The organism is Flavobacterium pectinovorum, from assembly GCF_900142715.1.
In the GTDB taxonomy this organism is placed as follows: domain Bacteria; phylum Bacteroidota; class Bacteroidia; order Flavobacteriales; family Flavobacteriaceae; genus Flavobacterium; species Flavobacterium pectinovorum.
In genome coordinates this window covers 173,015-288,357 of record NZ_FRBX01000005.1, presented here as the reverse complement: position 1 = coordinate 288,357, position 115,343 = coordinate 173,015, and the positions used below count along the sequence as shown (strand labels likewise).

General features: G+C 33.0%; 87 protein-coding genes, 2 tRNA genes and 1 pseudogene (2 of these 90 running past the window's edge). 46 read left to right on the top strand and 44 right to left on the bottom strand.

The genetic code is table 11. The features are described from left to right. The 14 genes from BUE22_RS18080 to BUE22_RS18015 all read left to right on the top strand — a co-directional run. Positions 1–1,430 carry the 3' portion of a baseplate J/gp47 family protein gene (locus BUE22_RS18080; RefSeq protein ID WP_073397192.1) on the top strand. 1,753 nt of this gene lie to the left of the window's left edge, so the window shows 1,430 of its 3,183 coding nt (coding positions 1,754–3,183); its start codon lies off the left edge, out of view; it ends in the stop codon at positions 1,428–1,430. Next, entirely contained in the window at positions 1,418–4,120 is a 2,703-nt protein-coding gene (locus BUE22_RS18075; protein WP_073397190.1) for a hypothetical protein, read from the top strand. The genes BUE22_RS18080 and BUE22_RS18075 overlap by 13 nt, the downstream gene beginning before the upstream one ends. A gap of 12 nt (positions 4,121–4,132) precedes the next feature. Next, positions 4,133–7,561, top strand: a complete 3,429-nt coding sequence (locus BUE22_RS18070; RefSeq protein ID WP_073397189.1) for a PKD domain-containing protein — start codon at positions 4,133–4,135, stop codon at positions 7,559–7,561. Next, a complete protein-coding gene (locus tag BUE22_RS18065; protein WP_073397187.1) occupies positions 7,562–9,166 on the top strand; it encodes a contractile injection system tape measure protein in 1,605 nt (534 codons plus the stop codon). Positions 9,167–9,179: 13 nt separating this feature from the next. After that, positions 9,180–10,079, top strand: coding sequence for a DUF6734 family protein (locus BUE22_RS18060; RefSeq protein WP_244152490.1), 900 nt, complete (start codon positions 9,180–9,182; stop codon positions 10,077–10,079). Between the two features lie 59 nt (positions 10,080–10,138). After that, entirely contained in the window at positions 10,139–11,392 is a 1,254-nt protein-coding gene (locus BUE22_RS18055) for an eCIS core domain-containing protein (protein ID WP_084540283.1), read from the top strand. A gap of 21 nt (positions 11,393–11,413) precedes the next feature. Next, the gene (locus BUE22_RS18050) at positions 11,414–15,409 is read left to right on the top strand and encodes an eCIS core domain-containing protein (protein ID WP_243396795.1); all 3,996 of its coding nucleotides are present in this window, start codon (positions 11,414–11,416) and stop codon (positions 15,407–15,409) included. Positions 15,410–15,422: 13 nt separating this feature from the next. Beyond that, a complete protein-coding gene (locus tag BUE22_RS18045) occupies positions 15,423–16,076 on the top strand; it encodes a hypothetical protein (protein WP_124020496.1) in 654 nt (217 codons plus the stop codon). 93 nt (positions 16,077–16,169) lie between these two features. Further along, positions 16,170–16,991: a peptidoglycan-binding protein gene (locus BUE22_RS18040; RefSeq protein ID WP_073397183.1), complete on the top strand. Its 822-nt coding sequence runs from the start codon at positions 16,170–16,172 to the stop codon at positions 16,989–16,991. A gap of 3 nt (positions 16,992–16,994) precedes the next feature. Beyond that, on the top strand, positions 16,995–18,299 hold the full coding sequence (locus BUE22_RS18035; RefSeq protein ID WP_073397181.1) for an ATP-binding protein: 1,305 nt from the start codon (positions 16,995–16,997) through the stop codon (positions 18,297–18,299). A 145-nt stretch (positions 18,300–18,444) separates the two neighbouring features. Then, on the top strand, positions 18,445–19,971 hold the full coding sequence (locus tag BUE22_RS18030; RefSeq protein ID WP_073397179.1) for an ArnT family glycosyltransferase: 1,527 nt from the start codon (positions 18,445–18,447) through the stop codon (positions 19,969–19,971). Continuing rightward, positions 19,971–20,507, top strand: a complete 537-nt coding sequence (locus tag BUE22_RS18025) for a DUF4269 domain-containing protein (RefSeq protein ID WP_073397177.1) — start codon at positions 19,971–19,973, stop codon at positions 20,505–20,507. Before BUE22_RS18030 ends, BUE22_RS18025 begins: the two co-directional genes overlap by 1 nt. A 125-nt stretch (positions 20,508–20,632) precedes the next feature. Next, positions 20,633–20,705: transfer RNA gene (locus BUE22_RS18020), tRNA-Met, on the top strand. A gap of 60 nt (positions 20,706–20,765) precedes the next feature. Continuing rightward, on the top strand, positions 20,766–20,996 hold the full coding sequence (locus tag BUE22_RS18015) for a GIY-YIG nuclease family protein (RefSeq protein ID WP_073397176.1): 231 nt from the start codon (positions 20,766–20,768) through the stop codon (positions 20,994–20,996). A 43-nt stretch (positions 20,997–21,039) separates the two neighbouring features. Here the strand turns inward: BUE22_RS18015 and BUE22_RS18010 are convergent, their stop codons facing one another. From BUE22_RS18010 to BUE22_RS17930, 16 genes are all read right to left on the bottom strand, one after another. Then, positions 21,040–22,428, bottom strand: a complete 1,389-nt coding sequence (locus BUE22_RS18010) for a serine hydrolase (protein WP_073397173.1) — start codon at positions 22,426–22,428, stop codon at positions 21,040–21,042. Between the two features lie 764 nt (positions 22,429–23,192). Further along, complete coding sequence (locus BUE22_RS18005; protein WP_073397171.1) at positions 23,193–27,890, bottom strand: hypothetical protein; 4,698 nt, start codon at positions 27,888–27,890, stop codon at positions 23,193–23,195. 114 nt (positions 27,891–28,004) lie between these two features. Beyond that, positions 28,005–30,467, bottom strand: a complete 2,463-nt coding sequence (locus BUE22_RS18000) for a TonB-dependent receptor (protein ID WP_207761265.1) — start codon at positions 30,465–30,467, stop codon at positions 28,005–28,007. 7 nt (positions 30,468–30,474) lie between these two features. After that, on the bottom strand, positions 30,475–31,818 hold the full coding sequence (locus BUE22_RS17995) for a PKD domain-containing protein (protein ID WP_073397168.1): 1,344 nt from the start codon (positions 31,816–31,818) through the stop codon (positions 30,475–30,477). 78 nt (positions 31,819–31,896) lie between these two features. After that, positions 31,897–33,195 carry an IPT/TIG domain-containing protein gene (locus tag BUE22_RS17990; protein ID WP_073397166.1) on the bottom strand — a complete coding sequence of 433 codons (1,299 nt, stop codon included), beginning with the start codon at positions 33,193–33,195 and terminating at the stop codon, positions 31,897–31,899. A 23-nt stretch (positions 33,196–33,218) separates the two neighbouring features. Continuing rightward, entirely contained in the window at positions 33,219–34,064 is an 846-nt protein-coding gene (locus BUE22_RS17985; protein WP_073397164.1) for a hypothetical protein, read from the bottom strand. 941 nt (positions 34,065–35,005) lie between these two features. Then, entirely contained in the window at positions 35,006–35,425 is a 420-nt protein-coding gene (locus BUE22_RS17975) for an SMI1/KNR4 family protein (RefSeq protein WP_073397160.1), read from the bottom strand. Positions 35,426–35,443: 18 nt separating this feature from the next. Further along, positions 35,444–36,196 carry a hypothetical protein gene (locus BUE22_RS17970; RefSeq protein WP_073397158.1) on the bottom strand — a complete coding sequence of 251 codons (753 nt, stop codon included), beginning with the start codon at positions 36,194–36,196 and terminating at the stop codon, positions 35,444–35,446. 195 nt (positions 36,197–36,391) lie between these two features. Further along, the gene (locus BUE22_RS17965; protein ID WP_073397156.1) at positions 36,392–36,787 is read right to left on the bottom strand and encodes a hypothetical protein; all 396 of its coding nucleotides are present in this window, start codon (positions 36,785–36,787) and stop codon (positions 36,392–36,394) included. A 9-nt stretch (positions 36,788–36,796) separates the two neighbouring features. Beyond that, positions 36,797–40,018: a fibronectin type III domain-containing protein gene (locus BUE22_RS17960; RefSeq protein WP_073397154.1), complete on the bottom strand. Its 3,222-nt coding sequence runs from the start codon at positions 40,016–40,018 to the stop codon at positions 36,797–36,799. A gap of 4 nt (positions 40,019–40,022) precedes the next feature. Further along, positions 40,023–45,158, bottom strand: coding sequence for a T9SS type A sorting domain-containing protein (locus BUE22_RS17955; protein ID WP_073397152.1), 5,136 nt, complete (start codon positions 45,156–45,158; stop codon positions 40,023–40,025). Positions 45,159–45,162: 4 nt separating this feature from the next. Then, a complete protein-coding gene (locus tag BUE22_RS17950; protein WP_124020495.1) occupies positions 45,163–47,151 on the bottom strand; it encodes a fibronectin type III domain-containing protein in 1,989 nt (662 codons plus the stop codon). Between the two features lie 345 nt (positions 47,152–47,496). After that, the gene (locus tag BUE22_RS17945) at positions 47,497–47,802 is read right to left on the bottom strand and encodes a hypothetical protein (protein ID WP_073397148.1); all 306 of its coding nucleotides are present in this window, start codon (positions 47,800–47,802) and stop codon (positions 47,497–47,499) included. A gap of 175 nt (positions 47,803–47,977) precedes the next feature. Further along, the gene (locus BUE22_RS17940) at positions 47,978–48,508 is read right to left on the bottom strand and encodes a hypothetical protein (protein WP_073397146.1); all 531 of its coding nucleotides are present in this window, start codon (positions 48,506–48,508) and stop codon (positions 47,978–47,980) included. 2 nt (positions 48,509–48,510) lie between these two features. After that, entirely contained in the window at positions 48,511–49,128 is a 618-nt protein-coding gene (locus BUE22_RS17935; RefSeq protein ID WP_073397144.1) for a cysteine hydrolase family protein, read from the bottom strand. A 239-nt stretch (positions 49,129–49,367) separates the two neighbouring features. Further along, complete coding sequence (locus BUE22_RS17930) at positions 49,368–50,225, bottom strand: leucine-rich repeat domain-containing protein (protein WP_073397142.1); 858 nt, start codon at positions 50,223–50,225, stop codon at positions 49,368–49,370. A gap of 180 nt (positions 50,226–50,405) precedes the next feature. Here BUE22_RS17930 and BUE22_RS17925 point away from each other — a divergent pair, with 180 nt between their 5' ends. Continuing rightward, positions 50,406–50,894, top strand: a complete 489-nt coding sequence (locus tag BUE22_RS17925) for a DUF1761 domain-containing protein (RefSeq protein WP_042563884.1) — start codon at positions 50,406–50,408, stop codon at positions 50,892–50,894. A 118-nt stretch (positions 50,895–51,012) separates the two neighbouring features. After that, positions 51,013–52,167 carry a peptidogalycan biosysnthesis protein gene (locus BUE22_RS17920; protein WP_073397140.1) on the top strand — a complete coding sequence of 385 codons (1,155 nt, stop codon included), beginning with the start codon at positions 51,013–51,015 and terminating at the stop codon, positions 52,165–52,167. On the opposite strand, the gene BUE22_RS17915 is transcribed toward BUE22_RS17920, so the two are convergent. Further along, the gene (locus BUE22_RS17915) at positions 52,164–53,033 is read right to left on the bottom strand and encodes a diacylglycerol/lipid kinase family protein (protein WP_073397357.1); all 870 of its coding nucleotides are present in this window, start codon (positions 53,031–53,033) and stop codon (positions 52,164–52,166) included. The two genes, BUE22_RS17920 and BUE22_RS17915, sit on opposite strands and share 4 nt — an antisense overlap. Before the next feature lie 62 nt (positions 53,034–53,095). Here BUE22_RS17915 and BUE22_RS17910 point away from each other — a divergent pair, with 62 nt between their 5' ends. Further along, positions 53,096–54,058: an App1 family protein gene (locus tag BUE22_RS17910; protein WP_073397138.1), complete on the top strand. Its 963-nt coding sequence runs from the start codon at positions 53,096–53,098 to the stop codon at positions 54,056–54,058. 607 nt (positions 54,059–54,665) lie between these two features. Here BUE22_RS17910 and BUE22_RS17905 read toward each other — a convergent pair. Beyond that, complete coding sequence (locus tag BUE22_RS17905; RefSeq protein ID WP_042563881.1) at positions 54,666–56,579, bottom strand: ABC-F family ATP-binding cassette domain-containing protein; 1,914 nt, start codon at positions 56,577–56,579, stop codon at positions 54,666–54,668. Positions 56,580–56,654: 75 nt separating this feature from the next. Here BUE22_RS17905 and BUE22_RS17900 point away from each other — a divergent pair, with 75 nt between their 5' ends. Further along, positions 56,655–57,038: a DUF983 domain-containing protein gene (locus BUE22_RS17900; RefSeq protein WP_073397355.1), complete on the top strand. Its 384-nt coding sequence runs from the start codon at positions 56,655–56,657 to the stop codon at positions 57,036–57,038. Here BUE22_RS17900 and BUE22_RS17895 read toward each other — a convergent pair. The 8 genes from BUE22_RS17895 to topA all read right to left on the bottom strand — a co-directional run bounded on the left by BUE22_RS17895 (position 57,019) and on the right by topA (position 68,056). Then, a complete protein-coding gene (locus BUE22_RS17895; protein WP_073397136.1) occupies positions 57,019–58,092 on the bottom strand; it encodes an NAD(P)/FAD-dependent oxidoreductase in 1,074 nt (357 codons plus the stop codon). The two genes, BUE22_RS17900 and BUE22_RS17895, sit on opposite strands and share 20 nt — an antisense overlap. Positions 58,093–58,166: 74 nt before the next feature. After that, a complete protein-coding gene (gene porN, locus BUE22_RS17890) occupies positions 58,167–59,156 on the bottom strand; it encodes a type IX secretion system ring subunit PorN/GldN (protein ID WP_073397134.1) in 990 nt (329 codons plus the stop codon). A gap of 222 nt (positions 59,157–59,378) precedes the next feature. Beyond that, the gene (gene porN, locus BUE22_RS17885) at positions 59,379–60,368 is read right to left on the bottom strand and encodes a type IX secretion system ring subunit PorN/GldN (protein WP_042563878.1); all 990 of its coding nucleotides are present in this window, start codon (positions 60,366–60,368) and stop codon (positions 59,379–59,381) included. A gap of 44 nt (positions 60,369–60,412) precedes the next feature. Next, positions 60,413–61,954 carry a type IX secretion system motor protein PorM/GldM gene (gene porM, locus BUE22_RS17880; protein ID WP_073397133.1) on the bottom strand — a complete coding sequence of 514 codons (1,542 nt, stop codon included), beginning with the start codon at positions 61,952–61,954 and terminating at the stop codon, positions 60,413–60,415. A 52-nt stretch (positions 61,955–62,006) separates the two neighbouring features. After that, the gene (porL, locus tag BUE22_RS17875; RefSeq protein WP_042563876.1) at positions 62,007–62,654 is read right to left on the bottom strand and encodes a type IX secretion system motor protein PorL/GldL; all 648 of its coding nucleotides are present in this window, start codon (positions 62,652–62,654) and stop codon (positions 62,007–62,009) included. Positions 62,655–62,720: 66 nt separating this feature from the next. Further along, the gene (porK, locus tag BUE22_RS17870) at positions 62,721–64,121 is read right to left on the bottom strand and encodes a T9SS ring complex lipoprotein PorK/GldK (RefSeq protein ID WP_042563875.1); all 1,401 of its coding nucleotides are present in this window, start codon (positions 64,119–64,121) and stop codon (positions 62,721–62,723) included. 263 nt (positions 64,122–64,384) lie between these two features. Further along, the gene (locus tag BUE22_RS17865; protein WP_073397132.1) at positions 64,385–65,536 is read right to left on the bottom strand and encodes a formimidoylglutamase; all 1,152 of its coding nucleotides are present in this window, start codon (positions 65,534–65,536) and stop codon (positions 64,385–64,387) included. Positions 65,537–65,539: 3 nt separating this feature from the next. Beyond that, complete coding sequence (topA, locus tag BUE22_RS17860; RefSeq protein WP_073397131.1) at positions 65,540–68,056, bottom strand: type I DNA topoisomerase; 2,517 nt, start codon at positions 68,054–68,056, stop codon at positions 65,540–65,542. Positions 68,057–68,593: 537 nt separating this feature from the next. On the opposite strand from topA, the gene miaB reads away from it, so the two are divergent. The 10 genes from miaB (at position 68,594) to BUE22_RS17805 (ending at position 78,531) form a co-directional block, all read left to right on the top strand. Continuing rightward, on the top strand, positions 68,594–70,039 hold the full coding sequence (gene miaB / locus BUE22_RS17855) for a tRNA (N6-isopentenyl adenosine(37)-C2)-methylthiotransferase MiaB (protein ID WP_073397130.1): 1,446 nt from the start codon (positions 68,594–68,596) through the stop codon (positions 70,037–70,039). A gap of 86 nt (positions 70,040–70,125) precedes the next feature. Next, positions 70,126–70,497, top strand: a complete 372-nt coding sequence (locus tag BUE22_RS17850; RefSeq protein WP_073397129.1) for a GxxExxY protein — start codon at positions 70,126–70,128, stop codon at positions 70,495–70,497. A gap of 60 nt (positions 70,498–70,557) precedes the next feature. Then, positions 70,558–71,814 carry a sigma-54 interaction domain-containing protein gene (locus BUE22_RS17845; RefSeq protein WP_073397354.1) on the top strand — a complete coding sequence of 419 codons (1,257 nt, stop codon included), beginning with the start codon at positions 70,558–70,560 and terminating at the stop codon, positions 71,812–71,814. Between the two features lie 100 nt (positions 71,815–71,914). Next, the gene (locus tag BUE22_RS17840) at positions 71,915–72,418 is read left to right on the top strand and encodes an LptE family protein (RefSeq protein ID WP_042563869.1); all 504 of its coding nucleotides are present in this window, start codon (positions 71,915–71,917) and stop codon (positions 72,416–72,418) included. 699 nt (positions 72,419–73,117) lie between these two features. Further along, positions 73,118–74,203: a tetratricopeptide repeat protein gene (locus BUE22_RS24090; protein ID WP_449404150.1), complete on the top strand. Its 1,086-nt coding sequence runs from the start codon at positions 73,118–73,120 to the stop codon at positions 74,201–74,203. Positions 74,204–74,206: 3 nt separating this feature from the next. Continuing rightward, positions 74,207–74,548: a preprotein translocase subunit SecG gene (secG, locus tag BUE22_RS17830; RefSeq protein WP_042563867.1), complete on the top strand. Its 342-nt coding sequence runs from the start codon at positions 74,207–74,209 to the stop codon at positions 74,546–74,548. A 140-nt stretch (positions 74,549–74,688) separates the two neighbouring features. Further along, positions 74,689–74,964 carry a co-chaperone GroES gene (locus tag BUE22_RS17825; RefSeq protein ID WP_012023920.1) on the top strand — a complete coding sequence of 92 codons (276 nt, stop codon included), beginning with the start codon at positions 74,689–74,691 and terminating at the stop codon, positions 74,962–74,964. Between the two features lie 83 nt (positions 74,965–75,047). Next, on the top strand, positions 75,048–75,404 hold the full coding sequence (locus BUE22_RS17820; RefSeq protein ID WP_073397126.1) for a four helix bundle protein: 357 nt from the start codon (positions 75,048–75,050) through the stop codon (positions 75,402–75,404). 43 nt (positions 75,405–75,447) lie between these two features. After that, positions 75,448–77,076 carry a chaperonin GroEL gene (gene groL, locus BUE22_RS17815; protein ID WP_073397125.1) on the top strand — a complete coding sequence of 543 codons (1,629 nt, stop codon included), beginning with the start codon at positions 75,448–75,450 and terminating at the stop codon, positions 77,074–77,076. A gap of 252 nt (positions 77,077–77,328) precedes the next feature. Beyond that, entirely contained in the window at positions 77,329–78,531 is a 1,203-nt protein-coding gene (locus BUE22_RS17805) for an alkaline phosphatase family protein (protein ID WP_073397123.1), read from the top strand. 86 nt (positions 78,532–78,617) lie between these two features. Here BUE22_RS17805 and BUE22_RS17800 read toward each other — a convergent pair whose 3' ends face one another. The 5 genes from BUE22_RS17800 to BUE22_RS17780 all read right to left on the bottom strand — a co-directional run bounded on the left by BUE22_RS17800 (position 78,618) and on the right by BUE22_RS17780 (position 83,710). Continuing rightward, positions 78,618–79,457 (bottom strand): SDR family NAD(P)-dependent oxidoreductase, encoded by an 840-nt coding sequence (locus tag BUE22_RS17800; RefSeq protein WP_073397122.1) that lies wholly within the window; start codon positions 79,455–79,457, stop codon positions 78,618–78,620. Positions 79,458–79,546: 89 nt separating this feature from the next. Continuing rightward, positions 79,547–80,455: a helix-turn-helix domain-containing protein gene (locus BUE22_RS17795; protein WP_073397121.1), complete on the bottom strand. Its 909-nt coding sequence runs from the start codon at positions 80,453–80,455 to the stop codon at positions 79,547–79,549. Positions 80,456–80,688: 233 nt separating this feature from the next. Beyond that, on the bottom strand, positions 80,689–82,221 hold the full coding sequence (locus BUE22_RS17790) for a SulP family inorganic anion transporter (protein WP_073397120.1): 1,533 nt from the start codon (positions 82,219–82,221) through the stop codon (positions 80,689–80,691). A gap of 256 nt (positions 82,222–82,477) precedes the next feature. After that, a complete protein-coding gene (locus BUE22_RS17785) occupies positions 82,478–82,690 on the bottom strand; it encodes a hypothetical protein (protein ID WP_042563861.1) in 213 nt (70 codons plus the stop codon). 39 nt (positions 82,691–82,729) lie between these two features. Continuing rightward, a complete protein-coding gene (locus BUE22_RS17780; protein WP_073397119.1) occupies positions 82,730–83,710 on the bottom strand; it encodes a DUF6268 family outer membrane beta-barrel protein in 981 nt (326 codons plus the stop codon). A 179-nt stretch (positions 83,711–83,889) separates the two neighbouring features. Between BUE22_RS17780 and BUE22_RS17775 the strand changes: the two genes are divergently transcribed. The 6 genes from BUE22_RS17775 to BUE22_RS17750 all read left to right on the top strand — a co-directional run bounded on the left by BUE22_RS17775 (position 83,890) and on the right by BUE22_RS17750 (position 88,583). Beyond that, positions 83,890–84,891, top strand: a complete 1,002-nt coding sequence (locus BUE22_RS17775) for a sensor histidine kinase (protein ID WP_073397118.1) — start codon at positions 83,890–83,892, stop codon at positions 84,889–84,891. Beyond that, a complete protein-coding gene (locus tag BUE22_RS17770; protein ID WP_073397116.1) occupies positions 84,861–85,571 on the top strand; it encodes a LytR/AlgR family response regulator transcription factor in 711 nt (236 codons plus the stop codon). Before BUE22_RS17775 ends, BUE22_RS17770 begins: the two co-directional genes overlap by 31 nt. 188 nt (positions 85,572–85,759) lie before the next feature. Then, positions 85,760–86,158 carry a hypothetical protein gene (locus BUE22_RS17765; RefSeq protein WP_042563857.1) on the top strand — a complete coding sequence of 133 codons (399 nt, stop codon included), beginning with the start codon at positions 85,760–85,762 and terminating at the stop codon, positions 86,156–86,158. Continuing rightward, complete coding sequence (locus BUE22_RS17760) at positions 86,155–87,300, top strand: hypothetical protein (protein ID WP_042563856.1); 1,146 nt, start codon at positions 86,155–86,157, stop codon at positions 87,298–87,300. Before BUE22_RS17765 ends, BUE22_RS17760 begins: the two co-directional genes overlap by 4 nt. A gap of 81 nt (positions 87,301–87,381) precedes the next feature. Next, positions 87,382–88,155 carry a hypothetical protein gene (locus tag BUE22_RS17755; RefSeq protein WP_042563855.1) on the top strand — a complete coding sequence of 258 codons (774 nt, stop codon included), beginning with the start codon at positions 87,382–87,384 and terminating at the stop codon, positions 88,153–88,155. Then, positions 88,152–88,583 carry a hypothetical protein gene (locus BUE22_RS17750; RefSeq protein WP_042563854.1) on the top strand — a complete coding sequence of 144 codons (432 nt, stop codon included), beginning with the start codon at positions 88,152–88,154 and terminating at the stop codon, positions 88,581–88,583. The genes BUE22_RS17755 and BUE22_RS17750 overlap by 4 nt, the downstream gene beginning before the upstream one ends. Before the next feature lie 213 nt (positions 88,584–88,796). On the opposite strand, the gene BUE22_RS17745 is transcribed toward BUE22_RS17750, so the two are convergent. Both BUE22_RS17745 and BUE22_RS17740 read right to left on the bottom strand, forming a co-directional pair. Then, positions 88,797–89,405, bottom strand: a complete 609-nt coding sequence (locus tag BUE22_RS17745) for a YkgJ family cysteine cluster protein (protein WP_042563853.1) — start codon at positions 89,403–89,405, stop codon at positions 88,797–88,799. 135 nt (positions 89,406–89,540) lie between these two features. Continuing rightward, a complete protein-coding gene (locus BUE22_RS17740) occupies positions 89,541–89,972 on the bottom strand; it encodes a DoxX family protein (RefSeq protein WP_073397114.1) in 432 nt (143 codons plus the stop codon). A 293-nt stretch (positions 89,973–90,265) separates the two neighbouring features. On the opposite strand from BUE22_RS17740, the gene BUE22_RS17735 reads away from it, so the two are divergent. The 3 genes from BUE22_RS17735 to BUE22_RS17725 all read left to right on the top strand — a co-directional run bounded on the left by BUE22_RS17735 (position 90,266) and on the right by BUE22_RS17725 (position 93,200). Continuing rightward, on the top strand, positions 90,266–90,733 hold the full coding sequence (locus BUE22_RS17735) for a hypothetical protein (protein ID WP_073397112.1): 468 nt from the start codon (positions 90,266–90,268) through the stop codon (positions 90,731–90,733). A gap of 465 nt (positions 90,734–91,198) precedes the next feature. Next, complete coding sequence (locus BUE22_RS17730; RefSeq protein ID WP_042563850.1) at positions 91,199–91,834, top strand: hypothetical protein; 636 nt, start codon at positions 91,199–91,201, stop codon at positions 91,832–91,834. 136 nt (positions 91,835–91,970) lie between these two features. Next, positions 91,971–93,200, top strand: a complete 1,230-nt coding sequence (locus BUE22_RS17725) for a TMEM143 family protein (RefSeq protein WP_073397109.1) — start codon at positions 91,971–91,973, stop codon at positions 93,198–93,200. 266 nt (positions 93,201–93,466) lie between these two features. Here the strand turns inward: BUE22_RS17725 and BUE22_RS17720 are convergent, their stop codons facing one another. Beyond that, positions 93,467–94,021 carry a DUF4494 domain-containing protein gene (locus tag BUE22_RS17720; protein WP_073397107.1) on the bottom strand — a complete coding sequence of 185 codons (555 nt, stop codon included), beginning with the start codon at positions 94,019–94,021 and terminating at the stop codon, positions 93,467–93,469. A gap of 400 nt (positions 94,022–94,421) precedes the next feature. On the opposite strand from BUE22_RS17720, the gene BUE22_RS17715 reads away from it, so the two are divergent. The 9 genes and pseudogenes from BUE22_RS17715 (at position 94,422) to BUE22_RS17675 (ending at position 100,610) form a co-directional block, all read left to right on the top strand. Next, positions 94,422–95,123, top strand: coding sequence for a gasdermin (locus tag BUE22_RS17715; RefSeq protein ID WP_073397105.1), 702 nt, complete (start codon positions 94,422–94,424; stop codon positions 95,121–95,123). Between the two features lie 280 nt (positions 95,124–95,403). Then, positions 95,404–95,868: an Mpo1 family 2-hydroxy fatty acid dioxygenase gene (locus BUE22_RS17710; RefSeq protein ID WP_073397103.1), complete on the top strand. Its 465-nt coding sequence runs from the start codon at positions 95,404–95,406 to the stop codon at positions 95,866–95,868. Between the two features lie 9 nt (positions 95,869–95,877). Next, positions 95,878–96,294: a hypothetical protein gene (locus tag BUE22_RS17705; protein WP_073397101.1), complete on the top strand. Its 417-nt coding sequence runs from the start codon at positions 95,878–95,880 to the stop codon at positions 96,292–96,294. A gap of 33 nt (positions 96,295–96,327) precedes the next feature. Then, a pseudogene (locus BUE22_RS17700) lies at positions 96,328–96,815 on the top strand (YfbM family protein). Positions 96,816–96,836: 21 nt separating this feature from the next. After that, positions 96,837–97,319, top strand: a complete 483-nt coding sequence (locus BUE22_RS17695; RefSeq protein WP_073397099.1) for a DinB family protein — start codon at positions 96,837–96,839, stop codon at positions 97,317–97,319. A gap of 134 nt (positions 97,320–97,453) precedes the next feature. Continuing rightward, a complete protein-coding gene (locus BUE22_RS17690; protein ID WP_073397098.1) occupies positions 97,454–97,981 on the top strand; it encodes a hypothetical protein in 528 nt (175 codons plus the stop codon). Between the two features lie 40 nt (positions 97,982–98,021). After that, positions 98,022–98,768 carry a hypothetical protein gene (locus BUE22_RS17685; RefSeq protein ID WP_073397096.1) on the top strand — a complete coding sequence of 249 codons (747 nt, stop codon included), beginning with the start codon at positions 98,022–98,024 and terminating at the stop codon, positions 98,766–98,768. Between the two features lie 94 nt (positions 98,769–98,862). Further along, a complete protein-coding gene (locus BUE22_RS17680; RefSeq protein WP_073397094.1) occupies positions 98,863–99,543 on the top strand; it encodes a metal-dependent hydrolase in 681 nt (226 codons plus the stop codon). Between the two features lie 161 nt (positions 99,544–99,704). Next, positions 99,705–100,610: an alpha/beta fold hydrolase gene (locus BUE22_RS17675; protein WP_243396791.1), complete on the top strand. Its 906-nt coding sequence runs from the start codon at positions 99,705–99,707 to the stop codon at positions 100,608–100,610. Between the two features lie 135 nt (positions 100,611–100,745). Here BUE22_RS17675 and BUE22_RS17670 read toward each other — a convergent pair whose 3' ends face one another. The 10 genes from BUE22_RS17670 to BUE22_RS17625 form a co-directional block, all read right to left on the bottom strand. After that, positions 100,746–101,630, bottom strand: coding sequence for a PorP/SprF family type IX secretion system membrane protein (locus BUE22_RS17670; protein WP_159438486.1), 885 nt, complete (start codon positions 101,628–101,630; stop codon positions 100,746–100,748). A gap of 41 nt (positions 101,631–101,671) precedes the next feature. After that, positions 101,672–105,697 (bottom strand): cadherin-like beta sandwich domain-containing protein, encoded by a 4,026-nt coding sequence (locus BUE22_RS17665; protein ID WP_159438485.1) that lies wholly within the window; start codon positions 105,695–105,697, stop codon positions 101,672–101,674. A gap of 655 nt (positions 105,698–106,352) precedes the next feature. Next, positions 106,353–106,426 (bottom strand) — tRNA-Arg (locus BUE22_RS17660). Positions 106,427–106,529: 103 nt separating this feature from the next. Then, complete coding sequence (locus BUE22_RS17655) at positions 106,530–106,979, bottom strand: GatB/YqeY domain-containing protein (protein WP_042563802.1); 450 nt, start codon at positions 106,977–106,979, stop codon at positions 106,530–106,532. A 203-nt stretch (positions 106,980–107,182) separates the two neighbouring features. After that, positions 107,183–109,159, bottom strand: coding sequence for a cell division protein FtsZ (ftsZ, locus tag BUE22_RS17650; RefSeq protein WP_073397087.1), 1,977 nt, complete (start codon positions 109,157–109,159; stop codon positions 107,183–107,185). An 85-nt stretch (positions 109,160–109,244) separates the two neighbouring features. After that, the gene (ftsA, locus tag BUE22_RS17645; RefSeq protein ID WP_073397085.1) at positions 109,245–110,669 is read right to left on the bottom strand and encodes a cell division protein FtsA; all 1,425 of its coding nucleotides are present in this window, start codon (positions 110,667–110,669) and stop codon (positions 109,245–109,247) included. Between the two features lie 6 nt (positions 110,670–110,675). Beyond that, positions 110,676–111,398 carry a cell division protein FtsQ/DivIB gene (locus BUE22_RS17640; protein WP_042563799.1) on the bottom strand — a complete coding sequence of 241 codons (723 nt, stop codon included), beginning with the start codon at positions 111,396–111,398 and terminating at the stop codon, positions 110,676–110,678. Beyond that, positions 111,385–112,734, bottom strand: a complete 1,350-nt coding sequence (gene murC, locus BUE22_RS17635; RefSeq protein WP_073397083.1) for a UDP-N-acetylmuramate--L-alanine ligase — start codon at positions 112,732–112,734, stop codon at positions 111,385–111,387. Before murC ends, BUE22_RS17640 begins: the two co-directional genes overlap by 14 nt. Before the next feature lie 155 nt (positions 112,735–112,889). Continuing rightward, entirely contained in the window at positions 112,890–113,975 is a 1,086-nt protein-coding gene (gene murG, locus BUE22_RS17630; RefSeq protein WP_073397081.1) for an undecaprenyldiphospho-muramoylpentapeptide beta-N-acetylglucosaminyltransferase, read from the bottom strand. Between the two features lie 44 nt (positions 113,976–114,019). After that, positions 114,020–115,343, bottom strand: partial view of an FtsW/RodA/SpoVE family cell cycle protein gene (locus tag BUE22_RS17625; RefSeq protein ID WP_073397079.1) — the 3' portion only. Its footprint extends 8 nt past the window's final position; 1,324 of the gene's 1,332 nt are visible here — the last part of the coding sequence; its start codon lies beyond the right edge, outside the window; the stop codon is at positions 114,020–114,022.

Below are 115,343 nucleotides of genomic sequence, written 5' to 3'. Positions count from 1 at the left end.
TAAATTATACCGCAGAGGAAACTACAAGTTTTACCAATCAAACCGAAGAAGAATACCAGACAGATCGTATAAGATTATTTCACGAAGCTCCTTTTGGACAAAGTGAAGAGCATTTGTATCTAAAAAAACTAGCGCAGCAAAAAGCGGTTCTTGATGTAAATAGTACCATTGCAAGCCACCTGGTTCCTGATTATTGCAACGGAGGCGAATTCTATATTGGTCTTGACGAAGCAGAAGTTACACAGCAAATTTCCTTATTGTTTCAGATATTAGAAGGAAGCGAAAATCCGCAGACTAAATCTTTTACAGGAAAAGAAAAAGTACACTGGTTTGTGCTTTGCGATAATCAGTGGAAAAATATTGAAAACGAACTTTTGGCCAATTCCATAGATAATTTCTTAAAATCGGGTATTGTAAAATTTACTATCCCGAAACAGGCAACAAAAACCAATACTTTATTGCCGGATAACCTCATCTGGATCAAAGCCAAAATGCATAAAGCTTATGATGCAGTCTGCAAAGTTATCGATGTAAAAACACAAGTCGTTACCGCTGAATTTTTTAACAATGAAAATGATTTATCGCACTTAAATAAAGGATTACCGGCAGAAACGATTTCTAAATTGATTAACAGAATTACACAAGTCAAAAGTGTTTCGCAGCCTTTTAATTCTTTTGGAGGAACACCTATAGAATCTGATGATACATATTACAAACGTGTAAGCGAACGCCTTCGCCATAAAAACAGAGCGATAACTCTTTGGGATTATGAACATCTTATTCTTCAGGAATTTCCGGAAGTATTTAGAGTAAAATGTCTTAACCATACCAATAATACAACCAATTCGTTTCTTTCGCCCGGCGATGTAACCCTTATTGTGGTTCCCGATATTATCAACAAAAATGTATTTGATATTTATGAGCCAAGAGTTAGCACAGCAACCTTAAATAAAATTCAAAATTACATCAGCAATTTAAACAGCATGCATGTCGATGTGGCGGTTATTAATCCGGAATACGAACAAGTGGTGGTTAAATTAAGTGTCAAGTTTTATGCTGAATATGATGAGAATTTTTATATAAAACAATTGAATGAAGATATAGCAAAATTCTTGTCTCCGTGGGCATTTGATACCTCTCAGGATATTCTTTTTGGAATTGAATTACACCGAAGCACCGTAATTGACTACATCGAAAAATTATACTATGTAGACTATTTAGCCGAATTGGAAATGGCAAAACTTGAAAACAATCCAGAACCCGAAAATCCAAATGATGCTGCTTATCAGGCCAAATTGGAATTTCTGCCAATGGTCTCTCCGTCAGACCCAAAACGCATTCTTGTATCAGTAAAAAATCACATTATTTCTACAAAAATAAAAACTTGTAAAGATCCAATTATTCAACTACCAGAAACATGTCAGTATTGAACCCACATAACACTATTCCTAAAAAAGTTGCCACCGAAGACGACCTGGATTTCTTTTACCTAAGAAAAAAAGGTATTGAATATATCGAGCAACTTGGAGGCAAATTATGGACCGATTTTAACTCGCATGATCCGGGTATCACGATGTTAGAAATGTTATGCTATGCCATAACAGATCTTGGCATGCGAATGAATCTTCCTATCGAAAACATATTGGCTTCTGATCAAAAGAGCAAGGGAATTGCTTCACAGTTTTTTAAAGCGTCAGAAGTATTGCCTACAAGTCCTGTAACAGCACTCGATTACAGAAAATTGTTTATCGATATCGACGGCGTTAAAAATTGCTGGCCGGCAAAACATAAAAAAACGGTTTATGTAAATTGTAAAGAAGATAAATTATCCTATGATTCTAAAGATTTTAACGAAGTTCCGAGAGGTTTTAAAAAGGAGTTTAATCTTAAAGGTTTATACGATCTTTATGTAGATTTTGAAAGCACAAATCCTTTGGAAATTAACAAAGTTAAAAACAAAATCAGAGAAAAATACCATGCCAACAGAAACCTGTGCGAAGATCTGATCAACATTATAAAAGTAGATGAATTTCCGATAAAAATATGCGCCAGTATTGAGGTAGATACTCAGGCCGATGAAGAAATGGTTCACGCGCTTGTATTGCATGCACTTGATGGCTATTTATCGACAACAGTCAATTTTTATTCTGTTAAACAAATGATGGATAAGGGATATACTTCCTTAGAAATTTTTGACGGTCCAATTCTTGAAAATGGTTTTATAGACACCAAAGAGTTAATCGAAGCCGAACTAACCAGTGAAGTACGATTGTCTGATATTATAAAATTAATCATGAATGTGCCGGGTGTTATCTCCATCAAAGATATCGCTATGGGAGATTGCGGAGATGGCGATGCAAATTTAAATCAATGGTTAATTTGTCTTAAAGAATATCAGAAACCGATAATTTGTTATAAAAGTGTATTCAATTATAATAAAGGTTTACTGCCGTTAAATATCGATAAGGCACAAGTAGCAATTTATCTTGACGAAATTGATGCTGCAAAAGATGCGGCCACTGCTTTTTCGAGTCAAAATAAAGAACTGAAATTACCCGACGGAAGCTATCTGGACATAGAAAGTTATACAACGATACAAAATGATTTTCCGGATACTTATGGTATTGGAGAAGATGGTTTGCCAACAAGAGCTACAGCAGCCCGAAAATCTCAGGCAAAACAACTTAAAGGTTATCTTTTATTTTTTGATCAGATTTTAGGAAGCTATTTTAAACATTTAGGACAGGTGAATGAAATGCTTTCGGTAAGCGGTAATCTTACCAAAACATTTTTTACTCAGGCTATAAAAGATATCGACGGGCTTAGTGAACTGGTTACCAATTACCCAGAAAACAATGATGAACATCTTACAGAAATTCTTTTTGAAAAACTGGACAATAATATAGAGAGAAGAAATGATATTCTGGATCATCTTTTAGGTCGTTTTGCAGAAAGTTTTTCTGAATATGTTTTCATCAACAAAAGTATTTATGGCAATGCTACAGACGAAGTGGTACTAAAAAACAAAGAAGATTTTTTGAAAGATTATAAAATCGTAAGCAAAAATCGAGGCAACTCTTTTAACTACTACAAACAGCCCAATAGTAATTTATGGGATACCGATAATGTTTCGGGAGTAAAAAAGAGAATATCCAGACTTTTAGGAATAAAAGATTATAATAGAAGAAACCTGTCTGATTCTTTTGTTGACTTATATCATTTTATTGATTCAGACAATCAGCTTGTTTACCGATGGAGAATCAGAGATACAGAAGACAATATTGTACTCTCCGGAACTACTGAATATTATGATACTTCGGCGGCCAACAGAGAACTATATTTTGCGGTTTTGCAAATTATTCAAACCAGAGAACATGATGTTGAAGAAGCTTTTAAAAAAGGAATTTCAGATCCTGAGGTTATTGGCAACATTCAGATTCATCAGGCAGATTCGGGCAAATATTCTTATGACATCATTAATCCGTTAATTACAGACGAAGACAACCCTGACCGAATTATTGCAAAACGATATACGTATTATGATACTTTACAGGAACTAAAACAATCTATTCTGGATTTGATTTATTTCATGAAAGAAGTTTTTACAGAAGAAGGAATGTTTATTGTCGAACACATGATGCTTCGTCCCGATGTAAATCTGATTACCGTAAATCCGGAAACATTTTTACCGATTTGTACTGATGAATGCAAAAGCTGCGAACCGCTGGATCCCTACTCCTATCGCATTAGCATTGTCCTGCCCGGATATACGCTGCGTTTTGCCAATACCGATTTTAGAAATTATATGGAAAAGGTCATTAAAGAAGAATTGCCATCGCACGTATTAGCAAAAATTTGCTGGATCGGGCACAGGAAAAATGAAATCGATGACCCGCTCGAAAATGAACTTGTGCAGTTTGAAAACTCTTATAAAGCATATTTGTTTGCCAAAACAGCACTGAACCAGGAACAACCGGAAACAGAATTAATATCATTTATTAAAGCTCTCTCCCACCTTAGCAATATATATCCTACGGGAAGATTATTTGATTGCAGCGACGAAAACGAAAATCAATTCCAAAAAATAATACTGGGAAAAACAAATTTAGGATCACTATAAATACCATTCAAAATGTTAGCAAAACTTTCAACCATAACAACTTTGTACCGAAAATTTACAAAAAACCAGGTACTTACAGAAGGACATCTTAACGAGATTGTAGATTATTTTGATGATCAGGACCGTATTTCCAGAATTGGTCTTAGTGGTGTGGGCATCATTTGCGGATTTCAGGTCTCTTATAATGAATCTTCAAAAAACATCTCCATAACACAAGGCAGCGGAATAACTACTGATGGTGATCTTATTCATTTATACAATACTATTCCTAACGGCGAAAAAGTCATTGATTTTGAAAGCAAACAATACACGCATTACAAAGTGCACGACAACAAAAAAGCAGCTTACAAACCTTATTTCTACAATGGCAGCGATCAGCTTGAAATTTTCGAACTCTTAACTTACGAACAACAGGTGCTTGACAGTGCCAATACTTTCCCTATAGAATTTCTTAAAGAAAATACAGGATTAGATCTTACTGATGCTGTAACTTTATTATATATAGAAACTTATGAGAAAGAGGCAGATCTGTGCGTAAGTCTTTCCTGCGATAATCAGGGATTAGAAATTATTGGCAATCACAAAGCATTATTGGTTAGTAAAGCTATTGCGGAGCAAATTAAAAGCCATGATATAATTTTCAACGCAGTCAATTTTGCTAACCTGTATTATAACCTGCCATCGGTAATTTCAAACCGTATCGTTTTACATCCCGAAAATTTTATCAATTATACCGAAATCAAAAAAACATTCACCAACGGTATATTCAAAAACAATGTGATAAAAAAACTGCACGAAGGTTTTGAAATCCTGCTGAAGAGTTTACAAATGCCGGAAATTTTAAATTCAATTCAAAAAAATCTGGCAGAATTATTTGATTTTGATGAGAATAATATCCCTCCCGATTTTCAATACAGATACGATCTTCTCAACGATTTAATTGATACTTATAACGAGATAAAAAACTTATTAGCTCATATGGACGGTGAATTTTGCTGTCCGGATTTAAAATCTTTTCCCAAACATTTAATGTTGGGAGAAATCGTAAAAACCAAACCGTATTTTGAATACCGACACGGTTTTTACAAATCGCCTTTGCTTACCGGTCAAAACCTTAGTACAGCCAATGATTGTTTGCCATTTGACTTGTTTAATGAGCCCGTAAAAGAAGAGGAAGTTTATGAATTTATTATCGATCCGGAAGGTAAGGAAATCAAAATTTGCTACGGAAAAAATACCCATTTACAACAATTATACAGCCTTATAAAACGCGCTGTACAACTATTGGCCAATTACAATGTCAATTTTAATGACATCAAAATTACGCCTAGTTTTGAGTTGGGTAGTTTAAGTAAAAAAGCGATTCCGTTTTATAATAATGTTGGAAATCATCTTATTGAACTTTGGGATTACGAAAAAACAGCAATAGCAAAACAATACAGCAACAGAAGTTACCACGACCAATATTTGAATACAAAACAACCGCTGGAATTTATCTCAGACCATGATTTTTACAGAATTGAAGGGCATCACGGAAAAAATTACAAGGAAGCCTTAAAAATGATTCAGGAAATAAAACGTCAGCATGGTTTAGGGTTTAATGTTGTCGTACTTGGCGTAACTGAGTATGAAGCAAAAGAAGTTATGGAGAATTTTACTTCGTATTATCTCAACAAAAATCATGGCTACGAACACAAAGCAGGTGTAGCACCGGGAGGCACGTTTATCATGATTTATATTGAAGACGAATACAGATCGTATCCGTATTATTATTCAGAAGGAAATTCCTTAGCAGGCGATTTTGAAAGCGAAGGCAGTAAGGAAGAAGCGATTGTATATAATCCCATCATTGCCGATTTTACTTTGCCTTATTTGTGCTGCGACGATAATGTAATATCGCTCTCTTTACCTGTAGATAAACTTTGTTTTGATGAAAAAACTTCCTATTATCCATTTCATGTAACGCCAACCGGAGGTTATGTCAAAGCAGATATTAGCGAATATTTGAATGGAGGAGTTACAAAAAATGAATACGGCGAATTTGTTTTTGATCCAAAACTCGTGAGCGAAGAACTTATAGGCCAGCCCATAACTTTTACGGTCAATAACATCGAAACAAAATGTCAAGTAACCATTTTTAGAAAACCAAAATTTGATTTTACAACCGTAATCACGCCATCAGAAGAAAGCAATGAAGTTACTGTTGATTTTATCATTACGAGCGATAATCAGGACAAAATACAATACGTTTGGGATTTTGGTGATCAAAGCGGTATCATTATCACTACTGAAACAAAAATCCAGCATACCTATACCTATGAATCGCCAGTCGAAGACAGTTATAGTTTTCCTGTAAAAGTGGTTGGAGATAATGGCAACTGCAGCTACACAGTAAACCATTCGGTAACTTTTGAAATTGCAGATATCAAAGTTAGTATTGACGTTAATAATGTCTGCAGAAATGACGATACTCCGTATGTTTTCACCATCGAATCTAAAGGTAAAAAAGTAATATTAAGCGGCGACGGCGTTTCTTTCGATGAAGATACAAAACAATATGTTTTTATTGGTTATGATGTTCCTCCAGAAGTAAACAAGGTCGTGGTTTACGTAAATGGCAAACCTTCGGATATTGTCATTAAGATGCTAAACCTGCCAATAGCAAAATTTGATTATACTATTGAAAATGATAACCTGACCTTAATCAACAATTCTGAAGACGCAGTAAAATATGTATGGGAAATAGCAGGAGTAGTATTTGAAACCGAATCAACTGAACCCTTAATAAGCTCTATTTCAAAATATGAAAGTGCATCCATTCAGGTAACACTTTATGCCTACAGTAAATATTGCGGTGAAGATACCGATGGTCCAAGAGATATACCTCTTATAGAAAGAATTCCTATAGATAACTGTACAAAAAGTGTCAACACCTTTATCAAAAAAACAAAACTGATGTTTAAAGAAATAGACAGTCTGCCTGAATTAGAAAAATTTGGTAAAGACACTATTTTTATCAAAACCGAAGTTGAAAAGCAAATTCAAAATGTAGCCGAAAAAACAACTGCTTACATAAATGGTGAATTCAACCATTTATTAGTCGAAATGTTTACAGACAGTCTTTATAGCAAAGTATTAGTTGCTACAGATACTACAATAAATAGTGAAAAAATAGCTCTGAGTTCCCTTACCGAAAGTCATATCGAGCTGTTTTATTTTATCCTAAAATGCCAGCAAACAAAAAACATCAAAGAATTTACTGATCAGATTAAATCTGTTTTGGATCGTATTAACGCGTTGCTGGTAAGTCTTAAAAAAGTCAAATACAATACAGACCCTAAGGGAACATTAAAAATATTCCTGTCAGATATGAAAGTTGTATTTAATGATGTCACTTTTATAGTAGACGAAATCAACAAACAAATAAACTATCTAAGCTAAATGCCGACTGCGAATCAACATATTATCAATAAGCTGTTTCTTGAAGTCAATACCCCTTCTAAACAAAAGGCGTATTATCTTAAAGACAATCTAAACACGTTTTTAAAAGAGGAAGTTTTTCCTCTTTTAGAAGCTTATTTTGATACGCTTCATGATAAAATGCCATTGCAGAGTATTCAGATAGAAAAATTAAACATCGATTTTTCAATGCCTGTTGATTTTGATTTTAATACCCTAAAAATCGAAATCATAAATCAGTTTCAAAAACAAATAGAACAACAAATTGACAAGGGCTTTCCTGATACAAAAAATTATACCCTGGTTCCTGCCAAAGAAAAAAACATCAATGAATTTTTTAGTTTTTTACAAACCGGAACTACTTCGTGGAGCGCTCTTTCAAAAGATATTCTCAACCTCAGCACAGAGAATCAATTTGAAAAAATGATCAGCGAAAAAGCTTTTGGTTTAAAATTAAAAAAGGCATTAGAAAATCGACAAAGCAGAATCAGATTCATCAAACAATTATCCGATAATCAGATTTATGGTATTCTTGCGAAAAAATTTCTTTTCGAATTAAATGCTGCTGAACAAACAACTTCGGGAAATAGTAACAAAATAAAAGACACTATAAATGCCGTTATTTCAAAATCAAAACAAGGATTACATCAGAGAAATCTAGTTTGGGATCTACTTATTTCGCAATTATTAAAGGAAAACGAAAGTCTAATACAGAAAAAATTAGTTGATCTGTTTACTTCTTTTGATGTTATTAAAAAGTACCCTTCAACATTTGTTTTAGAAATCATAAAGAATCAAATAGTAAATCAATCCGTTTTAGAAATACTAATTAATCTGGAAAATGAAGTTTTGCTTATAGCGAATTTTCTCGAACAAAAAATTTCAGAAACACCTCAAAATAAAGACAATAAATTATTAGAATCCAATTTTACAAAATCACAGGAATCTTCTGTTTCGGATGATAAAAAAGTTGAAGAAATAAATTTGATTTTCGATACTAATAAAGAAATTTTCAATAATAATAAAGATGTTAAAACAGAAGAAATTTTGAATTCTGATTTGTTATTAAATGAAGAAATCCTTGCTGAAACCGCTACTGATTATTACGTAAACAATGCCGGATTAATTCTCATTCACCCTTTTCTAAAACAGCTTTTTGAGAATTGCAAATTACTCCATAAAGACAATACCATAAATGATCCCGAAGTTGCGGCGCACCTTTTACATTATATCGCTACGGCCAAAGAACAGGATTATGAACACGAAATGCTGTTCGAAAAATTCTTGTGCAACATTCCGGCAAACCAAACCATAAACAGAAATATTACACTATCAGAAGAATTAAAAAATCATAGTAACGAAATGTTACAGGCCATTCTGGAAAACTGGTCAATCATGAAAGATTCTTCTGTTGCCTTGTTACAAAACGAATATTTACAAAGACCGGGAAAAATAATGTTGTCTGAAGATCATCCGAAAGTTATTGTCGAAAGAAAAACACAGGATATTTTGCTGGATAAAATTGCCTGGAATTTAGGAATTGTAAAACTGGCCTGGAAAAACAAAATAATTTTTGTTGACTGGTAATAAATAAATGAAGATGAGCACCGAAAATAAAACATTTATGAAAGAAGAACCAAGAATTATCTACAGTCTGGATACTTTTCCTTTACTAAATAACCGCTGGCAAGTGGGTAATAAATTGAAGGAAACCATCTATATGACGGCTTTAAGCATTTTGTACAGTCATCTCTGGTACAAAGACATTGAACTTTATGCTGACGAAACTGTGTATAAATTCTTGTATATGCTGCCATGTAAAGTGACAAAAGTAAGCAATGAAAAAAATAAAGAACTCTGGATGAAATCGAAAATTCATGCTATCGAAAAACAGACAAAATCCTTTGTTCATCTCGACACAGATGTGTTTATAAAAAACAAAATCAACTTTAATTTCGAGACTGTAATGCTGGAAAGAAAAGAATGCGGCTACGAAATGCATTATAAAAGACAAATTGATTTTTTTTCTCAATATACCAAACAACTACCCTATTGGCATTCTAATTTAGGACACGCTTATGGTTGTGGCATATTGGGTTTTAATGATCTCAAACTTCGCGACAATTTTGTAAACGCCTATTACGATCTGGAACAAATTTATGTGACACATCGCGAAGAATTTGCTCCCTTAAAACAACAAGGATTTGAACCCTGCATTGTTATCGAACAATACAATCTGGCAGCGATTTTAAATTATTACAACATCACGCCAACCTTATTGCTTAAAGGACAAAATATCACCGAACATGGCAGATGTGCCAATGAATTGGGCTATAGCCATCTCTTTGGTCTTAAAAAGTACAAAAAAAACATTACAGACGAAATTGAATACCGACTGTTTAAAATTTTTCCGTATTGGTATGACCAAATAAAAATTGAATTAGAAAAACATCAAATACTGCAAAAAGAAGATGTAAATCCTAAAATTATGGTTGCTTAAAATAAGCCAATTAGGAGTAAAGAAATAATTATCTGTTTTAAATTATAAAAAATGAAGCTATGAGATCTTTAGAAAACAGAAAACAGGACAAGCACTCGCCTTCTCCTTTTTTTGAACCAAAAATTCAGAAAAAATTAAAAACAGGAACGGCAGGTGATCAATTTGAAGTAGAAGCCGATAGAGTTGCAGATCAGGTAACAAACAATCGTTCTTCTGGCGACGGACTTTTGCAATCGAAAGAAGAAATTCAGCAAAAACCCATTTCAGAAACTATTTCTTCTGTTCAGGCAAAAGATATGAAGGAAGAAAAAGAACCCGTTCAAAAAAAATCGGATAAAAAAGAAGACGAAAAACCTGTTCAGAAAAAAGGGAAGGACGAAGAAAAACCCGTTCAGAAAAAATCAGATAAAAAAGAGGACGAAAAACCTGTTCAGAAGAAAGGAAAGGACGAAGAAAAACCTGTTCAGAAAAAATCGGAAAAAAAAGAAGACGAAAAACCGGTTCAGAAGAAAGGAAAGGAAGAAGAAAAACCCGTTCAGGCGAAATGCGACAATTGCGAAAAAGAAGATAAAGTTCAGAAAAAAGATAAAAAAGAAGAGGAAAAACCAGTTCAGAAAAAAACAGAAAATGCAGAAAGTGACATTCAGAACAATGAATTGGAAGGAAAATTGGAAAGTTCAAAAGGAAGCGGAAATCTTTTAGACCAAAAAACAAAAAGAGAAATGGAATCAGGTTTTGGCAGCGATTTCAGTAACGTAAAAATCCATACCGATTCAAATGCCGTTCAAATGAGTCAGGAACTAGGCGCACAGGCTTTTACCAACGGAAATGATGTTTATTTTAACGAAGGAAAATACAATCCTGATTCTAAAGAAGGAAAACATTTACTGGCGCATGAATTAACACATACTGTTCAGCAAGGAAATCGAAGTAAAAATGTTCAAAAACAAAGCAATGTTGTGCAATTAACCACAATACCATGGAATATAAACCAATGGACAACACACAAACGTGTATCAAACAACTTTAGTGTTGGCAGTGGTGGTTCTATACAAGTGAGTTCTAATTTGGGTTGGGTTGGTCCGCCCAGATGTAGTGATATAGCCAATGCAATAGAAGTTAAAATATACCGAAGTGCAGATTATTGGTTTGATAGTAATGTGCATTCCGAAACGATTTCATTATCAGGAGGAAGTACCTCGGTTTCAGATTTAAGCAGCGGCACTTATTATGTCGAAATTTATTTGGGAGGCTATAACGGAGATCCAACGCATTGCAGTTTAACCGGAAACATTTCTATAACAACATCATAACGAGACTATAAAAGCTTTTCTATGTCAGCATTTAGCCAAAAATCAAAATCAAATCCTTCCAGCCCATCTGCTTTTAACTCAAGACAGGGCGACGATTTTTTTGGTGTTCAGGCAAAGCTCAACATTGGAAAATCAAATGATAAATATGAAGTTGAAGCCGATAATGTTGCTGACCAGGTAGTATCAAAAAAACAAAATAGTACTTCCGAATCTTTCTTTAGTCCATCGCCTGCAGTTCAAAAAAAATCAAATGAACCGAAAAAGGACGAAAATGCTGTTCAGAAAAAATCATTAGCAGAAAATATCACTCCTGTTGTTCAGTTAAAAACAGAGAAAGAAGAAACCGTCCAAAACAAAACTGAAGTCACTAAAGCTGCCGAAAAAACTCCAAAACCAAAACCCCTTGTTCAACAAAAGAAAGCCGACGAGGAAATTCAAACCAAAGGAGAAGAAGAAATTCAGGCAAAAGAAGAAGATAATGAACTTCAGATGAGTCCGGCCGCAGCATCGGGTTCGTCTGACAGTCCTAATATTGAAAGCACTTTAAACAGTAGTAAAGGCGGAGGTTCTCCCCTTTCGGGAAAAATTAAAACCGAAATGGAATCCGGTATTGGAGCCGATTTCAGTAATGTACGCATTCACAATGACTCCACCGCTGTACAAATGAATCAGCAATTGGGCGCACAAGCATTTGCAACCGGAAACAATATTTATTTTAACGAAGGAAAGTACAATCCAAATTCTCAGGAAGGCAAGCATTTACTGGCACACGAATTAACACATACTGTTCAGCAAGGCGCTACTATTCGCAAAAAACCACAAGAAATATCCTCTGCTCCCGAAATGATTCAAGGTTCGTTATTGTCCTTTGCGATTCCCGGTTTTATAAAAGACAACGTCAGACATATTCCGGGTTATACACTGCTTACAGTTGTAGCAGGTTATGATCCCTTGAATGATGTAAATGTCGATAGAAATGCCATCAATCTTATTGAAGGATTTATGGGATTGATTCCCTTTGGGACAGCAATATTTGATAAATTGCAGGAATATGGCATTATTGATCGTGTTTTTGATTGGGTCAACAATCGTTTGAGTGAATTGGGCCTCAGTATGGACGCGTTACTCAAACTCGTTAAAGATGCTTGGGACGAATCTTCAGTTACAACTTTCATAGATGTTGCCAGAACTAAATTTAATGAATTAGTACATCGGGTAACTACTTTCGCAACTTCGCTTGTCGATCAGGTAATTACCTGGATCAAAGAAGCCTTGATTGGTGTTGCTGAACCTCTACTGGCTGAAAACAAAGCCTGGTCATTAATCAAAAAAATAATCAAATACGATCCATTACGCGATGAAGCAGTCAATGCAACAACAGTAGAAATATTAGAAGATTTCTTAATACTGATAGACAAGCAAACAGAGCTTGAGCAAATGCGCGAGAAAGGCACGCTGCAAAAAACTGCCGACTGGCTTGACACTCAGGTTGGAACTTTTAATTCTTTATTAGGCGAACTTCGCGGACTTATAACTTCGGCATGGGATGCTATTCAGCCTTCTAACCTAATGAATATTGCTGATAATCTTACAGCACTTGCAGCTCAGGCGGGCGGATTCCTGCAACGTGTTTGGGATTTTGCCTCTGGCGTGGCTCTCAAAGTATTAGAACTTGTTAAAGACTCATTGTTAGGATGGCTGTCTTCACAAGCCGCAACCGTAAGAGGTTATTCTTTGATAAAAGTAATTATAGGGCGTGATCCATTTACAAATGAAACTGTCGAAAGATCGGTTCCAAATCTCATTAGAGGTTTTATGAGTTTGATGGAAGGCGGCGAAGAACAATACGCCCAAATGGTTGAATCTGGTGCAATAGCCAGAATTGCCGGCGAAATTGAAGCGGCTGTTGCTACTCTAAACATGACGCCTGCTTCAATTATTCAACTCTTTACAGATCTTTGGAATTCGTTTACCATCAACGATCTTATTAATCCCCTTGATGCTTTCATTAGAATTATCGACAAATTCGGAGAACCAATCGGCAGACTGATTGCTTTTGTGGCAGAAATCATCAGGATTGTGATTATGGCGATTCTTCAAATCATGAATTTCCCATTTGATCTTATAGGAAACATCATTACCAGAGCTTTAGAAGCAATTGACGATATTAAAAAAGACCCAATTGGTTTCTTAAAAAATATCTTTAAAGCCCTGAAACAAGGATTTATTCAGTTCTTCGACAATATTGTTACCCATTTAATCAATGGTGTAACGGGATGGCTGATGAGCGAATTAAAAGATGCCAACATTCCTGTACTTACTGATTTTACTTTAAAAGGTGTTATTACCTGGGTAATGGAAGTATTGAATATCTCAATGGAAAAAATCTGGGAAAAACTTGCGGCACATCCACGCATAGGACCTGCAAGAGTTGCCAGAATTAGAAGCATGATTAATACGCTCGAAGGCATTTGGACATTTATTAAAGATGTTCACGAAAGAGGAATGGCTGCTATTTGGGATAAAATTCAGGAACAGCTCAGTAATTTATGGAATACCGTTCTCGACGCTGTAAAAAACTTCGTGATGGAACGCATCGTAAACCGCATAACAGCCAAGCTTTTAAGCATGTTAGACCCAACCGGAATCATGGCAATTATAAACGGGGCAATAGCTTTCTTCAACGCCATACAAAGTTTTATAAAATACCTGCGTGAAATGCTGGAAGTCGTTAACTCTTTTGTCAACGGTGTCGCAGATTTAACCAAAGGCAATGTAACAACAGCAGCCAATTATCTGGAAAGAACTATGGGACAAGCCATGCCGGTCGTAATCGGTTTCCTTGCCAATCAGGTTGGCTTAACAGGAATTGGAGCAAGAATTGGCGAAATGATTATTTCTGTACAGCAAATGGTGGATGAGGCGCTTACTTGGCTGGTGAATAAAGCTGTTGATACGGGAATGGCGATGTTGGATAGAGTTATGGGAAGAGGTGAACCTGAAGCTGCTGCAAGTGGTCCAATTGCGGGAGCTTTAGCTGAAATTGATAGTGAAACAGAAAAAGAAAATGATGAGGGAGAAGTTACGGTAGATGAAGCTCAGGCAATAAAAAACAAAGTAAACAATGACCATTCGTCTGTAATTGAGATTTCATCAGTTGCTGATGGAGGAGAAACCTGGGATTATACTTACATACAGAAAGCTGGCGGAGTTAAGAAGACTCCTAGAAAAAAGACAGATCCTACAGTTATAGCCGCAACTGCTGATGGCGACGGAAGACCTTCGAGAGTAATTGCAAATCCATTAACGAGTAAAAAACCAGTCGCTGGCCCAGGTGTTGCTACCGGAAGCAGATCGGTAATTGTCGGTCAGAATCTGATTGATCAATGGGTGGCACAAACAGGTGTAAAACATCCTCAATCAACTGCTTTGGGTGTACATATTGTAGCTCATCATTTATTTGGAAAATGGAATGCTTCTAATATTGTTTTTGGCTTAAAAACTTTGAATGAACAAATGAAAGTACCAGAAAAAATTGCGAGCGATAATAAAACAAGTAAACTTGAATATGACATGACAGTCCAATACCATGAAAACGATAAAAGTGCTGCAGATGCCCTGCCTGGTATTACTGATCCTACAATTGATCAAGTAAAAAAAGCAATAGGATTTTATGTTGCCAAATCAATAACAGGACCAATTAACAAAATAAATGATGATGGCTCAAAAACCTCTATCGGAAATGCAAATGCACAAGCCCCTACTTTTCCGGATATTGGAAGAATTACCGATATTGGTGAATTAATTATCGAGCGTCTTAAAGGTAATACAAGCGCAATAACAACCGTTGAAGACGGTGTAACATACAAAAAAACAGGTTACACAAATTATACAACCCTCGCTGCTGATATTGGCAAAAGTGTAAATAAAACAAGGGAAAAACTTCAAATTTTAACAACTAGTAAAAAAATAACACGGGTTGGAAATAATTATTATGTTAATCCTAATGCAACCTAAAAATTCAGTAATTATGAAAAAATCAGATATATTATTAAATAAACTAAGTGAATTTGGCATAACGTCCTTTGATAAAATCTGGCCTGATTATATCAAAGAGCTGGATCTAAAAAAAACCGATGCCAAAACACTTATACAAATCATTGCCTCATCAGATCTAAGTGTCATTACAACTGGAGCTTCAATGGAGCAATTTGCTCCTATGCATGCATGGAGGGCTTTGGGACAATTACATTCAAAAGAATCAATTGAAACTCTTTTAAATTCATTAATAGAAAAAAAAAATCAGGAAGCATTTTGGTATCGTATTGAATTACCAAATGTGATTAAACAAATTGGTGGTGAAGCAATAAAACAATTGGAAGTTTTTCTTAAGAATGAACAAACTTGGGAAGACAAGGTTATCATTATAAATGGATTGGTAGAAATAGCATTGAAAGATCAGGAATATAAAAATCAGGTCGAAGAAATCATTTCTGAAATTTTGAAAAAATACAAAAAAAATGATTTGGCTTTCAACGCTTCAATACTCAATGCTATATTCAAACTAAAACCATATAATAATAAAATAGTTAGAGAAATTATCAATAAAGATAAATTTGACTACAGCTTTATCGACCGTCCAGAATTGGATAAATTCATTAAAAATTCTAAGATGTACGAGTAATAAAATCGCTTAAAACTATTTCATAAATATTGAAAAGGAATCACTCATCTTAAAAAACCATAAATAATATTTATTAACTAAAAACCTTAAGTCATGCAAAAAACATCCTACCAAAAAGAGCTGCTTATAAAAGCAACACAACAAAAAAAAGGAGTGAATAACAACAAAAAAGACGTTGAAAAAATTCAGTCCTGGCTAAATTTATTTGCTATACAAAATCCAGAATCAGGAACCGCAACCGGAATTGATGGTGATTTTGGTCCGGCGACAGAAAAAGCAGTCCTTAATTTTCAAAGAGTTAACAACCTATCGCAAAACGGAATTGTAGATCAAAAAGTTTTTGACAAACTTGTATCTCCTCTTAAAAATGCTTTTGAAAATTCAGTATCAGGCAATAATTTGAGAGAATTAGTACTGAATACAGCCAAAAACCATCTTAAAAATCACCCTTTCGAACTTGTCATCAACAACCAAAGCAATACGGGTCCGTGGGTGCGAAGTTATATGGATGGTCATGAAGGATCTGAATGGTTTTGGTGCATGGGGTTTGTTCAGGCGATAATTGATCAGGCGGCTTCTGTTCAGGGAAAAAATTTCAAAACCCTGATGCCTTTAACTTATAGCTGTGATACTGTTGGCGTAACCGGAATTCAGAAAAAAATAGTAACTCGTTTTCAAACGGCAAGAACCAATCCGGCTTTGATAAAACCTGCAGATATATTTCTGATTCAAAAAACAACAAATGACTGGTTTCATACAGGAATTGTAACTGCTGTTAACGGCGATTTAATTGAAACAATTGAAGGTAATACTAATAGTGACGGTTCGCATAACGGAAATGCTGTAATGAACAGAATCAGAAATTACAAACAATCAAAAATTGATTTTTTCTCAATCGAATCTTTAGTCGCATAAAAGATGGAAAACGTAATCACCCACTTAAAAAACCAATTCGTATTTCAGCTTGACCAACTTTTTCAAGCAGAAAGTCCTATGGAAAAACCCGTTTTAATACAACAGGATTCTGATGGATTTATCAGCGAATTTATTATCGAAAATAACCTGAATGAAATGGATATTCTTTTACTGGTTTTGGCACTTATTCCGCATATTAAACCTGATTTTTTAAGTTCGATTATTGCCGATTATTTACCTAACGGTGGCGAATTACCCGAGTTTGGTGGAATTAAAACGAAAAACCATCGTGGAATTTTACCAACAGGTGAAACGGCACAATTTTTAATTGCAGGAAATGATTTAGATGACCGGATTTCGTTCTACAATTACTTACACAATGAGTCCTTTTTGTATCAAAAAAGAATTATCAAAATAGAAACTGTTCCATATGGTGAACCCAAATTAAGTGGCTTGCTAATTTTAGAAGACGAATACATCGAAAAATTCATAACCGGAAAAATTTTAAAACCTCAGCTTAGCAGCATTTTTCCTGCCCAATTAATCGAAACCCAATTAGAATGGGAAGATCTGGTACTTAATTCCTCCACTTTAAACCAAATTAAGGAAATAGAAACCTGGCTCAAATTCAACGAGATTTTACTTCACGAATGGGATATGAAAGCCAAGATAAAACCAGGTTTCAGGGTTATGTTTCACGGTGCGCCGGGAACCGGGAAAACACTTACGGCTTCCCTACTTGGAAAATACACCAAAAGAGATGTATACCGAATTGATTTATCTACGGTGATTTCAAAATACATTGGTGAAACCGAAAAAAATCTTTCTTCTCTTTTTGACAAAGCAGCTGATAAAGAATGGATTCTCTTTTTTGATGAAGCTGACGCCGTTTTCGGAAAAAGAACAAATGTTAGGGATGCGCACGATAAATACGCTAACCAGGAAGTTTCGTATTTGCTGCAGCGTATTGAAAATCATCCCGGATTGGTAATTTTGGCTTCTAATTTTAAAACAAATATTGATACCGCTTTCACCCGAAGATTTCAATCTATTATTGAGTTTGAAGTACCTTCTTATAGCGAACGCTTAAAACTTTGGCAAAATAATTTACCAAAAGGAATTAGAATTGCTGAAGATGTAAATCTTAGTGAGATTTCAAAAAAATATGACATTACCGGTGCTAATATTGTCAATATCATTCAATATGCCTGTTTGAGAACATTAGAAGATGAGAACGAAAGTATCAACCTTGATCACTTGCTTCAGGGAATTAAAAAAGAATATGCGAAAGAAGGAAAAATGATGTAGAACTTACATTTAGTACAATTACAAAGCATCTAATTTGTTTGATTTATTCGTGTAAAATTCTGGTTTTAGTTTCGGTTTAAAATAAATTATATATTAGCTAAAGAAATTAAAAACAAAAACTTTAGTCATAAAAACCAAACGCTCAATGACCAAAAAAACCATAATTTTAATCGGATTTATAATTTTAAAATTTGCTTTACAATATATATTACTAAGCCCTGAATATGATTTACAGCGTGACGAATACCTACATCTCGATCAGGCACATCATTTAGCATGGGGTTATTTGTCGGTTCCACCAGTAACTTCCTGGTTTTCGTATCTTATTTTTTTGCTTGGAAATTCTGTTTTTTGGGTCAAATTCTTCCCTGCCCTTTTTGGAGTTTTAACACTCATAGTAGTATGGAAAACTATTGAAGTTCTTAAAGGAAATTTATACGCTTTACTTTTAGGCGCAACTTGTATTGTGTTTTCATCATTGTTGCGAATTAATATGCTTTATCAGCCCAATTCACTAGATGTTTTGTGTTGGACAGCTTTTTATTATGTTGTTATTCAATATATCACAACCGAGGAAAAAAAATGGTTTTATATTGGTGCTGTCATTTTTGCTTTTGGTTTTTTAAATAAATACAACATTCTTTTTCTTCTTATTGGTCTTTTTCCGGCATTATTACTCTCTGAACAAAGAAAAATATTGACCGAAAAAAAGCTTTATTTAGCCTTGATTTTAGGATTGATATTAATTCTGCCGAATCTCTTATGGCAATACAACAATCATTTCCCTATTGTGCATCACATGAAAGAATTGGCCGAGACACAATTGATCAATGTCGATCGTTTAGGATTTCTTAAAGAACAATTATTATTTTTTATTGGTGCATTATTAGTGATTTTTTCATCGTTATATTCTTTGTTATTCTTCAAACCTTTTAAAAAATATAAATTTTTCTTTGCGTCAATTATTTTCACACTGGCGGTCTTTTTATACTTTAAGGCAAAAGCTTATTATGCAATTGGTTTATATCCAATTTATATTGCCTTTGGATCTGTTTTTCTTTCCGAAATTCTAAAAACAGGCTGGAAACGTTATTTACAGCCCGTATTTATCCTGATTCCGTTACTGTTGTTTATTCCGATGTACAATTTGGCTTTTCCCAATAAAAGTCCGGAATATATAGTTGGACATCCGGAGAAATATAAAAAACTGGGAATGCTTCGCTGGGAAGATGGAAAAGATCATAAATTGCCACAAGATTTTGCCGATATGTTAGGCTGGAAAGAACTTGCCCGCAAAACAGATTCTATTTATGCCAAACTTCCAAATCCCGCGAAAACCCTGGTACTTTGTGACAATTATGGTCAGGCTGGCGCGATTAATTATTATACAAAAAAGAGAATTAAAGCTGTTTCTTTTAATGCCGATTATGTAAACTGGTTTAATCTTGATGTACAATATAAAAACCTAATCAGAATTAAGGAATTTGAGGAAAACAATACCGAGTTTAAAGAAACAAGTCCTTATTTTGAAAATTCAAAAATTACAGGCGAAATTACTAATCCAAACGCCCGTGAATACAAAACCACAATTTTTGTTTTCACCAATGCTAAGGTCAACATTAATAAAAGAATAGAACAAGAAATTAAAGAAGAAAAAAATTATAGTAAATAATGACAGACTTTACTAAGATAGAATATTTAAAAAATGGGAATCAAAAACAGGTTCTGGCTTATAAAATACTGTCAGAATACAAAGTCTTAGCAAACATTGCCGAATTTGACCCCATTTTAGTTGGAACCATTCCAATAAATATTGATATTGAAAACAGTGATCTCGATATTATTTGTTATTGTAAAAACAAGGAATACTTTATTGAAAAACTTAAGTCTTTTTTTGGAAATAAAAATGAATTCACAATCAGAGAACCAATAATCGACAATGAAGAAACAGTCGTTGCAAATTTTAAAATAGAGCGCTTTGAAATTGAAATCTTTGGACAAAATATTCCCGTCAAAAATCAAAATGGTTATAAACATATGATTATAGAACATAAGATTTTGCAGTCTAAAGGTGAAGATTTCAGATTAGAAATTATTAAACTCAAACAAAAAGGTTACAAAACCGAACCTGCTTTTGGTTTTTTATTAGGCTTAAAAGGCAATCCATACCAAGAATTATTAAATCATAAAATTAACTCTGCCTCTTAAATCACTTTAAAAAACACACAAACAGCTGTATATTAACAAGTTATTAAATTCAATGGTACTTAAAAAATATTTTCAATTTTTCTTTGGATAACCGTATATACTGCTTATCTTTGCACCCGAAACATCGCGGGATAGAGCAGTAGGCAGCTCGTCGGGCTCATAACCCGAAGGTCACAGGTTCGAGTCCTGTTCCCGCTACTAAGATAAAAACACCACTTGAAAAAGATGGTGTTTTTTTCGTTTATAGCACTTTGTATTATGGAAGAATTTGTTGTTTATATTCTCTTTTCTGAAAAATTCAATAAAAACTATACAGGTTACACTTCTAATTTAATTGAAAGATTTAAATCTCATAATGTTCTTGAAACAAAAGGTTATACTTTAAAATTTAGACCTTGGGAAGTAATTCACGTTGAGTTTTTTAATTCTAAATCTGAAGCAATAAAAAGAGAAAAAATCATCTCAGCTACAAAACCAATTTCAAATTAAGCCTAATGCCCAAATTGCTTGTAGCGTGTGTTGGTGGCAGTTTTTATTTCGTCCGTTTTGCTTCTATCTTATTTCCATTCTGTAATAAAAACAAATTTGAAATTTCTCCTTTTTCGTTCTTTTCAAACTGAATTTGCGCATCTACTACTTTAAAGGAAAATAACATTTCACTTTCTGCAAATATCGGGAACGCATTTTGTCCTGTCAATTGTGAAAATAGTTGGTCTTTATCTAATGAAATTTTGATTTCAAAATCTTTTTCAACTTCATAAGTCCCAACAAACTTTTGAAGTTGTTCAGTTGTAATAATAATTTCTTTTCTGATTTTTTGCACAGGCAATGGTTTATTATATAGAATACTTCTAATTGATTTTGAAGGAATTGAAACGTTATTGTGATTTTGAAGTATTATTATTGTTTTATCATTTGTAATATGTCTTTCGATAAAAGTTACATAACCTGGCCAACCACCACTATGGTTTGCAATTTTTCCAAAATCAGCATTTTCTTCAATTCCCCAACCAAAACCATAATTCCTTTTAGATCCGTCTTTCAAAGTTGCTACTTCAAAAACTGCTTTCATTCCCTCTTTTGTGAGTAATTTATTGGCATATAATGCTCTATCCCAAATCCATAAATCCTTTATAGTTGAATTAACTGTTCCGTCTCCAACAATACCATCAAGCCAAATAACCATTTTAGTTTCTTTCAATTCGTCTGGTAAAACATATTTTTTCAAACTATCTGAGTAAACATAACCAAAAGCATAATTGTCAATTTTCTTTGGCGATAATCTACGAGTGTACACAAAGGTATTTTTCATTTTCAACGGTTGGAAAATAGCTGTTTTTAGATAGTCACCGTATGTCAAACCCGATGCTTTCTCAATTATTGATGCCAATAGTGCATAGCCCGTGTTGCTATATTCCCATTTAGTATTTGGCTCAAATACTATTTTTGGTTGATGTTTACTAAATATATTAATAATGTCTTTGTTAGTGGCAATTTTAGATTTGTCAAATAAACTATCCATAAGCTGCATATAGTCTGGTAGACCTCCAGTATGATTTAATAAGTTTATTATAGTTATACCTTTATAAAATGAAAGTTCGGGTAAGTATTTTCTGATGTCATCGTCCAAATTCAACTTCCCTTTTTCTTTAAGTATCATTATCCCCATAGCTGTGAACTGCTTTGAACAAGATGCCAATTCAAAAATTGAATTTTCGTTTAATTTATCTTTTGTTGTTTCGTTTGCAAGTCCAAAACTATGGCTATAAATAACTTTCCCTTTTTCTGCAAGTAGAAAATTTCCATTGATTTTCTCTTTTGAATAAAGAGAATTGAGTAAACTGTCAATTTTTTGAATTCTGTCTTGTCCAAATGTAAGATGACCAATTAAAAGAAGTCCGATTGTAATTGTTAATTTCATTTATTTCTTGTTAATTAATGTAGGTGAGTTGTCTCGCAAAATTGCCACCAACTTATTTATATGTGTTACAAAACCACAAAAAGCCATCCAAATTCGGGTAGATATGTGGGATAAATTTCACACATTATTTATTTCAAATTTTTTTTTTACTACAAACTCTCAAAAGGACTTTAAAATTGATTAGTGATTTTTGGCAATTTATGAGTAGCTATACAAACAAAAAGCAGAAAAAAATTAAGATGCGGATGCTAAAATATGTAATAATCTTCAATAAAGTGGTTAGATATTTGAATGCTTCCCGCTACTAAGATAAAACACCACTTGAAAAAGTTGGTGTTTTTTCGTTTATAGCACTTTGTATTATGGATGAATTTGTTGTTTACATTATATTCTGAAAAATTCAATAAAAACTATACTGGCTTTACTTTGTAATAGAAAGATTCAAATCCTATAATTTTCTTGAAACAATCTGGATCTTTTTGGTTTTGATTCACATTATTTTATTAATATCTGGCTCATAAGCATATTTTCAGCTTCACTTCCCCCTGCATAGCTTTTACAAATATATCTTTGATTACCTGACTTTTATTTCGCCATATTTTTATCATTTTTCTAATTTCATCAACACATTCAACACCAAGATCTGTTTGAAATCATTTTATTGACTTAAGATATTATAAAATAAAAAAACAACCCGAAGGTTGTTTTTAATTATAAATAGTTAATTAAAAATATTATCAAATAGTATTTATCATATTAAAAGATTATCTAAAATTATTATTGTTTTTATATTTATAGACAAACTCGTTCGACTGTTTATCTCCCGGAAGATTGTACTTCATTACTATTTCATAGTTTCCATAGCGCATAAAGAGAAAACTAGCACCCATAAAACGTTTGGCAATTGAATCGGCACTTGCATCTCCATTAACATAAGCGTTAATAATTTGATTATTTAAATCAACCCAATCCTGTTTGTAAAGCAATGGCATATTATACTTAAATGGAAAATTTCCTTTTGTCCATGCCTGGTTTACATTATTCTCTATGCTGGACATGTAATATGCATTAAGCGCAATTGCTTTTGCAGGAATAACGCCCAACTCTTCTGTATCTCTATTGTTGATAGAAAAATTACCATTTAGCGGATAATCTTTATATAAGTACGGGAATATATCAGCATTATAGTACTCATCATTTAATTTAGACTGCGCAATTATTAAAGCTTTATTATCACTATAAGTCGCTCCTTGCAACTCAGTCAAATCAAATGCTTCCTGACTTGAAATAGTGTTAGTCAGATAAATAACATCTGAGTACAAAACTCCAAAATTATAATTTTGCGTATTTATCGCATTCATTTTAGAATTGAATGTTTTGTATTTACTTGTATTAAATGAATACGTTAAACGCTCAATACTGCCTTCTGCTTTTGATAATGCATCAGCCTGATTTTCTTTTATCTGTATATCATTTCCATCTTCGCTAATTGTATTTGTTTTTGTTGCTGCTGTAGTATTTTTTTGTGCAGCTTGTTTCAAATTACTTACTATAGAAAAGTTGTATTTTTTGTCCTGGTTAATATTTGGCAAATCATAATAAATTTCATTTGAGCCGGTATTATAATTAAAAGCTGTTGCCTTTGAATTAGAGGTTCCGTCTTCATCTACTTTGATACTAGTTTCCCAACTGCCATCTTCAAACAAGTAATCCTGACCTCGCTTAAGTTGAATATAACCTTTTGGATATTCTTCCTCCAGAAAATATTTTTGATCTACAACAGGATAAGAATACTTAACGTTTGTAAGCGGAATATGATTAGGTGCACCACCTGTCTTAAAGAGTCTTTCTTCATATTCTGTAGCTACCTTTCCATCGACTTTTATGGGTTGAAAAACACCATTTATCATCTTTTGAAAACTAACTTCAACCTGAACTTTAAGTTCTTTATTTGGTGGCAAAATGTCTGATGATACAAAACTAACTTTATCTTTCATTGATCCCCATTCAAAAACACCTGGAATTTCGGTTGTACCATCAAAAACTTTGAATTTTTCTAATATTACTTTATAGGTCACATCTCCTGCATCTTCAGGAATTACAAAAGCTTCGTTTACTTTCATTGAAAAAGCAGCTTGTGGTACAGCAAAAACATCTACATCAGTTGAACTTTGTTTTGGAGTTACATCTGTTATCAATTTAAGACCTCCTAACGGAGATGCATTTTCAAATTGACATTCTTCTCCAAGTTCAAATTTAAAACGGAATTTTCCTTTTATTAATCCTCCAAGAATATTCATGTTTCCGGCCACATAACCTCGCATCCAAACCGGATTTGGTAATTTTGCCTGCAATAAAACTGCAGCTCCTCCTGAGATAATTGGAACTTTGAATTTTAAAAATGATAATTTAACTCTAATCCCTAATTCACCCTGCAGATATGCATAAGATTGTCCGTTAGCATACCATCCGTTTATACCTACCTGATCTCCTGTATTAGAACATCTTGCTTCCTGATAATCTTTAAGCATAATATCGAATCCCATTCCTGCCTGAAAACGGGCATAAAAAAGCAAGAAACTTAAATCTCCGGTGTCAAAATCTAAGCTTGCACCAAAGGCTAAACCACCTCCATTTGCCAAAGCATTTTCATCACGCATATAATCTAATTCCTGAGCATCAACGCCTAAAATTTGCGCTACAATCGCAGGCGGCGGCGGACTTCCCGGAAGAACTGTTCCTGCCATAAAGTAACTTGTTGTTTTTAAGAACATTCCGGCTACCCCTATTTTAATACCACATCTGTCATCTGGCGTTCCCATATACATATACCAGTCTTTTGGGTCTTTATGGAAAACTCCCCAGACTGCTCTTCCTCCCGGTCCTATTCCTGAAAGGAAATTACCTGGCGTATTGATATATACATCTGTTGTAGCATGCATCGAATTATTTTCAAAATCAAATTCAATAGCTGCTGCCATCTTTATTCCTACCGCTGCTGATAAATCTCCGGGAATAGCTTCTTTAGCTTCCGGAATATATTTACTGGCAAAAGACCCCTTAAGATCGCTATCTGTAACTCCTAGGAAACTTTTCTTTGATGTAACATTTGAAGACACTTTGGTCATTAAATCCGTAATATTTTTTAACCCCGGTATTTTGGCCATAACATTGGCTTTACCAAAAATAGCCAATCTGTTTACTCCCCCTTTTGAGTTAAAAGCCATTTCAAATCCGGCTTCACCGTCACAAATAGTTTCTGAGCCTACATGAAAGTAAATTAAAGCTTTAATCCCAAGACTTATTTTTTCATCTGGAGTATAACTTAACCCTGATGGAGAAAAATCGCCAATAGCAACATCTGAATTTCGATGCATTTTATAGTAAGCTCCACCTCCAAAACCGGTAATCATAAACGGAACACCTGGTGTAGGAGGAAATTTTACTGCGGCATCAAAATACCAGTATCTAAAAGTAGTCCGCCCGAAAATAGCCTTTGCCTTTACGTTAACGATTTTTGCTACATCTACCTCTAAATCAGCATTGAATCCATCTCCGTAAACAGGATCCTTTTCCATCAGGATAAGACCTCCTTTAATGGTTAATCCGCTAAACTCACAATTAATATTAATGGCAGATAAATCCAAACCATCGTATCGGCTTCGCTGTCTGTATCCGTCATCATACATTTTACCTTTTATACCAATTCTGGCTGTGGCACCGGCACCAATACTTTCCATCAGATTAATTCCTAAATCAAAATCGATTCGGGAATTATCTCCATTAATGGCGACATTTATATTACCAATAGAAACAGGGAAATTACCAAAAGCAACTGTACCTTTATACCCCATATTTCGAACCGAAATGATAGGTGAAACGGTTTGCAGTTGTAAATTTTCAAAAGAAATCCCTTTAAAATCAACTGTTTTTTTTCCTTCTACGTCCTTTTCATCAGATGCTCCTTTATTAGTTCCGAAAGTAACTGTTCCGTTTAAATTGGCTTTTGGCAAAAATTTTCCGTTAACCAATTTTAATTCCACAGAACTATTAGGCAATAACAGGGCTTTTGCTTTCCAGATATCAAAAGCTATAGAATCTTTTGTAACAACAATTAATTGCTGTTCTTCCATGGAAATAAAACCATTATAAGCCAAACCTGCTCTATTTGTTTGGGCTGGTTTCGCCGGAGTTGTTGCTGTATTTGCCGTTCCAGTAGCCGGGGTTGTAGTAGTTGGTGTTGCAGCTGCTGTAGTTTCTTTCTTTTCTGGCGTTGCTTTACTTATTGGCAAAAGAATCTGACCGCTCAAATTTGCTTTTACAAAAGTATTGGCGGCTATTGTTACATCAATATGGTCCAGAGAATAAGCCCACGATTTTTCCTGACTTGTGATGCCTCGATCGAGTGGAAAAACATTATCTGCATAAAAAGTTCCCGAAACTCCATATTTATCTATAATAAGATTTTGTGCTCCTACATGAAGTCTTTCTTTACTTGATGCAGTATCAGTAGTTTGAAATTCTTTTGGCAAACCAACATCAAAAGTCTGGATGAACACACCTTTCCAGGCTTCCTGGCTTGGCACTAAAAGTGCATTTTTTGCATAATATTCAGGAAATATTACGGTCGGATCGTTTTTTAAATCACTTAAATCTAAAACTGCATTACTGACTAAAAACTGAAAATTACCTTCAAAATCTTTTCCGTTTCGTTTGTCTTTTAATGTAAAAGGCTGCAAGCTTACATTCACCAAAATATCGTTCCAGCTACTTGCCATAAAGCTAAACTCTCCTCTAACCCTATTTGGTATTTGAACAGTTTTTCCGTTATAATAGGTTTTTGGAACTGTAGTTTTTGCTTCGTCTACAGTTTTAGTTACGGGATCAATTGGTAATATAAGATTTCTTGAAAACTCTACTGCTCCGGAAATTTTCATTTCTTTAAAACCGTCGCAGTCAATCGTGACATACGTTAAATCCTTAACATCTCCGGTTGCCATTTCAAAACCACCATATAAAGATACCTGCCATTTATTATCGCTAAACGGAATATCTACATTGCCCAGCAATACCAATTTAGCTTCGCCCATAATACCTCCCTGATGCGATAATTTTACATTATCAGCACCAAAAAACAATTGCATTGGCTGCCCATTTTTGTCTTTTTGCGGAATATCAACTCTACAGAAAACGGTCAAAGTAGTATATTCTGGCGAAAAAACAGCTTTGGTAATTCCGATGGAATACTGAACATTATTTACTGTATTTCGAATTCCGATTGGCAATTCTACCAAATCCTGATTCGAAAATTTATCTACCCAGCGATCAGAAGCTTCTATTTTTTCAATAGCGCTCGAAGCTGCACCTGCTTCTTTTGGGGCTGCAAGATCCTGCCCGTAAGAAAAGACAACTGAAAGTAAAATAAATAATACCGATAGATGTATTTTGTAAAATTTTTTCATAAGCAAATAATCATATTTTTTTGTAAATGAAGCATAATAACTTCTCTATATTTTAAGCCTGACTTCTATTGAAACGATTCTAAAACCCTTCTTATAAAAAAGAGCAATATCCTTTTAATTAATCTTTAAATATTTAAATTCAACTTCATCATCTTTGACATTTTTAATAGCTAAATCATGATAAAAAGGAATTAATTTGATTTTTAATTCTTCAATTACTTCTGTATCTGTTTTTTTCTCTTTCATCATTTTAAAGAATTGATTAAGTTCTTGTTTATTAAAATTTGAAAGATTTTCGTTTTGATGAATTTCAGCAGCTGGTGTATTCGCAAGTATCGAAATTTCATTAATCATCCATCTATGAACTAACAAAGGCTGTAATTTTTTATTTTTTCGCTCAACTAATTTTAAATACGATTTATAACTTGTTTTATCTGTTATATCTTCTTCATTTACACCGTGTAGTTTATGTTTATTCACTCTTCCAAGCGCCATAACATAATCATTTTCAAAACCTTCATCTTTTCGTTTCATTTCTTCTTGTAAACTTTTTACTGTTTCAAGAATATAATTGTTGTACTTGTCTAAGATGTCATTATTTAAATCATATGCTTTTAAATAAGTCAAAGCTTTTTCTTTAAAACTTTCATCATCAGGAGTCAAAGTTGTGAGGGTCAGTAAATGCTGCAATTCATCTGAATCTTCCTTTGGAATTGGTCGCAAAGCAAGTTGGAGATCCTGTAATTGCTTTATGATTTCATCTCTGGTTCCCTGATATGTCTTTTCCTTATAATTTATTTTTAAAACAGGATTTAAAACAATTTCCTTTTCTTTTTTAGGTTCTTTTTTCGCAGGTAATTTTACTTTATCAATTGAGTATGCGTAATTGAATGTAGCGGTTAAATCATTAAATTTCTGAGTATTTGTACTGCTTCTAAACATCGAAATAATATTCATGCTAAAATTATGTTGCTCTAGCAGCGTATAGCTATTATTGAACTTAATTCCAAAAACAGAACTCGAATTCATATCTCCCTGAGAGTTATTATACAGAAATCCCAAATTTGTATTTAGCTTGTCTTTAAATAACTTCTTTGAAGCTCCAACTGAAGCCCCGGTTGAGGAACTGTTATTTATACCTACCTGATTATTAGTGTAATTAAGTGAGCTGTTTAAACCTACTTTCATCTCAATAAAATTTATCGAATGTGCCAAATTATAATTTTGTACCGTACTTGCCTGCCCTCTGCGTATTACCCCTCCCTGCTCATTTGCCTGACCAGCAATACTATAATTGAAATTTAAATTTTGATTTCTTTTGCTCCCAAAAGCATACGACATATTTACATTTGCATTTTGCGACAATTGTCTATAATCTAAAGTATCGGATACTACTACATTTGGGTTGTTTATGAGCTCAAACTGATCCAGCTTTTTATTTGTATAGGTCGAAAAATTAGAATAACTACCCGTAACATTAATTTGATCTGTTACTCTATAATTCATGTTGATCGAACCGACAACACGCTTGGTATCTTGCTTTTTTTCTTTCGCCAAATCGTCTCTTTGAAATCCTAAACTGGTTGATACCGTAATTTTATCCTGATAAAAGGGACGCGAAAAACGCAGTGCAATATTTTCTAAATCATTATTAAAATATAATGCTCCTAAAGTATTATAATTTGGATCGATACGCTCATAAGTTAATCCTACAATGCTTTTTTGAATATTATAATCAAAATTTACATTTAATGCGTTCATAAAACTTGTACTTTCTTTACTGGAAAATAACTTATCCCTAAAATTTCCACCCGAAAGAGTATTACTTCTGGTATCATCGGTTAGAACAGACAAAGCATATTCAACATTTAAATTTAAATTTTTGATTACAGATGTACTAAAAGTCAAACTGTTTACAAAATTTTCTTTTGGCGTTACTCCTTTGTCAGTAACCATTGTTAGTGAATTAACATCGTCTTTGGCGTAAAACCCAATCCAGCCAAGTTTATATCTTTCTTTTTCAAAACCTATTTTTGCTCCGTAACCAAAACGTTGGTATACCGGAATTCCTCCTAAAGCTTCTTCTTCTGAAACTGCTTTTAATAGTTGTCCTCCCATTAAGGTTATTTTAAAAGGGCTTTGCGGCGTAAGTTCTAAACCAACTCCTTTAAACGGAAAACCACTTAAGGTATAAGGCGAAAAAGTCATACTTACATTGCCTATATAAGCTTTTACCCACTTATATTTTGGCATAATACTTAATCTGTTAAAATCAAATGGGGCTGTATAACCTAAGTTATTCCCCTGATTGGTAATACTATAAAATAACGGAACGCTAAAATTAAAAGCACTAATGTTTAAATTTCCTGATAACAAATAAGTAAAAGGTTCACGTGAATTTTGCGTATCAGCATTAGATGTATAATACATCATATTCGCATTCACATTTCCTGTTACTTTAAAATTTGGCTTATAAAAATTCTCTAAATCTACATCTTGAGCATATCCCTTCCTGCAAAAACAACAGGCAAAAACAATACATAACCAAAACAAGATCTTCTTATTCTCTCTCTTCATTTATTGGTTATTGTTTTTGTACTTTGATGTCACATAAAATATAAGAACTTGCCCCGTTCTTAACCATATCTTTAATTTTTATGGCTCCTTTTCTTCCGTCTTGTGTTTTAAATAAAATGATTCTTGGGTAGATCAAACCAAACTGCTGTTCTCCCGCAGCGCTGTAACTTATGTTTAAAGATTTTATCGGACTGTCATTTACCATAGCATCAAACTGCGATTCTGTGAAATTTAAGCCACAGTTACACAAGTTTTGAGAATTGATAAAAATGGTGCTCTGTGCATTTTGCAATGACAAAAACCCATAATTATTGGCCTGATCCGGCGATATAAATCTATTGTAAGTGAAATTGCTGTTTAATCCCTGAAAAACGATATCTATAAGACCGCTATTCTGGTCGTTTATTTCATTTGCTTTGTAAACCTGTCTCGTTACTGTCGAGAACATAGCTCCAATATTATTGTTGTTATGTGCCGAATTTATTCCTAATTTAATATTAGTTAATGTGCGCAAATTAGTATCTGGTAAAACCGTAATAGTCGATTTAAAAATTTGGCTTGTTTTGTCATTAAAGGCTTCTAAAGTAACTTCATGACTGCCCGCATTTGTAAAAACAACTTTAGGATTTTCTTCTGTTGAAATAGATGGATTTCCACCTTCAAAACTCCATTTATAACTAATGGCACTAATCGATTTATTAGAAAAATTAATGGTTACGGGAGCCTCATTATCATCGTCTTCAAAATTTGGCTCATACGAAAACAGGCTCACTAAATAAGGAGCAACAGTTATGGTTTGAGTTTGTTTTTCTGACTCAAAACCATTTGAAACAGTAAGTGTTATAAGATGATCTCCAGGAGTTGTAAACACCACATTTGGAGGTGTTTTGCCTGTAAAAGTTGCTGGAGCTCCATCCTGAAAATCCCATTTAAAAGTTAATCCTTCTCCAATAGTAGCGTTTTTTAAAACGACCTCAACCGGAGAGTAATTGCTTTTTATAATTTCATGGGTAAACTCAATATTAATTCCCTCTTTTATTACTACACTTTTACTAAATTCTTTACGTTCTCCGTCTACATTTGTAGCTATTAATTTAATGGTATAAGTCCCTTGCTTTTTATATAATACTTCACCCGGATTTTTTGCAGACGAAATAGCAGGCTCACCACCTTCAAATGTCCATTCGTAACTATCTGCCCCGGTAATTTTATTATCAATTTTAATAATGACAGGAATTGATTCGTCTTCGTTGGCATACGAAGTCGTAAAATCACCCTCTATGACTATAGCGGTTTCCTGATAACAAGAAGTAATAACAATAAATAAGAGTAAGAGTAAAGTTTTTTTCATTCAATTTATTTTAAAACATTACAGCTTTTTAAGGCTGTAATGTTTTTTATACTATATAAAATTTCTATTGTTAAAAAATTACAAATAGCGTTTGATTATTTTATCTGTAGAAATAGCCCAAACAACATTGTTTTTATAACTTATTCCTCTAATAGATTGGTCATGTGTATAATCCAGAATCCACGAAACTCCGCCATCTGTAGTTTTGTAAATTTTATTTTCTAAAACTGCCCAACCAGTATTACCATCTTTAAAAGTAAATTTTGTAAATTTTTCTCCGGTATAAACTTTACTCCAAGTATCACCTCCATTTATGGTTTTGTATATTGATGAATTAGCTATTAAAATAAAACCATTTATCTTGTCGGCAAAAGACACTTCAGCAACAAATGAATTTGGTTCATTTACCAAATAATGCTCTTTCCAACCGTCTGTTTCATTATTTTTAAATAAAATGAAAGGATAATATATTTTTCCAACTGTTTTTTGACCAGCAGCCCAAATATGATTGTTATCAATTTCAGCAGATCTACTTATAGATCCATCCTCATATCCTTCATCCTTAAAATGGGCATCATAAACTTGCGAAAAATCTACTCCATTAGTCGTTGTATACACATCTCCTTTTAGAGAAATAATTGTTCCATTTTTCATATCAGAATCAACATAAACAGAGTAATAACTCCCCCCTTTTGCTGTCTCGATAAAATCCATTGTTGCAGAGCCTCCAACTGGTACTTTTTGAATCCAAAAGGATGTATCAGCCCAGCCTTCGTCATTTTTAGTAGCAGAAAAAGCACCAGAAAACCCAGTTCTTCCCCATTCTTTAAACGTAATACCTCCATCTAATGTTCTGTACGCTCCACTTCCACCATAATCTGCCATAGAATAATACATGATTTTATCATTAAAAATCTGCATATTATAAATTTTACTATCTTTTTTTACAACATTTTCCATTGTAAACCATTCCGAAATTGAAGCCTTAGGTAAAATCCCTATATTCCCTTGGTAATCATTCTTAACTTCGTTGCTAACTGTTCTATTCTCAATTGTCAAAGATAATTTTGGTACTAACTTTTCAGTAGCTGGTAATTTGAATACAATTTCATTAGCTGTCGATGAAACAATTGTTGCTGCAACACCATCAAAAGTTATTGTGATATCGCTTATTTTATCTGAAAAATTTTCGCCGTAAATACTAATTGTTTCCCCAGTTTCTCCTGAATTTTTAGAATATGATGTTGCTTTTGCTGTTTTTATGATAACAACAGGCGGTTCTGGAGTTGGCTCTGAATCACTTCCTGAATCTGAGCTACAACCGTTTAGAACTAAAAAAAGTTGTAATACCGCTACTAATAAAATTCTCTTTTTCATTTTTATTTTTTATATATTCTTAATTATTTTTTCTCCAAAGATGGACTTCCTAAAGTATAACCGTTACCTACTAATACCCTTGCAATATTCATAGCCGTAATATCTTTACTCATTTTGTATCCTATAGGATTACCTCTATTATCAAAAGTTGCTTTTAGAACTTTTTTATCGAATGTAATCAGCTCCTGATTTAAAAATTTATCATAACCTGAAACCATTCCTGCTTTTGCAAACCATGTCGCTATCAGATAACCATCTAAGTCAGTAACTTCGTATTTTAACTCTCCGTTTGTAGAAGGCGAAGTCATTTTGATATACCCGATTTTTTTATCATCTGGATCTTGATTTTTTGCCTTTACGCTATAAATAACACCTGTATCATCAATTGCTAACTGATAGGTATCTGCCAAGCTGTTTGCCTTATCAATATCACCCTGAGCTCCCAATTTTTTTGCGGCTATACCTGCTGATGGTCCATTAATAAAACTTTCGATTGCTTCTTTAACTAAACCTTCTGCAGTAATATAATTTCTGTCAAACAGTTCATAAATAATACTTCTGTCATAATTAAAGGCACTGAATTTTCTGCTCTTATTCTTAAATTCTAATTCGTTTGACTTTCCTGTAGCTTCATCTTTAAGTTCAATCCACGGAAGGTCCATCGAAGTATCGTTAGGAACACTCTTTAACTCAGCTGTCACGTAATAACTTTTATCTAAATTGTAAATTTTAAAAATTGGTTTTTTACCTTCTATATAACCAATTGTTTTTTCATCGAGTTTAATTTCTCCTTTATCGATTTTTATTTTTTGTGCAAAACTACAAGTGCTTATTAGCACAATTAGTAGGGTCAAAATGTTTTTTTTCATAATGTTTATTCTTGTATTTATCTTTTGTTTTTGAAAGTTCTATTTACTTTCCGCTATTGATAATTTTTAATTATCAATTAATTTTTTTATTTGTGTTATACCATATCTTAAATGGTTAATATTAAGCGCGCTAAGTTAATAAATTTTGTAAGATAAATACTGCTTTTTATTACAACCTCATTATTTTCTCGCTGCGTTCAAGAATATTTTGCTCTAAACGCTATTAACTAGAAAGCTATTTAACAATTTTTTGATGAGGTATTAATAATCCATGCCGTGCGAAGTCTCCCACTTCATTTCCTCTCCAATCTATTACAAAATTGTATTTATTTTTTTTTCGTTTTTTTTTACAATCTATATCTTACTTTATCTTAACAAGAAAGATGCATGCGCAAGCGGGAAAATTACCATCAAGCTCTAATTCGTCTACATTCTCAAACATTAACTATTTTCTCCTTTTATATATTTTCGATAATATTTCAATATATATAATGGAAAAAAGGCAAGCATAATAGGTAAAAAAATAGAAAAAAAGGCATTCGGAAACTTAAATAGCATAATTTCAATGAGTATAATAATAAAATAAGAAATAACCGGAATTATAAAAAAATGTTTCTTTTCATTTTCTTTATCAAAATAGATAAATACAGAAGAGCAAAATAAAAGAGAGTATAAAAAAAGATTTAGAAAAAAAATTATTAATTCTCCTTTAGTTCTAACCTTTCCTTCGAAATGCAAATTTGTAAAAAATAATATCAACAGAAAACCTATTATGTAATTAAACATTATGAAAAAACCAGATTTATATGAGATATAAACTAGAAAAATAAGAAGACTGACTTGAATTAGATTACTTAGCATATTTATATATTTAATCAATTGTTATTACAAAAGCTCCTGCTGACACGAGCATCTTGCTCGTGAACCCTCTCATATTTCACCTAAATCTCCTCCATCAATATTTTCTCTCTGATATACTTTCTAAATGTTTTTCCTGTATAGTGAAGCTCATTTGAATCGTGCCAAAACTCAATAACTTCATCTTTATTACTTAATATATCAAACCCAGCAAAATCACCTGAATAATTATCACCAAACAACTTAATATTATCAGGTAAATAATAGATCCCTTCCAATCCTAAATCATTAAAATCAAATAAGACATTCATTACCTTAAACTGTGATTCCATTATATTCCCAGAACCTACTTCTAATAAATAATCAAAAAAATCATTAGGTAAATTTGGATAACTCTCTTTTAAATGATTAATTTCGGAAACAGTACTTCTAATTTTATTATTAATTAATTTATCTTGATTTTCATTTTTCTCTAGAAAATTCAATTCTTTTTCAAAACTCACAGTAAAATACTTAATTTGCTATTTAACAATTTTTTGATGAGGCAGTAATAATCCTACGATATCTTCATAATAAATAACCTCTCCATCAAACAAAACACCATTTTCTGAAAAGTCATTTAAGCCTAAATTTTCAAATTCAAAATCATTTGCTCCATACTTAAAACAAAGTTTTTTCAAATCTCTCAAAAAACTATTTAATCTTTGTGTATTTAAATAAGCTAAATCAGAGTTGTCTATAGGATATTCAAATTCAAGACATTTTTTATTTTCTAACCTTAAATTAAATATATCATTATCTAAATAATAATATAATTGAATCCCTTTTGTACCAATATCTAAAGCTACTTTAATTGGTGTACAAGTATACTTACTGTTCAATTCTTCTAATCTTATAATAGGGTCAATAGATACTATTGGTTCTGGTTGTTGTTGTTCATTATTAATAAACAAAATACTTGGGAATACCCATGATTCATCATAGGTATGAATAAATAGCAAGGGATTATGATACCTAATATCATCGAACATGCTTTTATATAATAAAAATTCGCTTTCAAAATGATGAATATTTTCAAAATATTTTGTTGATGTTGCTATACCAAATTTATTTGACAAACATATGTAGTCCCATGCAAAAGAATTTTTTGCATTTAAAAAAAAATCTAATGATTCTTGTTTCTCCCACCTAAGAAAACCATAAACACTAAGCTCTGCTTCATAATCATACCAATAATCAGAAGAATTATTTACTTTAATATCTTTTCTTTTCATTACTAATCAGTATTTTTGAAAAAATAGGCATAGACAAAATTTATTTTTCCTCAATTCTTAATTTATATTTTTTTTTTTAGATTATAATTTATTTCAAGATTAGAAAATTTACCAAATAGTTGTTTCGAATCTAAAGAAGAAATTAGTCTATTTTCTTCATTGAATACTAAGTATTGTGGTTCATTCTTTAATATTTTATTTTGTAAAATATGACATTGGAAGTCCTCTCAATAAATTACTTGAAGCATCAGATACATGCTTTGTCCAACTATCTAATTCAAAATTAACAGAACTCTCAAAATCTGCATCATTAAATCTTTTATCAATCTTACTGATTTCAATATAAATTTTTTGTATATCCCTATATAATAAAGGGTAATCTCTGAAGTAATAAAAATGTGATGTTGTAGATGCAATTTCTCCGATAGCTGAGACTGAATTCGAACTTATACTTTTCAATGCAATTTCACATCTTAAAATTTCAAAAGACAAAATGATAAAAATATCTGCAGCAGTAATACCACTTGAGTCATATTTTTTTTTTATTTCCTGAATTACATTATCTATTTTCTCTAAAATTAAACTATCCATACTTTTTTTTTAGTGTGCTACTTCTTCTGAAATCATTTTGATATTATGCTGTAATTTATCCGTTATATACTGTAAAAATCCTGTATTCATTTTGGTCTTTAATACTTTCGTGTTTTCCAAAATTTCGTAAGTCACAAGTTTATATCCAGATGCATCTGCGAACCCAACTGCTCTAACCCCTTCATCAGCTGCTGATCCATCAGTAAAGAAATGTTTTTCAGGTTCAATATTTCCAATTGTTCGTTCAAACCTCCAGACTCTAGTTCCTTTTTTTAATTCAATTATTGAAACTCCTCCAGATAAATCGACCTTACCCTTAATTATATTATTTATTTCACTATTTTTTTTATTCATATCTCTAAGCCAATCTGCTATCATCTCAATTTTCCTTTGTTTAGAAGCATTTGAACTTGTAATTAATGCAACATCTTCGACGCTTGCTTTACTATCAACAATAGCGTCGTCGGCTTGATTCTCTATTACATTAGCACTATCATCTACATTATCACCTTCAACACCATACTTTTCAGGATGTTCAACAAAATCCTCTATAGCATCTTCTGTTTGTTTTTCACTATATTTTTTTCCTCGCCATGCTGAAAACTTACTAATACCAAAATTAACTACTTTTTGAACTATAATATTTAAAATTGCCTGTTTTATCCCATTTAAAGTACTTTTACCGACTTCAACTTCTGATAAACTCTTTCCACTTTTCAACTGACTCCAAACATCATCTCCAAAACCCACAACAAAACCACTGACTCCTGCACAGCCTGTTCCACATTGATCCACCAATGCCGATGTATAACAACTTGTCAATGCACTAGGCAGCGAAATCTCTTCCATTAATTGTCTAGTTGTAAATTTTTCATTAAAATATGTTTTGACAATTGCATTTATTCCCATTTGAAATCCAGCGTCAAGGATAAATCCTGAAATACATTCGGTCGCTTTTTTACTTGCAAAAACCTCTGCCGTTCCAATACTTAAAGCTCCATAAAAAACTAACTTCCCCATTGTATCGGCAAACTGTGCCTGCGTAGATACACCTTTTGCAACAATAGCTTTTTGTGTACAAAAAGGGTCTGTTTGGTCTGGAACAGGATCTTTAAAATATATGGTAACATCTACTCCTGTTGCACTTCCATCCACATCATTGAGAACATAGCTCAACCAAAACTTTGTAATTTTTAATTTATTTAAATCAGGATCTTTAGTCTCAATTAAGAATAAATTCTGAACTGGATTACTAATACTCCACCCTTTATAATGAGTTATTTTTAAGGTTCCGTTTTCTTCATCATAAACAGATGTTTTATATGTTTTATCAGTTCCTGGAAAAGTTGCGGTGTTTTTTGAAACCTCGCTGGCAGCTAATTTTAAATAATTTACTTTTTCTGTTGCCAAAAATGCTACAATTGCTTTTAGAGAAGCATCACATTTTTCACTGAAAAACTTGTTAACTTCCTCAAAAGTGGAATTAGTTTTTGCTAAATTCTCTTGGTTTTGATTACCTGCTGTTGAATAATTATTAGAAGCCAAATCAACAAAAACTGGATCTAATTCAGCAACTTTTTTCTTTAAATCTTCAGGAACATCAGGAGCATTTACCAATGTTTTATATTGCTGGTCAGCTTTTTCTAAACCAGCATATATCTCTTTCCAATTTTTATTATAATCCTCTTCACTAATTGTACCAGCAGCTTTTTGCTTTTCTAATTCATCTGCTCTATTAAATAAATCTGCAATTCCTTCTAATAGCCCTTTTACATCGTTTACTATTTCACTACCATTTATCACATTTCCCCATTTCGGATCATAAGCCGTCTCTACAACCCCGCTAATCAATTGATAATCTGTATTAATAGTAATATTGTTAAATTGAACTGCTATTTTAGTCTCATTTAAGTATGGCACTATGATATAGCCTTTTCCTGTGTAAGGCCCCTTGCCTTCCAATTCTAAAACAGTAACCGGAAAATCTCCAGCCTTAAAAGTTTCACTCTCTATTAAATTCGTAAGCGGTTTTTGATTCTGAATATTAATTTGAGGAACAATACCACAATTATATGCCGGAACTCCGCTAGTTTCTGTAGGAGTTGTAAAAGTGTTTATTCCTGAATACGTAAACGACTGAACGCCTTCGCTTACAGGATCACAACTTGAGCCTACTCTAAACTGATACGTTACACCTGGTTCTAAATTGGTGATTAAAGTTTGTCTATTTAAACTGTAAGATGAAAACCATTGTGCGTTGCGTACATCTTGCTTTTTGTATTGTACCTGATAACGAGTATGCTCCGGTATTCCTTCCCAAGTAATTTTTACACTTTTAGAACTCTGAGATTCGCTTAACAAAAAGGTTGGAGCCGCACAAGAGGCAGTATATTTAAACGAATATATCTCACTATAGCCATCATTTTTAAAGACGGCATTCTCTGAAAGTCCGGTAGTCGATATAGCTTTTACACGCCATGCGTATCGTAGACCAGGAGTAAGAATTGGCATACTCAGATTATACAGCAAAGCAGTTCCAAAAAGTGTTTCCTCATATAAAATGGGAGACATTTGAAACCCAATTTGAGGATCTAACGTTGGATCGATAAGCTGTTTTAATTCGAATTTATACGATATATTGGTCGCATTTATTTGACGCGGAGTCCACGTAAATAAAATATTCGGAAATTCTGTCGATGCAATTTGCTCGTTTTTTTGTGGTGTGTTTAATAGTGGAGGATCATTTAATATCAGGTATAAACTGGCACAACTTTTCTGTGAGATCTTTTGGTTGGTTACAAAATCGTACATCTCAAAACAAAAATTGTACATTCCTTCCGGCAACGGATTAGCATATTGAGCCGGAGAAATTCCCTGTAGATTTTCTAATCTAAAAAGGGCGGAAATATCGGTATTGGTCAGCGTTTGTAATTCGCCTCCATTTATAAAAATAGGTCGTTGTCCTTGTATAAAATCACTACTCTGTATATTAAGTCCGTTGCCTTGTATGTATAACTTTAAACGCACCTGCCTTTGCGATATAGAGATGTCGGTAGGATTAATCAGCAGCTGCATTTTAGTATCCATACTAGTCGCATAATCTGATATTTTGACGCTGTACGGACTATTAAAAACAGGTGTTAACTGAACTGGATATAATTGCGCATATCCGGTTACACTAAAAAACAGAAAGAGAACAAATAAATGTATGTTATTGAAAAGGTTTTTCATTTTTTTAATAGATGATAATTTTTTTAACCAATGTTTGTTGTCCTGTTTCTAATACCAGAATATACATTCCGGATTCTAATGACGTCTCAAAATCTATTTCATATTTTTTCTTTCCTGAATCATTTTTCTGAATCATCGTATTTTGTCCCGTCGTAGCGAATAACCTTAAATTTACAGCACTAATATTTTCTAAAGTTACAAGCGCTTTAAAATTACCATTACTTGGATTTGGAGTTACAATAAAATCTACAATAAATTGCGATGTAGTACCTGTATTTGGTAAACCACTTCGTTTTTCAACGGTAATATTTTTACTGAATGTTGCGTAACATTCTCCTTGCGTTTGCTCTAAACCAATGGCATATACGCCTGTTGCATCAAACTTAAGGGTTATGTATTTTTCCTTTTGCTCTACAATTTTTACTCCGTCAGGAATTACCCAATTTGTGCTTTCTCCAAAAGGATTACTGGTATTCACTAAGATTACTTCCTCATCTAAATAGGCTTGTGAACTCAATAAAAACTCTGAACTAATAATAGCCTGACTTGTTTTTATTACAATTTCATCTTCGCTAATGCAACCTAGTCCTGAAGTTACTTTTACCTGATAAGTTCCGGCTTTTGATACATTTATTTTTGCTTCATTTGATGTAAATCCGTTTGTAGATGTCCAGCTGTATTGTGCATTTTCATCGGTAATTGTAGCATCTAAGTCCAGGCTTTGTTCACTACATAATGTTCTGTCTGGACCAATATTAACAATAACTGCTTCCGGATCTTTTAAAACAAATCTCTTTTTGTACACACAACAATCCGGACAGGTTATAGTCACTTCATAATTTCCTGCTTTCAGATTATTTAAATCTTTAGTAGTAGCTCCAGTGTTCCATAAATAGCTGTATGGTAAGTTTCCTCCAGTAACATTTAGTTCTATTGAACCATCATTTCCTTTAGAACAAACTGGGTTTATAATACTTTCTGTGGTTAATATTCCATTTGGATCACCTACAAAAATACTTCCCTGAACGACACATCCTTTTGCATCTGTTACTATTACAAAGTAATTATTTGTTGTAATGTTTTCTATTTTAGGTGTTATCTCACCATTTGTCCACTCGTAAGTATATGGCGGAGTTCCTCCTGTAACACGCGCTTCTGCCCAACCATCATCTCCTGTTGTACAGCCAACATCAAACTTGGTGAAGGATAATTGTAATTTTGAAGGTTCCGGCATATTTTGTGTAGCGTCTTTTTCTTCAACCAAAACATTATTGATATAAGTTCCCAATTTTATTCCGTTAGCATCTTCAATATTCAGGGCGTAATTGCCATCTGATAAATTTTCTGCAGTTTCATCGTGATCGTTCCAGATAATCCAGGAATTACCTTTTTGTTTTTTCCATGTATAAAAATAAGGTAATCCATTGTTTTTTGTAGCCTCTAACTGAATTCCACCTTTTACATGAGCGAACAGAATACCATCCTGAGATTCATCTCTTTGATTGTCTTGTGGATTTGCATCTGTTTCATTTCCAAATTCATTACCTACATTACAAGAAATAGTACGAACTACCTCAAAAGTTACTTCAAGCGGATCCGGATCATCTAAAGTTGTAATAGAATTGGCAACTGTACAGCTTGTTTTATTTTTAGCCGCATCGTAATTTGCATCACGAACCGTTAAGCTATATAGTTCTTCGCCAACTCCATTTAAAGAAATAGTGTATATATCATTATTAAAATTGGTAGTGGTTGTAGTTTGTATTATGCCTTTACTGTTTTTCCATTCAAACCAATAGGTATTGTCTGAAAAAATGGTTCCACCGGTAACTTCTACAACAATTTTTCCATTGGTTGCCTTATAAAAACTCGGGTTCAGAACTTCTTTATATTTTATAGAAATAGGTGTTTTTGGTTCGGTAATTGTAACCTCTGCTTGTGTAGTACATCCTCTAAAATCTGTAACAGACACCAAATATTTACCCGCTTTTAAAATTGTATTTTCATCAATTTTTACCTCATTCGACCATACATATTCATACGGAGGTGTACCTCCCACAGCACTTGCTGTAGCCCAACCGTCATTTCCACCGTTACAAAAAACATCACCATGAGTAATAGTTACAGATAATTTTGATGGTTCTTCCATTAATTGAGTAACATCTATTTGCTGTGTTAGTACATTATTAACATAAGTTCCCAGCATAATACCATTTCTGTCCTTCACGTTTAAGGCATAATTTCCATAAGAAAGATTAGAAGCGGTTTCACTTGTAATATTAGGCAAATCTGTCCACGAACCATTTTCCTCCTGTTTTTTCCAATAAAAATAATAAGGCAATCCATTATTTTTATCTAGTGCAAGCGGAGTTCCCCCTGTTACATGCGCCTTCAAAATTCCATCCTGCGATTCATCTCGTTGACCGTCTTGTGGTGTTGTATCTTTATCGTTTCCAAATTCATTACTTGTATTACACGAAATAGTTCTAACTATTTCGAATACAACTTTTAAAGGATCAGGTTCATTTAAGGTTACTTTTGACTCTAAAACAGAACAATTAACAATTTGACTCGCAGCTTCGTTATAATTTTTATCTTTAATTGTCAAAAAATAATCATCAGCCGGAACTCCATTTAGTGTAATGGTATAAACTCCATTTTCTATTATGTCAGTTGTAGTTTGTATTATTCCTTTACTATTTTTCCATTCATAATTATATGATTTATCATCATATGGTGTTCCACCCGTTATCTTCGCTACGATTCTTCCATTTGTAGCTCCTGAAAAAGTAGGTGTAAAAATCTCTGCATAATTAATTTTAACTTCTTCTGTTGGCTCACCAATTGTGATACTATCTTTTATAAAACAGCCATTTGCAGCTGTAACTTCTACAAAATATTCTCCTTTTGTTAAGTTCGAAATTTTGTTTCCTTCAATAGTTCCCGTCCCTACATTAAACCATTTATACTTATACGGAGCTTCTCCTTTGGTTACGGTTGCTATAACCCAGCCATTCTTGCCTCCATGACAGGAAACATTTAGCGAATCAAATACTAATTCCAGTTTCTTTGGCTCTAAAATTTCTTGTGTTGTGGGAATTGCTGTTATTAAATCTTTTGTATCATAAGTTCCTTTTACAATTTTATTAGCATCTTCAACATTTAGCGAATAGATTCCTTCTGAAAGGCCAGTTGCTGTATCGGTTTTATAATCTTCTAATTTATCCCACTTACTTGTTTCTGTATTGTATTTTGACCAGTTAAAGATATAAGGCAAACCACCATTTTGTGTTCCGGTAAACTTAATACCACCTTTTACTGTTGCTTTTAAAATTGCATCTGAAACGACAGTCTCATCTCCGGTTGGATCTAAATTTGCTGTATTACAGGAAATTCCCTGAATAATTTCTAATTCAATTTCAATTGGATCAGGATCATCTAAAACAGTTACTAAATCAGTTACTTTTAATGGATCTAAAGTACAGTTTCTGGCATCTGTAATATATAATGTATAAGTATCAGCAGGTACATTGTTCAGTGTAATAGCAAAAATATCATTTAAAAAAACAGCTGATGATTTACTCGCTGCGACGGTTTCATCCTTACTATTCTTCCAAATATAGGAATATGAATTTCCACTAATTGGAGTGCCCCCAGTAATTGAAGCCGTAATTTTACCATTTTCTGCTTTGTTAAAAGTTGGATTTACCGAAGTAATTTTCACTAATTCAAGTGCACTTGCAGGCTGACCAATATTTTCTGATAATTCTTTATCATTATTGTCTGCTTTTTTTGCTATACAGCCAACAATATCATCTGAATTTCTTAATTTTCGTACTTTTATATAACATAATCCCAAAGAAAGTCCGCTTATGGTAGTTTTATCAACATCTGAAAAATTCTTCCAGCTTGATCCTCTATCTGTTGAATATTGATAAATACCATTTTCAATACCTCCTGTAGCCAAAATGTCAATTTCGCCATCTGCTCCTCCAAAACAATTAATATCTCTTTTCGTGACAACAGAAAAATCAACAGGTGTTGGTGAATCTATATTAAAAATATAAGGATCAATCTCAGTATGTGGAGACCCAGTACTTGATCCGTTTATAAATCCTGTAAATGCAATTCCGTATTGTCCTTTTGAAAAATCACATGGAAATTTGTAACTATTGTTTCCATCAAGAGAAATTAGATCTTGTGGCCCCTGTGATGAACATACAACTGACATCCATTTCCCCTCTTTTTCGTCAAATTGTCTAATACTAAAAGTCAATTTTTCTGTATTGAATAATGGTCTGTTGAATTTTAAAATCAGCTTACCATCTTTGCTATCAAAACAACTCGTTTTTTCTTCTGTTTTTGAGACTATTTCCGGAGCAGATTGTCTAACTATATAAGTAACAGGGTCAGAGAAAACATTACATGCCTTTTGTCTAAAATAGATTTCTTTTCCATGATTTTCTCCAGCATTTATCCCTAAAATTTCTTTAGCACTAGCACTAAAACTTGATTTTTCAGCAAATTGCGGCATATCAATCCAACTATTAGGGTCTTGTAGATTAAGCGAATATTGCCAATTATACTCTGATGAGGAAAAACCTGTATTTGATGCTATCGTGATTTGTTTGTCTGTAGGTAATTCATTCTTGTTCCCAGGATCTGCAATTACAAGAATTGGGCGAATTTTTACATTAAAAGAGGAGCTTCCTATTCCATCTCCATCATCTACCACATTTTTAAATTGCTTAAATTCAAAGGTGTAATCTAAGCAATGAAATTTATCTGTAGTAGTAATCCTTCCGCTATTATTAGGCCTGTTTCCTCTGCAAGATTGTCTATCATATCTGGAAGCAGAAAAAAACATTGACACCGGAATTTTATCTGCTGTAAATGTAGTTTTTACATTAGTGTATGTATCAGTAACTCTGTTATCACTGTAAGTGATATTTAGAGGGTTGTAGTTATCCCCTGAAGCCTTAAATTCGAGAGTCACAAATGCTACACCACAATTGTGATGTTCATCTCCATAAGCCCAACCATTAAAAACAACTTCGTATGAACCTAATTCTGGAACGGTAGCCTGAGCAAACCCAAATCCTGAAATCAATAAAATGATGAATAAGTAAATTTTCTTCATAGGCTTAATATATAACTGTTAAGGTTTCTGCCTTTGCAGGGCTGTCGCTTTCCAGATTAGGAATCAAATGATATTCGTATTCCTGATTAATTTTTAAATTTTTATCTTCTAAAGTAAAAACGTTTGCGTTTAATTCCTTCCATAAAGTTGGCGGAGTTCCTTTTACATTTTTGTAAATACTTAACCCCAGGACTTTGCCTTTATTTTTTGCATAATCCCAGCTTAATACTATCTTTTTATTCTCTCTATCTGGTAATCCCTGCAAAAATGTAATTACTTTAACAGGAGTAAAGTTTAATACATTTACGGTTATTATAGAATGATCTAATGACGACCAAAGATTACTTTTATCTTTTGCCAGAATAGCGTACTGGTATGTTTTTCTATTTTCTACCCTGTCATCCGTAAATTCCTGAATGGTATCATTTATCTGTTTAATCTCCAACCATTTTTCCTGTCCTTTCTCTCTCCTTCTAAGACTATATCCTACTACATCTTCACTATAACTGCGTATCCATTTTAAATGTACTTTGCCATCTTTATTATCATAATCCTTAAAAATCGGAGCCGCTGGCGGAATTTTATCGGGCTTATCCAACACCAAAACATCAGATGGATCTGAAATATTAAATCGCATGTCTTCTGCAGCAATTCTGTAATATACTTTACTGTTCGTCATTTTAAGACTCACGCTGTCTTTGTAATCATTACCCACATACGATTTGTGATAAATATCTACAAATTCTTCATCGGGATTATTGGCTTTTAAAATTCGATAACCTCTTAAATCTTTTTCCAGATTCGCTTTCCATTTTAGTCGCACCACTCCAAGGCTATCTATTACGCCTTCTAATCCGATTGGTTTTGCGGGCGGTATAGAATCTACAGGCTGAACCAACATACTCTGAGATGTTAAACGCTGGTTGTTTTTACCAACAACAGAAATGGTAAAATAATTGGACGGATATAAATTCTCCTTAAAATTGAGTTTTCTCTCCGACGGAGGAATCATTTTAGAAACTACTTTATACGGACCTTTGTCATTATTGGCTAAATTGATTTCATAACCCTGAATAAAACCTTCAGAATCTTTAGGGTAATCCCATTCTAAATTAACCTCGTTTGAGTTAACAATATTATAATCTACAAGCCTTGCCGGAGTAACTATAGCAGCCACCCCTTTTGCAGTAATAGGTTTTGTCAATTCTCCTTTTTCTCCAAATGAAGTTATACCATATAACCTATATTGATATATTTTATCGTTTACGCTAAGTGTATCGATATAATACATCGATTTTGAAGGATGCTCATCTTTATCATTCAGGTTTACTAAAGGCGTAGTAGCGATGGGACTAAAATTGACTCCGTCTGAAGATTTCTCTACCATAAAAGAAGTATAAATTCTTTTAAAAGTTTCATAATCCCATGATAGCATTACTTTTTTATCATCAGGAATTGCAATAAAATCAGTAGGGGCAGGTAAAGTAGTATAATCTTTCAGACCTATCATATAAGATGACTCCTTGACTTTTGGACTTTCAAAAACACTTACCTGATAAGCATAAACTTCATTTTTCTTTACATTGGTATCTACAAATCCCCAACCTGCCTTTAATGCACCTTCAAAGCTCATATCGGCTGCATATAAAGCAAAAGTATATCGCTGATCCAGTTCATCGGCCATATTTACTATTTTGGACAAATCTCCTTCTTTAGCTGCACTTACTTCAAAACTTTCACCATAAATAGATTGAGCTATAATAGCTATATTATTATCTTTTTGTACTAAATCAAGCCAGGAATCTAAAGGCTCAGGCACTAATGATTTTGGAGTAAGTAGTATTTTTTCGGGTTTTGGCAAAACAACACCATCCCTCAATATAGTTGTCCTTGTAATTACAAATCCTTTTTTATTTGCTTTTTGCCATTCGCTTGGTGAGTTTATTGCCCAACGAATCAAAATTTTATCTTTTTGAGCTCTGGCATTGACCATTACAGTAGCTTTTTTGGTCTGAGAATACGATAAGGATACAAATAATATGAATAAAAAAAGAAGCTTGCTTTTTGACATTAATGTGTAATTATTTCCATGTTAAAAAAGGCAAAAATAATGTTTTATATTAACTAGCAAACAGCTGTTTACTAAAAAAAAACAATAAATTAGGGTAAATAGAACATTAATTTAAATATTAATCATTAAAACCAAGAAAATACCTATATTATTTTATTATATCAAAAATTGAATGAAATTATGCAATGCGTTTAACGGTGAATTTCAGATAAAAAAAAGACTGCCCAGAAATTGAACAGTCTTTATTTATTTTATCAATTCTAAAGCCTAAGCCATAAACAAAGCATATTTATTATAATTATATAAAACCTGATCATATGGCACTAAAAGTGGCGCAATTTTTTCTGAAGACGCATTGAATGTAATTCCGTTATGCTTTCTGAATAAATAGATCTCTTTTAAACAATTTGACAAACTTTGGTGAATTGATGTTGTAAAAGTTGGCAATTGTTTGTCGCCTACCAACAAATCAATTTGGTAATTTGAACTACTTTTAGAAAGATTGTTTCCAATGATTCTTATCGTAAATGTGGTCGGTTTTCCGTATTGTTCACCTTGATACTGTATTACCATAATTTTAGTATTTAGAGTTTTAAAATTAGTTTTTCCTTCACTTCAGATCGTATTCAATATTAAAGTTATGAAAAAAAAACATGTTGTTTCACAAACTGATTCTTAAATATCAATTTATGGCAAAGTTACTATAAATTCTATTTCAAGAATTTTTTATTTAAGGCTTAATGATAATTTAATTCCAAATATCGGCAATTGCTTTACGTTCGATATTAATAGCAAACAAAGGTGTTTCCTCTTCATTATGTAATACAACATTTTGCAGCATCTGACTTTTTACGATTGCTAAATCAGTAATATTAATTGATTTTAATAACGCTAAAAACTCTTCGGTTGCGCTCACAATTACACGATTAGAAAACTCACAGCTGTCATTAGATAACGCTGTAACTTTTAACTCCCAGGTAATTCTTAATTTTGTTGTTCCCAAAGAAGAAATTGAATCTGATACAGAATTTACTCTGCAATGATTTCTACCTCCTATTTCTTCAATATAATGCTGTACCAGAAGATTATCGGCAACTTTTTCAACATTTATTGACATTCTTTTTCCATCTTTTGAAATTGAAATTCCGCCAGCAATATGCCCTTCTGAGCAAGATTGATATTCATGATCTTTCAATGTAAAAAGCCATTCTGAAAGATTTATTTTTTCTGCAGCACAATGGATTATTGCTGTTGCAGTAGATTCAGCAAGTATTTCCATGTTTATGACTCTAAAGATTTTACAAATTCAGCTGCAGATAAAAGAGAATGCCCGTAATTGGGAAAATTAGTTTCTACAGTAGCTTTTATTTCTTCCTGATTAAAAGCACCAATTCCGTCCTTAATTAAGGTAACATGATAACCTAATTCAACACCATATCTTGCAGTAGAATCAATACAGGTATTTGCTCGCATTCCAGCAATTATAATATGATCGATATCGTGCATTTTTAAAAGAAAATCCAAGTCAGTATTAGCAAAACCACTCGCTGTCCAATGATTTTGCGCTATTAAATCTCCATCTTCCGGCAAAAGTTCCGGATGAAATTCTGCACCCCAGCTGCCCTTTTCAAAAAGCGTCAAATTTTTACTGCCATTATGTGATGGAGAAAAAAATTTCCAATTTAAATAATCTCCTTTTTGAGTATGTCTGTGTGGTGCATAAACAATTTGAATTTTATGTTTCCTTGCTGCCGCTAAAACATTTTTCATATTCTGAACGACATTTCCATTCTGGACAGTTTCTTTTACAAAAGGCCAAAGTTTTCCATTCTCAGAAAGGAAATCATTAAAAGGATCAATCAATATCAATGCGGTTCTTTCATTTTGATAAACACTCATAATTTTATATTTAGAAATTAAAAATATTTAGCCTCAAAACCCAAACCAAATCATAACTAATTAATTTTAAGTCACTTACAATAAGAAAGATTGTTTAAATATCACTATTACTCTGATTATCATCGAAATATCAAAAAATACGGCAAAAAAAAACCGTAACGAGAGTTACGGTTTTCAACAATTAACTAAATATATTTAATCAACTTGTTAACGAGAGTAAAATTCATTCATAAGCACGATTAATTTTGGGTAACAATTGTAGTTTCTTTTTCAGTATTAATTTCTAGTAAAACAGGATTTCCGTTTTCGTCAAGCATAGTCATATTTAAAACATCTAATACGGCCAAGTTCTTAGAAACAGTTCCTTTAAATTTATTATAAGACAAATTCAATTCAGTTAAATTATGTAATTTTTCAAGTCCACCCGGAATTTCACCTTCCAAATTATTATCAAATAAACTTAAATTTTGCAAAGCATGAAAATTTATAATTTCAGGATTCAAAATTCCTGTAAGTTTATTATTATTCAAAAGTAATACTTTTAAAGTAGAAATTTTATATAATGAACCAGGTAAATCGCCTTTAATTTCATTATTAAACAAAGCAAGAATTTCCAATTGTGCTAACTGTCCGATTTCCAATGGTAATTCTCCTGAAATTTTATTTTTAAAAAGTTCTAAATCTTTAAGTTTTTTTAATTCGCAAATAGATTTCGGTAAAGATCCGGTTAATTTATTATCAGAAATATTCAAAATTTCAAGTTCTTTCAGGTTTTCGATTGCATTTAACAATGACCCTTTAAGATTATTTTGATGCAAATCGATGCTTTTTAAAAATACCAAATTAAAAAATTCAGAAGGCAATTCTCCCTGCAAATTATTATCAGATAAATTCAGTGCAATTACTTTTCCGTCTTCAACCTGAACACCATACCAATCTAAAACAGAAGTGGATAAATCCCATTTTATTTTCCAATGCTTCCCATTTGTCGCATTATAAAATTTAATTAAGGCATTTTTCTCTTTTTCTGAAACAGTATCTGCATAAATATTCAATGAAAATATAAAAGCTAGAAAAATTGGGGCTAAGCTTTTCATAACAAAATTTGGGGTTTGTTTCTGCGTGTAAAAATATACTTTTTACAGATAAAAAACATATGGTGTAGATAAACTGTTAATAAGTAAATATTTAATCGTATTTTTACTACTTTTTTAAATATTCAGAAATAAATTAAATTTTAATTAAATTTGACCAACTAATTATAAAAACCTCATATTATGGAAATTAACTTTATCGCATTATTATTAGCTGCAATTGTAACCCTTGTAGTTGGTTTTATTTGGTACAATCCAAAAGTTTTTGGAACGATCTGGATGAAAGAAAATAATTTGACACAAGAAGAACTTCGAACAGGAAATATGCTCAAAATTTTTGGGTTAACCTATGTTTTCTCTGTTATGATTACAATGACACTTATGTCATTAACAATTCACCAGTCTGGAGCTATTGGAATGGTTGGCGGACCACCAATGATAGATAGCGCAAAACCATCATTTCAAGCATTTATGACAGATTACGGAATGGCTTATCGTACTTTTAAACATGGAGCACTTCATGGGTTTATATCCGGTCTGTTTTTTGCTTTTCCAGTAATTGGAATTAATGGATTGTTTGAAAGAAAATCATGGAAATACATTTTTATTCATGCCGGATACTGGCTTGTTACACTAACTTTAATGGGGGGTATTATTTGTGCATTTGCTTAAAAATATAAAAATCAAAACCCGTTTAAAGTAAATCTTAAACGGGTTTTTCTTAATAATAACTTAAACAAGTCCTGTTATTATAAATATTATCTAATTTTGAACAAATTAGCAATTACTCTTGAATACAACTTATTCTTTTCAAATATATAAAAGCGCATCATTACTACCCTTAGAATGGAATTCGCTTGCAACTAAAAACATTTTCTTAACTCGGGAATACCTCGAAGTGCTCGAAAAATCTTCTCCGGTAAATATGATTTGCCATTTTATCGGAATTTTTAAAAGCGAAAAATTAGTTGGAATTGCTTTAACCCAATTTCTGTTTACAGAAAAACTGGAATCTTTTGGCGAACGTGACCAATGTTTAAAAACATCTGTACGCAATTTTGCCTTCAAAAAATTTGCGTCACATGTTTTATTTATTGGCAACAATATGCTGACTGGCCAAAATGCATTTTCATTTGTCGAAAATGTAAATCAGTCTAAAATTATTAAAACACTCCATAAAGCCATTAACGAACTTAAAAAAGAACTTAAGTCAATTGGCAAAAAAGTGCATATTACCAGCATAAAAGATTTTACAGAAAGTGAAATAGAACCATTAAAAGCTGAATTTAAAAATAATTTTACATTTTCAACTCAGCCTAATATGATTTTTGAAATCAATAAAAACTGGAAATCAGAACAAGATTATATTGATGCGCTCTCTAAAAAATATCGGGATCAATATAAACGTGCAAGAAAAAAAATGGACGGCATCGAAAAAAGGAAAATGCCTTTGGCAGAGATTATCAAACATGAAAATGTGATTTATGATCTTTATTCCCATGTCGCCAAAAATGCACCTTTCAACACTTTCTTTCTGGCTAAAAATCATTTCAGCACTTTTAAGGAAATCATGAAAGAGAATTTTCTTTTTTACGGTTATTTTTTAGATGGAAAACTAATCGGTTTTAATACTTTAATCAAAAACGGAGCTGTAATGGATACTTATTTCCTGGGCTACGACGAAAGTATTCAGCGTGAAAAAATGCTATATCTTAATATGCTTTACGACATGATTGCCTATTCTATCAATCAGGGTTTTACTGAAATAGTTTTTGCACGAACAGCCCTTGAAATAAAAAGTTCTGTTGGTGCAAAACCATTAAAAATGTACGGCTTAATTACACATACTAATGCGTTAATTAATAAAAACATTGGTAAATTATTCGATTATTTAGAACCAAAAACCGATTGGAAAGAGCGAAATCCGTATAAAGAAATTAGTTAAGGAACCGCAATTTTCATTTGTTTGTGTAAAATATGAATTTCTAAATTAGTTTGAGCACCGCAATATTCTCCATCAATTTGAAAATTAACCGGATAATCCGTTTTTATAGTCGCTTTATCTGTCGAGATAATTACCACATCATCTGAATCCAGAGGCATATTTCCGGTAATAATTTTTCCGAGCAATAATACATCCAGACTTTTTAAAATCACCAATTCAAATCTGCCATCGTTCATAGCGCCATTTGGATTGATCGTAACGCCTGTTCCGTATTTCTGCGAATTGGCAATTACAATAATTCTGGCTGTATGTTCCACTGTTTCTTTATTCGCTGTAATCGTTGCTACAAAAGGTGCGGCAGATTCAACTAAAGTTGTGTAGGCTTGCAACGCATAACCCCAAATTCCGCGTAGATTACTTTGTTCGTAATTTTTTACCAAGTCAGCATTGATTCCAATATCGCTTAAATGGATACTTTTTTTGCCGTTAATACAAATCATATCCATTTCGATATAATGATTGAGAAAGGCAATTTTTAGGTTTTCCTCGATCGTTGTCGGCAAACTTAAATCAACAGACAGGCCATTTGCAGATCCTGCAGGCAAAATTCCAATGATAATGTCGTGATCTTCCATCGCTTCGGCAACCATTTTTATGGTCCCGTCACCTCCGGCAACAATAATTCGTTCTGGCTTATATTGATCATAAAGTGATTGTATTTGTCTTAAATCGCTTTTGCCTGTAGTTTCATAAACTTCAAGATCAAAATGATTTGTAGTTGCAAACTCTTGTACGGCTTCTATTAAATCTGTTTTATCCAGATCTCCCGAAATTGGGTTTACAACAAATATGATATTCTTTTTCAAAATTTTATTTTTTAAACCGATTAAAATAATTAATTTACAGTCTACATAAAAATACACAATTAATGAAACCAATCCTACAATTATATCGCGGTTATGCTAATGAACAAGAATTAATTGTAATGGGACACGTTTTTAAAAGGACTTATGAATATGATTTTCAGAAAAAAAACCTGAAAAATGCCAAATCAATAATCAATCAGTTCAGAATAAAAACCATTAAAAATCATGATGTTTATCTAAAATTCGACAATCAGGAAATACATTCAAAAACATTAGACGATGGTTATTTTAAATTTTGTATTCCGATAGAAAAAAAAATTGACTTTGGATGGATGGAATATGAAGTGCTTATAAAGTATAAATCAGAAATTATAACAGCAAAAGGAAGTTTTATTCATCCTCACGATGGAAACTTAGGGATTATATCTGATATTGATGACACTTTTTTAATTTCACACACACAAAATATATTCAAAAAAATATATATTCTTTTGTTTAAAAATGTAAATGATAGAAAAGTATTTAAAGATGTTGTTCCACATTATCAAGCCTTAAGCTCAGCCGGAAGAAATAATAAAGACGAGCAAAATGCCTTTTTTTATATTTCGAGCAGTGAATGGAATTTGTATCAATTTATTACAAGATTCACCAAAATACATCAATTACCAAGAGCTGTTATTTTATTGAAAGATATTAAACGCGGCGTTACAGATTTTTTTATGAGTGGAAGAGGAAACCACGATCATAAATTTGATAAAATAAAACATGTTTTAGAGTTTTACCCCAATCTTAAATATGTTTTATTGGGAGACGATTCGCAACATGATCCGATTTTATATGAGCGTATTTGCAAAATATTTCCCGTAACGGTAAAAGCGGTTTATATTAGACAAACCGGCAAACGTAAAAAAGAAGCTACGAAGACTATTTTGAAAAATTTAGAAAATCTAGAAGTTTCAGTTTGTTATTTTAAAGATAGCAGTGAGGCAATTATGCATTCTAAATCTATTGGGATTATTAAGTGAGTTTAATTTGTTTCAGGTTTCATGTTTTTATTGGAACGTGGATGACGCGGGTTTTATTCTCCTTTTGTCTTTTATTCTTTTTTTGTTATGTGGCTATGATAAGCTCTTTTTCAGGAGCTAATCCCGCTATCCGTTTCAATCTTTTGTGGCTCCCGATAGCTATCGGGACCACCACAAAAGGATTTCCACTTCTATCGGGGCTAGGCAAATCATTTTCATAAGAATGTTTTCGTGCAGTTTGTCATTTCCACGGAGGAGAAATCACACTAGAAACTTCTCAATCAAAATCGCCAATCTTTGTAGAGTTCCGTGTGTGATTTCTCGTTCCTCGAAATGACAACTCTCAGCATTCTAGCCGAGATTGAAGTGAAAAGTCCAGAGCTAAAAAAACTAATTTTTCTTGCCGGAAAACAGCGACCAGCGGAATCTCGTTTTATGGCTTAGAAAAATAGTTTTTTTTAGCGTCCCAATAGCTATCGGGATGTAACGGAAAGCTGGATTAGCTCCTGAAAATCATAAAAAAACCTTTATCAAAGTTCAAAACTTCAATAAAGGTTTATATAATGAAATCTCATTTCAAAAAACTGAAACTGATACTGAAAATTAATTAAGCATTAAAATTATCAATCTCTTCCTGAACCACTTCCCAGTCTAAAAGTAATTGGTCAAGGTCTTTTTTCTTTTTATTGTATGCTGTAAAAAACGAAGCGTCTTCGATATGTTTGTCGTAATTAGAAGCCAGCAATTTATCGTCGTGCTGAATGTCTTTTTCTAATTGTTTGATTTGACTTTCTACTTTGCTTAATTTGTTTTGAAGTGCTTTTCCTTTTTTCTGGTCTTCGTATGAAGCTTTATTGGTTTCTTTTGGAGCAGCCGCTTTAGCAACGTCTTTTTTCTCGACTTCGCGCATGTTTTCAAGATTGCGCTGTTCTAAGAAATAATTGATATCTCCTAAATATTCTTTTATCTTTTGATCTTTAAATTCATAAACAATGTTCGACATTCCTTGCAAAAAATCTCTATCGTGAGAAACCAATAATAAAGTTCCTCCAAATTTTTGCAAGGCTGCTTTTAAAACGTTTTTAGATTTGATATCTAAGTGGTTCGTAGGCTCATCCATCAACAAAACGTTGATTGGCTGCAACAACAACTTACAAAGTGCCAAACGGTTACGCTCGCCTCCTGAAAGTACTTTTACTTTTTTCTCGACATCATCGCCACGGAATAAAAACGAACCTAACATATCACGTACTTTAGATCTGTTGGTGTCCATTGCGGCATCTTCCATTGTTTGTAGTAATGTAATTTCGCCATCCAGATATTCTGCCTGATTTTGAGCAAAATAACCTAATTGAACATTGTGGCCTAATTTGATGTTTCCCTGATATTCAAACTCATTTACAATAGCTTTAATGAAGGTTGACTTTCCTTGTCCGTTTTGACCAACAAAAGCAATTTTGCTTCCGCGTTCTACCAATAAATCGATATCTTTTAAAATAACTTTATCGCCGTAAGCTTTAGTTACATGTTCAGCTTCAACAACCACTCTTCCAGGTTCTTTTGAAACCGGAAAAGATATATTCATTACAGAATTGTCGTCTTCATCAACTTCAATTCTTTCTACTTTATCTAGTTTTTTAATCAATGATTGCGCCATTGAAGCTTTTGAAGCTTTTGCACGGAATTTCTCGATTAATTTTTCTGTTTCTTCAATTTTCTTAGCCTGATTCTTTTGAGTAGCTAATTGTTTCTCACGAATTTCATGACGCAATTCTAAATATTGAGAATAAGGCTTGTTAAAATCGTATGCTTTTCCTAATGAAATTTCGATCGTACGATTCGTAACATTATCCAAAAACATTTTATCGTGTGATACAATCACCACAACACCAGGATAATTGCGAAGGAAACCTTCTAACCAAATGATACTTTCGATATCTAAGTGATTGGTTGGCTCATCGAGAAGCAATACATCATTTGACTGAAGTAATAATTTCGCTAATTCGATACGCATTCTCCAACCTCCTGAAAATGTTTCAGTTTGGTTGTTAAAAACTTCTCTTTTGAAACCTAATCCCAAAAGAATTTTTTCCGTATCACCTACATAATTATAACCTCCTAAAAGTTCAAAACGGTGTGTGTAATCTGATAAATCCTCGATGATCTGGCTGTATTCTTCACTTTCATAATCGGTTCTGGTAACCAATTGGTGATTAATTTGTTCCAGTTTTTTTTCAACAATTTTTATCTCTGTAAAAGCTTCGTAAGCTTCTTCAAGAACGGTTCTTCCTTGTTCGAAATCGATATCCTGACGTAAAAACCCCATCCTGATATCTTTCTCCTGAGAAATAACTCCAGAGTCAGGAGCAAAATCTCCTGCTAACATTTTAAGCATGGTAGATTTTCCTGCACCATTTTTTCCAACAAGTCCTACCCGATCACCGGCACCTAACCGAAAAGTTACTTCTTCAAACAAATAAGTACCTCCGAAAGAAACCGATAAATTATGTATATTAAGCATGTATTGTTATTTTATAACTAATTGATTTTGTAAATTTACATTCCCAAATCAATGGGAAATATTAATTTTTTGCAAATGTTAAAAAAAGGATCCAAACTAAATAGTATTTTAACAGGAAGTTGTCCAAAATGTCAAAAAGAAAGTATGTATTTAGACAAAAATCCGCTTCATTTGACTAAAGTTCTAAAAATGAACGATCATTGCAGTCATTGTGGATTAAAATATCAGATTGAACCATCGTTTTTTTACGGTGCAATGTATGTAAGTTACGGATTGAATGTTGCTGTGGGAATTGCGGCTTTTATTGTTTCATTTGTATTTTTTGGAGTCACTATAGAACAATCATTTCTGACCATCGTCATCTCATTAATTGTGCTATTCCCTTTCGTTTTAAGGCTTTCAAGAAACTTATACATTAATATGTTTGTTTCGTACGATCCTAAGGCTGGTCATAAATAAGCGTTTTCAAATATTTTTTATGAAATCTTTTAATATCAATTTCAGGACTTAAAGGAATATCATTTTCAATATTATCAAATAAAGCTTTTGCCATAGCTGGTCCAAGCATTACGCCGCGCGTTCCTAATCCGTTAAGAATATGCAGCGATTTACGTTCATGATGAGTCCCAATCAAAGGTCTTCTGTCTTTAACCGTTGGTCGAACTCCACCAAAATGCTGTATGATTTCAAAATCACACATCAGAATTTCTTTAATACGATCAATAAGCTCCTGTTTTCCTTCTTCAGTTGGTAAATCGGTTTTGTCCTGCCAATTATAAGTTGCTCCTACTTTAAACAAGTCATTACCCATTGGCAATATAAATACACTGGTATTTACAATAACATTAAGGTCCAAATCGGGTGCTTTTATAACAAGTAGTTCACCTTTTGTTCCATCCAAAGGCAAGTAATTAAAAAAAGCATTTTTATGTAATCCAAAGCCTTCTGCAAAAATAATATTGCGGGCTTTTATATTTTTGTATTGAATTCCGTAATCAAAAAATTCAACGTAGAGAGAGTCAAAAGATTCCTCAACTAATAGATTATTTTCTTGTAAGTATTTCTTATAGGTATCTAATAATAATGCCGTGTCTACATATCCTGTATGCAATACTTCTCCATAATCGTATGGAGAGTCAATACCACTATATTTTTTAGAAATTATTTTTGTAGATAAAAAAGGTGCCAGATTTTTTTTATCCGAAGCAGCAAACCAGTTATTTTGCTCTTCAATCGAAAAAAACTTCCTTAAAATAGGAAGCCTGAAATTAAATTTCGTTTGTAGCTTTCTTTCAATATCATTGTAAAATTCGTCCATTAAAGTCAATTGTTCTTCTGCATTCCAAACTTCACTGAAACGTTTTAAAATAACCGGATTATACAAACCACCAGCAACTCTTGAAGAAGCTTGCGATTTATTATCCATTACTAAAATAGATTTATTGTTTTTAAGGGCTATTTCAGCAAATGAAATTCCGGCTAATCCAGATCCGACAATTAAATAATCAAACATATTGTAATAGGTAAAAGAAAAAAAACTCTTAATACAAAAGTACTAAGAGTTTTTGTTATAATGTATATAGAGACTTAGTAGTTCCACATATCTTGCTCAAAATTACGTATTTTCTCTTTTACTCTTTCAGATTCAAACAATTGACTTTGCGCATCATCTCTTATATATTGTTTGATCTCACGATCTCCATACATATTTTCTTCTTTATAGATAACTGCATTAAATCGCCTTGAATTCAATATCTGATCAAAAGAAATTGGTACAGCCGAATTAGCATCATTAAAAGCTTTTGCTTCATGCAATGCAACCCGTGCATCTGGGAAGAAAACCCAAAATAATTCAATATAATCCTTTTCGTCACTATTCATGGTATAAACGTCCGGAGTTACAGGGCAAATACCTAATAAACGATATTTTAACTCACTTTGACGTTTGTCAAAATACCAATATCCTTTAATTTTATATTGTGTAACATCTGCTGCTGTAAGATCTTGTCTTAAGATATATTCAGCAGGGACCGTTCGTGTTGGCCCTATAGTTTGATCAACATAGGTTACGACTTTCTTTTTACCTGTTCCTGTTACTACTTTTTTCTTCACTACTCGTGTCCTATAATCATCAGGATATTGATTAATCAGTTCTCTACCCGCATCTGTTGTGTCAACACGAGATAATGAACCTTGAATATCTTTTAAAGTTTTTTTGGTATTAAAATAACTATCAGAATACACTTCTGTTATTTTCCCCTCTCTCATAGCTTTAGTCAAAACATCATACAAGGAACGTCTGTCTGGACCAATATTAGCAGAATCTACGGGAAAATATAATGGAAAGTTGATTTTTTCGTTTAAATCAATAATTTCCCAAACTGTCTTTCCCATTAAAACATCCCTGTCGTCAACATAACCATATGACAATGGTTTGTCATTGTCTGAAATAAGCTGAGCAGGGCTTTTTTGCCCAATTTGATCAGCTGTTTTTGCGTTAAGCAAATTCGACTGTGCATTAGAAACAAAACTTCCTAAGACCCATATAATAGCAACTAAAATTTTCTTTATATCCATCATCATATCGTTAAAACATTTCAAACGTAAAATTACATATTTTATTGTTATTTTTCCTACATAAATAAAAAAACAATAAAATTTAACAATTTCTCCAAAAGGGAATTAAGGATTAAAAAATCCAACCAATTTCAGGTATCAATAATTTTAATTAAGATGGGGCAAAAAAAAACTCTTACTACAAATATAGTAAGAGTTTTTTATAAAATTTTGATTTAGAACTTAGTAGTTCCACATATCTTGCTCGAAGTTACGGATTTTCTCTTTCACTCTCTCAGATTCTAACAATTGATTTTGTGCGTTATCCTTCATGTATTCTTTGATCTCGCGATCTCCGTACAAGTTTTCTTCTTTGTAGACAACAGCATTAAAACGTCTTGAATTTAAAATTTGATCGAAAGAAATTGGTAATGCTGAATTGCTATCGTTAAAAGCTTTTGCTTCATGCAAAGCTTCTCTTGAATTAGGATAGAAAATCCAGAACAACTCAATATAATCCTTTTCGTCACTGTTCATAGTATAAACGTCCGGAGTTACAGGACAAATACCTAATAAACGATACTTCAATTCACTTTGACGTTTGTCAAAATACCAATATCCTTTAATTTTGTATTGTGTAACATCTGCAGAAGTAAGATCCTGTCTTAAGACATACTCAGCAGGAACTGTTCTTGTTGGCCCAACTGTTTCATCAACATAAGTAACCACTTTCTTTTTACCAGTACCAGTAACTACTTTTTTCTTCACAACACGTGTTTTGTAGTCATCAGGATATTGATTGATTAACTCTCTACCAGCATCTGTTGTATCAATACGAGATAATGAACCTTCAATATCTTTCAAAGATTTTTTAGTATTGAAATAACTATCAGAGTACACTTCAGTTATCTTGCCATTTTTCATAGCTTTAGTCAAAACGTCGTATAATGAACGTCTGTCAGCACCAATGTTAGCAGTATCTACCGGAAAGTATAATGGAAAATTAATTTTCTCATTCAAATCAATGATTTCCCAAGTAGTTTTTCCCATCAATACATCTCTGTCATCTACATAACCGTAAGCTAACGGTTTGTCATTATCTGAGATAAGCTGTGCAGGAGTCTTAAGTCCTATTTGTGCAGGTGTTTTTGCATTAAGCAAATTAGATTGCGCGTTAGCAGCAAATCCTCCTGCAATAGAAACAATAGCTATTAAAAAATTTCTTACTTTCATCGTGGTATCATTATAAGATATTGAACGTAGTTTTACCTACTTTATTATTGTATTTCGTAAATTACCGGAGCAGTTCTTGGTAATAAATAACTACCAGCTCCAACAAGTTTAGTTTTAATTTCAGAAATAGTAACCTGATCTCCTTTTCCAGCTCTTGAAAGAATTTGTTTGCATTGTGCATTTAATCTGTTTCCAGTTACAACAACTGTAGGTTGTCCAGTAACTTTTAAGTTAAATCCAACAACATCTAAACCAACTTCGAAATCAAAATCAAGTAATTTAGCACCAATTGTAGCAATTTCTAAGTTAGATTTAGGCCCTTTAACAACACCCATTTCACCTCTAATTGTACCTGTTGGTCCAGGAATACCTTTAATTCTAAATGTTTTCTTATCTGTAACTTTATCTCCGTTTGGTAATGTTCCGGTAACAGAAATTGTAGCTTCTGTTCCTTGACCCGGGCTCATGTTATATTTACCTGGTTTACCAGCAGAAGCTAATCCTGGCGCGCTTGCAACAATTTTGTTAGCATCAACACCAGCAAAAGATACAGAAATTGGGTTAACAACTCCTCTATAAACAACATTCATTTTATCAGCAGAAATAGTAGCTGAGTTAGGTCTTGGTACTACAACATATTTTCCAGCAAATTTAAGTGGAATGTTTTTACCATCCTCTAAGAATGTAAATTGTCCATTAATATCTTGCTCTCCAACACCACCTGCAGTTAATGAAATAACAGCTTGTCCGTTAACAATTTGTCCAGGACCTTGGAATGAAGTTGGTTTTGTATTTTCGTCATAACGACCTAAAACTACTTTACCAGTTACTTTTTCTCCTTGGAAATAAGCATTTTTATCTAAAACAACGATCGCTTGATAATTACTGTAAGAAGCAGCAGCAACCGCAGCTTTTCCTAGAGCACTGTTGTAAACATCAGTTTCAGCTTTTTTAACGTCATTTTGCCAAGTTGAAAGTTTTGCAGCCGAAGCAATTGCAGGGAAACCTTTAAAGTGGTAATCTAAGTATTTTTGTTTTACACCTTCTTTATTTTTTACATCAGAAACATCGAATTTTTTTTCAATCTCTGCGATAATTGGAGCATATTTTTTATCTGTTCCTAAAGCAGCTTTCATGTCTGCTTTGTATTTTTGAATTGCAGCAATAATATCGTTACCTTTTTTAGTGTAACCGTCTCCTGTGAACCAGTCGTCGATATTATCTCCTCTATCCATTGCCTCATATGGCAATTTTCCAGTTTCTTTTTCTACTTCAAAACCTTTGATAGATTGAGCCTTTAAAGTTGCTATATAATCATAAAATCCTTTTGAGATAGCTTCTACTTTGTGAGCAGTTACTGCAGCAATAGCGAATTCTCCTTTTGCTTCAGCAGCTTTTTGATCTAAAGATGTCAATAATGAAGTGTTTGTTGCAACTGAAGAAGTGTTTGCATCTTCAAATTTTTCATTCATCAAACCAAAAGCAGAAATTACTTCTTTCGATACGTTCATTGCCAACATTGCGATGAAAACCAGATACATCAGGTTAATCATCTTCTGTCTAGGGGTTAATTTTCCTCCTGCCATTTTTTTCTAATTAGTTCTTATTAATAATTTTAATATAATAGTCAAAAACTAATTATCCTTTGTTACTCATTGCAGAAAGCATACCACCGTAAACACTGTTTAAAGAAGCAATGTTTGCAGTCATAGATTGCATTTGTTCTTTTAATTTAGATGCATTGTCAGCAATTTCTTTATTAGCTTCAGCATTTCTTGAAGCACTTTCTAATTGAACTTTGTATAAGCTGTTTAATGATTCCATTTGAGCAGCAGCCATAGATAATTCTTCGCTATATTTTTTAGTAGAAGCGATTGAATCTACAGTAGGAGCAATTCCTTTAGCAGCTGATTCGAAATTTTTGATGCTGTTTCCTAAACTTGACATTAACTCACCGTCAATTTTAGCTTCTTTTAACATTACGTCTAATTTTTGAGACAATAATCCTTGAGCATCAGAAGGAGTTTCTACTTTGTCAGATTTTTGTCTAGCTTGTCCGTTAGCTAATTCCGGGTAAACAAGTGTCCAGTCTAATTCATCTTCAACTGGTTCGAAAGCAGAAAGGGCAAAGATTAACGCTTCAGTTAATAATCCCACAGAAAGCATTACAGTACCTGTTAATGGTCCAATTTCAAAGTGAGTAATTTTGAATAATGCTCCAACGATTACTACTGCCGCTCCCATACCATAAGCGAAATTCATTGCTTTTTTACTTAATAATGCCATAATGATAATTTTTTTTTAGGTTTTAATTTAAAATAGATTCGATTTGGTTATTGATTTAATTATAATTTACTTTTTCTTTTTTCCGCCCGTTACTTGAGTTCCCATGTAATCTTGTACAGTTCTGAAACCAATATAACTTCTAGCAGAATCCGCGTATTCGTGATCACGAGTACTTACTTGTAGGAAGTAAGCAACGTCTTTCCAAGATCCTCCACGAACCACTTTTCTTTGGTTGTTTCCATCAATTACGTTAGGGTTCATTGTAGAAACATATTCGTAAGCATTTGGATTATAAGCTGAATCCGTCCATTCTGAAACGTTTCCTGCCATGTTGTATAATCCGTAACCATTTACTTCATATGATTTAGCCTCAACTGTATACAAAGCTTCATCAGCAGCATAATCTCCTCTGCTTGGTTTAAAGTTTGCTAAGAAACAACCTCTGTCACTTTTAGTATAAGGACCTCCCCAAGGATAAGTAGCAGATTCCAGACCTCCTCTTGCAGCATACTCCCATTCTGCCTCAGTTGGCAATCTGAAAGAGTTTACTAAGTCACGTCCTTTTTTCTTAGATTTAATGTAGCTGTTTTTATTTAAAGTTCTCCAAGCACAAAATGCTTTTGCTTGTTTCCATGTAACTCCAACAACAGGGTAATCTCCGTAAGCTTTGTGCCAGAAATAATCATTATGCATTGGCTCATTATATGAGTAAGCAAAATCCTTAATCCATACTGTAGTATCAGGATAAATTCTCACTTGTTCTGTTTTTACAAAGTCTTTTCTTTTTCCAACTTTAGCTTTTGCTGCAGCCTGGATATCCATCCAAGAATAACGGAATTTCAATTTATTTACATCAACTGTTCTTAAACCATTATATGATTCTTCAATTGGTAAATACATAGAGTCCATTACCTCAGTATAATACTCATCCGGATAACCTTTTGTATCTTTAATTAACTTAACTTTTTTGTTTAATTTTCTACCAGCATAAGGATCATCTTTTGTTCCAACGCTATAGTAGTTATCATACATATACTTATCGTAAGCCGTCATTTTATCTGGCTCAGAATCGTTAAATGCATAATCAGCAATACTTCCAGCTTTTTTACCTTTACCATCTGACGATGCTTTTTGACCAGTTTCATCAGCTAAAATAGCCAAACGCACTCTCATTGTAGAATCTTTTACCCATTCTACAAATTGACGATACTCACTGTTAGTGATTTCAGTTTCATCCATGTAAAACGAACGAACTGTTACAGTTTTAGTTGGAGCATCCTCAACATTAGCTAAATCAGCATCTGATTTACCCATGATAAAAGATCCGCCTGGAACCAAAGTCATTCCATATGGCTTTTCGGGATGCCATTTCCCTCCTGTAACACCAACTAACTCTCCTTTGTCACCTGACTTACCACAGCCGATTACTAGTGTTAAAATTGCTGCAAATGCAATAAACTTCTTCATATAAATTTGGGATTATCTATTCATTATTATAAGTCCGTAAACGTATTTATTATTTATTAAAAAAACAACACTACTCACGAAATTTATTTCACCGTTCAAAAATAATGTTAAATAAAATAAAAAAAAAATATTTTGTCGATAAACTAACGCAAAAAACCGACGTAAAACGTTAAATTTTATATTTTATAAATATTAACTTACTAAATTTATTTAACAATTTTTTACAAAAATTCTATTTTTCTGATTTTCGTTAAATTTTTGCTCTACAAAGCGTTTTTTCTCTGCGCTTTCCACCATCTTTCCGGCAATTCTTGGTTGCAAGCGCACAAATATTCGTCATAAGAACAGGGTAATAACGTATTTCTTTTCAATTTATTGTGACCATTTGATTCAAATGGAATTTCGATCCACCAACGATCAGTTTTGTCACTTTTATAAAAAATTAATTCTTCATCTTCCATTGGAACTATATATTTCAAATAGTTCGTTCTGCTTCCAAAAGGATACTCTTTAGAACGATAATGATACCCTTCTATAAAATACCAAATAATTTGCGCAATCATTGCAGACTCATATACGGTATTATTGTGATTAAAGATTCCAAATGACGAAACTTTATCGCTAATTCCCGCGTATCTTGCTAAAGCACAGATCTCTTTACCATTAAAACCATTAGGTTCAAAATTAATATTATTACCCGAAGCCGATGATTTTACAGAATTCAAATCGATACTAACTAAATCAGCATCTCTAAAAACAGGTTCTGCCAGAGCTATATTATTCGAAATTTCACCTAATCGGTATGCATCAAAGAACAATTTTTCTATCAAATCAATTTCTTCCTGAGAATTGTAATAGGTTTGATAACCGATATTACAATAATTAAAAAGGTTATTTGGCTCATCAATTATGATTTTTGTAAGATATGAATTGGCAGAAACCGTCTCATTTTCCTTGCCAAAATCAAATCTGTTATCCACAGCAACCATATTAACCATTTGCTCTAAATCATCATAAGCACGATACAAAGCATAGGTTAAATCCTGTGAACCTCCCAGGACTATAGGAATCACTTTGTTCTTAATTAATGCCGAAGTTACCTTCTTAAGTGCAAAATAAGTATCCTCTACAGAATCGCCTGCAAGAATATCTCCTAAGTCAGCAATAGACGCATCCCAATTACCTGGAAACATGCCATAAAGCTTTTTACGAACAGCCGTCAGGTTTACTTCATTAACGATATCAATATTTCTACGATCTTCTAAAACTCCAACAATAGCAATAGTAATTTTGCTAATATCCGGAAACTGATCCTGTGTGTGCAAAACAATTTTGCTACCCAATTCTTGAGAAGACAACGAACTAATGAATTTTAAAATTCCTTCGTTAACTGGTTCTAGAAAATCAAATTCCATTTTTTATTTCTTTTTTGCAGCTGCTTTTTTAGCCGGTGCTTTTTTTGCGGTTGTTGCTTTTTTTGCTGGTGTTTTCTTTGCCGGAGTTTTAGCTGCAATCATTTCCTGAACCTGAGCCAATGTCAATTGTGTAGCATCAACATCTTTGCTTAATTCAATTTTGATCTTACCTTTTGTAATCACCGAACGACCCCAACGCGCTTTTTCAACCAAAATTCCTTCGTCTTCCCAATTGTGAAGAACTTTATCTATATTTTTCTGTAATTTATCTTCAATTAATTCTTCAACATCTTGTTGCGATAAATTATCAAAATTGTATTTTTTGCTTACGTTTACAAAAAGACCGTTCCATTTAATGAAAGGACCAAAACGCCCCACACCTTTTTGAACTGCTTCTCCTTTATATATTGCAATTGGCGCATCAGCAAGTGCTTTTTCGTCAATTAATTCCTGTGCTCTTTCTTTAGCAACTCCAAGCGGATCTTCTCCTCTTGGCAATGAAATAAAAACACTTCCGTGACGTACGTAAGGTCCATAACGACCATTACTTACTTCTACTTCTTCTCCTTTATATTCTCCTAAACTTTTAGGAAGCAAGAATAAATTTAAAGCTTCTTCAAGTGTAATGTTTCCAATATTCTGATCAGACATTAAGCTTGCAAACTTTTTATCTTCATCGTCAGCTTCTCCAATTTGAGCCATTGGTCCAAATTTTCCTAAACGTACAGATACTTGTCTTCCGTCAGCATCTTTACCCAAAATTCTTTCTCCACTTTCACGTTCTGCGTTAGCTTCAACTTCTTTTACATTTGGGTGGAATTTATTGTAGAATTCCTGCATCATGGTTGCCCAGTCAATATTTCCTTCGGCAATTTCGTCAAAATCCTGTTCTACTTTTGCTGTAAAATTATAATCAAGAATATTTCCGAAATTTTTAACCAAGAAATCAGTAACAATTGTTCCGATATCTGTTGGAACTAATTTTCCTTTATCAGAACCTGTATTTTCTTTCAGCAACTTCTCTCCAACTTTACCAGTTTGCAAAGTAAGTTGCGTATAATTACGTTCCTGACCTTCAAGAGTTCCTTTTTCAACATAATTTCTGTTGATGATAGTCGAAATAGTTGGTGCGTACGTAGACGGACGTCCAATTCCTAATTCTTCTAATTTTTTCACCAAAGATGCTTCTGTATAACGAGCCGGTGGCCTTGAATATCTTTCTGTAGCCGTAATATAATTGTTTACTAACTTTTCGTTTACTTTTAATGCAGGCAGCATTCCTTCTTGTTCTTCCTCATCATCATCGTGCCCTTCAAGATATACTTTAAGGAAACCCTCAAAAAGTAAAACTTCTCCTGAAGCTGTAAAAAGCTCATCGTGATTATTAGCTTCAATTTTTACATTTGTTCTTTCTAATTGTGCATCACTCATTTGAGACGCTAACGTTCTTTTCCAGATCAAATCATACAAACGAGCCTGATCACGATCAATATTTACGGTATGACGCGACATATCCGTCGGACGAATTGCTTCGTGCGCTTCTTGTGCTCCTTTGCTTTTATTGGCAAAAGTTCGAGGTTTTGAAAACTCTTTTCCGTATGATTTTATAATTTCAGCTTCGGCAGCATCCATTGCATCTTTAGAAAGGTTCACACTATCCGTTCTCATATAAGTAATAAGTCCGGCTTCGTACAAACGCTGTGCAAGCTGCATGGTGATTCCTACCGGCAAATACAATTTTCTTGCAGCTTCTTGTTGCAATGTAGAAGTTGTAAATGGTGCTGTTGGAGATTTTTTGGTAGGTTTAGTTTCTAAATCTGCTACCTTATATTGTGATCCGATGTTTTGTTTTAAGAAATCTTCGGCTTCTTTTTTAGTATTGAAATTTTTTGGCAATTTAGCTTTAAAAGCTTTCCCTGCCTCATTTACGAATTCTGCAACAACAGAATAACTGGCAACTGCGTTGAAATTCTGGATTTCGCGTTCTCTTTCTACAATCAAACGAACAGAAACTGACTGTACACGTCCGGCAGAAAGTCCTCCTTTAATTTTTCTCCATAAAACCGGAGATAATTCATAACCTACTAAACGATCCAAAACACGACGTGCCTGTTGTGCATTTACTAAATTATAATCAATTTCTCGTGGATTCTCGATTGCTTTAAGAATCGCAGATTTGGTAATCTCGTGAAAAACAATTCGTTTGGTTTTTTTTACATCTAGTTTTAATTCTTCCGCCAAGTGCCATGAAATAGCTTCTCCTTCGCGGTCCTCATCGCTTGCTAGCCAAACCATTTCGGCATTTTTAGATAGTGTCTTTAATTTACTTACTAAGGCTTTTTTATCAGGAGAAACTTCGTATTTAGGTTTAAATCCATTTTCAACATCTACCCCTATTTCCTTTGATGGTAAGTCGGCTATGTGTCCATAACTAGACTCGACCTGAAAATCACTTCCTAGAAATTTCTCTATCGTTTTCGCCTTTGCAGGTGATTCCACTATTACTAAATTCTTTGCCATTGATCTATTTTTCTGCAACAAAAGTAGAAGTTTTTTTTAAATATCAACCCCGATAATGCATTTTTGAGGTATTTTGATATTATGTTTCCAAAAATTGCAGATTTATCTGTAAAGTAATGCATTATATATATAGGTATAACTTTTAAAGAAAGTACGATTCAGATATGCTCTTTTTTTAACAGTAAACTTCTTAGAAGGAATTTTAAATTGTAGCTTCAGACTTTAGCTTTTAGATTATTTATATACTACATGCTTTTGGAAACACTAAAATTTTACCGCAGAGGCCGCAAAGGTTTTACACAAAGTTTGCTAAGTTTAATTTGAGCTGAAAATTTTCAGAGAAAGTTCGCTAAGCTTTGAGAATCTTTTTTAATCCTTTAATCTGAAACTAAGTTTATTAAAGAAAAGGCTTCTATAGGCGCTATAAACCTATCTAAAATCTATCCCGAGGCTTCGGGACAGAATTCTAAAATCTTTTTCCTGCCATCTTGTCACAATTATACCTTTTGCGTTATCTTTGCACTTTGAAATTATACAATGGAAAAGATTATTGAAGAAAGCAAACAGGGTGAAAGTCTTGTTTTGGAGAATAAGCCTGAGAATACAAAAAAACTTTTTATAGAAAGTTACGGTTGTGCGATGAATTTTTCGGACAGTGAGGTCGTAGCTTCCATTTTATCGATTAACGGATATAATACTACTCAAACTCTTGAAGAAGCAGACTTGGTTCTGGTAAATACCTGCTCGATTCGAGATAAGGCAGAACAGACTATTCGTAAACGTCTGGAAAAATATAATGCAGTAAAACGTATTAACCCGAAAATGAAAGTAGGCGTTCTAGGCTGTATGGCCGAACGTTTGAAAAGTCAGTTTCTAGAGGAAGAAAAAATAGTCGACCTTGTTGTTGGTCCTGATGCTTACAAAGATCTACCCAATTTATTGGCAGAAGTTGAAGAAGGCCGTGACGCTATCAATGTCATTTTATCGAAAGAGGAAACATACGGAGATATTTCACCGGTTCGTTTGATGAGCAACGGAATTACAGCTTTGGTTTCGATTACCCGTGGTTGCGACAATATGTGTACGTTTTGCGTTGTACCTTTTACACGCGGACGTGAGCGTAGCCGTGAGCCACAAAGTATCATGAAAGAAATTCAGGATTTATGGGATAAAGGCTTTAAGGAGATTACACTTTTAGGTCAAAACGTTGACAGTTATCTTTGGTACGGCGGCGGTTTGAAAAAAGATTTTGTAAACGCCTCTGAAATGCAAAAAGCAACGGCCGTAGATTTCGATCAATTGCTTGAAATGGTTGCAGTAGGTTTCCCAAAAATGAGAATCAGATTTTCGACTTCTAATCCGCAGGATATGCATGAAAGTATTTTGCATGTTATTGCCAAATATCCAAATATTTGCAAACACATACACTTGCCTGTTCAGTCTGGAAGCAACAGAATTCTAAAAGAAATGAATCGTTTGCACACTCGTGAAGAATACATGATTTTGATTGATAAAATCAGAGCAATTATTCCAAATGCTTCGATTTCACAAGATATGATTGCCGGTTTTCCAACAGAAACGGAACAAGATCATCAGGACACGATGAGTTTAATGGAATATGTAAAATATAATTTTGGTTATATGTATTCATATTCTGAGCGACCTGGAACTTTGGCCGGAAGAAAAATGGAAGATGATGTTCCAGAAGAAACAAAAGCCAGAAGATTACAGGAAATTGTAGATCTTCAGCAAAAACACGCCTGGTTTAGAAGTGAAGAATTCGTTGGACAAACTGTTGAAGTTCTTGTAGAAAAAGTTTCTAAAAAATCAAAAGAAGAATTTTCAGGAAGAAACTCACAAAGCATTACAGTTGTTTTCCCGAAAGAGAATTACAAAATTGGAGATTTCGTAAACGTAAAAATCACAAGTTGTACTTCAGGAACCTTAAAAGGTGAAGCTGTGGGATATTCTGAAATGAATTAAAAAAAGTTCGCCACGAATTTCACTAATTTACACTAATTTTCTTACTTTATTTTTTTTAATTCTATAAGTTTGCGCAAAAACACATTATGGAATTATATAGAAAAGAGGAATATTATAAAATAGTTGGGATTTGTATGGAAGTTCACCGAATACTTGGCGGAGGACTTCTTGAAATTGTTTACAAGGATGCTTTAGAATATGAATTTAGAAAACATAATATTCCTTTTCAGCGTGAAAAAGAATATAATATCAAATATAAAGACATTGTTTTAGCACATAAATTCTATGCTGATTTTATAGTTTATGACGAAATCATTTTAGAAATAAAAGCATCAAAAGATATAATTGATGAACATATTGCACAAACAATAAATTATTTAAAACTTGCAGATAGTGATTTAGGAATTATTGTTAACTTTAATAAAAAGTCATTAGAGCATAAAAGAGTTATTCATTGACCCCGATTTTAAAATTTGTGAAAATTCGTGAAATTCGTGGCAAAAGAAACAAAATTTTACATGGAAACAGTTCAAGCAATAAAACAACGATTTGAGATTATTGGGAATGACCCGAAATTAAATCGCGCCATTGAAAAAGCCATTCAGGTTGCTCCTACTGATATTTCGGTAATGGTAACCGGGGAAAGTGGTGTTGGTAAAGAGAATATCCCGAGAATAATTCATTCGCTTTCACACAGAAAGCATGGTAAATATATTGCTGTAAACTGTGGAGCTATTCCAGAGGGAACAATTGACAGTGAACTTTTTGGACACGAAAAAGGCGCTTTTACCGGTGCCACAAGCACACGTGAAGGTTATTTTGAAGTTGCAGATGGCGGAACTATCTTCCTTGATGAAGTTGGTGAATTACCTCTAACAACTCAGGTTCGTTTACTTCGTGTACTTGAAAACGGTGAATTTATAAAAGTAGGGTCTTCTCAGGTTCAAAAAACCAATGTGAGAATTGTTGCAGCAACGAATGTGAATTTATTTAATGCAATTGAAAAAGGAAAATTTCGTGAGGATTTATACTATCGTTTAACTACTGTAGAAATCACTTTACCGCCTTTACGCGAAAGAAACGAAGACATTCACTTGTTATTCAGAAAATTTGTGGCTGATTTTGCGCATAAATATAAAATGCCGCCGTTAAAATTAGACGACGATGCCGTTCAGCTTTTGCAAAAATTCAGATGGAACGGAAACATTCGTCAATTGCGAAATGTTGCCGAGCAAATCTCTGTTTTAGAAACCAATCGCGATATTACACTAGCCACTTTACAATCGTATTTGCCAACTGAAGGAAGCAATTTACCATCGGTAATTAATGATAAAAAGAAAGAAAGCGATTTTAGTACCGAAAGAGATATTTTGTACAAAGTGCTTTTTGACATGAAAAGTGATTTGAACGATTTGAAAAAACTCACTTTAGAATTGATGAAAAATGGATCATCGAAAGTGCAGGATATTAATCCGAATTTGATTCAGAAAATATACGGTTCGCAGGAAAATGACAGTGAAATAGATTTTGAAGAAGAACCAAGAACTGCAGTTATGACGCCCGCAACGCGTGAAGACAATTATCAGATTCAGGACGACAATTATTTGTTTGCCGAGACTATTGAGGAAGAAGAAATTTTACGTTTAGAGCAAAAGGAAATCGAAATGATCAAAAAATCATTAGAAAAAAACAAAGGAAAACGTAAAGCTGCTGCAGATGAATTAGGTATTTCTGAAAGAACTTTATATAGAAAAATTAAACAATTTGATTTATAGTTTTGCCACAAAGACGCTAAGACGCAAAATGTTTTAAACGAAAATTATATCTTTGACCCGAAGCGTGAGCGAACTCGCAAATGAATTCTTAAAATAAAAAATGAAAAACTTAAAATATCTTTTAATTCTTTTAGTTGCTACGACTTTTAGCGGCTGTGGAGTTTATAATTTTACCGGAACAGGAAAAATTGATGCTGAAACTTTTCAGGTAAATTTCTTTCAGAATAATGCTGATTTGATAGAACCTGGAATCGACAGAGATTTTACATTGGCATTACAAGACTTAATTCAGAATCAAACTAACTTAAACCTTGTTAGCAGCGGTGGTGATTTAACTTATGAAGGAGAGATTGTAGATTACAGAACAACACCAATGACTGCAACAGCAGACCAGCAAGCGGCACAAAACCGTTTGACAATTCGTATAAATGTTCGATTTACAAACAAAAAGAAAGAAACAGATGATTTTGAAAAAACATTTGAGTTCTACAAAGATTATCCGGGAACAACACAACTTGTTGGGTCTTCTTTAAATGCTGCCATTAAAGAAATTTACGACAGGATTACTCAGGATATTTTCAATGAGTCATTAGCAAAATGGTAAAAAAGTTGATTTGTTAAATCGGTTAATCGTTGAATCGGTTTTACAAACGATTAAACAGTTAAACAAAATAAACGATTAAACAAATAAACAATGAATGTAACTGATTATACATACCTAATAAACAAACCCGATGCCATTACAGAAAAGCAAACGGAGGCATTAGGCAATGTTTTGATTGAATTTCCGTATTTTCAAAGTGCGAGAGCGCTACGATTAAAAGGGCTTTTTAACCAAAATAGTTTTAAGTATAATTATGCATTAAAAGTTACTGCGGCACATACTGCAGATCGCTCTATTTTATTTGATTTCATTACTTCGGAAACTTTTACTTCTATTCAAAATGATTTTTATGATAAAAAACTTCGTGATCTTTTAAATATTAATGTTCTTGATAGCGAAGTAGTTTCGCCTGATGAAATCAAAAAAAGTATCGAAGTTAGAATTGATCCTATTGAGCAGTCTATATTAACATCTATAAAACAAGCTACTTCGAATGTTTTTGAAGATTCAATAAAGACAGAAGAGAAACCTGAAGATAGTATTGAAGATGCTAATGCAATAACGATTGAAGAGAAGAAATCGGTTGTTAATGAAGAAATCGTAAAAACAGAAGATATTATCATTAAAGAAGATGTCTTAATTGCGGTTGAAGAAACAGAACCTGCTGTTTTTGAAGAAGTAAAAACTCATGACGAATCAATTGATAGTACTAAGGAAGAAACTATCGTGATTCCAGTTAAAGAAACCAAACACACTTTTTTTGAAGAAGTAGTAGATGATGAAGAAATAGAAGATATTAAAGAAAACTTTGATCCTGTTATTGAGAAACCAGTTTCTACTATTGAAGAAATCGCACCAGTTGTTTTTGAAGAATCGAAAAAACACACTGAAATACGAATTGATCCTATAGAAGAATCAATCTATAACTCAATCAAAGAAGCCACAACAGTTGTATTTGAAGAGTCAAAACCTGCAGAAAAAGAAGCTGCAGCTATTATTGTCGATACACCAAAAATTACAGAACAGCATAAAGAAATTGCCAGTGTTATTTTTGAAGAGGTAAAAATTACAGAAGAAAAACCAAACGAAGTTATTCCTACTATTCCGGATCAACCAACGACTGTTGAAGAAAGTCCTAAAGAAGTGATTAATTTTATTCTTGAGGAACCTATATTTATAGAAGAGTCTAAGGAAATTATAACAGATAGCATCGAAGAATCGATAATTGAAAAAAATATCCTAAAGACACAATTTGAAGAAACTGTAAAAATTGCCGAGGAAAATCTCGAAATAGGAAAGCCTTTAGATTTTTCGGTAAAAGAGAAACATTCTTTTCAGGAATGGCTGCAATTAGCAAGACCGGAACCTATTGACAGAACAAATGAAATTGTTCAGGAAGATATAAAAACAGTTGAAGAAAATACACAAAAAGTAGAGAGAACTCCTGAACCAATTAAACAAACAGTTCCGGAAACAGAAATAGTTGAAGACGAAAAAAAGAAAAAGGCAGAACTGATTGATAAATTTATTGAAACAAATCCTAAAATTTCGCCAATCAAATCAGATCCAATAACGCTGCCTCCAATTCAATTTAACATTAATCAAGAGGACAATTCGTATTTGATGACCGAAACTTTAGCCCGTGTTTATTTGGAACAAAAAAAATATACAAAGGCAATACAAGCATATGAAATATTAATTTTGAAATATCCAGAAAAAATTAGTTTCTTTGCAGACCGTATTTCGGATATAAAGATTTTACAACAAAATAACAATAATAAGTAAGCAATGAGCACATTTTCAATTTTTTTAGTTTTAATCACAATAGTTTGTTTTCTATTGATCGTAGTAATTATGGTTCAAAACCCTAAAGGAGGCGGATTGTCGTCTACAATTAGTGGAACTCAAATGTTAGGTGGAGTACAAAAAACAACTGACTTTTTAGATAAAAGTACTTGGACATTAGCTACAATTTTGATTGCTCTAATCTTGCTTTCAAGTTTAAGCTTTACAGGATCATTAAGCGATACTGATTCTAAACTTATTGAAAAAACAGAAGCTCCTGCAACAAATACACCAGCAGCTCCGGTACAGCAAACACCTGCTCCGGCAGCACCTGCAGCAAAATAATCATTTTGAAATAATATTAAATGCCAGCCTGTCAAAGCTGGCATTTTTTTTAGGAAATAATGTCAGTTTTTAGAGCATGGCATAATTTCTGAAAGTTTATTGAACATTAAAAAACGTATAACTTATAATAATATAAAATCATGGCCTTAAACATTAAACCGCTTTCAGATCGCGTACTTATTGAGCCTGTTGCAGCTGAAACCAAAACTGCCTCAGGGATTTTTATTCCGGACACTGCCAAAGAAAAACCACAAAAGGGAACTGTAGTTGCTGTAGGAAATGGTTCTAAAGATCACACTATGACCGTAAAAGTTGGCGATACTGTTCTTTATGGTAAATATGCAGGAACAGAATTAAAACTTGAAGGAACTGATTATTTGATTATGCGTGAGGATGATATCTTAGCAATAATCTAAATCGCTTTATGCTATAAGCTGTAAGCTATAGGCTTTCTTGAAAAGCTTAAAGCATATTGGCTAAAGCTTAAAGCTAACAAAAAATGAGGGATTTTAAAAAATATGATATTTGGCAGTTAAGTCATTCTTTTACATTAGAAATCTATAAAATGACTTCTACTTTTCCTAAAGAAGAATTATATGGTTTGACAAGTCAGATTAGAAGAGCTTCTTCATCAATTCCAACCAATATTAGTGAAGGATGTGGAAGAAATAGCGACAAAGAATTTAATCAATTTCTCAACATAGCCTTAGGTTCTGCCAATGAAACAGAATATCTTTTGATTTTAGCTAAAGATTTGCAATATCTTAATAATGAAATTGCACAGAATCACATAGAAAAAATCAACAGTATAAAAAGCAAAATTTACAAATTAAAACAAATATTAATTCAGCAGTAGAAGGCTTAAAGCCTAAAGCCTACTGCCTAAAGCAAATTAAAAAATGGCAAAAGATATAAAATTTGATATTGAAGCACGTGACGGATTAAAACGTGGTGTTGATGCATTAGCAAATGCTGTAAAAGTAACACTTGGACCAAAAGGTCGTAACGTAATCATTGGAAAATCATTTGGTGGACCAACAGTTACTAAAGATGGTGTTTCGGTTGCAAAAGAAATCGAATTAAAAGACCCATTAGAAAACATGGGCGCCCAAATGGTTAAAGAAGTAGCTTCTAAAACTAATGATTTAGCAGGTGACGGAACTACAACTGCTACAGTTTTGGCTCAGGCTATCGTAAAAGAAGGTTTGAAAAACGTTGCTGCAGGTGCAAATCCAATGGATTTGAAACGCGGTATCGATAAAGCTGTTGAAGCTATCGTTGCTGACCTTGCAAAACAAGCTAAAGTTGTTGGAAGTGATTCTGATAAAATCAAACAAATTGCTTCTATCTCTGCAAATAACGACGAGGTTATTGGTGAATTAATCGCTACTGCTTTCGCAAAAGTTGGAAAAGAAGGAGTTATTACTGTTGAAGAAGCTAAAGGAACAGACACTTTCGTTGATGTTGTTGAAGGTATGCAATTTGACAGAGGATATCTTTCTCCTTACTTCGTAACAAACCCAGAGAAAATGGAAGTTGAATTAGACTCTCCATACATCTTATTATACGACAAAAAAGTTTCTTCTTTAAAAGAATTACTACCTGTTTTAGAGCCAGTTGCTCAATCAGGGAAACCATTATTAATTATTGCTGAAGATGTTGACGGAGAAGCTCTTTCTACATTAGTAGTAAACAAATTAAGAGGTGCTCTTAAAATTGCTGCTGTAAAAGCTCCAGGTTTTGGAGACAGAAGAAAAGCAATGTTAGAAGATATCGCAATCTTAACAGGTGGAACTGTAATTTCTGAAGAAAGAGGATATACACTTGAAAATACAACTATCGAAATGTTAGGAACTGCAAAAAGAGTTTCTATCGATAAAGACAATACTACTATTGTAAGTGGTGCTGGTGAAGCTGATATCATCAAAAACAGAGTAAACCAAATTAAAGGTCAGATGGAAACTACAACATCTGATTATGATAAAGAAAAATTACAGGAACGTTTAGCTAAATTAGCTGGTGGTGTTGCTGTTCTTTACGTTGGTGCAGCTTCTGAAGTTGAAATGAAAGAGAAAAAAGACAGAGTTGACGATGCATTACATGCAACTCGTGCTGCTGTAGAAGAAGGAATTGTTGCTGGTGGTGGTGTTGCTTTATTAAGAGCTAAAGCTGCTTTAGCTGACCTTAAAGCTGACAACGCTGACGAAGCTACAGGAATTCAGATTGTATCTCGCGCTGTAGAATCTCCATTAAGAACTATTGTTGAAAATGCAGGTCTTGAAGGTTCTGTAGTTGTAGCAAAAGTTGCTGAAGGTTCTGGTGATTTTGGATACAATGCCAAAACTGATGAATACGTAGATATGCTTAAAGCTGGAATTATCGATCCTAAAAAAGTAACTCGTGTTGCATTAGAAAATGCTGCTTCTGTTGCCGGAATGATCCTTACTACAGAATGCGCATTAATTGATATTAAAGAAGAAAACGGAGGCGGAATGCCAATGGGTGGCGGTATGCCAGGAATGATGTAATCGTTCTTAACTTCTTAAAATTTAAAACGCCAGATTTATGTCTGGCGTTTTTTTTGCCACAGATTGCACGATTAAAAAGATTTTTTTTCGCCACAAATTACACGAATTTTCACGAATTAATTTTCTTATAATTCCGCATAAAAATTTAGCGGAAATTCCTGTAATTCGTGGCAAACTTTCACTTAGTTTAACATTCTCTTTTTCTTTTAAAAATCGGTTATCAGTATCTTTACAGTCTATTAAAATTGCAAAATGAGAAAATTCACTACTCACCTATTATCTTTTACACTCTTACTTTTTACAACGCTTTTACATTCACAAATCAACAAAGAAACTTATGTTGTTTTAGTTTCTATGGATGGATTTCGCTGGGATTATGCTAAACATTTTCATCTTCAAAACATGAATAAAATCGCAAAAGAAGGCGTTCATGCAAAATCTATGAAACCTTCTTATCCAAGCAAAACTTTTCCAAATCATTATTCGATCGTGACTGGACTTTATCCGGATCATCACGGAATTATTAACAATGTCTTTTATGATGCTACTCTAAACCAATCGTTTTCATTATCATCAAATGCAAAAAATGATTCGAGATTTTATGGAGGAAATCCTATTTGGAATGTCGCTGAACAACAAGGTGTAAAAACGGCTTCTTTTTTCTGGCCGGGTTCTGATTTGGATAAACGAAGACCAAGTTATTATAAAAATTACGACAGCAAAATTCCGTATGAAACCAGAATCGACACCGTTATAAAATGGTTAGAACTTCCTGAAAAACAACGACCTCATCTTGTAACTTTATACTTTGACGAACCCGATCATACGGGACATAATTTTGGCCCGCTTTCTTCGGAGAATGAAAAAATGGTTCACAAAATGGATTCGGTTATGGGGCAATTATCTTCAAGACTTGATCAATTATCCATCGGAAAACAAATCAATTTAATCATCGTTTCAGATCACGGAATGACGGACATCAGCAATGATAAAAAAGTAGCTATTTTAGATTATTTAAAACCAGAATGGCTGGGTTATAAAGATGTAATTAATCCTATTATGAGTTTGGAATCAAAACCCGGATTTCAGGATTCTATTGCCAAAGCTTTAAAAAAAGTACCCTATATTAAATTCTGGAAATCAAGCGAAGTTCCAAAACGATTGCATTATGGAACCAATCCGCGTGTGCATGACTTTGTTATCGAAGCTAAAAAAGGATATAGCTTAGTCAGTAAAGAAAGTACGCATATAAAAGGCGGAACGCACGGTTACGACAATAACGAAAAAGATATGCACGCTATTTTTTATGCAAAAGGTCCGGCTTTTAAAGTAAATAAAGAAGTCAAAACCTTTCAAAATGTTTCTGTTTATCCTTTAATTGCTCACATTTTAGGTTTGCAAATTGATAAAGTTGATGGAAAATTCAGTGAAGTAAAAAATATGCTTGTTGATTAAATTAGTTAATGTGTCAATTAGAAAATTAGATAATGATTAGCGTAATCTATAAAATTTTCTAATTGACACATTTTCTAATTAGCTAATTAAAAACCTGTCGAAACAGAAACGGCTTTCCATTTCTCCAATTCTTTTTGAACTTCGGCAATTTTTACATTTGCCATATCGTAGGCATCTTGCCCCACAAATAAATGCAATGCGGGATTTTTTTCCTCGCTCATTTTAATTAAGGCATTTGCAAATTTTTCAGGATCTCCCGGTTGATTTTCATTGATGCTTCCTTTATGTGCATTTTCAGATTCCCTCACCGCTTTATAGTCCGAAATTGGACTCTGAGGCAATAATAAAGAACTATCTTTTAAGAAATCGGTTCTAAAATAACCCGGATAAACCAATGTTACATTTACTCCAAATTCTTTTACTTCTGCCGCTAAAGATTCTGTTAAACCCGCAACTGCAAATTTTGTAGAACAGTAAATTCCCCAACCCGGAAAACCTCCGTTGTAACCTCCAATCGAAGCGATATTAAAAATATGACCCGATTTATTGGCGCGCATATACGGCATTGTATTTCTAATGACATTCAATAAGCCGAAAACATTTACTTCGTAGTTTTTTCTCGATTCTGCATCGGTTAGTTCCTCTAATGATCCTAATAAACCATAACCTGCATTGTTAACCAAAACATCAATTGTTTTAAAATGACTTACGGTTACTTCAATCGCATTTTTAACGCTTTGCTCATTTGTCAAATCCATTTCTAAAGGCAGAAAATTGGCAGACGGGTCTCCTAATTCTTTAATTAGGGCTTGTTCACTTCTTGATGTTGCGGCTACTTTTTTTCCTTCAGCCAATAATTTTTTTGCTAATTCTAATCCAAGTCCTTTTGAGGCACCTGTGATAAACCAAACTTTGTTATTTTCCATGATTTCAATTTTTACATTTAATTATGACACAAAGATATCAGCGAAGTGCTTTTAAAAACTTAAAGCAATCAAACGATAAGTTACGAAAATCAAACAATTTCGGTTACGCGATATGTTTTTGGTGAAAGCTGAACATTTTTCTTAAAGAAATTGATAAAATGAGACAATTCTTCGAAGCCTAAACACCAGGCAATTTCATTAATATTCCAATTAGTTTGTTTCAATAAAATCATTGCTTCCTGAACAATTCTTTCAGAAATGATTTGAGAAGTCGTTTTTCCAGTCGTTTCTTTCAACGCTTTATTCAAATGATTCACATGCACATTTAACTGGCTGGCAAATTCTGAAGGTGAACGGAAATTAATTTGCTGGGATATGGATTCAATAGGAAACTGTCTTTCTAATAATTCTAAAAATAAAGAAGAAACCCGAATCGTTGCATTCGATTTACTGTATAATGAAGTAGTTACAGTTTGTGTTTTTAAAGCCAGATGAATAATTTCAAAAACCAGATTTCGAAGAACATCATATTTAAAAGTATAATCAGAATTGATTTCGTCAAACATTTTTAAATAAACCGTTTTCAAAGATTCCGCCAATTCCATTGAAATAGGAACAATTGGATTTCCGCCGGGTTGGAATAAAGGATATTCTTTTAAATTCCCAAACTGATTGAAAAAAGCTTCTGTAAAAATGCAGAAAAAACCAGTTTGATTTTCGTCAACCTGTTCCCAATTATACGGAATTTGTGGGTTTGCAAAAAACAAGGCCTGATCTTCTATTACAGAAATCTTATCAGCATAATGTATTTTGTTTTTTCCAATGATCAAGCTTATTTTATAAAAGTCTTTTCGGGTGTAAGGAAATGGTTTACAAGTATTACCAACAAAGTCATCTAATTTAAAAACATTAAAATGTCCGATCTCTTTTCTAAGATTTTCGGGCATTCCATTTACTTTGATGGTGTAAAAATCTTCTAAGGTTTCTGTTAGCTTCATTTTACAAAGTTACGAAAATCAAATTATTTAAATTAGAAAATGTGCCAATTTGATAATTAGATAATTTTTCTGCAGATGTTTAAATTAATTATCTAATGCTTATAACGAACAAACCCGACAGGTTTTTAAAAACCTGTCGGGTTTGTTCGTTACCAATAGTGAATTCAAAAATTAGATAATAAATCATACACAATCTAAGAATTATCTAATTATCAAATTGGCACATTGCCGCATTATCTCGAAACCACTTTATATTTAGGATCTTCAATAACATTTACATTAATTACGGCGTCGGCGTTTTTAAGTAGTATTCTACAATCTTCGCTTAAATGTTTCAGTTCGATTACTTTGTTTAACTGGCTGTATTTTTTGGTCAGATTATTTACTGCTTCAATTGCCGACATATCAGCGATTCGGCTTTCTTTAAAATCTATAATAACGTGTGAAGGATCATTTTGTATATCAAACTTTTCCATAAAAGCAGTTATCGATCCAAAAAATAATGGTCCGTAAATTTCATAATGTTTCACTCCTTCTTCATCAATATAATGTCTCGCACGAATTCTTTTGGCACTTTCCCAAGCAAAGACCAAAGCCGAAATAATAACTCCAATTAAAACTGCCAAAGCCAGATTGTGCAATAAAATAGTAATTACAGCAACCAGAATTCCAACAAAAATATCGTGTTTAGGCATTTTATTAATCACCTTGAAACTTGCCCATTCAAAGGTTGTAATCGCCACCATCATCATTACGCCAACCAAAGCTGCCATTGGCAATTTTCCAATTACGGGCGCGCCAAAAAGTATGATAATTAAAATAGTCAAAGCCGCAATTATTCCCGAAAGTCGGGCTCTTGAACCAGCGCCGAGATTCACTAAAGTTTGTGCAATCATAGGGCATCCACCCATTCCGAAAAAGAAACCGTTCAAAATATTTGATCCGCCCTGAGCGATACATTCTCTGTTACTGTTTCCGCGCGTTCCGGTAATTTCATCAACTAGATTCAGCGTAAGCAAGCCTTCGGTTAAACCAACAGCAGCAACAATTATTGAATACGGAAATATCACTTTTAAAGTATCAAAAGAAATTGGAATATTCGGAATATGAAATGGAGGAAAACCGCCCTGAACAGAAGCAATATCCTCTACCGTTTTGGTTTCGATATTAAAAATCAATACAATGGCAAAAACCACCATAATAGCAACTAAAGAAGCCGGAACTGCTTTTGTGATTTTAGGAAAAAGCAGCACAATACCAATTGTCAAGGCAACCAAACCGAGCATAATATAAAGCGGAGTTCCCTGCAACCACGAAACTTGTCCGTTTACAATGGTTTTAAACTGTTCTAATTGCGACATGAAAATGACAACTGCGAGACCGTTTACGAAACCAAACATTACTGGCTGCGGGACCAATCTGATAAATTTTCCGAGTTTAAAAAGTCCGATGCAAATTTGCACGACACCTCCAAGTGCTACAGCTGCAAAAACATATTCTATGCCGTGTGATTTCATCAAAGCAATCAAAACAATCACGGTTGCTCCCGCTCCACCAGAAATCATTCCGGGTCTTCCACCAAAAATTGCTGTGACCAAACCTGCAATAAAAGCAGCGTACAAACCAACCAAAGGAGGAAATCCGGCCAAAATTGCAAACGATAATGATTCGGGAATCATAGTCATTGCGACAGTTAAACCAGCTAAAATTTCGTTTTTGTAATTGACTTTTTGCGAAAAGTCGAAGAGAGAGAAGGCTTTTTTCATAGATCGCAAATTTAAAAAAATAATGCGCACAATGTTAAGAAAGCTTTCTAATGAAAAAGATCCGGAAAATAATCCATTAAATAATCAGGCTTTTTAGTAAAGCTGATCCAATAAAAAAACCAAAAGCGAAAGAATGAAACTTATCATGATGGATAAATATAAAGTTTTTATGAAGAAATTATTTCGCCAAAATTATTGATAATCTAATAGAAAAAAACGGGTGTTTTTACCCTTTTTCTAGTCAAATCTATTTTTTTTATTCTAAAGCTACACAAACATATCCAAGACAATTTACGTAGTCTATAATGTTTTTAGGTTCAAGTTCAACGCCTTCAACCCTTAATATCTTATCGCAGTCTTCTAAATCAAAATTGATTTTATAATTTGGAAACTGACTTTGGATCACGGCAATAACATAATTTTTATCTGCCTCTTTCTGAACATTTGTTTTAAAAACCTCAACTGTCATAATTATTTATTTTAAATTATAATAAATCATGAATTTCGATTAAAAAGGATTGTATGATATTCCGAATCTAAAATATCCCTGCGTGTCTTCGCTGTGGTCATAAACGTATTTGTTTGTGCGCTCACCCTTTTCGGTAATTCGCGTACTTAATACGTTATTAACTCCGGCTTTTACGAAAGTGATTACCTTTGGTGTAATACAATATTCGTATGTAATACCGGATTTTAACTCCAACTGATTCAACTCATAAATCCCCTTCAAATTTGAGGTATTCAAATTTAAGTAAAAACTTTCAGAGTTTAATTCAGTACCTAAGGAAATTCTTCCGTTTTCAAGCAATTCTCTTCTAAACAGTAATCTTTGCGGCAAAATAAAATCAATATCCCATTTTGAATCCGTAAACTTATGATTATAAGTAAGTAACGGCGTTATCGGAATAATTGCCGAAGGATCTATCATTGCTAAAACACCTGCCGTAATTGTGGTGTTTGCGGTTCGTTTCAAAACCAGGCTTGCGGTTACAAATCCTTTTACACGTTGTACACCATCTTCACTTCCATCAACTGTGGCGGTTGCATTATAAATAATCGGTTTTTTAAAAAGTGTCGACATATAAGTCGCACTCATTGCCGCCGCCATAAAATGAAAATCCTCTTTTTCTCTTGTATAGTTTGTGTTTGAAGTATAGTTGTAAATATCTCCAAAACCGTATGTTTCATATTTGTAACGCAGCGATCCGGTTAAAATAAGCCTTTTAGATTCTGATACATAAAATGGCATATTGAAAGCTACTTTTAATCGGTTATGATTTTCGATTCTGCCTCTTTCAAAACGATTTCCAAACAATTCCGAATCATAATTTGTTGGTCCCAACTGTTCGTATTGTACATCTAAAATTCTCGTTGTCGGAAATTTATCTGTAATCACTTTTACCACCGTTTGCATGGGCTGATTTTTTTCCTGAGCCATAGTGTGCAATGACGTACATACGAATAGAACAGAGATGATTCTTTTTTTCATATAAAGTGGTATTAATTAAGATTGTTTTTGAAGATCGAAATCCTGAGCAAATGTAAATGACAAGCCTCTTTAATAATAGCATATTTATACAAACGGCGTAACATTTATACCAATGGCGTTTGTATAATTTTTTTATCGTAAGTAGGTATAAACTATAATATTACTCTAATTTTGCCGTTATGACAATGCTTAAAATTTACCAGAACTTCTTTCTCCGAAACCTCATCGTACACACTTTCATATTTTTGGTGATTTTGGCGTGTGTGTATGACGAAATACGACTTGACGGCCACAGCTGGTCGTATATGATCAGTAAAATAACTGTTGGTTATTTTCCTTGTATTGTATGGATTACCATTTTCAATCTTTTTATCATCAAACCTTTCTTATTCAAAAAAAAGGTTAAAACATTCTTTACGCTTTTCGCCATTTACTGGACCTGTTTTTACTTTTTTATGAATTGGTTTTTCCCTCTTATGGGTTTAGGAAATTTCAAAACACTTCAAATATTATCGCTTATTTTCAACGGAATGTTTTTTTATTTTATTCATGTTGCGATCACTAAAAAAATCATGGACACGGATAAAGACATCATGAATTTTAAATCTGAACTTTTGTTTTTAAAACAACAGCTTAATCCGCATTTTTTACTCAATGCGATGAATAATCTATATGGAGAATCGCTGGCAGAACCTGATAAAGTTCCGGACAGAATTTTGAATCTCTCAGACATGCTTCGTTATCAGATTGAAGCTACCAAAAAAGATTATGTTTTGTTGGATGAAGAAATTGCTTTTATTAAAAAGTATATGGAATATTATACGTTTAGAAATGAAAGACTGGCGATAACACAAAAATTTGAAGGCAATTTTGACAGTATTGATATTCCGCCCTTATTCTTTTTGCCTTTGGTAGAAAATGCCGTTAAGTTTTCGGCAGAAACTGCTGAACCTTTTATTAATATTGATTTAAGGGTAAAATGCAACAGTTTATCATTTATTATAAAAAACAGTTATCTGGAATCCGGATCACGAATTTCTGGCACCGGAATTGGAATCGAAAACCTGAAAAGACGCCTTGAAGTTTATGGTTTAAAACATGAATTGAACTGTAAAAAAGAAAAGAATACCTTTATCGTAAAATTAAACATATGGCACTTACCTACCGCTGTCTTATCATAGATGATGAATCGCCGGCACACAAGGCACTTGCATCTCATATCTCAAAATTTGACGATCTGGAACATTCCGGAAGCGCTTTTAATGGAATGGAAGCCATAAAATTACTCAACGAAAACACTTACGATATTATTTTTCTGGATATTAATATGCCCGTAATTTCGGGGGTTGAATTGATGGAATTACAGCCAAAAAGACCTTTAACGATTGTAACAACTGCTTATTCTGATTTTGCGCTGTCGGCTTACCAAAACGATGCTATAGATTATTTACTAAAACCTATTTCGTTCGACAAATTCTCTAAAGCAATCGAAAAAGCCAAAATTTATTCCTCTGGAAACAGCATAAAAAAAGAAGACAGCTCCTGCGAGAAAGTACTTTCTATTCGTGTAAGCGGACAAATGATGAACATACCTTTAGCGGATATTATTTACATCGAAAGTCTTGGCAATTATATGAAACTTTACAGCGCCAAACTCAATTTACCCTTAATCGTTTACGGTTCGCTTTCAAGCATTGCCTCAGAAATTGACAGCAATAACTTTGTGCAGGTGCATCGTTCGTTTATTGTAAATGTTGCCAAAATTACTTCTGTCACTTTCAAATCTTTAACAATGTCTAATAATGAGATCATTCCTGTAGGCAGAAAATATCAGATTTTATTAGATAGTTTCTTTAGATAAAGATTCGTTAACTATAAATTTACAAAAAGCTCAACTTTAGATGGTTGGGCTTTTTTATTTTGCTATTTGTAATAAAATACCGTATAAATACTTGGTGGTTATTGTTGAACAATTGTTAATATTGTTGTAGATATGTTAAAGAAATTTTATCAAAAAAAACAGTATCTAAATAACTAAACCAAAACAAAATGAAAAGAACTTATGACACAGGAATTGACACCAACAAAATCGAATTAGCTGTTAATGTTGGAACTGTAGGTACAGCTTATACATCTGTATATCTTTCTCGAAGCGGTGGACAAAATTCTAAAATCGATGAATCAAATGAAGACAGCGGAAGCATAAAAAATACCATTATAGGAGAAGCGAAACAAGTAAGAGCAGGTTACCTAATAATTAGAACAACTGTTGACTTTTCAAATATTGATAAGGAAAAATGGCAAAGTGAGGCTGAAAAAATAATAGTCAAATACTACCTTGATGGAGGTTTTTCTGGAAATCAAGTATATAATTATGATACCGATGATGTAGACATTGTATTAAATGGAAAAGTCGTTGTAATTACAAAACCAATTGAATTAACATGAAAAAGATATACTTAATAATTGTATTTTTTATTTTGGCGGGAAAGAACGCATGGAGTCAATCTAAAGAAATTAAAGCTGACACAATAACGCTAAAAGAATTAGAAATCCCAAATTCTCCTGCTTTCATATTGCTTGACCAAACACCTTCAACCATTGAAAGGCCAAGTTCAAGCAAAGCTTTTGCTTTGAGTATACTCAATTCTTTTCAAGACAGTAATGGTATTCCAAAAAATTATGCCGTAGATTTTACTCCGTTCTGGTTTTTTAAACATCCTAACATGACGTCTTTAAAATATGCAGGCTACAATGTAGAAAACAAAAAACAACGTGTTTTTGGAAATATAGAACGAGCATCTATCTCTTTTGCGTTTATTACTACTAATGATACTTTAACACAAAAAACTATAAATAATTTATCTATTGGGTTACGTTTTAATTTAATATCGATTCGAAGCAAACAAGATATAAAGGACATAATAAAAGCAAATTCAGATCTTATAAAATCCATTCGAGAAAGAGATGATCGATTAAATAATTTTGTTGATATTAGTCTTGCAGCCACTAATCCTACTCTCTATCATCTAAAAGTAAAAGAATTTTATGCGCAAGATAGAGAGAAAGAAAATAGCGAAGAAAAATTAAAAGATATTTTAGCTCGTAAATCAGTATTTGCAATTGATGGAGCAATTGGTTACAATAAATTTTATCTTGACAATAAATTTTCTAATGGCCATTTTGGAAGATTTGGTGCATGGCTTACATTAAATTATTCATGGCACATTGATAAAAATGCTAATGGAAAGAATTACTTCAATTTATATGCTATAGGAAGATATTTGTCAGATGGGACTTCAATTAGTAATGGAGAATATCAAAAACAAAATTTTTACGATTTTGGAGGAAAGGCAGAATTTGAATTTAAAAAAATTTCTTTAGCATATGAATATATATATAGAGATAGTAGTAATTCTAATACTTTCAGATCTAATGGTTTGTTAAAATACAAAATATCAGATAATTTATTATTGACAGGTGCATTCGGTAAAAACTTCGGTTCAAATAATAATCTTATTTCAATGCTTGGAATTAATTGGGGGCTTTCTACAGGTACCGAAAAAGCAACTGCAAAAGAACCTAAATAGTTATCTTAAAATCTGAAGAAATCTTTCTGGATTTTCAAATAGGTTTTATAATTTAATGACAATAAATTTAAAATAATTATTATGAAAAAAATAATATTAAGTTTTTTTATAATTCTTTCAATAGCTTCTTGTTCATCATTAGGAATAAAAAAAGGAATGGCAGATAGTGACGGGGATGGAATTGCAGATAAGGACGATGTCTGTCCTAATGACTTTGATCCAAATGGTTGTGCCGACGGAAGGGAAGGTTCAGCTATACCTGAGTATGCAATATATTTTCAAAAACTAAAACCTACAAAATCTATAAAACTTAACAAATATTTTAAAACAGGGTCTACTTTAAAAGAATGCAACACTAAAATAACAAATATTTTAGAAGTTGGATTACACATCTCAGATGGCAACTATAAATATTTTTCTATAAATGAAAATAGTTACGCAATAATTACCACAAAAGAATGTATTCACGAAGATGGAACACTTATTAATAAGCAAAACTGTACCCTAAACAATCGTTGTAATATGTTTAATCCTTTCTGCGTAGAAAAAGGATATGCAAGATTCCATTTGATTTTGGTAACTACAAAGGTACTTGGTCACACGCCTCTCGATTTTGATGAAGAGGAATTTAAAACTGTGTATGAAAATGATGCATTAGATTCTAATTGGAACACAATAGTCGGAATAAAAAACTTATTAAATAGTTCTAAAATATTTAATGACGAATATTCAATTGTTATAAAACTATTCGAAACAAAAAAAGTAGGCACAATGGGTGAAGTCGAATTATTGATAGATCCAACTTACAATTTTGACAAACAAATTGATAATTTTTTTAAACCTACATTACAATGACATTCTTTTCAGCACAAAAACAATTAATCACAATCTGGTTCATATGGACAATGCTTTTGGTAATCTTTATCGGTTATCATCTTTTATTTGGAATCCTTATTCCAGTTGACAATGAAGTTATGACATGGTTTGCTAAATATTTAGTTTCAATATTTTCTTTAATTATTGCCAGTACATTTTTCAGTAGAGAAATATTCAAAGAAGAACTAGCAAGCAAAATATATTATTATTTAGCCTTAGGAACTTCTGTATTATATTTAATTTTTATAACTGTAGTGTTAGTGGTGGTTCCGAGAACAGAGCATTTAACGAAACAGAAATATATAGATAAATTAGACAGCAGTGGATTAATTCTTAATTTTCTATTACCAATTCTCACAGGAGTTCTCGGATATTTCTTTTATCAGAATAGAAGCAAAACTTCTTAAACATATTAAAAAAATTAACTAATTTAAAAAACCTCAACCAACACAATTAAAACCCGATATCACAGATTTGCAATCCGCGCTCACAACAATAAAGCATAAAGTTAAAAAGCTGCAACTTAAAAAATTGCAGCTTTCCCTAATATATTGATCGAAAAAATATGTCTACAACAAAACAGACATGTCATTTTAAAAACTATTATCTAAATTTAACTTCTAAGCAATATTCCCCAATCCATCTGGAAAAGGTCGATAAGCATAATACGACAACACTTCTTCAATCGCCATTTTTAAGGCTTCATTTATAGGGATTAAAATAACTCCCATTCTAAGGTCAATTTGTGCCAGTCGCATGTAATAATCAGAGAAAATAGGAACGTATATTTTCTTATTTATAAGTTCTTCTGCTTTTGTGAAATTTTCAGTTTGTTGTTCTTTTATTATTTTACAAGTAGCCATTCGCAATTTTCCGAATTTATCGGTATTTGCCGCATAACCAAAAAGACGACAGACCAAACCGCGATAACGATAATTGCTGCAACTTCCTTTTTGATATTCTAATATGAAAATCGAACGGTATAAATGACAATTTTTTACCTCATTGTTTTTTAATTCAACCAATGTTTCTTCGGCTTTTCCATTCAAAAATAAATGAAATGCCCAAGGTAAAAATTCTAAAGGCGATGCGTATATATTAGGAGTAGAACAACATTTGCCGCAACCTGCGTTGCAATACAAATGAGTCTCTGATTTAAAAGCGGTTATTTCAATTTCAAGACGATCAAATAATGCTTCAACCTGCTTAACCTTCTCCTCTATTGCCATCTTTTTTTGGTAAGGTAGGCTAATAGAAATGGCTCATGCCAGATTAGTATTTTTATTGTGATTATAAAAAATAAAATCTAAATTAAAAAATTCCAAATTCCAAACTTTTGCCACTAAACCTTAAAAAAATATTAGCTACTTAGAACCTTTGTCCCTTAGAATTTTCAAATAATCAATCGCACCAGTAGACCACAAAGCCCACAAAATCAGAATAGGCTGAAAAAACAATCGAATCAAACGGGCTTGATCTGTGTTCATGCCCAAAGCGTCTGTTCCGTTTAAGTATTGTGCAATATTCCCCGGAAAAACCAGCACGTAAAATATGGCAAGCCCAATTCCTATTTGTATTTTATAGCGGGTTAGGAAAATAATAGCCAAACCGATTGCCAATTCTACAATTCCGGAAAGTATTACAACCAGATCTTTATCTATCCGAACCCAATTTGGGACCTGTGCCTGAAAATCGGTTCGTTGAAAAGTAAAGTGACCAATAGCGGCCGTTATCATGAAGATTCCCAAGAATATTCTAAAAAAATTTTGGATTTTGGTAGTTTGTATATTTTTCATTTCAGCTTTGATTTAAATTTAATTGAAACATTTTATTAACAAATAAATGTTACTCAAATTTACCGTAATAATCATCAAAAATTTTCCATGTTTTTCGTAAAATCCTTACGTAATCACCATAATATGAATTTCTTTACTTTTTTAAAACCTTGTTTCTTTTGCTTCTTTTTTAACCACAAAAGTGCCCTACGAACCCTTCTGTTCAAAAAAACAATTAACATTAAAATAAATTTCTTACATAAATAATTATCTTCGCACTGCTATTAAACTCTAACCCCCCAAATTTTAGAATAATGACCTTTTTTAATTTCCTGTTTAAAAATTCAGATTTAGAATGCCCAAGATGTCTGGGAAAAGGATTCGTTGGTCCGGAAGATATACGACGCTTAAATAAACAATTAAAATGGGCTCCCGGTCCCTGTGCCTATTGCGATGCATCTGGAAAAGTTACCGAAGAATTACTCTCAAAAGTAGCCGTAGATACCACTTATCTCACGATCGATTTACCTGAATCTGAAATAGAAAAAATAAAAAATGGGGATCCCGAGACTATAGAAAAAGGAAAACTGCAAGAGCTTTTTATAGACAATCTCATACAATATATTGAACATCAATATCTACTCAAAAATATGGATGCCGAAAGTATTGCCGATTTGTATCTAAGTACCGAAGATGAAAATGCTGTCTTTTCGGTAGAAAAAGAAAATTTACTGCAATACATTCGCAAAATAATCCACTTAAAGAACTCTGAACCAAATTAGTTACTATTTCTTTATCAATAACCTGAGGTTTTATCTTCGAAAACACAAAAACAGGTATAAATACGCGGTGACAAAACTATTTTTAGTGGTAAAATTGCCATTGAATAATTTTTGTCATTAAATTATAATTTCTCAAAAGGGAAACTATAAATAGTATTATTTTTTTTGGAGCTATAAAATGGGATTTCAAATCTTTAATAAAGATTGGAAATCCCATTTTTAGTTTTCAATATTTTGTTAATCAGCCAAATAGATAATTTTACATTTCCTTACTACTTTTAAACAAATTCCTCAAAATATCATGCTCAAAAGAATGTTCATTAATCATTCAAAAGGTTAACTTCGAAAAATCCTTTATAAAATGTAAAAAAGTAAAAGATAAAGACGTCAATTATTGGTTGATTTTTATAGATTTGCAAAACTACATCATATTAAAATACGGAAACAATTATAAAATTTAAGACAATGAAATTTATTACTTCGACATTTTTATTTTTCATGTTTATTTGTTCCAATTCTTATGCACAATTAAGCTCGGATCAAATATTTGAAAGCTTTAAACAAGGAGAACGAACAAACTGCTCATCAATTGCTTTTATTAAAGCTTCTTTGAATGTTTATGGACTGGACAACCTTTTTGTAACTGACACAGTAAGCGATGGTGTATATAAAATAACATTAAAAAATAATGCTTCTTTTAATTTAAAAAAAGAAGAACTGGATAAAGCCAAATTTTCTGCAGATTTTGTCTATATCAAAGATAACCCAGAGAGCGAGAAAATCACAGAATACGCCATTCTAACTTATGCAGTAATGGCAAAATACAGACAAATTACAGATAAGAAGGAAACTTTTGAAAAAGCTTTGGAAGATCTGGAAGATGGTGAAGTCTATACGCCTACTATTTATAAATACCTGGGCTTTGAAAAAGGCAAACAAATTCAAAAATTAAAACGCCAATCAGGAAGTGAATTTTGTGGAGTTGTGGCCTGGTCTACAGCACACGCTGTATTTGTTTGCGAAGATTTTATGGATTATTATGGCAACAAAAAAAGCCTGTGGCTTAAATATCCGGGACGTTTTAGGATAATTAAATCTTAAATTCCAAGTTTTTAAAATTCCGAATTCCAACTTAACAAGCTGGGAAAAAACCTTAGGATCTTAGAATCTCAGAACCTTAGGAACTTTAAAAAAAACCTTTGTATCTTTGGGCCTTAGTCCCTAAGAACCTACAAACATGACACGAGAACATTATATTCCCTTTAACAAGGAATTCTTACTCGAGCAGCAAATAGCCACTTTCGCCGAAAACAAAAAAAAGATTGATGATTTTAAAAAGTTATTCGATATTATCGAACATTATTATCATTATGAATCTTTTAACCTGAACCGAAATTTAAAGCAGAACTACGCTTTATTTGATCCGGATTTGAGTTTGAAAGAACGTGAAAGTTTTATTGGCAAAAGTGATTTTGGAATTTTCAAAGAAACACTTCGTCAGGTTTTAGAACGTGGCAATTATACCAAAATTGCTCATGAAACTTTAGACGAAGCTTTTAACGATTCTGATTTAATTGGGCTGAATCTTTCGATAGATTTCAATGCTTTTAAAGATTATGAATTGTACGTTCGCGGTAGTCACAAAGCAAAAGAAAAAGTCAAAAAATATATCTTCTGGAAGAAAGAAATTGAGATCGAATATTTCGATCGTGTTATGATTTACCTCAATTATAACGAAGCCGATTATCTGAAAGAAAACAAAGTCAAACTAGGTAGAATGCCTATTGATCCCGGATCTATTGGTTTAAAAATCTTTAAACGTGTTCCTAAAAATGATTTGGAAACCATTTTTCCAAATGCAATTCCACGAATGTCCCTGAAAGATAAAATGCTGCTTTGGGTACCGGGAGTTTTTGGTGGAATTTCGTTATTAAGTGCCCAGGTAATTCCGGCGTTGATTAATATGTATACCGCTTATGAAACCGGCGAAACAATCGATTTACTAAACAGCAAAACATCATTAAATCAAGGTTTGATTGCACTGGGAATTTTAGCTGCTTATTGCTTTCGCCAATACAACAACTTTATAAACAAGAAGATCCGATATTCTAAAATGCTTTCGGATAGTTTGTATTTTAAAAATCTTGGAAATAATAGTGGTGCTTTTTATTCTTTACTAAATTCTTCTGAAGAAGAAGTGCTTAAAGAAACTATTTTGGCATATGCTTTTTTACATAAAAGCGAAAATCCGTTAACGGCTCAGGAACTAGATAATCAAATTGAATTCTGGTTTAAAACAAAACTAAAAACAGAAATTGATTTTGATGTAACAGATGCCTTACTGAAACTAAAAAACATCGGTCTTGGTGTAGAAACAAATGGAAAATGGGAAGCTCTTCCTTTAGAGAAAGCTTTGATCCAAATTGATGAATTGTGGGATAATGTTTTTGATTATAATCAAAAATAAGATTTTGTAGACTTTTGTTTATTCTTATTTCTAATCTTTGTTGTGGAACGCGGATGACACGGATTTGCTTTGCAAAAACGCGGATTTAAACGGATTTTTTTATTTTGTCAACATAAAACATAGAACGTTGGACATCTTTGTCAAAGTTTTAAACTTTGACAAAGATTTACCGCATAAAAGATATAACTACTAAATCTTATTATCAATATCTTATAAAAACAAAAAAGAGAACTTAAAGCTCTCTTTTTATATAATACTAAAGTAGATTATTCGCTATCTGCTTCTACAAGATCTTCTATATTTTCGCCTGTATCACCTACAGCTACAATTTCTGGTTTAGAAGCTTTTAGGGCATTAAATCTTTCCAATTGTTCTAAGTCTCCTTCTTCACCACTAAAATATGGAAAAACATCCATAATTGGTGATTCTGAAATTGCCGGAATGGTGTAATCGCCCATTGTATTTTTCATGGCTGCAATCGTATTGTCATAGGCTTCTTTTACATCATTGGCCTGAACTAACAAATACATATTTGTTTTGCGTTCTTTACCACTTTCTTCATCATAAGCCATTAAAGTAACCTTCGATTTAAACCAGCGATCAGCATTTTCAAAAGGATGAATCTCGGCATAATTTGCCACTTTAATATTGGTGATTTTAAATTCTTCACTTACATAAGCCTTCATTTCTTCATTAATTCTGCTTTCGGCTTCTGTATAAGATATCGCATCTACCAAATAGGGTTCTGTAGTAACCTTTTGTGTTCCGATGTCATCTGTTTTTCTATATTTTACTTTGCATTCGTACCAAGTTGCGCTCATTTTTCATTTTTTTAAGGATGCCAAAGATAGATTTTAAAGGAAATAAAAAATCTTAATTTTCAAAATAGATATTCACAATTTGAAATAAAAAGCCAACCCTTAGGCAAATTAATTTAAACACATAGAAACATAGATTTAAAATCTAAAAAAAGGTGTTTTACCTTATTAAAAATACATACAGCAGCACTATACGAAAGAAATGTGTTCTGTTTTGTAAAATTGTTTTTTTTTTACATAAAACCTATGTTTCTATGTGTTAAATAAATTGTTATAAATTATACCAAATGCAATAAAGCTTAAAATAAACCAATAAATATTTAATAAATTTGTAAGTATACTACACTAAAAACTAATAATACTAATACCCCAAACTATTTGTATAACTTAAAAAAACAATACCATGAAACTTACCAAATTTTTAGGCGATCAGGGTTATGACTTAATCGAAGGACCTTTAAGAAGTCATAAACCACTACAATTATGGTTGAAAAAACCTTTTGATGAAGCTCAGCTTTACTATGCAAATATCAGTCACGCTTTTAAAAGCGATATTGAATTAATAGAAATCGAAAATCCGGCGTTGAGCGTTGATTATACAAAAAAAGACGATTATGGTTTTAATATAGGAATCACACTTTTAGAAGAAATTCTAAAAACATTAGGACTTGGTACTTTTGAAATTTCTGCCAAAATAAAATCCGGAAAAACCGTAACCATCAGTTACGAAAACTCTGTTACCAAAGAATATGCATTGGGCAATCTCGAAGAATATTTATTTTCTGCTGATTTCCAACATCCAAATCCTTCTCTTTTAAAAAATGCCAATCGCAATTATCTTCTCCTCATTACGGGAACTGTTTTTGCTAAAAATCTGGTGGTCGATATTGAGACTGATTTTACATTAGATGCGGGTTTAATTGCCAGCCTAAATGCAGTTGCAGAAGGTAAACTGGATTTTACAATAAGCAACCAAAGCAAATTAAAAATGACTTCGAATATGGGAATTTATTTTCCTATTGCCGTTCAGGCCAGCAGAATAGATTTTGACAGAAGCCGATTTAAAAAATTAATATTGGTAACAGATAATCTTAATATATTTTAACATCACGGTATTTTTTAACCACGATGTTTTTTTTAACCGCAAAGATAAATCAATACAAAGCTTTGCGAACTTTTGCGTAAATCTTTGCGGGCTTTGCGGTTAAAAATTAATTTGTTTCACGCAGATTTTAAAAAGATTTAAGCAGATATTTAAATTTAATCTGCTCAAATCTACAGAATCTGCGTGAAAAAACATTTTAAGCTGTAAGGTTCTATGTTTTTTGATTTTATTCAAAGTCAGAAAATTTTTAATAGATTTGTTTACTATCTAAACCAAAAAAATGAGAACATTAGACCAATGGTTTGACGAATATGCCGTAAGTCATCAAAACCCAAAAAACAAAGCAATACACTATGTTTGCGTTCCGGCAATTTACTTTTCGATTGTAGGACTATTAATGAGTATTCCGAGTACTTTTATTGCCAATACTCTTAAACTGAATGCACCGATTATCGAAAATTGGGCCGTTGTTGTGTTACTTTTTGTTCTTGTTTTTTATATCCGATTATCAGTTGCAATGGCTATTAAAATTGCTATTTTCTCTGCTCTTTGTCTGGTTGTGAATTATTACATCGGTCAGCTTTTACCTTTATGGCTGTTTTCTATTGGCGTGTTTGTAATCGCGTGGATTGGGCAATTTTACGGTCATAATATTGAAGGCAAAAAACCTTCTTTTTTAAAAGACCTTCAGTTTCTAATGATTGGTCCGGCCTGGGTTGTAGAGAATTTGTTTTCTAAGAAATAAGACATCTTTATGTTCAATTTTTTCAGAAAACAAAATGAAATCCCCAATTTCAGCATCATTAAAAACTATTCAAAAAAAGATTTATATTTTTCAAGAAGTAAGAAATGGGACTGGTTAAATGATAAACAAATTTTTCTTGCGGATAATGATTCTTATGGAAAAATTAAAATGGTTACTCTTGATTTTTGGTCACAAGAAATGTTTTTAGATGCAAACGGACAAAAAACAATGACAGAATATCTTACTATCCTTATTAATCAATTTCAGAAAAATAAAATGGAAATTCCTACCGATTTAGATACGTTTATGATTGAAACTTTAGAAAGTTTGAATAACGATTTAAATGCAATTGAATTTAGTGATTTCCCTATAAAGATTGCTCCTGAGTTTGATAATTCATTAACAGAACAATCCATGAAAAATTAAAAAAATAAACTAAATAATAAAATATAATACGATATGGGAATGATCGCTAATTTACTTCGCGTAACTACTACTGAACTTGAAACTTATTTACAAGATAGTTCGCTTTTGGAGGAAAGAATTTACGATGAAAATGCAACCGAAGATCAAAATTTAAACGATGTTGACAAAGCTTGGATGGTATTATTTTTTTACTAACAGGGCAAAACATTCAAAATGCAGATCATCCACTGGTACAGGTTTTATTTAGTGGTCAGCTTATTGATGAAGAACAGGATTTAGGTTATGGTCCCGGACATTATTTAACTTCTGATCAGGTTAAAGACCTAAGCGAACAAATCTCAAAAATTACAACTGAAGATTTAAAAAACAAATATAACTCCAAAACAATGAACGAGTTAGATGTATATCCAATATGGGATGAGGATTCTTTTGATTATTTAGATGAAAACTTTAAACTTTTGCAACAAATATATGCAGAAGCTGCCAACAACGACCAAGCGATAATAACGTTTTTAAATTAAGTAAAATTAAAAGCTTATATTTTGTCAGAACAATATTCTACATACGTCAAAGAACAATATGAATATGTAAAAGGTTCAAGAAATGTACTTTTTGAATACTGTAAAACTATTAGTCCAGAAGATTTCATTAATCAAAATACATCATTTGGCCGTGGCGGAAGCATGAGAAACTTACTCGTTCATATTGCCAACACATACGAATATTGGATTGCGAATCTTGCATTGAAAAAGAACCTAAAATATGCTGAATATGAAGACAACTTAACAATACAGGATGTTATTTTACTTTTTGATTCTGTAGATCTTTTCATGGAAGAATTTATTCTGGAAATGGATCTTTCTGATCGAGAGATAGTCTACAAAATACAAGGCAATAAAAATTCAGCATCGCCTTTAAAATTTTTTAGTCATGTTATTACACACGAATACCATCATAAGGGTCAAATTTTATCTCTAAGCAGGCATCTTGGTTATATTCCGGTTGATACAGATATTATGAGATAAATCTTCTAAATATTTAGTTTTTTCAGGTTTAATTTGTATTTTCGTTTTGTAAAAAATTACCATTTTCAAACAACCAATTCTGTAAATTATTAATAATCTGATTAATATATTTATAGAAGTAACAAACAGCTATTATGACACAATTAATTTGGGGTATCTTAAATATAGCAATCTTTATCGCATTTATTGTTATATGTTTTCAGGCATTGAAATTTATTCGTGAAAAATTGGGTCTTTTTGCTTGTGTTATTTTTGCTTTGGGTTTATTATCTTTTACTTCTAAACCAAAAGACAACAATTCAGAATTCAAACAATTTGATTTAAATAATAAAACCGCTAAAGTCGCTAATAGCTATAATGGCCGAAATGAAAGAATAGTTATTGATGATAATCTAACTTCAAAAATGACTCTTTCTGTAAATTATACAGCTAAGGAACTGCTTAATGCACAATCTTCCAGAGAAGGATTTATAAGTGGTACAAACTGGTACCCAATTAGTATTATTTTAAATAAATCTAATGGAGAAAATCAATACGTTTATTCTGTTTATGGAACTTTAGAATGGAGACTTTTAGGAATTACCATCTATTCGCAATCGAAAAAATTTGAGGGTAAAATAGAATTACCACAATCAGATTTATTGTATTCTCCCTCAAACTAAGAGCTCAACTTTATGTTTCCTTTAATCAACTCATAATAAAATGAAAATAGATCCTAAGGAAATAGAAATTGAACGTGACGATATTTTCACTTATAGAAGAATCAGGCGGGCAATTGGTTATTTAGGAATTAGCATGCCAATACTTTTGGTTGGTTTGTCTTTTATTTCTTTTTTCAAAACACAACTTCAACCTTCAATAAGTCATTATTATTTCACCAATCTAAGAGAAGTTTTCACGGGAACCTTGTGTGCTGTAGGTTTATTTTTAATTTGCTACAAAGGCACAAGCAATGCTTCAATCTGGAAAAATGATAATTTATTGACTAATATTGCGGGAATCATGGCGATTGGCGTAGCATTGATACCAATGAATCCGGATGATTTTGCAATTAAAATTTACACAATAATTCCATATCCGAAAAAATGGCTTGGCTGGTTTCATTATGGCTTTGCGGCTTTGTTGTTTTTAATCATGGCTTTATTGTCTATTAATGTTTTTACAATTGGTCAGAAAAATGAAACCAGAGATCCAAAAAGTATTCTTAACGAAAATAATATTTATAGGTTTTGCGGATATTCCATACTTGTTTTTATAATTATGGTACCTGTTTCCGAAAGTTTGAAATTTTTCACTTATTCAACATTAGTTTTAGAGGCACTTGCTCTTTTTGCTTTCGGGATTGCCTGGCTGATAAAAGGTCGCGCTCTTGGCGACAAAGGCATGATTGGTAAAAAATTATATCAGGAAAATAATCCTGTCAATACTGAAAAAGTTTTTGAGGAATAAATAGTTTACTTCAACGCCCGTTTTAGGTGGTACATTTTTTGGATAAAAAAGTTAACTATTTTAGATAATTATCAATTTATAAAATCTATTTATTATGAAGATAACTTATTACGGACATTCTTGTTTTTCAGTTTATGCCAATGGAAAAAACATCTTATTTGACCCTTTTATTACCGGCAACGATTTAGCTAAAGATATTAATATTGACAAAATCAAAGCTGACTATATTTTTATTTCACATGCCCATTATGATCATATTTTAGATGTAGAACGTATTGCAAAAAATACAGGAGCTAAAGTTCTTGGCAATTTCGAAATCTATAACTGGATCTTAAAAAACGGAATCGAAAATGCGCACCCAATTAATCCGGGTGGAAAGTTTGATTTTGATTTTGGATCCGTAAAATGTGTTATTGCACAGCATCCAAGTAGTTTTATGGATGGAAGTTATGGCGGAATTGCCTGTGGTTTTGTGTTAACTACCATTGATGGAAATTTTTATTATAGCGGTGATACGGCCCTAACTCTGGACATGCAACTGATTCCGAAATTTACCAAACTTGACTTTGCTGTTTTCCCAATTGGAGATGGCCTTACAATGGGAATTGAAGAAGCAATTGAAGCATCAAAATTAGTTGGCGTTACTAAAATATTGGGCGTTCATTATGATACTTTTGGGTTCATTATTATGGATCATAAAAAAGCTGAAGAAAGTTTTAAAAATGTAAATCTCCATCTTTTCTTACCAAAAATAGGCAGTACAATCGAAATCTAATTTTCGAAATATCGCTAAAACATATTAGTTATAGCGATATAAAACAAAACATACGAATGTAAAATTCATTCAATATCCCTAAAACTATTGGTTCATAAATATTTTTCACTAGGACATTAAAATTGTTTATCTGAATTTATCATTAACCAAAATTCAAAACAATGAAAACATTTACAATTCCATTTGTTTTATTGCTCATAACAAATTTATCTATTATGAATGCACAAAAAATAACTGCTTTAAATTCTAAAACAGAATTTGCTGATGTTTCAGGCAGAAAAATCGCTTACCGTACTATAGGAAAAGGAACTCCCATTATTTTAGTAAATCGCTTTAGAGGAACACTAGATACCTGGGATCCGCTGTTTTTAGACAAGCTTGCCGAAAACTACAAGGTAATTACTTTTGATTACACTGGTATTGGCTACTCAACAGGAACTTTACCAACTGACTTAAAAGATGTTGCAAAAGATGTAAAAGATCTTGCCGATTTTCTAAAAATAAAAAAAACAATTATAATGGGCTGGTCTTATGGTGGATTAGTAACTCAGGTTGCAACATTGCAATTTTCAGATCTTATTTCACAAACCGTATTATTAGGGACCGGGCCTCCGGGTGAAAGAGTTGTTCCGCTGGAGCAGGCATTTCTGGATTCAGCTTTAAAACCAGTTAATGATTTTGATGATGAAATTGTATTGTTTTTCGAACCTTCTTCTGAAGAAAGCAAAGCAGAAGCCAAAGCATCACACGACAGAATTGCAAAAAGAATTGATGTTTCTAAAATCCCTTCTACTATGGAAGTTTTTCAACTTTATTTTAAAGGCAGTGCTGGTTTAACAGAAGATAAAGATAATTTCAAAGGAAAACTTAAAACCACTAAAATTCCAATTTTAATTATTTCCGGAGATCATGATATTAGTTTTGCCGTCGAAAATTGGTATCCGTTAACCAAACAATTACCAACAGCGCAATTAATCGTTCTTCCACAGACAGGACATGCACCACAACATCAACATGTAGATCTTGTAGCAAATTATATTCATGCTTTTTTAGAGAATACAAAATAAATTGATGACCATTTAGAATATTATCATGTTAAAATGAAAAAGCCAGTGAAAATAAATCACTGGCTTTTTTTTACTGATTAGAATCACATTCTTTACTCAATAAAGAACCTATTTTAATTATGATAAACTCTTATATTACAATTTATAGTTAAGTCCAACTTCAAAAGTATTGTTTGCATAAGCACCAAGACTTCCAAAATATTTAGAATAAGCCAGAAAAACACCCAAATCGTTAAGCGAAATACCAAAAGCTGTAGAAACAGTTTTATTAGTATGGTAAAATGCTGATACATTCATCTTATAATCCGGAAAGTTAAATCTTGCCCCTGCATCTAAAATATCTTTGTGTCCTTTAACCCCTCTATAAGCGATCAATGGTTCAACATTTAAGTTTTCATCTTCATTTGACAGTAATATTTTATAACTCACTGATGAATAAAAAATAGAACGATCTACATATTTTTTCACACCATCATTATTATCATACATTAAAGCATTAAGGTTTGGCAATGCTGCCTGGATTGTCAATAGTCTACTAGTATACGCAATACCCAGATCTCCATCAAAAGCAGCACCTTCATTATAATTCTGTAATAAAGCGTCGTCCCTATCCCCTACAACTTTATTGTAATCAATAGAAGCAAATTTTGCACCTGCAGATAATCCGAAATTTAATTTTTGGTCAACTCCTATTGGTAAATGATAGGCATAAGTTCCCATTATTCTTGTTCTATTGATTAGTCCAGCTCTGTCACTACTTACATTTAATCCTAACCCTGTTCTGTTGCCTCCATTATATTCGAAAGTGGCATTCATTAATATTGGATTCCCGGGAACTTCATCCCATTGTCTTTGGTAGCCTATGTTAAATTTCATACCTTCTTCTAACCCTGCCATAGCAGGGTTATTTAAGTATTGATTTTGAAAATACATGGACTCGTATTCTGTTAACTGCGCATTTGCGGTATTTGCTCCTAATAGAATCAGGAACATCATTACCTTTATATAGATTACTCTCATTTTTTTAATTTTCATTGTTTTATTTCTTTCCTTCTTAATTATTAGTCTCTAATAATTGAAATGAACCCTTTAAGTTTAGGTGAACCATTCCCTAGATCAATTAGATAGTAATAAGTATCCTCAGTAAGTGGAGATCCTTTATAAGTACCATCCCAATCACTGTTATAGTTATTTTTAGAATACACTAATCTTGCTGCTCTGTCAAAAACTTTAACTGAATTGTTAGGATATACATTCAGACCTGGAACTACCCAAACATCATTTTTACCATCTCCGTTTGGAGTAATAATATTTGAAGGGATAACTGGTACTGCATCTTCTCTGTTTACAATAATAGTATATGTTTCTTGTGTACCATCTGGAGCTGTAACAACTATTGTAACTACATTCTCTCCTGTTTTTAGATCAATTGGAGCCGTATTATCAGTAACTGTTTTTCCATCAACTATTATCTCAACAGTTGCATTTGGATCGATTGGTGTAGGAGTGATTATAATTGAATTAGTCTCATTTGGCACATCTACTGTGTAATTTTTTGTATCTGTATTAAATTCTGGACTTAAAGTACCTTCACTTACAACAATGTCAGATAAACCTGCATTATCAGATGGCTTAGAAGCTGCTTCTTCTCTTGTAACAACTATTACATAAGTATTAGTAGTCCCATCCTCTGCAGTTACTACTGTAGTAATCGTATTTTCACCTACTTGCAAAGGAATTTCTCCAGAAGCTTTTCCGCTTGGTACTTCTACTCCATTTACTGTTACTGTTGCTGTAGCATCTGCAATAGTTGGTGTAACTGTAATCCCTGTAACATCATTAGGTACTGTAGCTGTATAATCTTTAGTTCCTTCTGCAAAAGTTGGGCTTAAAGTACCTTCACTTACAACTAAATCTGTCAAACCTGCATCATTAGAAGCTTCTCTTGTAACAACTATTACATAAGTATTAGTAGTTCCATCCTGAGCTGTTATTATCGTAGTGATTTCATTTTTACCTACTTCTAAAGGAATATTTCCCGAAGCAGTTCCACTTGGCACCTCTACTCCATTTACTGTTACAGTTGCTGTAGCATCCGCAGTAGTTGGTGTAACTGTAATATTTTTAACATCATTAGGTACTGTAGCTGTATAGTCTTTAGTCCCTTCTGCAAAAGTTGGGCTCAATGTACCTTCACTGATAGTTAAATCTCCTAAACCTGCATCACTAGAAGGCTCTCTTGTAACGATTATTGTATAAGTTTGAGTAGTTCCATCTTGCGCTGTTACTACTGTAGTAATTGTATTTTCACCTACTTCCAAAGGAATATTTTCAGAAGCAGTTCCGCTTGGTACTTCTTTTCCATTTACTGTTACCGTTGCTGCAGCATCGGCTGTAGTTGGGGTAACTGTGATTTCTTTAATATCATTAGGTACTGTAGCTGTATAGTCTTTGGTTCCTTCTGAAAAAGCAGGGCTTAAAGCACCTTCACTGATAGTTAAATCTCCCAAACCTGCATTGCTAGAAGCAATCACTGTTAAAGTTCCAGAAACGTAGCTAATAGCATAATTTGATGAAACTGCTCCACTAGCAGCAATTGGATAAGTACCTACTGCACTTGTTTTAACTGCTGTAGTTGTAATTGTAGGTAATGTTGTTAAACTAACCTGAGTATCTCCATTTACAAACCCAGCATAACTTGCTGTTAATACTGGATTGTCTGATCCGTAAACTTTACTGTTATCAATTGCAGTAATAGTTAACGCTGCAGGAGTAATAGCCAATACTGCATTTGCTCCATAAGTAATAGTGTAGTTTGATGAAACTGCACCACTTACTGTGATTGGATAATTTCCAACTGCACTTCCTTTAACCGCTGTAGTTGCAATTGTAGGTAATGTTGTTAATTTTGCTTCAGTGTCTCCATTTACAAAACCAACATAAGTTGCTGTTAAAACAGGATTATCTGATCCATAAACTTTAGTGTTATCAACTGCAGTAATAGTTAACGCTGCAGGAGTAATATCTAATATATTTGCTACATAAGTAATGTCATAGTTTGAAGAAACTGCTCCACTAACTGTAATTGGATAATTTCCAACTGCACTTCCTATAACTGCAGTAGTTACAATTGTAGGTAATGTAGTTAATTTCGCTTCAGTATCTCCATTTACAAACTTATCATAAGTTACTGTTAAAACTGGATTCGCAACACCATATTGTCTATCTTTTTTAACTGCTGTGATAGTCAGTGGTGCTTTGTTTACAGTACTTGTAGCTATTGGTATATTTATAGTGGTTGTACCATTACTGGTTAACACTAGATTTCCAGAATAATCTTTTGCGTCAATTGTTCCTTTTAATCGAACATACACTTTTGTAGATGCAATAGCGCCTGCAGCTCCAATAGTAATTGTATTGCTAAAAGTAACTCCATCTGTACTCACTTCAAATCCTGAAGGAGGAGTAACTAAAATTCCTTCAAGCATAGCAAGACCAGATAGGTCAAAACTATTTGAACTTGATGGCGTACCATAAGTTGTAGTTAACCCAGATAAGCTATCGGTACTTACTACAATTGTTGGTCCAACATTAACAATTCCATTATTAGAAGTAAAGAAAGTATTATTTTTATTAACTGCGTTTGAAAGAGAGCTTCCCCATGATCCACCAGATCCGGTTGTAACACCCAATTTTATACTTTTGGCAGTATGCACTAAATTAGCAGTAAGATCTGCAACTACTCCGCTCACGATAGAGAAAGTTTCATTTATTGTAGTTTTTGCACCAAAAGTTTTAGTTCCAGCTCCTGATAATGTAAGATTATTATAAATTATTGATCCCGTTCCTAAATTTTGTGCACCTCCATTAAATTCTACCGTACTTGTTCCCGCTGTAAAATTACTTCCAGCGCCACTTACATTTCCTGAAAATTTTAAAAGACTTGAATTAGCATTTAATGTTCCTTGTGTTCTAACCCAATCAGTAAAACTATGAGTCAAACCAGCTCCAAGATTAAGTGTTCCTGCACCATCAATTATTAATTTCCCAGTATTTAAATTTTTTGTAAAAGTCGCTACACCAGCAGTTTTATTCATAACAACTCCTTTTGTTGCTGTAAAACCATCTATAGTTTGACTAACAGCACCTGTTAAGTAAACAAACCCATCTGTTGTCAACGATCCGTTATTGTTTATAAAATCACCGCCAAAATACAAATCTGTGTTAGTAGCTACTAATGAAGCACCCTCATCTATTACAAGCGATACCCCATCATTAAATCTTTTTTCTACACCATTATTACTTAAAGTTACTATGCTTGAACCTGTAACAGAAGAAATTTGAACCCCTCCGTTTGCAATAAATGGACTAACCCATTCCGGTCCGGCTGTCAGGGATGATGCGCTATTGTATTGTAAAGAAGCATTAGCACCATAAGTTGGTGCAGCAGAAGCTGTCGCCGTACCTGCCATGGCAAGAATACCGTTTACAATTACTGAAGGAGTAATTGTTCTGATGCCACTACCAGAAATTGTTAAATTATTATAAGTATAGGCACCTATAGCTCGCGTTCCTGTACCATTATAAGATACAGTTCCTTTCCCACTTGTTAAAGTACCTGCATTTAATATTCCTCCTGTCATTACTCCTCCAATCAGCAAATTTCCATCTCCGGAAAAAGTCACATCATTTTGAAGAGCAGTACCATTCATTGTAACATTTCCCGTTACAGTTACTTTTCCAGTATTAATAGTTAAACTACAATCGCTGGTATCCCCCCCGCCACTATTCATAATTATCGATGCAGGAGAAAAAGACCCCGCACTTACTGTTAGAACAACAATACTGCCTGGAGTTGAATTTGACAACTCAAGAATTGCACAAGCAGCTCCCGCAACAGATATTACAGGTTGATTGGATGCATTTGTTATTAATACATTGTCAGTAGCAGTCGGCCTTCCTTCAGGACTCCAGTTTGTATCTACATTCCATGCAGTACTCGTGGCACCGGTCCAGGTTTTAAGACTTTGTCCATACCCTACACTAAATAAAAGAAGGGCTAATACAATAAGTAAATTTTTGTTCATTTTTATTTTATTTCTATTCATTTTTGTTTTTAATTTTCATTCATTTTTGCTAATTTTCTAATTCATCTTTTTTCTTTTTTTAAGCCATTTTTGTTCATTTTTATCCATTTAATTATTCACTTTTCAAAAAAAATTAAAGTCCAATATCAATTTTTCTAAAAAAATTCCATCCATTTCCTTAGACATTTAATCCTAAATCCGCATAAAAAATTAATTTAACCGTCTACTAAAAAAAACAAGAACGAGTTGTAATCGCCTTATTTTACAGTAGTTTTAGATATTTAATAAAAAAATCTGCCGGACTTAGAGACTAACAGAATTTAATTTTCCAAAGGTTAAAGCCATTTTGATTTATTATTGCCTTAAAAAGTTTTTAAGTTTACAAATAAGGACATTTCTTACACTATGAAGAATTGTTTAAAAAAATTAATAAAAACCATATATATTAATAGGCAGGGATCTGCAAAAAAAAGCCTACTTAACACCTTATAAAGTCGGATATAAAATTTAATTGAATAGTGTCAAAAGGATTTTAGGAAGAAAGACAAACAACAATAAAAATCGTATTATAATTTAGTTGTCATAAAAACGTGGAGATCAATACTCAAAAAAAAACAGGCAAAATACATTACTTATGTATTTTGCCTGTTTACTGTGACCGCGGAGGGGTTCGAACCCCCAACCCTCAGAGCCGAAATCTGATATTCTATCCAGTTGAACTACGCGGTCAATATATTTAAAATTCAATTTTTAAATTCCAAATTCCAATTTAAATTTGGAATTTCTATTTTGGGTTTTCCAATTTTGGAATTTGGATTTTTTTTATTGGAATTTAAACCAAAAGTTTCTTCACAATTGCAGAAATGGTTTTTCCTTCAGCAGTTCCACCCAATTGAGCAGATGCCAATCCCATTACTTTACCCATTGAAGCAATTCCGGAAGCTCCTGTTTCAGCAATAATTTTTGCAATTACAGCTTCTACTTCTTCTTCACTTAATTGAGCTGGTAAGAATTTCTCAATTACCGCAACCTGAGCTAATTCTGGCTCAGCCAAATCAGGGCGGTTTTGTTCTGTAAAAATCCTTGCGCTTTCTTTACGTGTTTTAACTAGTCTTTGAAGTAATTTTACTTCTTCGTCTTCTGTCAATTCTTCTTTAGAGCCAGAAGCTGTTGCAGCTAATAACATTTCTGATTTAATAGCTCTTAAAGCTTCTAAAGCTACTGTATCTTTTGCTCTCATGGCGGTTTTAATCTCGTCCATGATTAATGTTTGTAAACTCATTTTTGTTTTTATTTGAATAAGCAAAGCTTATAAATTGATTAATTTTTCTGAAAGTTGCTATCAACCTCCGCTCGAACTGACAACAAAATTAACTTTAAAGGTTAAGCATAGAAGTCAAATTTTTAAATTCTGTGCGAAGATAAAAAAAATAACCCGAAAATTAAATCCAATTTTCGGGTTATCCTATTATTATGAATGTAATATTAATCTACGTTATCGTGCAAAAATGAATTGTTTGAACGTAATTGTAAATCGTTATTACTATCTGTACCAACAGAGATTCTCGAATTAGTTGTATTAGATTGATTATTTGAAAGATCAATACCTAATCTTTTGTAAGCAGGCTCTTTTTCTAGTTCATCAATTCTAGAAACATTGTTATGGAATTTATAATTAAATTCTTTTAGTTTCTTTCTTCTTTCTTCTGCTCTTAAACGTAATGTTTCTTCGATTGTTAATTCCATCGGAGACGCATGATCTGTTGTTGTAAAAGCAGCTTCCTGTGCAAAATCAACTTTTGGTTTCAAAGTGATATTCAATTCCTCAGGAACTACATCTTCTACCACTTTTTCAACTGGTTTAGATGTGATTAAATCATTTTCAACCTCCATATATTCTTCTAAAGAATATTTGATGATTCCGTTTTCAGCAACTTCAGTTACCGGAACAAATGAAACAGGATCATTTACCTTAATATTACGTGTTTCGTTTGTTAATTCAAACAAAATTCTAGTATCTTCAACAACCGGTTCTTTCTTTACTTCCGGCTCTGCTCTAAAAAGAGGTAAATCAAAAGAGAACGTTGTTTGTTCTTCCTTTTCAAATACTCTTTGAACAGGTTTTACTTCCTGAAAAGTTTGCGCTTGCGGAGTAGAAATAGTAAAATCGATATCTGTAATTGGCGAAACGATTTCAAAAGTTACATCAAGGTTTTTAATAAACTCTGACATTACTACTAATTCTTCCTGATTGATTACTGGAGCAACAGCAACCGGAGAAGTCTGAATCACGGGAGCAACAACCGTATCTTCCATCAAATCAAAAACAATTTTTTCTTCTGATTTTGCAGTTGGTGTACTACTGCTTAAATCGAAAGATGTAAGTGCTTTATTCGTTAAATTATGAACACTTCTTTGTTCATCTTCCAACGTATGAATGATTTTCTTAGGTTCTGTATTTACAATTTCATTTTGTTGTTCAACATCAAAACCAGTAGCAATAATAGTTACGGCAATAGCCTCACCAAGAGTTTCGTCTTCACCAACTCCCATGATAATATTTGCGTTGTAACCTGCTTCTGCCTGGATATGATCGTTGATTTCTCCAATTTCGTCAAGTGTAATTTCATCAGATCCAGAAACGATAAGCAACAATACGTTTTTGGCTCCTGTAATTTTGTTGTCGTTTAATAACGGAGAATCCAATGCTGAAATAATAGCATCTTTTGCTCTGTTTTCACCTTCGGCAACAGAAGATCCCATGATCGCAGTTCCACTGTTTGCTAAAACAGTTCTTGCGTCACGTAAATCGATATTTTGAGTATAGTGATGTGTAATTACTTCAGCAATCCCTCTTGAGGCTGTTGCTAAAACTTCATCCGCTTTAGAGAATCCTGCTTTAAAACCAAGATTTCCGTATACTTCTCTTAATTTATTATTGTTGATTACAATTAAAGAATCTACTTGTTTACGTAATTTTTCGATTCCTAAAAGCGCTTGTTCCTGACGAACTTTACCTTCAAACTGAAATGGAATTGTTACGATACCAACGGTCAAAATTTCTCTTTCTTTTGCCAATTGTGCAATTACCGGAGCAGCACCTGTACCGGTACCACCACCCATACCAGCGGTAATAAATACCATCTTAGTACCACGGTCTAACATTTTTTCGATATCAGCGATACTTTCAATAGCAGATTGCTGTCCTACATCAGGGTTTGCTCCTGCTCCAAGACCCTCTGTTAAGTTCATACCTAACTGAATTTTATTTGGTACAGCGCTATTTTGAAGTGCTTGTGAGTCTGTATTACAAACGATAAAATCTACCCCTTTAATACCTTGCTTGAACATGTGGTTGATTGCGTTACTTCCGCCTCCACCGACACCTATTACTTTGATTACATTTGATTGGTTTTTCGGTAAATCAAATGAAATACTTCCAAATTCTGAGTTGCTCATCATCTTTTTGGTTTTGAAATTCTTATTAAATACATTTTTTACTTCTTGACTTGGGGCAAAAAGTAATCCTTTTCGTTTTACTTTATTATTATTCTGCGTTGTCTAAAAAATCTTTGATTTTATCGACATAACGATCAAAAAATGATCTTCTTATTTTTGTTTCTGTAGACTCATCTTTTGTAGCCACGTTACTTCTAACTTCTCTTGGTGGTTCAAAAGCTTCTACTCTTTCAACGTAGTTTTCTTCAACTTCGTATCGCGGCTGAACAGGTTGTTGTGCCTGAGGCGGAACGTTTCTGTATACTACTTTTGGCTGTTCATTTACAAGTTCCATTCTAACAGCACTTTGTGTGCTATTTTCGATACTGTTCATTACTAAACCAACTGCAGTTGCAAATAATGGACTTGAAATTTCTTCGCTTGAATTTCCTGCTAAATGCTCGTTTGGATATCCAATTCTGGTGTCCATTCCTGTAATGTATTCAACCAATTGTTTGATATGTTTTAATTGAGCTCCACCACCTGTAAGCACAATTCCTGCTATTAGTTTTTTACGAGGATCTTCGTGTCCATATGCTTTAATTTCTGCAAAAACCTGTTCTACAATTTCTACTACACGAGCATGAATAATTTTAGATAAGTTTTTAAGCGAAATTTCTTTTGGCTCACGTCCTCTTAATCCTGGAATAGAAACAATTTCATTGTCTTTGTTTTCTCCCGGCCAGGCTGATCCGAATTTTATTTTTAAAAGCTCTGCCTGTTTTTCAATTATAGAACATCCTTCTTTAATGTCTTCCGTAATTACATTTCCTCCGAAAGGAATTACAGCAGTATGACGAATAATTCCATCTTTAAAAATAGCTAAATCTGTTGTTCCGCCACCGATATCGATAAGGGCTACACCAGCTTCTTTTTCTTCCTGACTTAAAACTGCATCTGCCGAAGCCAATGGTTCTAATGTTAAACCGGACAACTCAATTCCTGAACTCTGAATACATCTTCCAACATTTCTAATAGAAGACGCTTGTCCGACCACTACGTGAAAACTAGACTCTAATCTTCCGCCATACATTCCGATTGGTTCTTTAATTTCAGATTGTCCGTCGATTTTAAATTCCTGAGGCAAAACGTGAATAATTTCTTCTCCCGGTAACATCGCAAGTTTATTAACCTGATCAATTAAAAGCTGAATATCATTTTCGCCAATTACTTCTTCCGGATTACTACGGCTGATGTAATCTGTATGCTGTATACTTCTAATGTGCTGTCCGGCAATACCTACAACAACATCCTTAATTTTATATCCTGAATTATTTTCTGCTTCTAAAATAGCTTGTTGAATTGATTGAATAGTTTGCGTAATGTTGTTTACAACACCTCTCGCAACACCCAAACTTTTGGATTTACCAATACCCAAAATTTCCAATTTACCATACTCGTTCTTCTTGCCTATCATGGCAACTATTTTGGTTGTTCCAATATCTAGACCTACTGCAATATTATCTTTTTCCATTTTCTATTATTTTGTGCAAACTACTTGTTCCGTAAATCTCAGGTCAATCTTATTGTATTTATATAACGAACTATCTAAAACTGCTTTTTGAAAAAAGGCTTTATAGTTATTAAATTTCTTGTCAACATTCATCGTTCTGCCAAAATCGATAAAGTAATTATAATTTCTATTAAACATTTTTAGGCTACCATTAGGCATAATTTGAATTGCAATGATGTTTTTTTTCAAAAACGCATCGTCATAAATTGTGCGAAATAAGGTAGCTAAATCTTCGTTATTTTTTTTATTTATTGCCCCTGAAACGAGAGGAACACGCGCCGTAAAATTGTCTGATAAAGGCATTTTATTTCCCTCATAGTCAATATAAAAAGAGTTATCACCATCATAAACTCTCGCTATTGGTGTCTTCTGTTTTACTATCGCTTTTAGAACACCATCAATACTTACAAAAACATCCGACTTTTCAATCATGTCTTGCGTATCAAGGGTTTTTTCTATCTTATTCAAATCTACTTCATCTTTTCGGATAGTGGAAGCGTCTTTTTTATTTTCTATTAACAATTTATTAACCGCTTCAGGCTTTATGAACAGAGTGTTTTCTCCTACAAAAACAACCGTGCATTTCTTCAATTTTCTATCTCCATTTCGATGTTGGGCAAACGAATATAAAAAAAGTACAAGCCCAAAAATGAGTACTAATCGAATATTTGTCCAATTAAATATTTTCATTTAGCATTTTTTTAATTGACGGAACCATTTCTCCAATATCACCAGCTCCTATTGTCACAATTATTGGCGCATCACTGGCTTTGATTTGCGCTAATAAATCACTTTTTGCAACATTTTTTTTGTTCGAATTTGTCATTTTCCCTAACAGCCAATCAGATGTAATCCCTTCCATCGGTAATTCGCGTGCCGGATAAATATCCATCAAGAACACTTCGTCAAATAGAGATAAACTTTCGGCAAATCCGTCGGCAAAATCTCTTGTTCTGCTAAACAAATGCGGCTGAAAAATGGCCAAAACTTTACGATTTGGATACAATTCCCTAACTGCTTGATGTACAGCATTTATTTCTGTTGGATGATGTGCATAATCATCTATATAAACTAATTTGTCAGATTTAATCTGATATGAAAAACGTCTTCTTATTCCGTTAAAAGAAGCCAATGCTTTTGCAATCGAATCTGTAGCAGTCCCGAAGGTTTTTGCCATTGCAATAGCCATCAAAGCATTCATTAAATTGTGTTTTCCTGGCAATCCAAAACGTAAATCTTTCATGATTTCTGATGGCGTCTGCACATCAAAAACATAACTTCCGTCTTCTATTCTAACATTGAACGCCTTATATACAGCATCTTCATTTATAGCACATTGCACGCCTTCAAGAGGTAATTCTTTGGTTATAAACAAATTGTTTTTATTTTCAACTTTATTAGCAAATTCTACAAACGAAGCTTCAATTGCATCACTTGTTCCATAAATATCCAAATGATCTGCATCCATTGATGTTATACAGGCAATATTTGGGTGTAAATGCAAAAACGAACGGTCAAATTCATCTGCTTCTACAACTGTTACGGTTTTTCCGCTTCCAATTAAATTAGAGTTGTAATTCTCTACAATTCCGCCCACAAAAGTTGTTACATCTGCACCGCTTTCGTATAAAATGTGACCCAGAATACTTGACGTTGTTGTTTTTCCATGCGTTCCTGCAACGGCAAAACTGAAAGTATCTTTGGTTATAAGTCCCAAAACTTCTGCACGCTTTTTAATTTCGTAATTTCTTTCTATGAAATAATTCCATTCAGAATGTGTTTTAGGCACGGCAGGCGTAAAAATTACCAAAGTATTCTCTACAAAATAATCACTTGGAATCAAACTGATATTATCTTCAAAATGAATATCAATACCACTTTCAATTAATTCACTTGTTAGCATTGATGGCGTTTTGTCGTAGCCTGAAACCTGTTTTCCAATATATTTGAAATAACGGGCCAGCGCACTCATTCCGATGCCTCCAATACCAATAAAATAAACGTTTTGTATTTGATTTAAATTCATTTTAATTTCTAATTTTGAGCTATTTACAGGTTGCTTTATTGTATAAAAAACTAGTAGTTAAGCCTTTGTAATTTTCTTATTTTAATAACTCAAAACACCTAAAAATAGCGTTCTAATTTTTTTATTCTGTTCTATAATTATCTTAAAAAGTTATATTATAACAACTTTTTAATTTCCTCTACTATAACTTTTACAGCATTCGGTCTGGCCAGTTTTTTAATATTTTCACTTAATTGACTTTGTTTTCCTTTATCTTTTAATAAAGCTTCAAAAACGATACTAAACTGACTTTCCAAATCTGATTCTTTTAATAAAACCGCTCCTTTCGCATCTACAATTGCCTGCGCATTTTTGGTTTGATGATCTTCAGCAACGTTTGGTGATGGAATAAAAATTACTGGTTTCCCCACAATACATAATTCCGAAACTGACGATGCTCCTGCACGTGAAATAATCACATCTGCGGCAGCGTACACAAAATCCATTCTTTCAATAAAATCAACTACTCTTACGTTTGGCTGATTGTATTTTTTATAATCTTCAAAATATAATTTTCCGCATTGCCAGATAATCTGAACATCTTGTGAAAGTATATTTTGTAATTCTTTTTCAATTAACTGATTAACTCTTCTGGCTCCTAAGCTTCCGCCTAAAACCAACAATGTCTTTTTGTTCGAATCTAAACCGTAAAAAGCAATTGCGTCTTCTCTTTTGCTGTCAATATCGATTAAATCCTGACGAACCGGATTTCCCGTCAATACAATTTTTTCTTTTGGAAAAAATCGCTCTAAATTTTCGTATGCGACGCAAATAGCATTGGCTTTTTTGCTAAGCAACTTATTCGTAATTCCCGGAAATGAATTTTGCTCCTGAATTACTGTCGGAATTCCTGCCCCTCCTGCCGCTTGCAATAATGGTCCGCTGGCAAAACCTCCAGTCCCTATTACAACATTAGGCTTAAATTGTCTGATGATTCTTCTTGACTCTAACAAACTTGTTGCCAATTTCAATGGAAACATCATATTTTGTAACGTCAGTTTTCTTTGCAAACCGGCAATCCAAAGACCTTTTATTTCGTAACCAGCCTGAGGCACTTTTTGCATTTCCATTTTATCTTTGGCACCAACAAAAAGAAATTCTGCATCAGGAAATTGTAATTTTAACTCATTTGCAATAGCGATTGCCGGATAAATATGTCCGCCAGTTCCGCCACCACTTAATATGAATTTATACTTTGTCATATCTTTAAAAGTTATAAGCTCTAAAAGCTATTCTCTTTTTCTTTTTATTTATTTAAAACAGCATTCATTGGATTTCTTGAATTATCTTCGATGGAATACATTGGTTCTCCTTCATAGATTTCTCCTCTAATTTCTTCTCTCTCATCAACCGGCAAATCTTCTTCTGCCAATTCTTTATCAATCAATCTTTGAAGTGCTTCTTTTCTTCTTTCTTTTTCTTGTTGCTCTTCTACGATTTCTTCATCTTTTTTAGTCACACTAATGATAATTCCGAGAGCGAAACACGTCATCCAGATCGAACTACCTCCACTACTTATCAGCGGAAGTGTTTGCCCTGTTACAGGCAATAATTCTACTGCAACAGCCATATTAATCATGGCCTGAAATATCATCGGGAAACCGAGTCCAACGACGACTAATTTTCCAAATAATGTATTGGCTTTATGCGAAGCAATTACAAATCTGAACAAAAGCAATAAATACAAAAGCAAAATCGAAACGCCACCAACTAAACCATATTCTTCAACAACAATAGCATAAATAAAATCGGAAGAAGATTGTGGCAAAAAGTTTTTCTGAACACTTTTCCCTGGTCCTAAACCTCCTAATCTCCCTGATGCAATGGCGATTTTTGCTTTTTCAATTTGATAATCATCTTCATCAGGCTTATCTGTAGTGAAGTTCGTAATACGACTTTCCCAGGTTGCTACCCTGCTAAAGAATCTTGATTCCGGAAATGCTTTGGCAACTAATAAAAAGAAAGCCAGCATTGCAATTCCTGAACCGATAATAAAACCGATGTATTTTAGTGGATATTTACCAATAAAAGTCAACATCATAACCATTGAAAAAATCAATGCTGTTGTCGAAAAGTTAGCCGGTAGAATAAGTACTAACGTAATAAAAACCGGAATCCAAAGCTGTACAAATGAGGTTTGAAACGGCTCATTTTCCTCTTTGGTTTTTGATAAATATCTTGCTACATATATGAATAAAACTATAGAGGCCAAAGTTGAAGTCTGAAACGTAATCCCTATAAACGGAACCTGAATCCAACGACTTGCATTTGCACCTGCGATTACGGTTCCTTTTAGCAATGTATAAAGCAATAAAATCCATACTACAGGCAAAGCAATTTTTGAAATCGCCCTGAAATAATGATACGGAACTTTATGTACCCAATAAATAATCATGAACCCAATACAAATGTGCGCCAAGTGTTTTACCAAATAGCCTAATGTATTTCCTGTTCCGTGACCGATATAAGCCAAATTACTACTCGCACTAAAAACAGGCATAAACGAAAACAGCGCCAATAAAGCCACGAATGACCATATTACTCTATCTCCTTTTAATTTATTTACTAGC

What these genes read in the sequence shown, in the direction of transcription:
- BUE22_RS18075 (WP_073397190.1), top strand. Translation starts at nt 1,418, where the DNA reads ATGTCAGTATTGAACCCACATAACACTATTCCTAAAAAAGTTGCCACC.
- BUE22_RS18070 (WP_073397189.1), top strand. Translation starts at nt 4,133, where the DNA reads ATGTTAGCAAAACTTTCAACCATAACAACTTTGTACCGAAAATTTACA.
- BUE22_RS18065 (WP_073397187.1), top strand. Translation starts at nt 7,562, where the DNA reads ATGCCGACTGCGAATCAACATATTATCAATAAGCTGTTTCTTGAAGTC.
- BUE22_RS18060 (WP_244152490.1), top strand. Translation starts at nt 9,180, where the DNA reads ATGAGCACCGAAAATAAAACATTTATGAAAGAAGAACCAAGAATTATC.
- BUE22_RS18055 (WP_084540283.1), top strand. Translation starts at nt 10,139, where the DNA reads ATGAGATCTTTAGAAAACAGAAAACAGGACAAGCACTCGCCTTCTCCT.
- BUE22_RS18050 (WP_243396795.1), top strand. Translation starts at nt 11,414, where the DNA reads ATGTCAGCATTTAGCCAAAAATCAAAATCAAATCCTTCCAGCCCATCT.
- BUE22_RS18045 (WP_124020496.1), top strand. Translation starts at nt 15,423, where the DNA reads ATGAAAAAATCAGATATATTATTAAATAAACTAAGTGAATTTGGCATA.
- BUE22_RS18040 (WP_073397183.1), top strand. Translation starts at nt 16,170, where the DNA reads ATGCAAAAAACATCCTACCAAAAAGAGCTGCTTATAAAAGCAACACAA.
- BUE22_RS18035 (WP_073397181.1), top strand. Translation starts at nt 16,995, where the DNA reads ATGGAAAACGTAATCACCCACTTAAAAAACCAATTCGTATTTCAGCTT.
- BUE22_RS18030 (WP_073397179.1), top strand. Translation starts at nt 18,445, where the DNA reads ATGACCAAAAAAACCATAATTTTAATCGGATTTATAATTTTAAAATTT.
- BUE22_RS18025 (WP_073397177.1), top strand. Translation starts at nt 19,971, where the DNA reads ATGACAGACTTTACTAAGATAGAATATTTAAAAAATGGGAATCAAAAA.
- BUE22_RS18015 (WP_073397176.1), top strand. Translation starts at nt 20,766, where the DNA reads ATGGAAGAATTTGTTGTTTATATTCTCTTTTCTGAAAAATTCAATAAA.
- BUE22_RS18010 (WP_073397173.1), bottom strand. Translation starts at nt 22,428, where the DNA reads ATGAAATTAACAATTACAATCGGACTTCTTTTAATTGGTCATCTTACA.
- BUE22_RS18005 (WP_073397171.1), bottom strand. Translation starts at nt 27,890, where the DNA reads ATGAAAAAATTTTACAAAATACATCTATCGGTATTATTTATTTTACTT.
- BUE22_RS18000 (WP_207761265.1), bottom strand. Translation starts at nt 30,467, where the DNA reads ATGAAGAGAGAGAATAAGAAGATCTTGTTTTGGTTATGTATTGTTTTT.
- BUE22_RS17995 (WP_073397168.1), bottom strand. Translation starts at nt 31,818, where the DNA reads ATGAAAAAAACTTTACTCTTACTCTTATTTATTGTTATTACTTCTTGT.
- BUE22_RS17990 (WP_073397166.1), bottom strand. Translation starts at nt 33,195, where the DNA reads ATGAAAAAGAGAATTTTATTAGTAGCGGTATTACAACTTTTTTTAGTT.
- BUE22_RS17985 (WP_073397164.1), bottom strand. Translation starts at nt 34,064, where the DNA reads ATGAAAAAAAACATTTTGACCCTACTAATTGTGCTAATAAGCACTTGT.
- BUE22_RS17970 (WP_073397158.1), bottom strand. Translation starts at nt 36,196, where the DNA reads ATGAAAAGAAAAGATATTAAAGTAAATAATTCTTCTGATTATTGGTAT.
- BUE22_RS17965 (WP_073397156.1), bottom strand. Translation starts at nt 36,787, where the DNA reads ATGGATAGTTTAATTTTAGAGAAAATAGATAATGTAATTCAGGAAATA.
- BUE22_RS17960 (WP_073397154.1), bottom strand. Translation starts at nt 40,018, where the DNA reads ATGAAAAACCTTTTCAATAACATACATTTATTTGTTCTCTTTCTGTTT.
- BUE22_RS17955 (WP_073397152.1), bottom strand. Translation starts at nt 45,158, where the DNA reads ATGAAGAAAATTTACTTATTCATCATTTTATTGATTTCAGGATTTGGG.
- BUE22_RS17950 (WP_124020495.1), bottom strand. Translation starts at nt 47,151, where the DNA reads ATGGTCAATGCCAGAGCTCAAAAAGATAAAATTTTGATTCGTTGGGCA.
- BUE22_RS17945 (WP_073397148.1), bottom strand. Translation starts at nt 47,802, where the DNA reads ATGGTAATACAGTATCAAGGTGAACAATACGGAAAACCGACCACATTT.
- BUE22_RS17940 (WP_073397146.1), bottom strand. Translation starts at nt 48,508, where the DNA reads ATGGAAATACTTGCTGAATCTACTGCAACAGCAATAATCCATTGTGCT.
- BUE22_RS17935 (WP_073397144.1), bottom strand. Translation starts at nt 49,128, where the DNA reads ATGAGTGTTTATCAAAATGAAAGAACCGCATTGATATTGATTGATCCT.
- BUE22_RS17930 (WP_073397142.1), bottom strand. Translation starts at nt 50,225, where the DNA reads ATGAAAAGCTTAGCCCCAATTTTTCTAGCTTTTATATTTTCATTGAAT.
- BUE22_RS17925 (WP_042563884.1), top strand. Translation starts at nt 50,406, where the DNA reads ATGGAAATTAACTTTATCGCATTATTATTAGCTGCAATTGTAACCCTT.
- BUE22_RS17910 (WP_073397138.1), top strand. Translation starts at nt 53,096, where the DNA reads ATGAAACCAATCCTACAATTATATCGCGGTTATGCTAATGAACAAGAA.
- BUE22_RS17905 (WP_042563881.1), bottom strand. Translation starts at nt 56,579, where the DNA reads ATGCTTAATATACATAATTTATCGGTTTCTTTCGGAGGTACTTATTTG.
- BUE22_RS17900 (WP_073397355.1), top strand. Translation starts at nt 56,655, where the DNA reads ATGTTAAAAAAAGGATCCAAACTAAATAGTATTTTAACAGGAAGTTGT.
- BUE22_RS17895 (WP_073397136.1), bottom strand. Translation starts at nt 58,092, where the DNA reads ATGTTTGATTATTTAATTGTCGGATCTGGATTAGCCGGAATTTCATTT.
- porN (WP_073397134.1), bottom strand. Translation starts at nt 59,156, where the DNA reads ATGGATATAAAGAAAATTTTAGTTGCTATTATATGGGTCTTAGGAAGT.
- porN (WP_042563878.1), bottom strand. Translation starts at nt 60,368, where the DNA reads ATGAAAGTAAGAAATTTTTTAATAGCTATTGTTTCTATTGCAGGAGGA.
- porM (WP_073397133.1), bottom strand. Translation starts at nt 61,954, where the DNA reads ATGGCAGGAGGAAAATTAACCCCTAGACAGAAGATGATTAACCTGATG.
- porL (WP_042563876.1), bottom strand. Translation starts at nt 62,654, where the DNA reads ATGGCATTATTAAGTAAAAAAGCAATGAATTTCGCTTATGGTATGGGA.
- porK (WP_042563875.1), bottom strand. Translation starts at nt 64,121, where the DNA reads ATGAAGAAGTTTATTGCATTTGCAGCAATTTTAACACTAGTAATCGGC.
- BUE22_RS17865 (WP_073397132.1), bottom strand. Translation starts at nt 65,536, where the DNA reads ATGGAATTTGATTTTCTAGAACCAGTTAACGAAGGAATTTTAAAATTC.
- topA (WP_073397131.1), bottom strand. Translation starts at nt 68,056, where the DNA reads ATGGCAAAGAATTTAGTAATAGTGGAATCACCTGCAAAGGCGAAAACG.
- miaB (WP_073397130.1), top strand. Translation starts at nt 68,594, where the DNA reads ATGGAAAAGATTATTGAAGAAAGCAAACAGGGTGAAAGTCTTGTTTTG.
- BUE22_RS17850 (WP_073397129.1), top strand. Translation starts at nt 70,126, where the DNA reads ATGGAATTATATAGAAAAGAGGAATATTATAAAATAGTTGGGATTTGT.
- BUE22_RS17845 (WP_073397354.1), top strand. Translation starts at nt 70,558, where the DNA reads ATGGAAACAGTTCAAGCAATAAAACAACGATTTGAGATTATTGGGAAT.
- BUE22_RS17840 (WP_042563869.1), top strand. Translation starts at nt 71,915, where the DNA reads ATGAAAAACTTAAAATATCTTTTAATTCTTTTAGTTGCTACGACTTTT.
- secG (WP_042563867.1), top strand. Translation starts at nt 74,207, where the DNA reads ATGAGCACATTTTCAATTTTTTTAGTTTTAATCACAATAGTTTGTTTT.
- BUE22_RS17825 (WP_012023920.1), top strand. Translation starts at nt 74,689, where the DNA reads ATGGCCTTAAACATTAAACCGCTTTCAGATCGCGTACTTATTGAGCCT.
- BUE22_RS17820 (WP_073397126.1), top strand. Translation starts at nt 75,048, where the DNA reads ATGAGGGATTTTAAAAAATATGATATTTGGCAGTTAAGTCATTCTTTT.
- groL (WP_073397125.1), top strand. Translation starts at nt 75,448, where the DNA reads ATGGCAAAAGATATAAAATTTGATATTGAAGCACGTGACGGATTAAAA.
- BUE22_RS17805 (WP_073397123.1), top strand. Translation starts at nt 77,329, where the DNA reads ATGAGAAAATTCACTACTCACCTATTATCTTTTACACTCTTACTTTTT.
- BUE22_RS17800 (WP_073397122.1), bottom strand. Translation starts at nt 79,457, where the DNA reads ATGGAAAATAACAAAGTTTGGTTTATCACAGGTGCCTCAAAAGGACTT.
- BUE22_RS17795 (WP_073397121.1), bottom strand. Translation starts at nt 80,455, where the DNA reads ATGAAGCTAACAGAAACCTTAGAAGATTTTTACACCATCAAAGTAAAT.
- BUE22_RS17790 (WP_073397120.1), bottom strand. Translation starts at nt 82,221, where the DNA reads ATGAAAAAAGCCTTCTCTCTCTTCGACTTTTCGCAAAAAGTCAATTAC.
- BUE22_RS17785 (WP_042563861.1), bottom strand. Translation starts at nt 82,690, where the DNA reads ATGACAGTTGAGGTTTTTAAAACAAATGTTCAGAAAGAGGCAGATAAA.
- BUE22_RS17780 (WP_073397119.1), bottom strand. Translation starts at nt 83,710, where the DNA reads ATGAAAAAAAGAATCATCTCTGTTCTATTCGTATGTACGTCATTGCAC.
- BUE22_RS17775 (WP_073397118.1), top strand. Translation starts at nt 83,890, where the DNA reads ATGACAATGCTTAAAATTTACCAGAACTTCTTTCTCCGAAACCTCATC.
- BUE22_RS17770 (WP_073397116.1), top strand. Translation starts at nt 84,861, where the DNA reads ATGGCACTTACCTACCGCTGTCTTATCATAGATGATGAATCGCCGGCA.
- BUE22_RS17765 (WP_042563857.1), top strand. Translation starts at nt 85,760, where the DNA reads ATGAAAAGAACTTATGACACAGGAATTGACACCAACAAAATCGAATTA.
- BUE22_RS17760 (WP_042563856.1), top strand. Translation starts at nt 86,155, where the DNA reads ATGAAAAAGATATACTTAATAATTGTATTTTTTATTTTGGCGGGAAAG.
- BUE22_RS17755 (WP_042563855.1), top strand. Translation starts at nt 87,382, where the DNA reads ATGAAAAAAATAATATTAAGTTTTTTTATAATTCTTTCAATAGCTTCT.
- BUE22_RS17750 (WP_042563854.1), top strand. Translation starts at nt 88,152, where the DNA reads ATGACATTCTTTTCAGCACAAAAACAATTAATCACAATCTGGTTCATA.
- BUE22_RS17745 (WP_042563853.1), bottom strand. Translation starts at nt 89,405, where the DNA reads ATGGCAATAGAGGAGAAGGTTAAGCAGGTTGAAGCATTATTTGATCGT.
- BUE22_RS17740 (WP_073397114.1), bottom strand. Translation starts at nt 89,972, where the DNA reads ATGAAAAATATACAAACTACCAAAATCCAAAATTTTTTTAGAATATTC.
- BUE22_RS17735 (WP_073397112.1), top strand. Translation starts at nt 90,266, where the DNA reads ATGACCTTTTTTAATTTCCTGTTTAAAAATTCAGATTTAGAATGCCCA.
- BUE22_RS17730 (WP_042563850.1), top strand. Translation starts at nt 91,199, where the DNA reads ATGAAATTTATTACTTCGACATTTTTATTTTTCATGTTTATTTGTTCC.
- BUE22_RS17725 (WP_073397109.1), top strand. Translation starts at nt 91,971, where the DNA reads ATGACACGAGAACATTATATTCCCTTTAACAAGGAATTCTTACTCGAG.
- BUE22_RS17720 (WP_073397107.1), bottom strand. Translation starts at nt 94,021, where the DNA reads ATGAGCGCAACTTGGTACGAATGCAAAGTAAAATATAGAAAAACAGAT.
- BUE22_RS17715 (WP_073397105.1), top strand. Translation starts at nt 94,422, where the DNA reads ATGAAACTTACCAAATTTTTAGGCGATCAGGGTTATGACTTAATCGAA.
- BUE22_RS17710 (WP_073397103.1), top strand. Translation starts at nt 95,404, where the DNA reads ATGAGAACATTAGACCAATGGTTTGACGAATATGCCGTAAGTCATCAA.
- BUE22_RS17705 (WP_073397101.1), top strand. Translation starts at nt 95,878, where the DNA reads ATGTTCAATTTTTTCAGAAAACAAAATGAAATCCCCAATTTCAGCATC.
- BUE22_RS17690 (WP_073397098.1), top strand. Translation starts at nt 97,454, where the DNA reads ATGACACAATTAATTTGGGGTATCTTAAATATAGCAATCTTTATCGCA.
- BUE22_RS17685 (WP_073397096.1), top strand. Translation starts at nt 98,022, where the DNA reads ATGAAAATAGATCCTAAGGAAATAGAAATTGAACGTGACGATATTTTC.
- BUE22_RS17680 (WP_073397094.1), top strand. Translation starts at nt 98,863, where the DNA reads ATGAAGATAACTTATTACGGACATTCTTGTTTTTCAGTTTATGCCAAT.
- BUE22_RS17675 (WP_243396791.1), top strand. Translation starts at nt 99,705, where the DNA reads ATGAAAACATTTACAATTCCATTTGTTTTATTGCTCATAACAAATTTA.
- BUE22_RS17670 (WP_159438486.1), bottom strand. Translation starts at nt 101,630, where the DNA reads ATGAGAGTAATCTATATAAAGGTAATGATGTTCCTGATTCTATTAGGA.
- BUE22_RS17665 (WP_159438485.1), bottom strand. Translation starts at nt 105,697, where the DNA reads ATGAACAAAAATTTACTTATTGTATTAGCCCTTCTTTTATTTAGTGTA.
- BUE22_RS17655 (WP_042563802.1), bottom strand. Translation starts at nt 106,979, where the DNA reads ATGAGTTTACAAACATTAATCATGGACGAGATTAAAACCGCCATGAGA.
- ftsZ (WP_073397087.1), bottom strand. Translation starts at nt 109,159, where the DNA reads ATGATGAGCAACTCAGAATTTGGAAGTATTTCATTTGATTTACCGAAA.
- ftsA (WP_073397085.1), bottom strand. Translation starts at nt 110,669, where the DNA reads ATGGAAAAAGATAATATTGCAGTAGGTCTAGATATTGGAACAACCAAA.
- BUE22_RS17640 (WP_042563799.1), bottom strand. Translation starts at nt 111,398, where the DNA reads ATGAAAATATTTAATTGGACAAATATTCGATTAGTACTCATTTTTGGG.
- murC (WP_073397083.1), bottom strand. Translation starts at nt 112,734, where the DNA reads ATGAATTTAAATCAAATACAAAACGTTTATTTTATTGGTATTGGAGGC.
- murG (WP_073397081.1), bottom strand. Translation starts at nt 113,975, where the DNA reads ATGACAAAGTATAAATTCATATTAAGTGGTGGCGGAACTGGCGGACAT.